This is a genomic window from Streptomyces sp. NPDC001709, assembly GCF_053596375.1.
The window spans coordinates 1-114,013 of sequence record NZ_JBSFGB010000009.1; the positions used below are offsets into that span (position 1 = coordinate 1).

At 72.1% G+C, this 114,013-nt stretch carries 99 protein-coding genes, 1 rRNA gene, 4 pseudogenes and 1 riboswitch (1 of these 105 cut by a window edge); of the genes and pseudogenes, 61 read left to right on the forward strand and 43 right to left on the reverse strand.

Translation table 11 applies throughout. From position 1 onward, the window contains the following. From rrf to ACWC0C_RS15940, 11 genes are all read left to right on the forward strand, one after another. Positions 1–95: ribosomal RNA gene (gene rrf, locus ACWC0C_RS15890) — 5S ribosomal RNA — on the forward strand; the annotation flags it as partial. Positions 96–202: 107 nt separating this feature from the next. Beyond that, a complete protein-coding gene (locus ACWC0C_RS15895) occupies positions 203–811 on the forward strand; it encodes a CDP-alcohol phosphatidyltransferase family protein (RefSeq protein ID WP_449201849.1) in 609 nt (202 codons plus the stop codon). Between the two features lie 115 nt (positions 812–926). Continuing rightward, a complete protein-coding gene (locus tag ACWC0C_RS15900; RefSeq protein WP_449201850.1) occupies positions 927–3,422 on the forward strand; it encodes a sugar phosphate nucleotidyltransferase in 2,496 nt (831 codons plus the stop codon). Between the two features lie 132 nt (positions 3,423–3,554). Further along, positions 3,555–4,463, forward strand: a complete 909-nt coding sequence (locus tag ACWC0C_RS15905) for a DUF881 domain-containing protein (RefSeq protein ID WP_450864519.1) — start codon at positions 3,555–3,557, stop codon at positions 4,461–4,463. Next, positions 4,460–4,792: a small basic family protein gene (locus ACWC0C_RS15910; protein WP_003988855.1), complete on the forward strand. Its 333-nt coding sequence runs from the start codon at positions 4,460–4,462 to the stop codon at positions 4,790–4,792. The genes ACWC0C_RS15905 and ACWC0C_RS15910 overlap by 4 nt, the downstream gene beginning before the upstream one ends. A gap of 5 nt (positions 4,793–4,797) precedes the next feature. Beyond that, on the forward strand, positions 4,798–5,637 hold the full coding sequence (locus ACWC0C_RS15915) for a DUF881 domain-containing protein (RefSeq protein WP_450864520.1): 840 nt from the start codon (positions 4,798–4,800) through the stop codon (positions 5,635–5,637). Positions 5,638–5,827: 190 nt separating this feature from the next. Next, a complete protein-coding gene (locus ACWC0C_RS15920) occupies positions 5,828–6,655 on the forward strand; it encodes an FHA domain-containing protein (protein WP_449201853.1) in 828 nt (275 codons plus the stop codon). Positions 6,656–6,698: 43 nt separating this feature from the next. Continuing rightward, on the forward strand, positions 6,699–7,436 hold the full coding sequence (ftsR, locus tag ACWC0C_RS15925; RefSeq protein ID WP_450864521.1) for a transcriptional regulator FtsR: 738 nt from the start codon (positions 6,699–6,701) through the stop codon (positions 7,434–7,436). Between the two features lie 85 nt (positions 7,437–7,521). Next, on the forward strand, positions 7,522–7,995 hold the full coding sequence (locus ACWC0C_RS15930; protein WP_026253112.1) for a bifunctional nuclease family protein: 474 nt from the start codon (positions 7,522–7,524) through the stop codon (positions 7,993–7,995). Between the two features lie 228 nt (positions 7,996–8,223). After that, positions 8,224–8,868, forward strand: a complete 645-nt coding sequence (locus ACWC0C_RS15935) for a MerR family transcriptional regulator (protein ID WP_449201855.1) — start codon at positions 8,224–8,226, stop codon at positions 8,866–8,868. A 55-nt stretch (positions 8,869–8,923) separates the two neighbouring features. Beyond that, the gene (locus ACWC0C_RS15940) at positions 8,924–10,408 is read left to right on the forward strand and encodes a DNA polymerase IV (protein WP_450864522.1); all 1,485 of its coding nucleotides are present in this window, start codon (positions 8,924–8,926) and stop codon (positions 10,406–10,408) included. Here the strand turns inward: ACWC0C_RS15940 and ACWC0C_RS15945 are convergent. Further along, a complete protein-coding gene (locus ACWC0C_RS15945; RefSeq protein ID WP_069782074.1) occupies positions 10,330–10,701 on the reverse strand; it encodes a PRC-barrel domain-containing protein in 372 nt (123 codons plus the stop codon). The genes ACWC0C_RS15940 and ACWC0C_RS15945 overlap by 79 nt on opposite strands. A gap of 119 nt (positions 10,702–10,820) precedes the next feature. Continuing rightward, positions 10,821–10,915: riboswitch (glycine riboswitch) on the forward strand. 168 nt (positions 10,916–11,083) lie between these two features. Here ACWC0C_RS15945 and gcvP point away from each other — a divergent pair. Next, entirely contained in the window at positions 11,084–13,969 is a 2,886-nt protein-coding gene (gene gcvP / locus ACWC0C_RS15950) for an aminomethyl-transferring glycine dehydrogenase (RefSeq protein WP_450864523.1), read from the forward strand. A gap of 54 nt (positions 13,970–14,023) precedes the next feature. Here the strand turns inward: gcvP and ACWC0C_RS15955 are convergent, their stop codons facing one another. The 8 genes from ACWC0C_RS15955 to ACWC0C_RS15990 all read right to left on the reverse strand — a co-directional run bounded on the left by ACWC0C_RS15955 (position 14,024) and on the right by ACWC0C_RS15990 (position 21,674). Next, entirely contained in the window at positions 14,024–14,443 is a 420-nt protein-coding gene (locus tag ACWC0C_RS15955) for a TOBE domain-containing protein (protein WP_449201858.1), read from the reverse strand. Positions 14,444–14,470: 27 nt separating this feature from the next. After that, positions 14,471–15,583: an ABC transporter ATP-binding protein gene (locus ACWC0C_RS15960; RefSeq protein WP_450864524.1), complete on the reverse strand. Its 1,113-nt coding sequence runs from the start codon at positions 15,581–15,583 to the stop codon at positions 14,471–14,473. After that, on the reverse strand, positions 15,580–16,440 hold the full coding sequence (gene modB, locus ACWC0C_RS15965) for a molybdate ABC transporter permease subunit (protein WP_450864525.1): 861 nt from the start codon (positions 16,438–16,440) through the stop codon (positions 15,580–15,582). Before modB ends, ACWC0C_RS15960 begins: the two co-directional genes overlap by 4 nt. After that, positions 16,437–17,264: a molybdate ABC transporter substrate-binding protein gene (gene modA / locus ACWC0C_RS15970; RefSeq protein ID WP_450864526.1), complete on the reverse strand. Its 828-nt coding sequence runs from the start codon at positions 17,262–17,264 to the stop codon at positions 16,437–16,439. Before modA ends, modB begins: the two co-directional genes overlap by 4 nt. A 286-nt stretch (positions 17,265–17,550) precedes the next feature. After that, complete coding sequence (locus ACWC0C_RS15975) at positions 17,551–17,946, reverse strand: TOBE domain-containing protein (RefSeq protein WP_449201862.1); 396 nt, start codon at positions 17,944–17,946, stop codon at positions 17,551–17,553. Between the two features lie 296 nt (positions 17,947–18,242). Continuing rightward, positions 18,243–20,198 carry an APC family permease gene (locus tag ACWC0C_RS15980; RefSeq protein WP_449201863.1) on the reverse strand — a complete coding sequence of 652 codons (1,956 nt, stop codon included), beginning with the start codon at positions 20,196–20,198 and terminating at the stop codon, positions 18,243–18,245. Between the two features lie 269 nt (positions 20,199–20,467). After that, the gene (locus tag ACWC0C_RS15985) at positions 20,468–21,025 is read right to left on the reverse strand and encodes a hypothetical protein (protein WP_450864527.1); all 558 of its coding nucleotides are present in this window, start codon (positions 21,023–21,025) and stop codon (positions 20,468–20,470) included. A gap of 118 nt (positions 21,026–21,143) precedes the next feature. Then, positions 21,144–21,674 carry a universal stress protein gene (locus ACWC0C_RS15990; protein WP_449201865.1) on the reverse strand — a complete coding sequence of 177 codons (531 nt, stop codon included), beginning with the start codon at positions 21,672–21,674 and terminating at the stop codon, positions 21,144–21,146. A 224-nt stretch (positions 21,675–21,898) separates the two neighbouring features. Here ACWC0C_RS15990 and ACWC0C_RS15995 point away from each other — a divergent pair, with 224 nt between their 5' ends. From ACWC0C_RS15995 to ACWC0C_RS16005, 3 genes are all read left to right on the forward strand, one after another. Beyond that, positions 21,899–23,194 carry an extracellular solute-binding protein gene (locus ACWC0C_RS15995; protein WP_450864528.1) on the forward strand — a complete coding sequence of 432 codons (1,296 nt, stop codon included), beginning with the start codon at positions 21,899–21,901 and terminating at the stop codon, positions 23,192–23,194. A 7-nt stretch (positions 23,195–23,201) separates the two neighbouring features. Beyond that, on the forward strand, positions 23,202–24,209 hold the full coding sequence (locus ACWC0C_RS16000; RefSeq protein ID WP_450864529.1) for a carbohydrate ABC transporter permease: 1,008 nt from the start codon (positions 23,202–23,204) through the stop codon (positions 24,207–24,209). Between the two features lie 62 nt (positions 24,210–24,271). Further along, positions 24,272–25,036 carry a carbohydrate ABC transporter permease gene (locus ACWC0C_RS16005; protein ID WP_450864682.1) on the forward strand — a complete coding sequence of 255 codons (765 nt, stop codon included), beginning with the start codon at positions 24,272–24,274 and terminating at the stop codon, positions 25,034–25,036. 95 nt (positions 25,037–25,131) lie between these two features. On the opposite strand, the gene ACWC0C_RS16010 is transcribed toward ACWC0C_RS16005, so the two are convergent. Beyond that, entirely contained in the window at positions 25,132–25,338 is a 207-nt protein-coding gene (locus ACWC0C_RS16010) for a DUF5999 family protein (protein WP_030603474.1), read from the reverse strand. A gap of 277 nt (positions 25,339–25,615) precedes the next feature. Next, on the reverse strand, positions 25,616–26,215 hold the full coding sequence (locus ACWC0C_RS16015; protein WP_449201868.1) for a hypothetical protein: 600 nt from the start codon (positions 26,213–26,215) through the stop codon (positions 25,616–25,618). 571 nt (positions 26,216–26,786) lie between these two features. Between ACWC0C_RS16015 and ACWC0C_RS16020 the strand changes: the two genes are divergently transcribed. Beyond that, on the forward strand, positions 26,787–28,304 hold the full coding sequence (locus ACWC0C_RS16020; protein WP_450864530.1) for a glutamate--cysteine ligase: 1,518 nt from the start codon (positions 26,787–26,789) through the stop codon (positions 28,302–28,304). Positions 28,305–28,768: 464 nt separating this feature from the next. Then, positions 28,769–29,569, forward strand: a complete 801-nt coding sequence (locus ACWC0C_RS16025; RefSeq protein ID WP_449195558.1) for a CPBP family intramembrane glutamic endopeptidase — start codon at positions 28,769–28,771, stop codon at positions 29,567–29,569. A 21-nt stretch (positions 29,570–29,590) separates the two neighbouring features. Here ACWC0C_RS16025 and ACWC0C_RS16030 read toward each other — a convergent pair whose 3' ends face one another. Both ACWC0C_RS16030 and ACWC0C_RS16035 read right to left on the reverse strand, forming a co-directional pair. Further along, positions 29,591–30,403 (reverse strand): PhzF family phenazine biosynthesis protein, encoded by an 813-nt coding sequence (locus ACWC0C_RS16030; protein ID WP_450864531.1) that lies wholly within the window; start codon positions 30,401–30,403, stop codon positions 29,591–29,593. 45 nt (positions 30,404–30,448) lie between these two features. Continuing rightward, positions 30,449–30,883, reverse strand: a complete 435-nt coding sequence (locus ACWC0C_RS16035) for a hypothetical protein (RefSeq protein ID WP_449195346.1) — start codon at positions 30,881–30,883, stop codon at positions 30,449–30,451. Between the two features lie 91 nt (positions 30,884–30,974). Between ACWC0C_RS16035 and ACWC0C_RS16040 the strand changes: the two genes are divergently transcribed. Both ACWC0C_RS16040 and ACWC0C_RS16045 read left to right on the forward strand, forming a co-directional pair. Next, positions 30,975–31,337, forward strand: coding sequence for a MerR family transcriptional regulator (locus ACWC0C_RS16040; protein WP_450864532.1), 363 nt, complete (start codon positions 30,975–30,977; stop codon positions 31,335–31,337). 151 nt (positions 31,338–31,488) lie between these two features. Further along, the gene (locus ACWC0C_RS16045; RefSeq protein ID WP_450864533.1) at positions 31,489–32,115 is read left to right on the forward strand and encodes a PadR family transcriptional regulator; all 627 of its coding nucleotides are present in this window, start codon (positions 31,489–31,491) and stop codon (positions 32,113–32,115) included. A 72-nt stretch (positions 32,116–32,187) separates the two neighbouring features. Here the strand turns inward: ACWC0C_RS16045 and ACWC0C_RS16050 are convergent, their stop codons facing one another. After that, entirely contained in the window at positions 32,188–32,616 is a 429-nt protein-coding gene (locus ACWC0C_RS16050; RefSeq protein WP_449195349.1) for a type II toxin-antitoxin system Rv0910 family toxin, read from the reverse strand. 344 nt (positions 32,617–32,960) lie between these two features. On the opposite strand from ACWC0C_RS16050, the gene ACWC0C_RS16055 reads away from it, so the two are divergent. The 3 genes from ACWC0C_RS16055 (at position 32,961) to ACWC0C_RS16065 (ending at position 35,763) form a co-directional block, all read left to right on the forward strand. Then, positions 32,961–33,491 carry a Clp protease N-terminal domain-containing protein gene (locus ACWC0C_RS16055; RefSeq protein WP_450864534.1) on the forward strand — a complete coding sequence of 177 codons (531 nt, stop codon included), beginning with the start codon at positions 32,961–32,963 and terminating at the stop codon, positions 33,489–33,491. Positions 33,492–33,618: 127 nt separating this feature from the next. Next, a complete protein-coding gene (locus ACWC0C_RS16060) occupies positions 33,619–34,623 on the forward strand; it encodes an EamA family transporter (RefSeq protein WP_450864535.1) in 1,005 nt (334 codons plus the stop codon). A 189-nt stretch (positions 34,624–34,812) separates the two neighbouring features. Beyond that, the gene (locus ACWC0C_RS16065) at positions 34,813–35,763 is read left to right on the forward strand and encodes a DMT family transporter (RefSeq protein ID WP_450864536.1); all 951 of its coding nucleotides are present in this window, start codon (positions 34,813–34,815) and stop codon (positions 35,761–35,763) included. 68 nt (positions 35,764–35,831) lie between these two features. On the opposite strand, the gene ACWC0C_RS16070 is transcribed toward ACWC0C_RS16065, so the two are convergent. Beyond that, complete coding sequence (locus ACWC0C_RS16070) at positions 35,832–36,512, reverse strand: pyridoxamine 5'-phosphate oxidase family protein (protein ID WP_450864537.1); 681 nt, start codon at positions 36,510–36,512, stop codon at positions 35,832–35,834. A gap of 92 nt (positions 36,513–36,604) precedes the next feature. Between ACWC0C_RS16070 and ACWC0C_RS16075 the strand changes: the two genes are divergently transcribed. Then, positions 36,605–37,936 (forward strand): aminotransferase class I/II-fold pyridoxal phosphate-dependent enzyme, encoded by a 1,332-nt coding sequence (locus ACWC0C_RS16075; RefSeq protein ID WP_450864538.1) that lies wholly within the window; start codon positions 36,605–36,607, stop codon positions 37,934–37,936. A 32-nt stretch (positions 37,937–37,968) separates the two neighbouring features. Here the strand turns inward: ACWC0C_RS16075 and ACWC0C_RS16080 are convergent, their stop codons facing one another. Further along, positions 37,969–38,910 carry a DMT family transporter gene (locus ACWC0C_RS16080; RefSeq protein ID WP_450864539.1) on the reverse strand — a complete coding sequence of 314 codons (942 nt, stop codon included), beginning with the start codon at positions 38,908–38,910 and terminating at the stop codon, positions 37,969–37,971. A 74-nt stretch (positions 38,911–38,984) separates the two neighbouring features. Here ACWC0C_RS16080 and ACWC0C_RS16085 point away from each other — a divergent pair, with 74 nt between their 5' ends. After that, on the forward strand, positions 38,985–39,887 hold the full coding sequence (locus ACWC0C_RS16085) for a LysR family transcriptional regulator (protein ID WP_449195356.1): 903 nt from the start codon (positions 38,985–38,987) through the stop codon (positions 39,885–39,887). 15 nt (positions 39,888–39,902) lie between these two features. Here the strand turns inward: ACWC0C_RS16085 and ACWC0C_RS16090 are convergent, their stop codons facing one another. Beyond that, on the reverse strand, positions 39,903–40,373 hold the full coding sequence (locus ACWC0C_RS16090; RefSeq protein ID WP_449195357.1) for a pyridoxamine 5'-phosphate oxidase family protein: 471 nt from the start codon (positions 40,371–40,373) through the stop codon (positions 39,903–39,905). 138 nt (positions 40,374–40,511) lie between these two features. On the opposite strand from ACWC0C_RS16090, the gene ACWC0C_RS16095 reads away from it, so the two are divergent. Further along, positions 40,512–41,153, forward strand: a complete 642-nt coding sequence (locus tag ACWC0C_RS16095) for a cysteine hydrolase (RefSeq protein ID WP_450864540.1) — start codon at positions 40,512–40,514, stop codon at positions 41,151–41,153. Positions 41,154–41,163: 10 nt separating this feature from the next. On the opposite strand, the gene ACWC0C_RS16100 is transcribed toward ACWC0C_RS16095, so the two are convergent. Continuing rightward, positions 41,164–41,679, reverse strand: coding sequence for a Rieske (2Fe-2S) protein (locus ACWC0C_RS16100; RefSeq protein ID WP_449195359.1), 516 nt, complete (start codon positions 41,677–41,679; stop codon positions 41,164–41,166). Positions 41,680–41,840: 161 nt separating this feature from the next. Between ACWC0C_RS16100 and ACWC0C_RS16105 the strand changes: the two genes are divergently transcribed. The 7 genes from ACWC0C_RS16105 to ACWC0C_RS16135 all read left to right on the forward strand — a co-directional run bounded on the left by ACWC0C_RS16105 (position 41,841) and on the right by ACWC0C_RS16135 (position 47,849). Beyond that, a complete protein-coding gene (locus ACWC0C_RS16105) occupies positions 41,841–42,605 on the forward strand; it encodes a HipA family kinase (RefSeq protein ID WP_450864541.1) in 765 nt (254 codons plus the stop codon). Beyond that, a complete protein-coding gene (locus ACWC0C_RS16110; RefSeq protein WP_450864542.1) occupies positions 42,602–43,051 on the forward strand; it encodes a DUF3037 domain-containing protein in 450 nt (149 codons plus the stop codon). The genes ACWC0C_RS16105 and ACWC0C_RS16110 overlap by 4 nt, the downstream gene beginning before the upstream one ends. 146 nt (positions 43,052–43,197) lie before the next feature. Further along, positions 43,198–43,959: a 3-oxoacyl-ACP reductase FabG gene (gene fabG, locus ACWC0C_RS16115; protein ID WP_449195362.1), complete on the forward strand. Its 762-nt coding sequence runs from the start codon at positions 43,198–43,200 to the stop codon at positions 43,957–43,959. A gap of 11 nt (positions 43,960–43,970) precedes the next feature. After that, on the forward strand, positions 43,971–44,738 hold the full coding sequence (locus tag ACWC0C_RS16120; protein ID WP_449195363.1) for an SDR family oxidoreductase: 768 nt from the start codon (positions 43,971–43,973) through the stop codon (positions 44,736–44,738). 187 nt (positions 44,739–44,925) lie between these two features. Next, on the forward strand, positions 44,926–46,506 hold the full coding sequence (locus ACWC0C_RS16125; RefSeq protein ID WP_450864543.1) for an ABC transporter substrate-binding protein: 1,581 nt from the start codon (positions 44,926–44,928) through the stop codon (positions 46,504–46,506). Positions 46,507–46,588: 82 nt separating this feature from the next. Further along, positions 46,589–47,272 (forward strand): uracil-DNA glycosylase, encoded by a 684-nt coding sequence (gene ung / locus ACWC0C_RS16130; RefSeq protein ID WP_450864544.1) that lies wholly within the window; start codon positions 46,589–46,591, stop codon positions 47,270–47,272. A gap of 112 nt (positions 47,273–47,384) precedes the next feature. After that, positions 47,385–47,849, forward strand: coding sequence for a hypothetical protein (locus ACWC0C_RS16135; protein WP_449195366.1), 465 nt, complete (start codon positions 47,385–47,387; stop codon positions 47,847–47,849). Positions 47,850–47,867: 18 nt separating this feature from the next. Here ACWC0C_RS16135 and ACWC0C_RS16140 read toward each other — a convergent pair whose 3' ends face one another. The 3 genes from ACWC0C_RS16140 to ACWC0C_RS16150 all read right to left on the reverse strand — a co-directional run bounded on the left by ACWC0C_RS16140 (position 47,868) and on the right by ACWC0C_RS16150 (position 49,615). Then, entirely contained in the window at positions 47,868–48,353 is a 486-nt protein-coding gene (locus ACWC0C_RS16140; RefSeq protein WP_450864545.1) for a hypothetical protein, read from the reverse strand. A 115-nt stretch (positions 48,354–48,468) separates the two neighbouring features. Further along, positions 48,469–48,981, reverse strand: a complete 513-nt coding sequence (locus tag ACWC0C_RS16145) for a DinB family protein (protein WP_450864546.1) — start codon at positions 48,979–48,981, stop codon at positions 48,469–48,471. Between the two features lie 43 nt (positions 48,982–49,024). Beyond that, a complete protein-coding gene (locus ACWC0C_RS16150; protein ID WP_450864547.1) occupies positions 49,025–49,615 on the reverse strand; it encodes a TetR/AcrR family transcriptional regulator in 591 nt (196 codons plus the stop codon). Between the two features lie 98 nt (positions 49,616–49,713). Between ACWC0C_RS16150 and ACWC0C_RS16155 the strand changes: the two genes are divergently transcribed. Next, positions 49,714–50,889, forward strand: coding sequence for an FAD-dependent monooxygenase (locus tag ACWC0C_RS16155; RefSeq protein ID WP_450864548.1), 1,176 nt, complete (start codon positions 49,714–49,716; stop codon positions 50,887–50,889). A 10-nt stretch (positions 50,890–50,899) separates the two neighbouring features. Next, a complete protein-coding gene (locus ACWC0C_RS16160; RefSeq protein ID WP_450864549.1) occupies positions 50,900–51,811 on the forward strand; it encodes a Gfo/Idh/MocA family protein in 912 nt (303 codons plus the stop codon). Here ACWC0C_RS16160 and lnt read toward each other — a convergent pair. From lnt to ACWC0C_RS16185, 5 genes are all read right to left on the reverse strand, one after another. Then, positions 51,729–53,303 carry an apolipoprotein N-acyltransferase gene (gene lnt / locus ACWC0C_RS16165; protein WP_450864550.1) on the reverse strand — a complete coding sequence of 525 codons (1,575 nt, stop codon included), beginning with the start codon at positions 53,301–53,303 and terminating at the stop codon, positions 51,729–51,731. The two genes, ACWC0C_RS16160 and lnt, sit on opposite strands and share 83 nt — an antisense overlap. A gap of 83 nt (positions 53,304–53,386) precedes the next feature. After that, positions 53,387–53,869 (reverse strand): nuclear transport factor 2 family protein, encoded by a 483-nt coding sequence (locus ACWC0C_RS16170; protein WP_449195373.1) that lies wholly within the window; start codon positions 53,867–53,869, stop codon positions 53,387–53,389. A 465-nt stretch (positions 53,870–54,334) separates the two neighbouring features. Then, positions 54,335–56,413: a restriction endonuclease gene (locus ACWC0C_RS16175; RefSeq protein WP_450864551.1), complete on the reverse strand. Its 2,079-nt coding sequence runs from the start codon at positions 56,411–56,413 to the stop codon at positions 54,335–54,337. Between the two features lie 119 nt (positions 56,414–56,532). Further along, positions 56,533–56,712 (reverse strand): hypothetical protein, encoded by a 180-nt coding sequence (locus ACWC0C_RS16180; protein WP_449195376.1) that lies wholly within the window; start codon positions 56,710–56,712, stop codon positions 56,533–56,535. Between the two features lie 151 nt (positions 56,713–56,863). After that, positions 56,864–57,268, reverse strand: a complete 405-nt coding sequence (locus ACWC0C_RS16185; protein WP_449195377.1) for a peptidase inhibitor family I36 protein — start codon at positions 57,266–57,268, stop codon at positions 56,864–56,866. Between the two features lie 301 nt (positions 57,269–57,569). On the opposite strand from ACWC0C_RS16185, the gene ACWC0C_RS16190 reads away from it, so the two are divergent. Continuing rightward, positions 57,570–61,307 carry an nSTAND1 domain-containing NTPase gene (locus ACWC0C_RS16190; RefSeq protein WP_450864552.1) on the forward strand — a complete coding sequence of 1,246 codons (3,738 nt, stop codon included), beginning with the start codon at positions 57,570–57,572 and terminating at the stop codon, positions 61,305–61,307. Between the two features lie 46 nt (positions 61,308–61,353). On the opposite strand, the gene ACWC0C_RS16195 is transcribed toward ACWC0C_RS16190, so the two are convergent. After that, positions 61,354–62,229 (reverse strand): undecaprenyl-diphosphate phosphatase, encoded by an 876-nt coding sequence (locus ACWC0C_RS16195; RefSeq protein ID WP_450864553.1) that lies wholly within the window; start codon positions 62,227–62,229, stop codon positions 61,354–61,356. 222 nt (positions 62,230–62,451) lie between these two features. On the opposite strand from ACWC0C_RS16195, the gene ACWC0C_RS16200 reads away from it, so the two are divergent. Genes ACWC0C_RS16200 through ACWC0C_RS16210 form a run of 3 tightly spaced genes read left to right on the forward strand, consistent with a single transcriptional unit; the run spans position 62,452 to position 65,305 of the window. Beyond that, a complete protein-coding gene (locus ACWC0C_RS16200; RefSeq protein ID WP_450864554.1) occupies positions 62,452–63,651 on the forward strand; it encodes a Gfo/Idh/MocA family protein in 1,200 nt (399 codons plus the stop codon). Continuing rightward, complete coding sequence (locus ACWC0C_RS16205; RefSeq protein WP_450864555.1) at positions 63,648–64,577, forward strand: DUF6807 domain-containing protein; 930 nt, start codon at positions 63,648–63,650, stop codon at positions 64,575–64,577. Before ACWC0C_RS16200 ends, ACWC0C_RS16205 begins: the two co-directional genes overlap by 4 nt. After that, the gene (locus ACWC0C_RS16210) at positions 64,571–65,305 is read left to right on the forward strand and encodes a cupin domain-containing protein (protein WP_450864556.1); all 735 of its coding nucleotides are present in this window, start codon (positions 64,571–64,573) and stop codon (positions 65,303–65,305) included. The genes ACWC0C_RS16205 and ACWC0C_RS16210 overlap by 7 nt, the downstream gene beginning before the upstream one ends. 91 nt (positions 65,306–65,396) lie before the next feature. Here the strand turns inward: ACWC0C_RS16210 and ACWC0C_RS16215 are convergent, their stop codons facing one another. Continuing rightward, complete coding sequence (locus tag ACWC0C_RS16215; RefSeq protein ID WP_449195383.1) at positions 65,397–65,867, reverse strand: winged helix-turn-helix transcriptional regulator; 471 nt, start codon at positions 65,865–65,867, stop codon at positions 65,397–65,399. 136 nt (positions 65,868–66,003) lie between these two features. On the opposite strand from ACWC0C_RS16215, the gene ACWC0C_RS16220 reads away from it, so the two are divergent. Next, a complete protein-coding gene (locus ACWC0C_RS16220) occupies positions 66,004–67,182 on the forward strand; it encodes a thiolase family protein (RefSeq protein WP_450864557.1) in 1,179 nt (392 codons plus the stop codon). 3 nt (positions 67,183–67,185) lie between these two features. Here the strand turns inward: ACWC0C_RS16220 and ACWC0C_RS16225 are convergent, their stop codons facing one another. Further along, complete coding sequence (locus ACWC0C_RS16225; RefSeq protein WP_450864558.1) at positions 67,186–67,959, reverse strand: TVP38/TMEM64 family protein; 774 nt, start codon at positions 67,957–67,959, stop codon at positions 67,186–67,188. 90 nt (positions 67,960–68,049) lie between these two features. Then, a complete protein-coding gene (locus tag ACWC0C_RS16230; protein WP_450864559.1) occupies positions 68,050–68,709 on the reverse strand; it encodes a GNAT family N-acetyltransferase in 660 nt (219 codons plus the stop codon). 406 nt (positions 68,710–69,115) lie between these two features. Here ACWC0C_RS16230 and tuf point away from each other — a divergent pair, with 406 nt between their 5' ends. Further along, positions 69,116–70,288, forward strand: a complete 1,173-nt coding sequence (gene tuf / locus ACWC0C_RS16235; RefSeq protein WP_449195387.1) for an elongation factor Tu — start codon at positions 69,116–69,118, stop codon at positions 70,286–70,288. Between the two features lie 94 nt (positions 70,289–70,382). Beyond that, positions 70,383–71,228, forward strand: a complete 846-nt coding sequence (locus ACWC0C_RS16240) for a spermidine synthase (protein ID WP_450864560.1) — start codon at positions 70,383–70,385, stop codon at positions 71,226–71,228. 41 nt (positions 71,229–71,269) lie between these two features. Here ACWC0C_RS16240 and ACWC0C_RS16245 read toward each other — a convergent pair whose 3' ends face one another. Together ACWC0C_RS16245 and ACWC0C_RS16250 are read right to left on the reverse strand one after the other, a co-directional pair. After that, positions 71,270–71,548, reverse strand: coding sequence for a hypothetical protein (locus ACWC0C_RS16245; RefSeq protein WP_450864689.1), 279 nt, complete (start codon positions 71,546–71,548; stop codon positions 71,270–71,272). Between the two features lie 54 nt (positions 71,549–71,602). Further along, positions 71,603–71,680: pseudogene (locus tag ACWC0C_RS16250) on the reverse strand (zinc-ribbon domain-containing protein); the annotation flags it as partial. A gap of 223 nt (positions 71,681–71,903) precedes the next feature. Between ACWC0C_RS16250 and ACWC0C_RS16255 the strand changes: the two are divergent. Next, entirely contained in the window at positions 71,904–72,032 is a 129-nt protein-coding gene (locus tag ACWC0C_RS16255; protein ID WP_450864561.1) for a hypothetical protein, read from the forward strand. Positions 72,033–72,338: 306 nt separating this feature from the next. Here ACWC0C_RS16255 and ACWC0C_RS16260 read toward each other — a convergent pair. Both ACWC0C_RS16260 and ACWC0C_RS16265 read right to left on the reverse strand, forming a co-directional pair. Beyond that, positions 72,339–72,542: pseudogene (locus tag ACWC0C_RS16260) on the reverse strand (hypothetical protein); the annotation flags it as partial. A 132-nt stretch (positions 72,543–72,674) separates the two neighbouring features. Continuing rightward, entirely contained in the window at positions 72,675–73,709 is a 1,035-nt protein-coding gene (locus ACWC0C_RS16265) for a hypothetical protein (protein ID WP_450864562.1), read from the reverse strand. A 139-nt stretch (positions 73,710–73,848) separates the two neighbouring features. On the opposite strand from ACWC0C_RS16265, the gene ACWC0C_RS16270 reads away from it, so the two are divergent. Beyond that, entirely contained in the window at positions 73,849–74,301 is a 453-nt protein-coding gene (locus ACWC0C_RS16270) for a DUF4442 domain-containing protein (protein ID WP_450864563.1), read from the forward strand. A gap of 104 nt (positions 74,302–74,405) precedes the next feature. Here the strand turns inward: ACWC0C_RS16270 and ACWC0C_RS16275 are convergent, their stop codons facing one another. Then, positions 74,406–75,224 (reverse strand): UTP--glucose-1-phosphate uridylyltransferase, encoded by an 819-nt coding sequence (locus ACWC0C_RS16275; RefSeq protein WP_450864564.1) that lies wholly within the window; start codon positions 75,222–75,224, stop codon positions 74,406–74,408. A 303-nt stretch (positions 75,225–75,527) separates the two neighbouring features. On the opposite strand from ACWC0C_RS16275, the gene ACWC0C_RS16280 reads away from it, so the two are divergent. The 7 genes from ACWC0C_RS16280 to ACWC0C_RS16310 all read left to right on the forward strand — a co-directional run bounded on the left by ACWC0C_RS16280 (position 75,528) and on the right by ACWC0C_RS16310 (position 94,641). Beyond that, entirely contained in the window at positions 75,528–77,477 is a 1,950-nt protein-coding gene (locus tag ACWC0C_RS16280; RefSeq protein ID WP_450864565.1) for an RICIN domain-containing protein, read from the forward strand. A gap of 375 nt (positions 77,478–77,852) precedes the next feature. Beyond that, positions 77,853–85,604, forward strand: a complete 7,752-nt coding sequence (locus ACWC0C_RS16285) for an SDR family oxidoreductase (protein ID WP_450864566.1) — start codon at positions 77,853–77,855, stop codon at positions 85,602–85,604. Position 85,605: 1 nt separating this feature from the next. After that, on the forward strand, positions 85,606–91,248 hold the full coding sequence (locus tag ACWC0C_RS16290; RefSeq protein WP_450864567.1) for a beta-ketoacyl synthase N-terminal-like domain-containing protein: 5,643 nt from the start codon (positions 85,606–85,608) through the stop codon (positions 91,246–91,248). Then, entirely contained in the window at positions 91,245–91,589 is a 345-nt protein-coding gene (locus ACWC0C_RS16295) for an acyl carrier protein (protein WP_450864568.1), read from the forward strand. The genes ACWC0C_RS16290 and ACWC0C_RS16295 overlap by 4 nt, the downstream gene beginning before the upstream one ends. A 9-nt stretch (positions 91,590–91,598) precedes the next feature. Next, positions 91,599–92,393, forward strand: a complete 795-nt coding sequence (locus ACWC0C_RS16300) for an alpha/beta fold hydrolase (protein ID WP_450864683.1) — start codon at positions 91,599–91,601, stop codon at positions 92,391–92,393. Next, complete coding sequence (locus ACWC0C_RS16305; RefSeq protein ID WP_450864569.1) at positions 92,390–93,571, forward strand: glycosyltransferase; 1,182 nt, start codon at positions 92,390–92,392, stop codon at positions 93,569–93,571. Before ACWC0C_RS16300 ends, ACWC0C_RS16305 begins: the two co-directional genes overlap by 4 nt. Continuing rightward, a complete protein-coding gene (locus tag ACWC0C_RS16310) occupies positions 93,568–94,641 on the forward strand; it encodes a class I SAM-dependent methyltransferase (RefSeq protein WP_450864570.1) in 1,074 nt (357 codons plus the stop codon). The genes ACWC0C_RS16305 and ACWC0C_RS16310 overlap by 4 nt, the downstream gene beginning before the upstream one ends. A 91-nt stretch (positions 94,642–94,732) precedes the next feature. Here ACWC0C_RS16310 and ACWC0C_RS16315 read toward each other — a convergent pair whose 3' ends face one another. Then, positions 94,733–95,791, reverse strand: a complete 1,059-nt coding sequence (locus tag ACWC0C_RS16315; RefSeq protein ID WP_450864571.1) for a lysylphosphatidylglycerol synthase transmembrane domain-containing protein — start codon at positions 95,789–95,791, stop codon at positions 94,733–94,735. Positions 95,792–96,041: 250 nt separating this feature from the next. Between ACWC0C_RS16315 and ACWC0C_RS16320 the strand changes: the two genes are divergently transcribed. Further along, positions 96,042–96,689, forward strand: a complete 648-nt coding sequence (locus ACWC0C_RS16320; protein WP_450864572.1) for a DedA family protein — start codon at positions 96,042–96,044, stop codon at positions 96,687–96,689. Positions 96,690–96,727: 38 nt separating this feature from the next. Here ACWC0C_RS16320 and ACWC0C_RS16325 read toward each other — a convergent pair whose 3' ends face one another. Then, positions 96,728–97,255: a gamma carbonic anhydrase family protein gene (locus tag ACWC0C_RS16325; RefSeq protein ID WP_449195400.1), complete on the reverse strand. Its 528-nt coding sequence runs from the start codon at positions 97,253–97,255 to the stop codon at positions 96,728–96,730. A 110-nt stretch (positions 97,256–97,365) separates the two neighbouring features. Between ACWC0C_RS16325 and ACWC0C_RS16330 the strand changes: the two genes are divergently transcribed. Beyond that, complete coding sequence (locus ACWC0C_RS16330) at positions 97,366–98,130, forward strand: acyltransferase (protein ID WP_449195401.1); 765 nt, start codon at positions 97,366–97,368, stop codon at positions 98,128–98,130. Positions 98,131–98,500: 370 nt separating this feature from the next. On the opposite strand, the gene ACWC0C_RS16335 is transcribed toward ACWC0C_RS16330, so the two are convergent. Further along, the gene (locus ACWC0C_RS16335; RefSeq protein WP_450864573.1) at positions 98,501–99,358 is read right to left on the reverse strand and encodes an EamA family transporter; all 858 of its coding nucleotides are present in this window, start codon (positions 99,356–99,358) and stop codon (positions 98,501–98,503) included. Between the two features lie 142 nt (positions 99,359–99,500). Between ACWC0C_RS16335 and ACWC0C_RS16340 the strand changes: the two genes are divergently transcribed. Then, complete coding sequence (locus ACWC0C_RS16340; protein ID WP_450864574.1) at positions 99,501–100,073, forward strand: helix-turn-helix domain-containing protein; 573 nt, start codon at positions 99,501–99,503, stop codon at positions 100,071–100,073. A gap of 33 nt (positions 100,074–100,106) precedes the next feature. Next, a complete protein-coding gene (locus ACWC0C_RS16345) occupies positions 100,107–100,664 on the forward strand; it encodes a YbaK/EbsC family protein (RefSeq protein WP_450864575.1) in 558 nt (185 codons plus the stop codon). 93 nt (positions 100,665–100,757) lie between these two features. Here ACWC0C_RS16345 and ACWC0C_RS16350 read toward each other — a convergent pair whose 3' ends face one another. Continuing rightward, positions 100,758–101,897 carry a cation diffusion facilitator family transporter gene (locus ACWC0C_RS16350; RefSeq protein WP_450864684.1) on the reverse strand — a complete coding sequence of 380 codons (1,140 nt, stop codon included), beginning with the start codon at positions 101,895–101,897 and terminating at the stop codon, positions 100,758–100,760. A 131-nt stretch (positions 101,898–102,028) separates the two neighbouring features. On the opposite strand from ACWC0C_RS16350, the gene ACWC0C_RS16355 reads away from it, so the two are divergent. Further along, entirely contained in the window at positions 102,029–102,391 is a 363-nt protein-coding gene (locus ACWC0C_RS16355) for an ArsR/SmtB family transcription factor (RefSeq protein WP_449195405.1), read from the forward strand. On the opposite strand, the gene ACWC0C_RS16360 is transcribed toward ACWC0C_RS16355, so the two are convergent. The 3 genes from ACWC0C_RS16360 to ACWC0C_RS16370 form a co-directional block, all read right to left on the reverse strand. Then, positions 102,385–103,608 (reverse strand): 4-hydroxybenzoate 3-monooxygenase, encoded by a 1,224-nt coding sequence (locus ACWC0C_RS16360; protein ID WP_450864576.1) that lies wholly within the window; start codon positions 103,606–103,608, stop codon positions 102,385–102,387. The two genes, ACWC0C_RS16355 and ACWC0C_RS16360, sit on opposite strands and share 7 nt — an antisense overlap. 64 nt (positions 103,609–103,672) lie before the next feature. After that, positions 103,673–105,310 (reverse strand): APC family permease, encoded by a 1,638-nt coding sequence (locus ACWC0C_RS16365; RefSeq protein ID WP_449195407.1) that lies wholly within the window; start codon positions 105,308–105,310, stop codon positions 103,673–103,675. 215 nt (positions 105,311–105,525) lie between these two features. Further along, entirely contained in the window at positions 105,526–105,933 is a 408-nt protein-coding gene (locus tag ACWC0C_RS16370) for a CoA-binding protein (RefSeq protein ID WP_450864577.1), read from the reverse strand. 119 nt (positions 105,934–106,052) lie between these two features. On the opposite strand from ACWC0C_RS16370, the pseudogene ACWC0C_RS16375 reads away from it, so the two are divergent. The 6 genes and pseudogenes from ACWC0C_RS16375 to ACWC0C_RS16400 all read left to right on the forward strand — a co-directional run. Then, positions 106,053–106,481, forward strand: a pseudogene (locus ACWC0C_RS16375) (hypothetical protein); the annotation flags it as partial. A 414-nt stretch (positions 106,482–106,895) separates the two neighbouring features. Next, positions 106,896–107,282 (forward strand): annotated as a pseudogene (locus ACWC0C_RS16380) (hypothetical protein); the annotation flags it as partial. Next, entirely contained in the window at positions 107,279–107,821 is a 543-nt protein-coding gene (locus ACWC0C_RS16385) for a SixA phosphatase family protein (protein WP_449195409.1), read from the forward strand. The pseudogene ACWC0C_RS16380 and the gene ACWC0C_RS16385, both read left to right, overlap by 4 nt. Positions 107,822–107,978: 157 nt before the next feature. Next, positions 107,979–108,605: a YigZ family protein gene (locus ACWC0C_RS16390; protein ID WP_450864578.1), complete on the forward strand. Its 627-nt coding sequence runs from the start codon at positions 107,979–107,981 to the stop codon at positions 108,603–108,605. A 105-nt stretch (positions 108,606–108,710) separates the two neighbouring features. Continuing rightward, positions 108,711–109,874, forward strand: a complete 1,164-nt coding sequence (locus tag ACWC0C_RS16395; protein WP_450864579.1) for an exonuclease SbcCD subunit D — start codon at positions 108,711–108,713, stop codon at positions 109,872–109,874. Then, complete coding sequence (locus ACWC0C_RS16400) at positions 109,871–112,861, forward strand: AAA family ATPase (RefSeq protein WP_450864580.1); 2,991 nt, start codon at positions 109,871–109,873, stop codon at positions 112,859–112,861. The genes ACWC0C_RS16395 and ACWC0C_RS16400 overlap by 4 nt, the downstream gene beginning before the upstream one ends. A gap of 87 nt (positions 112,862–112,948) precedes the next feature. Here ACWC0C_RS16400 and ACWC0C_RS16405 read toward each other — a convergent pair whose 3' ends face one another. After that, positions 112,949–114,013: the 3' end of a tetratricopeptide repeat protein gene (locus ACWC0C_RS16405; protein WP_450864581.1), read on the reverse strand. It continues 1,368 nt past the right edge of the window; only the last 1,065 of its 2,433 coding nucleotides appear in the window; its start codon lies off the right edge, out of view; its stop codon occupies positions 112,949–112,951.

The following is a 114,013-nucleotide window of genomic DNA, read 5'->3' on the forward strand; positions in this document are numbered from 1 at the left end:
AAACGCCCGGTTACATTCCGAACCCGGAAGCTAAGCCTCACAGCGCCGATGGTACTGCAGGGGGGACCCTGTGGGAGAGTAGGACGCCGCCGAACTCCTTTTACAGCTCCGGCTCTTGGGCTCTGCCCAGGGGCCGGAGCTTTTTTGCGTTGAGGTAGGGTCAGGGGGCATCGTTGGCTCGTTTCGCACAGGAGGCCCCCGGGTGGAGGTCCAGGAGACCCGTGTCCAGACAGACCGGGTCCTCACCATCCCCAACATCCTCAGCATGGCACGGCTCGTCGGCGTACCCCTCTTCCTGTGGCTGATCCTCCGGCCCGAGTTCGGGGGGCCCAAGAGCGACGGCTGGGCCCTTCTCGTGCTGGCTTTCAGCGGGGTCAGTGACTATCTGGACGGCAAGCTCGCCCGACGCTGGAATCAGATCAGCAGTCTGGGCCGGCTCCTCGACCCCGCCGCCGACCGGCTGTACGTACTTTCCACGCTGGTCGGTCTCACCTGGCGGGAGATTCTCCCGATCTGGCTGACCGCCCTCCTGCTCGCGCGAGAGCTGATGCTCCTGGTGATGGTGGGCATCCTCCGCCGGCACGGGTATCCGCCGCCGCAGGTGAACTTCCTCGGGAAGGCGGCAACCTTCAACTTGATGTATGCCTTCCCGTTGCTGCTCCTTAGCGATGGCAGCACCTGGATCGCGTCACTCGCGGCAGTTTTCGGATGGGCGTTCGCCGGGTGGGGTACAACCCTCTACTGGTGGGCAGGAGTGCTCTACGTGGTACAGGTCCGCCGTCTGGTTCGTGCGGACGCCATGGCCGATTGAGCTCGGCGATTGTCCGGACGTAACGCCACGATGGCCCGCGGTGGAAAAGTGCGGGACAATCTGGACGGGTGAAGTCGGCTAGACCGTCGTCTCTTGTGAGGAGGACGCTTCCGACATGAAGGCCGTCGTGATGGCCGGGGGCGAAGGCACTCGCCTGCGCCCGATGACCTCCAGCATGCCCAAGCCGCTCCTGCCCGTGGCCAACCGCCCGATCATGGAGCACGTGCTACGGCTGCTCAAAAGGCACGGGCTCACCGAGACCGTTGTCACCGTGCAGTTCCTGGCCTCGCTCGTCAAGAACTACTTCGGCGACGGCGAGGAGCTCGGAATGGAGCTCACCTATGCCAATGAGGAGAAGCCACTCGGTACCGCCGGAAGCGTCAAGAACGCGGAAGAGGCGTTGAAGGACGATGCCTTCCTCGTCATCTCCGGTGATGCCCTGACCGACTTCGACCTCACGGAGCTGATCAATTTCCACCAGGAGAAGGGCGCGCTGGTCACGGTCTGTCTGACCCGGGTGCCCAATCCCCTGGAGTTCGGCATCACCATCGTCGACGAGGAAGGCAAGGTCGAGCGTTTCCTGGAGAAGCCGACCTGGGGGCAGGTCTTCTCCGACACGGTCAACACGGGCATCTACGTCATGGAGCCCGAGGTATTCAACTACGTCGAAGCCGATGTTCCGGTCGACTGGTCCGGTGATGTCTTCCCGCAGCTGATGAAGGACGGCAAGCCGATCTACGGCTTTGTCGCCGAGGGCTACTGGGAGGACGTCGGCACCCATGAAAGCTATGTGAAAGCCCAGGCCGACGTGCTGGAGGGCAAGGTCAACGTCGACATCGACGGCTTCGAGATCTCTGCCGGCGTATGGGTGGCGGAAGGTGCCGAGGTGCATCCGGATGCCGTACTGCGCGGGCCGCTGTACATCGGCGACTACGCGAAGGTCGAGGCCGGCGCGGAGATCCGCGAGCACACGGTCGTCGGCTCGAATGTCGTCGTCAAGAGCGGTGCCTTTCTGCACAAGGCCGTGGTGCACGACAACGTGTACGTCGGGCAGCACAGCAATCTGCGCGGCTGTGTCGTCGGCAAGAACACCGACATCATGCGTGCCGCGCGGATCGAGGACGGAGCGGTCATCGGTGACGAGTGCCTGATCGGCGAGGAATCGATCGTTCAGGGCAACGTCCGGGTCTATCCGTTCAAGACCATCGAGGCCGGCGCCTTCGTCAATACGTCCGTCATCTGGGAGTCCAGAGGGCAGGCCCATCTGTTCGGCGCCCGTGGTGTGTCCGGCATCCTGAACGTGGAGATCACACCGGAATTGGCGGTGCGGCTGGCCGGTGCCTATGCGACGACCCTCAAGAAGGGCTCCACGGTCACCACGGCCCGCGACCACTCCCGAGGCGCCCGTGCGCTCAAGCGGGCGGTCATCTCCGCGCTGCAGGCCAGCGCCATCGACGTACGCGACCTGGAGAACGTACCGCTGCCCGTGGCCCGGCAGCAGACGGCGCGGGGTAGTGCCGGCGGCATCATGATCCGGACCTCGCCCGGTGTGCCGGACTCGGTGGACATCATGTTCTTCGACGGCAACGGCGCGGACCTGTCGCAGGGCAGCCAGCGCAAGCTGGACCGCGTGTTCGCGCGGCAGGAGTACCGGCGGGCGTTCCCCGGTGAGATCGGCGACCTGTACTTCCCGGCGAGCGTCTTCGACTCGTACACCGGGTCGCTGCTGCGGAATGTCGACACGACCGGGATCGCGGAGTCCGGCATGAAGGTCGTCGTCGACGCCTCCAACGGCAGCGCGGGGCTGGTCCTGCCCAGCCTGCTGGGGAAGCTCGGGGTGGACTCCCTGACCATCAATCCGGGTCTCGACGAGTCCCGGCCCACCGAGACGGCCGAGATGCGGCGGAACGGTCTGGTCCGGCTCGGCGAGATCGTGGCGTCCTCGGGAGCCGCGTTCGGTGTGCGGTTCGACCCCGTGGGCGAGCGGCTGTCGCTCGTGGACGAGAAGGGCCGGATCATCGAGGACGACCGGGCCCTGCTGGTGATGCTGGACCTGGTGGCCGCGGAGCGGCGCAGCGGCCGGGTGGCGCTGCCGGTGACCACGACCCGGATCGCCGAGCAGGTGGCCGCCTACCACGGCACCCAGGTCGAGTGGACGACCACCTCGCCCGACGACCTCACGCGCGTGGGCGGCGAGGAGGGCACGATCTTCGGTGGTGACGGCAAGGGCGGGTTCATCGTCCCCGAGTTCAGCAGCGTCTACGACGGCACGGCGGCCTTCGTACGGCTGATCGGGCTGGTGGCGCGCACGCAGCTCACGCTGAGCCAGATCGACGCGCGGATCCCGCGGGCGCATGTCCTCAAGCGGGACCTGGCCACGCCGTGGGCCGTCAAGGGTCTGGTCATGCGGCGGGTCGTCGAGGCCGCGGGAGATCGCTTTGTCGACACGACCGACGGTGTGCGGGTCGTGGAGACGGACGGGCGCTGGGTGATGGTGCTGCCCGACCCGGCCGAGGCCGTCACCCATCTGTGGGCCGAGGGTCCCGACGACGCCTCGGCGCAGGCCCTGCTGGACGAGTGGTCGGCCGTCGTGGACAGCGCCGGGCGGTAAGGGACACACGCCACCCGGACGGAAAAACCCACGCACGCGCGCGTGCCGGACAAGTGTCCCCAAGGGGGGCCTGTCCGGCACGCCGGTGGGGCCGTTCGGAGTAATCGGCCGCGACATGCGACGATGTGCGGCATGCCGCAGCAACCCCCCGTTCGGAGCAGCCCCACGCGGCCGCAGCGCCCGGACGCCTCCATGTCGTTGATCAACAACGTCATGGACCACAGCCTCGACGACGGGTACGCCGAGGCCGCCGCCCGGAGGAAGTCCGAGGGCGAGGGCGGGCTGCCCAAGACGCTGAGGGCGAAGCTGGGGCTCGCGGCAGGCCTCGTCCTCGCGGCACTGGTCGTGACCGTCGGGGCGGCACAGACGCGGGCCGCGGCGCCGGTGGTGGCCAAGGAGCGCCAGGAGCTGATCGACCGCGTCGACACGGAGACCGCGAGCGCGGACAAGCTGGAGGGAACCGTCGACAAGCTCCGGGACGACGTCAGCGCGCGCCAGCGGGCGGCGCTGAGGTCGAGCGGCGGCAGTACAGAGGCGGACCTGGTGAGCGTGCTGTCGGGAGCCACCGCCGTCCACGGGCCGGGCGCCAAGCTCGTCGTGAACGACGCCAAGGAGGCCAGCTCCGGCGGTGACGGCACCAATCCGCGGGAGACCTCGGGTTTCTCCGACACCGGGCGGGTTCGTGACCGGGACATGCAGCGTGTGGTCAACGGGCTGTGGGCGTCCGGCGCGGAGGCTATCTCGATCAACGGGCAGCGGCTGACCTCCCTGTCCGCGATCAGGGCCGCCGGAGACGCGATACTGGTCGACAACAGGCCGCTGGTGCCGCCGTACACGGTGCTGGCGGTGGGGGATGGGACACGGTTGAGCAGCGGGTTCCAGAACAGCGCCGACGGACTGTACCTGCATGCCCTGGAGCAGAATTTCGGCATCCGCGCCACCATCTCCGCGGAGGGTGACGTACGGTTGCCCGCCGCACCGAGCGTGATCGTACGTACAGCACAGCCGAGCACCGAGAAGACTGAGAAGGGCACATCGTGATCGCCGTACTGGGCCTCGTCGTGGGAGTCGTGGCCGGCCTCTTGGTCCGGCCCGAGGTTCCGGCGGTCGTCGAGCCTTATCTGCCGATCGCCGTCGTCGCGGCGCTGGACGCCGTGTTCGGCGGCCTGCGGGCCATGCTCGACGGCATCTTCGACGACAAGGTCTTCGTGGTGTCGTTCCTGTCGAACGTGGTCGTCGCCGCCTTGATCGTGTTCCTGGGTGACAAGTTGGGCGTGGGCGCGCAGCTGTCCACGGGGGTCGTGGTGGTCCTGGGCATCCGGATCTTCTCCAACGCCGCGGCGATCCGGCGGCACGTGTTCCGGGCGTGACACCGATGAGCGAGCAGAACGAACAGAACGAGCAGCCGGAGAACAGGCTGCGCAAGGAGCTGCCGGATGAGGTGCCCGCGAGGGCACCGGAGCCGGAACCCGAGCAGAAGACGCAGGAGCCGACGACCGGCCGGCAGCGGCTGGTCAAGGGGCTGTGGCCGCCGCGGGTCACCCGGGCCCAACTCATCGTCGCCCTGCTGCTGTTCGGCCTCGGCTTCGGCCTGGCCGTGCAGGTGGCGTCGAACAGCAACAGCGACAGCGCGCTGCGCGGAGCCCGGCAGGAAGATCTTGTTCGCATCCTCGATGAACTGGATTCGCGTACTCAGCGTCTTGAGGACGAGAAGCAGGGACTCGAAAAGCAGCGCCAGGAACTGCAGAGCAGCTCCGACCAGGCGGCGGAGGCGCGCAAGCAGACGGCCGAGAAGGAGAAGCAACTCGGCATCCTGGCGGGCACCGTGGCGGCGCAGGGTCCCGGCATCACGATGACGATCGAGGATACGAAGGGGACGGTCAAGGCGGACATGCTGCTCGACGCGATCCAGGAGTTGCGTGCGGCCGGTGCCGAGGCGATCCAGGTCAACGGGATACGGGTGGTCGCGGGCACCTACTTCACGGACTCCGGCAACGGTGTCGGCGTCGACGGGAACAAGATCAACGCCCCCTATCGTTTCAAGGTCATCGGCAAGCCGCAGGACCTGGAGCCCGCGCTGAACATCCCGGGAGGCGTGGTGCAGACGCTGGAGAAGGAGCAGGCCACGGTGACGGTCGAGCAGTCCGACAAGATCGTTGTGGACGCCTTGCGACAGGCGAAGCGGCCTGACTACGCTCGGTCGTCCTCCCAGTGAACCGGCGGTGCATGGGGGACGGCAGGCAGGGGCATGAGGTTGCGGGGGGTCGGCGCATCGAAGGGGTGGTGCGTGGTGGAAACTGTCTGGTGGATACGGACGTTGTGAGAATGTCCGGCTCTGCCGGTGTAGGCAATCAGGGTTCGTCCTGCCCCACGGGCGGGTCTGTTTCGGTCAAGGGGAATCGCCCGTGAAGTTGTTTGCGAAGTTGTTCGGCAAGAGCGCGCGAGAAGGCAGCGACAACGCGACCGCTCGGCATCGCGCACAGCCCGACGCGGAGGGTCAGCGCCCGCTGTTCCGGGATCAGGTCGCTGGTCCGGGCGGTGACATTTCCGGAGGTCAGGGCGGGGCGTCGGTTGACCCTGCCCAGTCCGGCGGCATAGGTTTCGGGCAACCGTCAACCTCAGGTACGGGTGGAGGGTTCGCCCCCGGCCCGTACGCGTCCAACGCCCCGGCGGGGCAGCCGCAGGAGGATCCGTCCATGTCGGTCCTGGTGTGTACGAGGTGCGGTAACCGCAACGCGGAGAACGCCCGCTTCTGCTCCAACTGTGGCGCGCCGCTGCGCCCCGGGGTGGCGCCGGAGCGTGCCTCCGAGACGACGTCCACGATCTCGATCTCCGGTCTCGAGGCCTACGACTCCGAGGTCACCGGTCAGACGCAGGTGCCGATGCTGTCGCCGGAGGCGCAGGCTGCGGTCGACGCGCTGCCGATGGGCTCGGCGCTGCTGGTGGTGCGCCGGGGACCGAACTCGGGCAGCCGTTTCCTCCTCGACAGCGACCTGACCACGGCCGGCCGTCACCCGCAGAGCGACATCTTCCTGGACGACGTCACGGTCTCGCGGCGGCACGTGGAGTTCCGGCGCTCCCCGGACGGCTCGTTCACAGTGGCCGACGTGGGCAGTCTGAACGGCACGTACGTCAACCGTGAGCGGATCGACCAGGTGGCTCTGTCCAACGGTGACGAGGTGCAGATCGGCAAGTACCGGCTGGTGTTCTACGCGAGCCGGCAGGGCATCTGACCCGCCCCCGGACCGGTGTCCGGGGGGACCCCAGGGAAGGTCCATGCTTCAAACACCGAGCGGCGGTGCCCGAAGCGGTACCGCCGCCAGGGACAGCGGGCTGGTGAGCATCGGCACGGTGCTGAACGCGTTGCGCGACGAGTTCCCCGAAGTCACCATCTCCAAGATCCGTTTCCTGGAGTCCGAGGGGCTCGTCGAGCCGCAGCGGACCCCTTCGGGGTACCGCAAGTTCAGTGCCGGGGATGTCGAGCGCCTGGCCCATGTGCTGAGGATGCAGCGGGACCACTATCTGCCGCTCAAGGTGATCCGTGACCACCTGGACGCCATGGAGCGGGGTGAGGCCGTCCAGCTGCCCGTCGTGGGGCGTCAGCGCACGGCGGAGGATGTTCCGGAGGCACCTGTGACGCCCACGGTGGCCCGGGTGGGCAGGGCCGAGCTGCTGGCGGCCGCGGACATCGACGAGGGCGAGCTGAAGGAGTGGGAGTCGTACGGGCTCATCGCTCCGCTGGAGGACGGGTCGTACGACGCCGAGGCGGTCACCGTGGTCTCGCTCGTGGCGGAACTGGGCCGGTTCGGGATCGAGCCACGCCACCTTCGGGTGATGAAGGCCGCCGCCGACCGCGAGGCCGGACTCGTCGACCAGGTGGTTGCCCCGCTCAAGCGCCACCGCAACCCGCAGACCAGGGCACATGCCGAGGCGCGTACGAAGGAGCTGGCCGCGCTCACGGTGAAGTTGCACGCGGCACTGGTACAGACCGCGCTCGGGGTGCGGCTGCCCTGAACGCCGGGGGCTGCCCGCGGCCGGATCGGGCACCTGTTCCCGGCCCGACTACCCAAACATCCCGGGCACGGCCTAGGGTTGCTGTGTGAACGAGCTCGATGTCGTAGGTGTCCGGGTCGAAATGCCCTCCAACCAACCGATCGTGCTCCTGCGCGAAGTGGGAGGCGATCGTTACCTCCCCATCTGGATCGGTCCGGGGGAGGCGACGGCGATCGCGTTCGCCCAGCAGGGGATGGCCCCTGCCAGGCCGCTGACCCACGACCTGTTCAAGGACGTGCTGGAGGCCGTCGGCCAGGAGCTGACCGAAGTACGCATCACCGACCTGCGGGAAGGCGTCTTCTACGCGGAGCTGGTCTTCGCCAGCGGGGTCGAGGTCAGTGCCCGTCCCTCCGATGCCATAGCGCTGGCCCTGCGCACCGGAACGCCGATCTACGGCAGTGACACGGTGCTGGACGACGCCGGCATCGCCATTCCGGACGAGCAGGAGGACGAGGTGGAGAAGTTCCGCGAGTTCCTCGACCAGATCTCGCCCGAGGACTTCGGCACCAGCAGCCAGTGAGCGTGAGCGGCCGACGCGCGCCGACGCCTGCTGAGCGGGCAATTGCCACCGGCCATTGAGAGCGTCCTACGGCTTCCCGCGAACGCATTCGGCTAGCCTTTCCCCGCGGTGGGGCACGGGAAACCACTCCTAGGGTGATTATCACTCGGCGTGCCGAGTGTGGCGATCGTTGACGCACCCCTGGTGACTGCCTACCGTCGAGAAGGCAGGTCAAGGACGGAGGTCGGCGTGAGAACCAGCGGCGACGGTACGGCTGGGGGTGCTCCCGTGCGCGGTTTCGGGGAGAGCGGTCCGTACCCGGTTCACAGCAGCGCGGTGGGTCACGCTCCGCAGCGGCCGACGGTGGTGCCGAACGGCGGAGGGGCGGCGTCCATGGCATCGGAAGAGATCGGCTACCGCGGGCCTACGGCCTGCGCGGCCGCGGGCATCACCTACCGGCAGCTCGACTACTGGGCGCGCACCGGCCTGGTCGAGCCGAGCGTGCGGCCCGCGTACGGGTCGGGCACACAGCGTCTGTACAGCTTCCGGGACGTCGTCGTCCTGAAGATCGTGAAGCGGTTCCTGGACACCGGGGTCTCGCTGCAGAACATCCGCACGGCTGTCCAGCACCTCAGAGAACGCGGTTTCCGTGACCTGGAGCGGATGACGCTGATGAGCGACGGCGCCACGGTGTACGAGTGCACCTCGCCGGACGAGGTCCACGCCCTGCTCCAGGGCGGTCAGGGCATCTTCGGGATCGCCGTCGGCGTGGTGTGGCGGGACGTGGAAAGCGCGCTCTCCCAGCTGCACGGCGAGCGCATCGACACCGGCGAGACGCTCGTCGGGCACAACCCCGCGGACGAGCTGGCGCGGCGGCGCAACCGGGCGGTCTGACACCGGCGCGCTCCGGGACCCGGCATTGTCAGTGCCGTGGTGCAGCATCGGAGATGTGAGAAACGCGCCCACGATCCTGCATCTCGACATGGATGCCTTCTACGCCTCGGTGGAACAGGCATCCAAGCCGAGCCTGCGCGGGAAGGCGGTCGTCGTGGGCGGGCTCGGACCGCGCGGGGTGGTGGCCACCGCGTCGTACGAGGCACGGGTCTTCGGGGTCCACTCGGCGATGCCCATGGCCCAGGCACGCCGGCTGGCACCCAACGCCGCGTATCTGGTGCCGCGCTTCACCGTGTACCGGGCGATCAGCGAGCAGGTGATGGCGCTGCTGCGGGAGCTGTCGCCGCTGGTGGAGCCGCTCAGCCTGGACGAGGCGTTCGTGGACCTGGAGGCGGGCGGGACGGCCGGGGACGAGGAGTCGGCGCGGCTGGCCGGGATCAAGCTGCGCGCGGACATCCGGGCGGTCACGGGGCTCACCGGATCGGTGGGGCTCGCCGCCTCCAAGATGCTCGCCAAGATCGCCTCCGAGCAGGCCAAGCCGGACGGCCTGGTGGTCATCGACCCCGGCACCGAGCGGGCCCTGCTCGGCCCCATGCCGGTGCGGACCCTGCCCGGGGTCGGGCCGGCCACCGGGGACCATCTGCGCAGAGCCGGGATCACGACCGTTGAGGAGCTCGCCGAGGCCGGGGAGGACGAGCTGGTGCGACTGCTGGGCAAGGCGCACGGGCACGCGTTGTACGCCATGGCGCTGGCCCGCGACGAGCGGCCCGTGGTGGCCGAGCGCGAGGCGAAGTCGGTGTCGGTCGAGGACACCTACGACGTGGACATCCATGACCGGCTGCGGATCGGGCTGGAGGTGCAGCGGCTCGCCGACCGGTGCGTGGGGCGGCTGCGCGGGGCCGGGCTGTCGGGGCGGACCATAGTGCTGAAGGTGCGCAGGTACGACTTCTCGACGCTGACCCGCTCCGAGACGCTCAGGGGGCCCACGGACGATCCGGCGGTCGTCCGGGAGGCGGCGGCGCGGTTGCTGGACTCCGTGGACACCACGGGTGGGGTACGGCTGCTGGGTGTGGGCGTTTCCGGGCTCGCCGACTACACGCAGGAGGATCTGTTCGCACAGGCCATGCCCTCGCGGGCGGCGGAGGCGCCGGAGGAGGCCGAGGCCGAGGTTGTCGTAGAGCGGCCGGAGCCCGTCGAAAGGCACTGGCGGGCGGGACAGGACGTCAGGCACGCGGAGTACGGGCACGGGTGGGTGCAGGGGAGTGGGCTGGGACGGGTGACGGTGCGGTTCGAGACGCCGCAGTCGCCTCCGGGGAGGGTGCGGACGTTCCTCGTCGGGGATCCTGCGCTGGAGTCCGCTGATCCGTTGCCGTTGGTTGCGGATCTTTCCCACCCGCCCGCTCGTCTCGGTCGGTCGAGCAGTGACCGACACGGGGCTCCGCCCCGGACCCCAGGGGACGATCAGGTCTCCTCCGACCCCGCCAGCTTGCCGAAGTCGTGGTCCGGGGCTGAGGGAGGTGAGGCTACGTCGAGGCCGTAGTGGTGGTAGAGCTGGAGTTCCTGTTCGGGGGAGAGGTGGCGGCCCACGCCGAAGTCGGGGGCATCCTTGATCAGGGCGCGGTCGAAGGGGACGCGGAGGGAGCCTTCGACCAGTTCGCTCGGCTCCAGGGGGACGAAGGCGTCGCGGGAGAAGAGGCCGGTGCGTATGGCCGCCCACTCGGGCACGCCGGTCGCGTCGTCGAGGTAGACCTCGTCGATGGTGCCGATCTTGGTGCCATTGCGGTCGAACGCCTTGCGGCCGATCAGGTTGCGCGGATCGATCTCGGTCTGCACGGTCCCTCTCCCTCCACTTGGTCGCAACTCATCCGTAAGCACTACAAAAGAGCACATTCAGGGAGCCGGCCACTCGAGGGCTCGGGCGTTGACCCCGCTGGTAGGCTGACAGCGGCTGCTGACCCCGTGCGGGAGAGTCCTCCGACCACCTCGGAGGCGCCGAAGGAGCAAATCCTCCCCGGAATCTCTCAGGCTCACGTACCGCACGGACGAGGTCACTCTGGAAAGCAGGGCGGGTGTCGACGGCTCCCGCCCTCACCGACGGTGAAAGCCGGGGCATACCCGGTGAAGCTCTCAGGTTGAGATGACAGAGGGGGAGGCCGTCCGGGCACCCGCGCCGTGGTGCCCTTCGAAGGTCGTGTCAGACCAGGAGGCCTCCGCAATGACCGCCCATCGCATTCCGCTCTCGGAGCTCGAAGCGGGCATCCCGTTCGAGCAGCGCCACATCGGGCCCGACCAGGAGGCGCGGGCCAAGATGCTCGCCCAGGTCGGCTACGGCTCGCTGGACGAGCTGACCGCCGCGGCGGTCCCGGATGTGATCAAGAACGCCGACGCCCTCGACCTGCCGGGCGCCCGCACCGAGGCCGAGGTGCTTGCCGAGCTGCGCTCGCTCGCCGACCGCAACCAGGTCCTCGATTCCATGATCGGGCTCGGGTACTACGGGACGTTCACTCCGCCGGTCATCCTGCGCAACGTCATGGAGAACCCGGCCTGGTACACGGCCTACACGCCCTACCAGCCGGAGATCTCCCAGGGGCGGCTCGAAGCCCTGCTGAACTTCCAGACCGTGGTCGCCGACCTGACCGGTCTGCCCACCTCGGGTGCCTCCCTCCTCGACGAGGGCACCGCCGCCGCCGAGGCCATGGCGCTCTCGCGGCGCATGGGCAAGAACAAGAAGGGCCTGTTCCTGGTCGACGCGGACGCCCTGCCGCAGACCATCGCCGTCATCGAGACGCGCGCCGAGCCGACCGGGGTCGAGGTCGTCGTCGCCGACCTCAGCGACGGTATCCCGGCCGACATCGCCGCGCGTGAGATCAACGGCGTGCTGATCCAGTACCCGGGCGCCTCCGGTGCCGTCCGGGACATCAAGCCGGTCATCGACCAGGCGCATGAGCTCGGCGCGCTCGTCACCGTCGCCGCCGATCTGCTCGCCCTGACCCTGCTGACCTCCCCGGGCGAGCTGGGTGCGGACATCGCCGTCGGCACGACCCAGCGCTTCGGCGTGCCGATGGGCTTCGGCGGTCCGCACGCCGGCTACATGGCGGTGCACGAGAAGTTCGCGCGCAGCCTGCCCGGCCGCCTGGTGGGCGTCTCCGTCGACGCGGACGGGAACAAGGCCTACCGGCTCGCCCTGCAGACGCGTGAGCAGCACATCCGCCGTGAGAAGGCGACCAGTAACATCTGCACCGCGCAGGTGCTGCTCGCCGTGATGGCCGGCATGTACGCCGTCTACCACGGGCCGGAGGGGCTCAAGGCCATCGCCGGGCGGACGCACCGGTACGCCACGATCCTCGCCGAGGGGCTGAAGGCCGGCGGCGTCGAGATCGTCCACGGCGCCTTCTTCGACACCATCACCGCGCGCGTGCCCGGCAAGGCCGCCGACGTCGTCGCCGCCGCCCGGGAGAACGGGGTCAACCTCCACCTGGTCGACGCCGACCATGTCACCCTGGCCTGTGACGAGACCACCAAGCGGGCCCAGCTGGCCGCCGTGTGGTCCGCCTTCGGGGTCGAGGGCGACATCGAGGCGCTGGATGCGACCGCCGAGGACACCCTGCCCGAGGCGCTGCTGCGCACCGACTCCTACCTCACCCACCCGGTCTTCCACGATTACCGCTCCGAGACCGCGATGCTGCGCTACCTGCGCAGGCTGGCCGACCGCGACTACGCGCTCGACCGCGGCATGATCCCGCTGGGCTCCTGCACCATGAAGCTCAACGCGACCACGGAGATGGAGCCGGTCACCTGGCCCGAGTTCGGCCAGCTGCACCCCTTCGCCCCGGCCGAGCAGGCGCAGGGCTACCTGACGCTCATCCGCGAGCTGGAGGAACGTCTCGCCGAGGTCACCGGGTACGACAAGGTCTCCCTCCAGCCGAACGCCGGTTCGCAGGGCGAGCTGGCCGGTCTGCTCGCCGTACGCGGCTACCACCGCGCCAACGGCGACGAGCAGCGCACCGTCTGCCTGATCCCCTCCTCCGCGCACGGCACCAACGCGGCCAGCGCCGTGATGGCCGGCATGAAGGTCGTCGTCGTCAAGACCGCCGAGGACGGCGAGATCGACGTCGAGGACCTGCGGGCGAAGATCGAGCAGTACCGCGACGAGCTGGCGGTGCTGATGATCACCTACCCGTCCACGCACGGTGTGTTCGAGGAGCACGTCGCCGACATCTGCGCCCAGGTGCACGAGGCCGGCGGCCAGGTGTACGTCGACGGCGCCAACCTCAACGCCCTGGTCGGCCTCGCCAAGCCGGGCCACTTCGGCGGTGACGTCTCGCACCTGAACCTGCACAAGACGTTCTGCATCCCGCACGGCGGCGGTGGTCCGGGCGTCGGCCCGGTCGGTGTGCGCGCACACCTGGCGCCGTACCTGCCGAACCACCCGATGCAGCCGGCTGCCGGCCCGGAGACGGGCGTGGGCCCGATCTCGGCGGCGCCGTGGGGCAGCGCGGGCATCCTGCCGATCTCCTGGGCGTACGTCCGCCTGATGGGCGGCGAGGGTCTCAAGCGCGCCACGCAGGTGGCCGTGCTCTCCGCGAACTACGTGGCCAAGCGCCTGGAGCCGCACTACCCGGTGCTCTACACCGGTCCCGGCAACCTGGTCGCGCACGAGTGCATCATCGACCTGCGTCCGCTGACCAAGGCGACCGGCGTCAGCGTGGACGACGTCGCCAAGCGGCTCATCGACTACGGCTTCCACGCGCCGACCATGTCCTTCCCGGTGGCCGGCACGCTGATGATCGAGCCGACCGAGTCCGAGGACCTGGCCGAGCTGGACCGTTTCTGCGACGCGATGATCGCCATCCGCGCGGAGATCGAGAAGGTCGGCGCGGGTGAGTGGCCGGCGGAGGACAACCCGCTGCGCAACGCCCCGCACACCGCGGCCGCGCTCGGCGGTGAGTGGACGCACGCCTACAGCCGTGGGGAGGCCGTCTTCCCGGCCGGTGTCTCGGCCGCCGACAAGTACTGGCCGCCGGTGCGCCGTATCGACCAGGCCTTCGGCGACCGCAACCTGGTGTGCTCCTGCCCGCCGCTGGACGCCTACGAGGACTGAGCGAGCGGTGGTGCGCAGGGCCCCGTCCGGTTTCCGGGCGGGGCCCTCGCCGTGTCAGGCCGTCGCCAGCGCCACCTCGGTGGACTTGATCAGGGCGACCACGGAGGAGCCGGCGGAGAGACCGAGGTCGGAGGCCGACTCCTTGGTGATGGCGGAGGTCATCGAACCGCCCTGGATCGAGATCTTCACGGTGGCCATCGCGGCGCCGGTCGCGATGTCGGTGACGGTGCCCGGCAGCTGGTTGCGGATCGAGACGCGGTCGATCGGGGCGGTGGCCAGGGAGACCTCGGTGGACTTCACCAGGGCCCGTACCGGGGAGCCTTCGGACAGGCCGAGGTCCCGGGCCGCCTCCAGGGTGATCGCTGCGGTCAGGTCCTGACCGCCGTCCAGACGGATCTTCACGGTGGCCATGGCCTCGCCCGGCTGGATCGCGGTGACCGTGCCGGGGAGCTGGTTGCGGATGCTCAGGGTCATGGACCTCACCGTAGAGCGGCCGCCCGTTCAGGCCGGGTATGCGTGAGTCTGGGTTGCTTTGACCGTCGCCCAGACAGCGGCGCCCGGGTGCAGACCGAGGTCGGCGGCGGCGACCGTGGTGAGGTCCGCGGCGAGGGGGAGTTCGCCGGTGAGGCCGGCGCGGATCTGGTCGCCGTGGGTCTCCAGGCCGGCCACCTCGCAGCGCCAGAGGTTACGGGCGCTGGCGCCGGTGGGCCGGTCCCGGAAGAGGGTGACCGCGGACGGCGGGAACGCCACGAACACCGGGCCGGACAGGTCTTCCGTAGTGGTGATCGAGGGGCCCGCGTCGAGTCGTACCGCGTGTCCGTCCGCCTGGCCCCGGTAGAGGTTGAGGCCGACGAGCTGGGCGATGTAGTCGGTGCGCGGATGGCGGGCGATGTCGGCCGGGGTGCCCTCCTGGACGACCCGGCCGTGCTCTATGACGACCAGGCGGTCCGCGAGCACCATGGCGTCCAGCGGATCGTGTGTGACCAGGACGGCGACCGCCTCGAACTCGGCCAGGTGGCGGCGGAGTTGGGCACGGACCTCCAGGCGGGTGCGGGCGTCCAGGGCGGCCAGCGGCTCGTCCAGGAGCAGCAGCCGGGGGTGCGTGGCCAGGGCGCGGGCGAGGGCCACGCGCTGGGCCTGCCCGCCGGACAGGCGCCGGGGCTTGGCGCCCGCGTGGCCGGCCAGGCCCATGCGGTCCAGCCAGGCCGCTGCCTGCGCGCGGGCCTCGGCCTTGCTCGCGCCCTGGCAGCGCGGGCCGAAGGCGACGTTGTCCAGGGCGGACAGGTGCGGGAAGAGCAGGTAGTCCTGGAAGACGACGCCGACCGGGCGGGACTCCGGAGGGGTGCGGTCCAGGGTCGTGCCGTCCAGACGCAGATGGCCGTCGGTGAGGGGGGTGAGTCCGGCGAGGGCGCGCAGGGCCGTGGTCTTCCCGGCGCCGTTGGGTCCGAGGAGGGCGACGACGTCTCCGGGAGCGGCGGTGAGCGTCATGTCCAGACGGAATGAGGGGCGGTCGACGACGAGGTGGGCGTCCAGGCCGGTGGTCGGCCGCGGCTGTGGGAGGGGGGTGGGGGGCTGGTCCTCGGCGGTTGCGGGTGTGGGGCGGGGGTCTGTCATCGCGTTGTCATCCAACGGTCTCGCAGACCCGCCAGCACCGCGATCGACACCACCAGCAGGACCAGGCTGAGGGAGACGGCGGCGTCGGGGTCGTTCTGCAGGGCCAGGTAGACCGCGAGGGGCATGGTCTGGGTGCGGCCGGGGAAGTTGCCCGCGAAGGTGATCGTCGCGCCGAACTCGCCGAGCGCGCGGGCCCAGGCCAGGACCGCGCCCGCCGCGATGCCCGGCGCGATCAGCGGCAGGGTGACCCGGCGGAACGCGGTGAAGCGGGACGCGCCGAGCGTGGTCGCCGCCTCCTCGAAGCGCGGGTCGGCCGCACGCAGGGTCCCCTCGACGCTGATGACCAGGAACGGCATCGCGACGAACGCCTCCGCGATCACGACCCCGGTGGTGGTGAACGGCAGAGTGATCCCGAACCAGGCGTCCAGCCACTTGCCGATCACCCCGTTGCGGCCGAGGGCCAGCAGCAGGGCCACGCCGCCGACCACCGGTGGCAGCACAAGGGGCAGGGTCACCAGGGCTCGTACGAACCCGCGGCCGGGGAACTGCGTACGGGCCAGCAGCCAGGCCAGCGGCACGCCCAGGACGAGGCTGACGGCCGTTGCCGCCGTGGCGCTGACCAGGGACAACTGGAGTGCCTGCCACACCTCGGTGCTGGACAGCCGGCCCGGCAGGCCGCGCCAGGGGGCGCGGGCGAGCAGCGCGACCAGCGGCAGCAGCAGGAACGCCAGCGCCAGCAGGCCCGGCAGCAGCAGCGGCAACGGCGCCCCGCGTCGGCCCCCCGTGCCGACGCGGCGACGCCGCGGCCGGTCCGTGCGGGGACCGGTCGCGGCGCCGGGCTTGTGGAGCGAGGTCACGGCTTGAGGAACCCGGCCCCGCTCAGCACCTTCTGGCCCTCGGCGGACTGCACGAGGGCGATGAAAGCCTTGGCGGTCTCGGTGTTCTGCGCGTTCTTCAGCAGGACGATCGGGTAGTCGTTGATCGCCTTGGCGGACTCGGGGAACTCCACGCCCTCCACCTTGCCACCCGCGGACTTCACATCGGTCTTGTAGACGACCGCGGCGTCCGCCTCCTTCAGCTCCACCTTGTTCAGGGCGGACTTGACGTCCTGCTCGTAGGAGGCAGGGGTGAGCTTGAGCTTGGCGGCGTCCAGGGCCTTCTGGGCCGCGGCCCCGCACGGCACCGTCTTGTCGCACAGCACGACCTTCAGGCCGGACTTGGTGAGGTCCTTCAGGGAGGACACCTTGTCGGGGTTGCCCGGCAGGGTGGCGATCTCCAGCTGGTTGCGGACGAAGGTGGCCGGGGTGCCGGCCGCGTCCTTCTTGTCCGTCACGATCTTCATGGTCTTGGGGCTGGCGGCGGCGAACACATCCGCCGGGGCGCCGCCGGTGATGCTCGCGGCGAGCGTGTCGCTGCCGCCGAAGTTGAAGCTGACCTTGGTGCCCGGGTGCTGCTGCTCGAACTCCTTGCCCAGGGCCGTGAAGCTCTCCTTCAGGGAGGCGGCGGCGAACACGGTGACGTCGCCGGACAGCTTCGGCGAGGCCGACCCCGAGGAGGACGAGGTGTCCTTGGACTTGGACGAGTCCGACGAGGAGGAGCAGGCGCTCAGCGCCACAAGGGCGGCGGCTCCCGCACCGGCCACCTGCAGCATCCGCCGGGTCCGGCGCACGGAACGGGTCATCACGGTTGTACTCCTCGCGTTCTGTGGAACAACTGTCGCGCCCTGTCACGGCGGTAGATCCGGCCGTGCGGCGATGATACTGCCGCATCTGCCAGTGATAAGTCTCCTGTTACATCGCATGAGCTGCGAACTTGTGACTTGTAGCTTGCATGTGCGTTCGTACGGTGCGGAACTCGGCCTGTGGGGAGAGGCCGCGCTGCTGAGGCGTGAAACCAGCGGAGTTGACCGTCACGGACCTGGAGGATCCGGTGGCCCACCGGGCGCTGGGGGCCAGGGAGCTGTCGTGTCAGACGCGGTCGATGTGCACGTTGGTGGACTTCACGCGCGCGGTGGCCTCCATGCCGACCTCCAGGCCCAGTTCCTCGACGGCCTCCCGGGTCAGCAGCGACACCAGTCGGTGCGGGCCCGCCTGGATCTCCACCTGGGCGGCGACATCACCGAGCTTGATCGCCGTGACGATGCCGGGGAACGCGTTGCGGGCGGAGGTGTAGGAGGCGTCCTCCTCGCCGCCGCCCGCCTTGGCCAGTTCGACGGAGAACGCGGCGAGGTCCCTGCCGTCGATGAGCCGCCGCCCGGACTCGTCGCGATGGGTCGCCACCCGGCCCGCGTCGGCCCAGCGGCGGGCGGTGTCCGGGCTCACGCCGAGCAGCCGCGCCGCCTGGCCGATCGTGTAGGACTGCATGGCGGTCACGATAGGGCCACCACCCGGGAACCGTGCACGTGGGGTTGGCCGTTGGGTATAACGCGATATGACGTTACTGCGTCATGATGGGGGCCGTGCGCGAGGGCGACTGGGCGGTGCCGCGCCGGATGGAGATCGCCTCGGTCTGGGGCCATGTGACCCTGGACTTCTCCAGCGCCGTGATCACGCACGACCGCCTCCGCATCGACCTGGACATGCGCGGCGGCACCCTGCGGTTGCTCACCCGGCCCGGACCTACCTCGCTGCGGCCTACCCCCGTCGGGCCTCGGCCGGTGTCACCCGGTGTGCACCCGCGGCCGGCGCACCCGGTCCGGTTCCGCCTCGCGCAGGACCTCGCGGGTGACCGGGGCGACCTCGCCCTGCCCGAAGAGGAAGAAGCGCAGGAAGTTGGCGAAGGGGTTGCCCTCGGTCCACTCGAAGTAGATGTGCGGGGTGCAGCGCGTGCTGTCCCTGACGTGCAGCAGCAGCGCGGCCAGGGCGTTGGGGATGGAGGCCGACTCCAGGGTCAGCACGCGGTAGCGGTCGTGCAGGACCTCGCCGCGCACGGTCAGGCTCGCCTCGAATTCGGAGGGGTCGGTGACCGTGACCTCGACGAAGACGAAGTCCTCCTGCTCGGGCATGTCGTTGTCGGCGCGGATCTGCTCGATCTTGTCGCGGTACTCGGCCTTGTCCCGGTGGCCGGGCTCGTTGGCGATGAACCGCATCTTGCGGCTGGCCATGTCCCGGACGAAACGTTCCGCCATCGGGTCGAGCGTCACGCTGGTCACGCGCAGCTCGAAGGCACGGGCCAGCCGGGATGCCAGCGAGACGAGGATGATGCCGGCGATGAAACAGGCACCGATCTTCACACCGTCCGGGCGCTCGATCACGTTCACGACGGTGGTGTAGAGGAACACCGCCGAGATCACGCCGAACCCGATGGTCCAGTTGCGTTGCCGGGCCTTGCGGGCGGCGATGGTCACCGCGATCGCGGCCGAGCTGATCAGTACGAGCACACCGGTGGCATAGGCGCCGCCCTGCTTGTCGACGTTGGCGTCGAAGATCCAGGTCACCAGGAACGCGACCAGCGTGAAGACGATGACCATCGGACGGACCGCGCGCGCCCAGTGCGGGGCCATGCCGTACCGGGGCAGGTAGCGCGGCATGAGGTTGAGCAGGCCCGCCATCGCGGAGGCGCCGGCGAACCACAGGATGGCGATGGTCGAGACGTCGTAGACCGTGCCGAAGGCGCCACCGAGGTACTGGTGCGCGAGGTAGGCGAGGGCACGGCCGTTGGCCGGGCCGCCCGTCTTGAAGTCGTTCTCCGGGATCAGCAGCGTGGTGATGAAGCTGGTGGCGATCAGGAAGCAGCTCATGATCAGCGCGGCGGTCGTGAGCAGCTTCTTGGTGTCCCGGATCCGGCCCTTCGGCTTGGCCTCGGTGTCGTCCGGGTCGCCCTGGACGTGCGGCATGACGGCGACACCGGTCTCGAAGCCGGACAGGCCGAGGGCGAGTTTCGGGAAGACGAGCAGCGCCACGCCGACCATGACGAACACGTTGCCGTGTTCCGCCGTCAGGGCGGTGCTCCAGTCGGTGACGACGTGCCCGGCGGTGACGACGTGGTAGAGGCCGACGATCACGACGACCAGGTTGAGCGCGAGGTAGATGCCGACCAGGGCGACCGCGACACCGATCGCCTCCAGGAAGCCCTTGAGGAACACCGCGCCGAGCAGCGCCACCAGGAACAGCGTGATCAGCATCTGGTGGCCGTGCAGGGCGCTGGTCAGGTGCGGGTTCTCCACCAGGTGGGTGGAGGCGTCCGCGGCCGACAGCGTGATGGTGATGAGGAAGTCGGTGGCCGCGAAGCCCAGCAGGGTGAGCACGAACAGCTTGCCCTGCCAGAACGACAGCAGTCGCTCCAGCATCGCGATCGAGCCCTCGCCGTGCGGGCTCTCCTCGGCCACACGGCGGTAGACCGGGAGGGCGCCGGCCAGGGTGACGATGACCAGCACGATGGTCGCGATCGGGGAGAGCAGACCGGCCGCCAGGGCCGCGATGCCCGGCTGGTAGCCCAGGGTCGAGAAGTAGTCGACACCGGTCAGGCACATCACGCGCCACCAGCGCTGGCCCTTGTGCGGGGGCTCCGGTTCGGCGTGGGGCCCGGTGTGTCCACCGTGCTTGCCCATGTCGGACAGCCCCTCCAGCATCCAGTTGCGCAAGCGACTGGGAGGGGCGTGCTCGGTCGTGGCCATCGGTGGGCTCCTGTGTGCGGCTCAGCTCTTTTCCGGCCATCAAGCGGACGGCGGCACCAGCGTATGCGGAGAGTGATGCATGGGCCCATGGATCCGGGGCCGGGAGGCGTCAATCTTGCGTTAAGAATGGCGCGGGAGGAGCAGGGTCGCATCAAGAAGCGGAGGCCGGAGTGGTTCGCCGGGAGCGCGGCCGTTCGGGTCGCTTGCCGCAGGGCCGACCCGGGGGCGACCACCGAGTGTCATGGTTTCAGGGCGTCTGACACACCACCTCACTCCATGCCGGAGGCCCGGAACACGCCCAGGGCCGTCTCGCGGTCGACGCGCCGGGCGAGGCGGTGCAGGGCGGTCGTGCCGCACAGCAGCGTGCCGGCCGCCTCGGACACCCGGGCGCCCTCGTCGAGCAGGTACCAGAGGTCCGGATTGCGGAGCAGGACCTCGGGGTCGATCTCGATCCGGTTGCCGAGGGCGTCGCGCAGGACCAGGCGCTGCGCGACGCCGTCCAGCGGGCGCACCGCGATCAGCAGATCGGTGCGGACCCTACGGGTGCCCAGCAGACGGCGCGTGGCCAGCCAGCCCGCGCCGGCCGACACCCGCACCGGGAGCAGAACGAGCAGCAGGAGCAGGGCGATGCCCACCCACAGGGCACCGCGCCACCAGGTGAGGGTGCCGGCCGCCCAGTCGATGAACAGCAGCAGCCCCAGCAGGACACCGGCGCAGCGCAGCGATGTGCGCACGTCCGCCGCCCAGTCGCGGTCGAGCACCACCCCGGCGGTGCCGCTCGGGTGCGAGCCCGTGAGCCGGGCGCCGGTGTCGTCGCGATGCCTCATGTCCGAGACGGTAGACAGTCCCGGCCCTGCCGGAACCGGGCCGTGGCGCACCTTGACGCTGCCCTGACGGCGGACGGGCCGTTCTTGACGCCCTGCCGACGCGGCCGGTCGGGTGCCCTCACAAGCCCCGGATGTCCATGCGCAGATGCCAGGTGTTGCGTCGGTGGACCGAGAGCAGTTCCGACTCCAGCGGGGACGGGGGCACCGCGAGTACCGGACAGACCGCGTGCGCCAGGCAGTGCCGGGAGACCCGGCCCGAGAAGGCGCGCTGCAGGCCGCGCCGGCCGGCGCCCACGACCAGGACGTCGCCTTCCCGGTCCGCGGTCGTCACCAGGGCGGGGCCGGGGGCGCCGCGGACGACGACGGCGTGCAACGGCACGCCGGGGGAGTCCACGCCGAAGATCTCCTCGAGCACCGCGGCCAGTCGCTGTGCGGCCAGCCGCTGCCAGTCCTCGACCAGCAGACCGGCGGCGGGGCAGCGGCGCGCGGCGGGGTCACCGCCCGGCGGCTCCCAGGCCAGCACCGGCCACAGTTCGGCTCCGAGGCGGCGGGCCAGCGTGGTGGCCCGCCGCAGGGCCGTGACGCTGCCCAGGGAGCCGCTCACACCGACCACCACCCGAGGAGCCGCCGAGGCGTCGTAACCGGACATCACTTCACCGTTCCTCGCGGGCGACGCCGGGTGTCTCGCGCGCGGACGTGCCCGCCCTGCAAGGCCGTTGCTTCCTTCCATCCCACTCCCGTACGGGCGATTCGACCAGCCGGGCGGACGGTTCTTTCCGAGGCGTCCTTACACCTTGACGCGCCCAACTCGCGTTCCTAGAGTCCCGGTTCGGAACATTCGGGATTTGGATCGAAAGTTTCGAAGGAGGCACGATGGGCGACCCCGCACTGTCCCGCCGCGGCTTTCTGGCGGCCTCTGTCGCCGCCGGGCTCGGTGTGACCGCACTCAGCGGCTGCGGCGGCGACTCGGACGGAGGGTCGTCCTCGGGGACGACCACGGTCGAATGGTGGAACATCTCGACCACCGAACCCACCAAAACCGTGTGGGCCGGTCTCGCCAGGAAGTTCGAGGCACAGAACCCCAAGGTCAAGATCAAGATCGTCCAGTTGGAGAACGACGCCTACAAGTCGAAGATGACCGCGCTGACCGCCTCAGGGAAGCTGCCGGACATCTTCCACACCTGGGGCGGGGGCGTCCTCAAGCAACAAGTGGACGCCGGGCTCGTCGAGGACCTCACCGACCGCACCAAGCCCTGGGCCGACGGGCTGCTGCCGGTGGCCGGACAGCCGTACCTCCTCGACCAGAAGGTGTACGGCATCCCTTTCGACATCGGCATGGTCGGCTTCTGGTACAACAAGGCACTCTTCAAGAAGGCCGGGATCAGCGCGCCCCCGGCCACCTGGAGCGCCTTCCTGGACGCCGTGCGCAAGCTCAGGTCCGCCGGGATCACCCCGCTGGCGCTGGCCGGCAAGGAGAGCTGGACCGGCATGTACTACTGGGCGTACCTCGCGATGCGCACCGCGGGGGCCGACGCCCTGCACAGAGCCGACGAGAAGAAGGACTTCGGCGACGGCGGCCTCGTCCAGGCCGGGCAGCATCTGAAGGACCTCGTCGCCCTCCGGCCCTTCCAGAACGGCTTCCTCGGGGCCGCCTACTCCTCCCCCACCGGACAGGCCGCGACCGTCGGCAACGGCAAGGCGGCGATGGAACTCATGGGCCAGTGGGCGCCGGTCGTGGAGGCGGACGCGGGCAAGGGGCTCGGCGCGAACCTCGGCTTCTTCCCGTTCCCCGAAGTCGAGGGCGGCGCCGGGAAGATCACCGAGGTGTTCGGCGGAGGCGGCGGCCACGCCCTGCGCAAGGGCGCCCCGCAGGCGGCCGTGGACTTCCTGGAGTTCTTCGCCTCCGAGGCCACCGACGAGGAACTGGTGAAGAAGACCGGTGTCCTGCCCGTCGTTCCGGCGGCCGAGAGCGCGCTCACCGACCCCGATCTCAAGGCCGTACAAGCCCGGTTGAAGGGCGCCACCGGCTTCCAGCTCTACCTCGACCAGGCCTACGCCCCCGCCCTCGGCCAGCAGGTCAACGACAGCGTGGCCGGACTGATCGCCGGGTCCAAGTCCCCGCAGCAGGTCACGGACGCGATCACCAGCACGGCGAAGCAAGAGCAGTAGGCGCCCGATGACCTCCACCTTCCTCCCGGACGGACGGGGCAAGCGGAGCCGACCCGAGGCGGTCCTGCCGGCCCCCGTGGCCGGCGCGGCCCGGCAGCGCTCGCGTCGGCGGGCGCTGCACTGGCTCACCGCCGTCGGCCTCCAGTTGCCCGCCCTCGTGCTCTTCGGCGTCCTGGTGCTGCTGCCGATCCTGTTCGCCCTGTACGCGTCCTTCTTCCGCTGGGGCGGCTTCGGGATGCCGTCCGACTACACCGGCACCGACAACTTCAGCCGTCTGCTGCGAGATCCCGTCTTCCTCGGCGATCTGTGGCGCTGTGTGCTGCTGGTCGTGCTGTCACTGGCGCTGCAACTGCCGTTCGCGCTCGCGATGGCCGTACTGCTCAACCAGAAGCTGCGCGGCCGGGCGGTGTACCGCATGCTGTTCTTCGCGCCGTACGTGCTGTCCGAGGCCGTCACCGGCGTGCTGTTCGGCATGATCTTCGCCCCGGACGACGGTCTCGCCGACCATGTTCTCGGCGGCCTCGGGCTCGACGGGCTCGGCGGCCAGTGGTTCGCCGGCACCTCCACCGTGCTGGCCACGCTCTTCCTCGTCATGACGTGGAAGTACTTCGGCTTCCACATGATGCTCTACCTGGCCGGCCTCCAGGCCGTCCCCGCCGAGTTGACCGAGGCGGCGATCGTCGACGGCGCGGGCCCCTGGCAGCGCTTCCGGCATGTCACCCTGCCGCTCCTCGCGCCCACGCTGCGGATCAGCGTCTTCCTGTCCGTGATCGGGTCGATCCAGCTGTTCGACCTGGTGTGGGTGGTCACCGCGGGCGGCCCCGACCACCACTCCGAGACGATGGCCGTGACCATGTTCCAGTACGGCTTCAAGCGCTACCAGGTCGGCTACGCCAGCGCGATCAGCGTGGTCATGTTCGCCATCAGCCTCGTCTTCGCCCTCGCCTACCAGCGGTTCGTCCTGCGCCGTGACCTCGAAGGGGCCACCACCACCATGAGGGGAGCGGGAGCGTGACCATCCGCCGAAAGGGCCGTACCCTGCCGCTGCACGCCGTGCTGGTCGTGGTCGGCGCCGTCATGGCCGTACCCCTGCTGTACGCCCTCGTCTCCGGCTTCAAGTCCACCGGCCAGCTCTCCCGCAACCCGGTGGGCCTGCCCCGGCCCTGGGTGTTCGCCAACTACGGCGGCATCCTCGGCTCGGGTTCCTTCTGGCGGCTGGTCGGCAACAGCACGCTGGTCGCGGTCGGTACGACGGTGATCGTGGTCGCGGTCTCCGCGCTCGCCGCCTTCTCCTTCGCGCGGTTCGCCTTCCGGGGCCGGGAGGCGCTGTTCACGCTGTTCACCGTGGGGCTGATGTTCCCGTTCGCGGTGGCGGCGCTGCCGCTGTTCCTGCTGCTGCGCTCGATGGGCCTGCTGGACAACCCGCTGGGTGTGATCCTTCCGCAGGCCGCGTTCGGGCTGCCGATGACGATCATCATCCTGCGCGGCTTCTTCCGGCAGATCCCGGGCGAGCTGGAGGAGGCGGCCACGCTCGACGGCTGCGGACCGCTCGGCTTCTTCTGGCGGGTGCTGCTGCCGATGGCGCGGCCCGCGCTCGGCACGGTCTCCGTCCTCGCCGTCGTCACCAGCTGGAACAACTTCTTTCTGCCGCTGCTGGTGTTCACCGACTCCACCTGGTGGACCATCCCGATCGGTGTGCAGCAGTTCCAGGGCCAGTACTCGGCCGACACGGCACGCGTCTTCGCCTACCTCGTGCTCGCCATGGTCCCCGCCCTCGCCTGCTACTCGGTCGCCGAACGCCAGCTCGTCGGCGGACTGACCGCCGGCGCCACCAAGGGCTGAACACCGGCTACCCGCCGTAGCCGACCCCGGACACGCATCAGGGCCGGTGCGCACCGGATGGGTGCGGCCGGCCCTTTGGATCGCTCGTGCTCCGCTCAGGCGGCGGTCATCACCTGTTCCGCACCCAGCGGGCGGTGCGGGGCGATGATTCGGCCGTCGGGCAGCAGCTCACCGGTGTCCTCGAAGAGCAGGACGCCGTTGCACAGCAGGCTCCATCCCTGCTCCGGGTGGTGCGCCACGAGACGGGCGGACTCCCGGTCGGCGGACTCTGCTGGCGGACACGGCGGCTGGTGCTGGCACATGGGTGGGATCTCTCGCTCTGTCGTGGTCATGGCCGTCCCCCGTGGTGATAAGTCGGTCGGAATCCAGTGTTGCCCTCTGGGCGTCATTCCGCAGGGATTTCGCAGCACCGCTTCTCACAGGTTCATGACGCGTCACCCGCGCGGACGGTTCAGTCCAAGTGCACTGTCCCTTCGGGTGGTTCGCAGTGGCCGGATCGGGCTAGTCCGTGCAGGCCAGACCCTCTGACATGGGCGTACCCCGCTTCCCTCGCGGGCAAGCGGGGTACGCGGGCGGAGGTCAGGCCGGCGAGCCCAGCACGGGCGGCCCCAGCAGCGGCAGGGGTGTCGCGCGAGAGGTCAGCACCGGAAGCAACTCGGTGACCCGGAACGGGCGGTGCGCCGGGATGCCGGGCGGGGCCGGTGCGAGCGGGACGAGCAGATCGGTGCCGGCCGGGTGCCCCTCGGCGCCGTCGGCGGTGGTGTCCCCGTGCAGCCACAGGGTGAGCATGTACAGGCCGGGCACGGACAGCAGTCGCGCCTGGTAGGGCTGTGGCAGCGCCTCGGCCTGCTGCACGGCGCGCTCGGTGGAGGTGACGTAGGGGCCCTCGAAGAAGTGCGAGAAGGCCCAGCCGTCCGGGGTGAGCATGGTCTCGGCCGCGGCCACCGCCCGGTCGCCGCAGCGGATCAGGAAGCGCCAGCCCGCCAGTCGCGTCGCGGACAGGCCCTGCGCGGTGATCCGGTCCAGCACATGGACGGGCAGCGGGAGTTCGGGTGTCGTCGGGCCCTGCGCGGCGCGCAGGGAGGGGGTGCGGGCCTCACGGACCGCGGTCGGGGAACCGAGGGCGGTGAGGACGGAGCGCAGGGCAGGCGCGGGGGCAGGGGGCACGTGCAGCGGCATGTGGGTCGCCTCTCTCGTACGACAGGCGCGACGGCGCGAGGAGGGGTGGGGCGGACGGCGCTGTCTGCTCACGCAAGGCCGGAAGGGTGAGGGCCCGGGACGGTGAACAGGAGTGCGGCCGGCCTGCCACCCGTCACCATGACGGCCTGAACACGGCAGGAACCGGGACCGAGGGCGTCAGCCTTCTGCCTTGTGGGCGAAGTTTATACGACGCCTGTTCGGCCGTTGTTTCGTCTATCTCGATTCAGGAAGTCGCGCAAGACGGTAATACGCCGTAGATTTGCGGGACTCCTCCCGATTTCCTGACCGGCCCTCGGTCGCTGACCTCGCCATACGTTCCGCCAGCGGTCGGCCGAATGTCGTCGGCGTTTTTCACGAGGTGTTCGGGGCACCCGAAGACGCAGGCCGTGGCATGCCCCGTGAATGTGCCGCGGGGAACATTCCGACAGAGTAGCGGGTGCCGGGTCCGCGGGGGGCGTTATCTATCGCTTCCGTTGGGCATCATCCTCCCACTGACCCGGGAGCCCGGCGGCCGGATCATCGGCCCGCCCATCCGAGGAGGGACGCTTCGATGGGGGAGAAGGTCGTGGCGGGGCAGTTCGACCTGTCCGATCGCCAGCGCTACCGCGAAAAGCTCCAGAAGTGCCTCACGGGACTGGAGTGGCTGTTGCGCGAGAAGCGATTCGACCGACCCAAGAACCTCATGGGAGTCGAGATCGAATTGAATCTCGCGGGGCCCGACGGCATGCCGAAAATGTTGAACGGGCAGGTACTGGAGCGCATCGCGAGCCGCGATTTCCAAACAGAACTCGCCATGTTCAACCTGGAAGTCAACATAGCGCCACACCGCCTGGGCGGGCGGGTATTCGACCGGCTCGCCGAAGAACTGCGCACCTCGCTGGCTTATGCCGACCGGAAAGCCGGTGAGGTGGCTGCCGGCATCGTCATGATCGGCATCCTGCCCACGCTCGACCGCGACGACCTGGTCTCCTCCAACCTCTCCGAGGTCGACCGCTACACCCTGCTCAACGACCAGATCGTGGCCGCGCGCGGCGAGGACTTCCGGCTCGACATCGAGGGTGTGGAGCACCTGGTCTGCACCTCCAAGTCGATCGTCCCCGAAGCCGCGTGCACCTCCGTACAGCTGCACCTCCAGGTCACCCCGGCCCGGTTCGCGGACGTGTGGAACGCGGCGCAGGTGGCGACCGCCGCACAGATCGCCGTCGGCGCCAACTCGCCGTTCCTGTTCGGTCACGAGCTGTGGCGCGAGTCCCGGCCCCCGTTGTTCCTGCAGTCCACCGACACCCGCCCGCCCGAACTCCAGGCCCAGGGCGTACGGCCGCGTACCTGGTTCGGGGAGCGGTGGATCGCCTCCGCGTACGACCTGTTCGAGGAGAACCTGCGCTACTTCCCCGCCCTGCTGCCCATGTGCGACGACGAGGAGCCGCTGGAGGTCATCGAGGCGGGCGGCACGCCCAGACTCGCCGAACTGGTGCTGCACAACGGCACGATCTACCGCTGGAACCGGCCGGTCTACGGCGTCGCGGACGGTGTCCCGCACCTCAGGGTGGAGAACCGGGTGCTGCCGGCCGGGCCGACCATCACCGATGTGATCGCCAACGCCGCCTTCTACTACGGCCTGGTGCGTGCCCTCGCCGAGGAGTCCCGCCCGGTGTGGACCCGGCTGCCCTTCGCCGCGGCCGAGGCCAACTTCGACACCGCGTGCCGGTACGGCATCGACGCGCGCTTGGTGTGGCCCCGCCGGGGACGCTACGGCGGCACGGGCGAGGTCGACGCGGTCACCCTGGTCCGCGAGGAGCTGCTGCCGCTGGCCTCGGCCGGGCTGGACGCGTGGGGCGTGGAGGCGGCCGACCGCGACCTCTACCTGGGCGTCATCGAGGAGCGCTGCCGGCGCCGGGTGAACGGGGCGGCCTGGCAGGCGGCCACGTTCCATCGGGCCCTCGAGCAGGGGCTGACCCGCGAGGCGGCGCTGGCTGCCACGACGCGGAGGTATGCCGAGCTGATGCACGTGGGAGAGCCGGTGCACACGTGGCCGGTGGGATTGCCGGAGCCGGCGCCCCTCGGGTGATCACCGGGCGAGGGGCGGGCTAGGCCCTGTCGTTTGGATCATCCCGGCGTCGCGGGGTCTGGCACGCACATCTGCGGCGTTGTCGTCGGTTGCCAACTCCCCCACGCTCGGCTTCTCCCCCACGCTCGGCTTCTCCCCCCACGCTCGGCTTCGCTCGCGCGGGGGGACCCCCATCGCGTTGGCGCCCTCCTCCGCCTTGCAGCTGCACGCACCAGACCCCGCTCGGGTCGGTTGGAAGGCGCCGTGACCTACAGCCGGCCTGATCCAAACGACAGGGCCCAGGACCTGTCGTCAAGTGCGCCTGCCCGGCGGCGTCCGGCACGCACTCCGAAGTCGGCGTGCTCGGCGCGAAGATCGGCATGCTCGGCGCGGAGAAACGGGCGCACGCCGTCCGCACATCTCCTTCTGCGATCCTTGCGAGGCAGAGGTGGGCCCTGGGGCCCATGAGCCGGCTGGAGGCAGGGGTGCAGGTGGAGGCTGACTCGGTGGCCGATTCCGGGGTGCGGGAGCGCGACCCTCGGCGGATCCTGCGGGACGAGACGCTGCTCGTCCTGGGGCTCTCGCTCGGGGCCAGCGGGGTCTCCGCGCTGATCAGCTTCATCGGCTCGGTCACCAAGCCGGGCGGGCTCAAGAACCAGGCGGCCACCCTCAACGCCTCGGCCGCGCCCGGCCGCCCCTGGCTGGACCTGGCCTGGCAGCTGTTCGGCATCGCCACCGCGCTCGTCCCCGTCGCCCTGGTCGCCCACCTCCTGCTGCGCGAGGGCAGGAGCCTGCGCGCCCTCGGCTTCGACCGCACCCGCCCCTGGCCCGACCTGGGCCGCGGGGCGGGCATCGCGGCCGTGATCGGCAGCACCGGCATCGCCTTCTACCTGGCCGCCCGCGGCCTCGGCTTCAACCTCACGGTGGTACCCGAGGCGCTGCCGGACGTGTGGTGGAAGTACCCGGTGCTGATCCTGTCCGCCGTGCAGAACGCCGTCCTCGAAGAGGTCATCGTCGTCGGCTATCTGCTGCGCAGGCTGGGCCAGTTGGGCTGGACCCCGGGGACCGCGCTGGTCGCCAGCGCGGTCCTGCGCGGCTCGTACCACCTCTACCAGGGCGTGGGCGGTTTCCTCGGCAACATGGTCATGGGCGTGGTGTTCGTGTACCTGTACCGCCGCTGGGGGCGGGTCGGTCCGCTGGTCGTCGCGCACTCCCTGCTCGACATCGGCGCGTTCGTCGGCTACGCCCTCCTCGCGGGCAAGGTGGGCTGGCTGCCGACGGCCTGAGCACCAGGGTCTGGCGCTCGCTCAGGCCCGCAGCTCGCCCTCGACGACCGTGACCGCGTGGCCGGTGAGCAGGGTGCGCTCGCCGCGCAGGCGGGTGCGGACCAGGCCGGTGCGGCGAGAGGCCTGCAGCCCGGTGAGGTCGTCGCGGCCCAGGCGCGCGGACCAGTGCGGGGCGAGCGCGGTGTGGGCGCTGCCGGTGACCGGGTCCTCGTCGATGCCGACGTTCGGGAAGAAGCAGCGGGAGACGAAGTCGTAGCCGCGGGACGGGTCCTCGGCGCAGGCGGTGGCGATGATGCCGCGCGAGGAGTAGGCGCCGAGGGACTTGTGGTCCGGCGCGAGGCCGAGGACCGTCTTCTCGTCGGCCAGTTCCAGCAGCAGGTCGCCGACGTTCGGGCCGGTGTCGAAGGCGGCGACCGGTTCCGCGCCGAGCGCCTCGGCGACTCCGGCCGGGATCTCGGCGCCGGTGAGCGGGGCCGTCGGGAAGTCGAGGGTGATCGAGCCGTCCGTTGCGGGGGTGGCGATGAGCACGCCACTGCGGGTGGCGAACCGCACGGGGCCGTCGTGGGCGCCGGTGGTGTGCAGGACGTGGGCGGTGGCGAGCGTGGCGTGCCCGCACATGGCGACCTCGGCGACGGGCGTGAACCAGCGCAGCGCCCAGTCCGCCTCGCCGCCCTCGGGCAGCGGGTGGGCGAACGCCGTCTCGGCGTGGTTGACCTCCATGGCGACGTTCTGGAGCCAGTCGTCGTCCGGGAAGACGTCGTTGAGGAGCAGGACTCCGGCCGGGTTGCCGGCGAAGGGGCGGTCGGTGAATGCGTCCACGATTCGAATGCGCATGACGGCGACGCTAGCGGCTGCGCACGGCGCCGGCCCAAGGCCAATTCACGAGTCCTGGCACATTTCCCGCCGGGTCGCGGCCCGCACCCGAGTCCACGGGGCGAGTTGGGCGATGCCGAACGAGACCTCCAGCAGGAGGAACGGCCACAGCACCCCGGGCCCTCCGTGCGCGAGCGCGTACGCCTGCCACAGGGAGAACAGGACGCGGGCGGTGCCGTCGAGGAGGCCGTGCAGGGGAAGCGGCCGTACGACGCGCAGGACGGACCAGACCAGCACGACCGAGCCCATCAGGTTGGCGTACAGGGTCTGCAGGGGGGTGAGCGCCGGCATGGTGCCGAGACCGGCCGCGTCGCCTCCGGCCGACAGCAGGTGGTGCACCAGTGCGTAGGTCCAGGGTGTCGCGAAACCGGCGGTGACGATCAGGTCGTACCAGCCGCTGGTGCGGACGAGGCGCAGATAGGCGGGGGCAGCAGGGGTCATCGGGGCTCCTGAAGAGGGCTCGCTCGGGCGCCGCCCACGCTAAACAGCGGAGTACGCTCCAAGGTCAAGTCGGCCCATCGGCGGGGGAGTCATGCGCATCGGGGAACTGGCCGCGCGCACGGGGCTGTCGAAGGACACCCTGCGCTTCTACGAGAAGGTCGGCCTGCTCGACGGCGACCGACTGCCCAACGGGTACCGCGACTTCCCGCCGGAAACCGTGATCTGGCTGCGCTACGTCCGCACCGCCCAGGTGCTCGGCTTCACCCTGGCCGAGATCGCCCGGCACGGCGAGGAACTGCGGGACGCGCCGGACAGCGCCGAGGCCCTGTCGGCCCTGTTCGAGGACAAGATCCGGATCATCGACGAGCGCATGGCCGAACTGACCGCCCTGCGCGCGGACCTGACCTCCCGCGTCGGCACGGGCTGCCCGCTGCGGGCGGCGGACCAGGCCTGACCGCCACGGGCGGCGGACCAGGGCTGACCGCCACGGGAGGGCGTCCATGGCGAGGGCCTTGTCATCCGATCGGTTCCGATATATCGTTGAGGCATCGCGAACGATACGCGATACATACGTGACAGATCAGCGATGGAATGGAGTGATCGCGATGCGTACCCACGGATACGAGCGTGGACATGGCTACGAGGGCCCCGGTCGGCGGGGGATGGGCGGATCCGACGGGCGCCGCGCCGCCTTCGGGCCCTTCGCTCCGGGTGGCCCGGGGTTCGGCCCGGGCGGACCCGGATTCGGGCCCGGTCCCTGGGGACCCCGGGGGCGCGGCGGACCGAGGGGACGGGCGCGGCGCGGTGATGTGCGGGCCTCGATCCTGGCCCTGCTCAAGGACCGCCCCATGCACGGCTACGAAATGATCCAGGAGATCGCCGAACGTAGCGGCGGCGCGTGGAAGCCCAGCCCCGGCTCGGTCTACCCCACGCTCCAGCTGCTGGAGGACGAGGGACTGATCGCCAGCGAGAGCGAGGGCGGCAAGAAGCTGTTCGCCCTCACCGACGACGGGCGCTCCGCCGCCGACGAGGGCCCGGACGCCCCCTGGGAGGAGGCCTCGCGCGGAGTCGACTGGGAGGCCCTCAGCGAGATCCGCCAGGCCGGCTTCGGTCTGATGGAGGCCTTCGGGCAGGTCTGGAAGACCGGCAGCAAGGAACAGCGCGAGAAGGCGCTGGCCGTCATCAACGAGGCCCGCAAGAAGCTGTACCTGATCCTCGCCGACGAGCACTGAGGCCCACGGCAGGTGAGGCGCCCCGCGCGGTGATCCGCGCGGGGCGCCTTCGTGTGCCCGGCCCGCCCGGGCTCAGACGACCAGGCCGGCCAGCTTGCGCAGCGACTCGTTCAGCGCGGCCGTCGCCGAGTCCTTCAGCTTGCCCGCCATCAGCGAGACCGCCGCGCCGGTGAACTCGCCGTCGATGCGGACGGACGTGGCGTCGCCGTCGGGGGTGAGGGTGTAGCGGGTGGCGACCGTCACCGCCATCGGGCCCTTGCCGCGGATGGCGAACACCCGCGCCGGTTCCAGCTCCTCGATGGTCCAGTCGACCTCGGCCGGGAAGCCCATCAGCTTCATGTTCTCCTGGAACGTCCCGCCCACGGCCATAGTCTCGGGGCCGCCCTTCGGGAAACTCGTGTGGGTGGCGTTCCACTCCCCGTACGACGACCAGTCGGTGAGCTGGGCCCACACCTTCTCGGCCGGTGCCTGGATGCGTGCCTCCGCGCTGACTTCGGCCATGCGACCACCCCTTCGGATCGGGCGTAGCGGGCTACGGTGTCGCGGAACGTAGCCGCAGGGGCGCGAACATTCAATACTGATGAACCGTCAGGAATGGTGGCCGGCCCACCCGCGGGGTGTGGCGTGGTTGCGCACGGGGCACACGGCAAGGCGGCGCGCGCCGACGGGGTCGGATCGGCCGAATCTCCTCCGTAAGGATGAGATGTCGAACGCCGATGTCCACTCTGTGTGGGACGCCAAGATGGTTCCGCTCGTGGATGACGCGGCTCGCTGAGGCTGATGGGGTAGGGGATGTGCAACCCCGTACAACCCGCCGGACCGCCCATGAACAGGCAGTTCCGCACATGGACGACGATGCCGTGCTCGGCGCAGAGCTGGCAGCGGTGGTCGCCGGTGCCCGCCGCAGGGCCGTCCGGGACGGGGACCGGCAGATCGACACCGCCCATCTGCTGCACTCCCTCCTGGAACACGACCCCGAGGTGCGCGCCGCCGTGGGCGGGCCGCCGCAGCTCGCCCGGCTGTTCGGCTACCTCGTGCAGCGCAGCATCGGCTACGGACTGCGCTGGCAGGGCAGCGTCGAGGACTCGGGCGCGCTCGCCGTCGTCCCGGCTGCCGCCGTCCGCGCCGCACGCGACCCCCGGGACGCCCCCGGCTGGTCGCCCACCGCGGCCGCCGCCCTGGACGACGCCCGCGAGCGCGCCCGCCTGCGCGGCGAGCCCCGCGTCACGGGCATCGACCTGCTCGCCACGCTCACCGCGGACCCGGGATCCCGGGCCGTCGAGGTCCTCGACCGTGCCGGCATCCGTGAGCTGGACATCCGGGTCGAATCGGGTGCGGAGGACTGCCCTGAGCGCGCCGGCGTCCGCGAGCTGTGACACCGGGAGCGGGCCACCCGTGCCGCCCTGACGGCACGACCGCCCGCAGCTACGGCCGCACCTCGGTCGTCCAGCCCATGAGACAGGTGTCAACAGGGATGACGGTCATGTCGTCGCCTGTCATCATGTGCCGGTGCATACGTCAGAGAGCAGTCAGGGCAACCGCGGCAAAGGTGTCGGGCTCGGTCTCGCGCTCGCCTCGGCGCTGGCCTTCGGCGGGTCGGGAGTGGCCGCCAAGCCGCTGATCGAGGCGGGACTCGACCCGCTCGACGTGGTCTGGTTGCGTGTGGCCGGCGCCGCGGTCGTCATGCTGCCCGTCGCCGTACGGCACCGCGCGCTGCTGCGCCGCCGGCCCGCGCTGCTCGCCGGGTTCGGACTGCTCGCCGTCGCCGGTGTGCAGGCCTGCTATTTCGCCGCGCTCTCCCGCATCCCGGTGGGCGTGGCGCTGCTCATCGAGTACCTGGCGCCCGCGCTGGTGCTGGGCTGGGTGCGGTTCGTGCAGCGGCGGCCCGTGACGCGCGCCGCCGCGCTCGGCGTGATCCTCGCGGCCGGGGGTCTCGCCTGCGTGGTGGAGATCTGGTCGGGATTGAGCCTCGACGCCCTGGGTCTGCTGCTCGCGCTCGGCGCCGCCTGCTGCCAGGTCGGCTACTTCGTCCTGGCCGACCACGGCGGCGACGCGGGCGACGAGGCACCGGACCCGCTCGGCGTCATCGCCTACGGACTGCTCGTCGGCGCCCTCGTCCTGACGGTCGTCGCCCGCCCCTGGAGCATGCGCTGGTCGGTGCTGACGGGCTCGGCGGACATGAACGGCACCGCCGTACCGGCCCTCGCCCTGCTGGGCTGGATCGTGCTGATCGCCACCGTGGTCGCGTACGTCACCGGTGTGCTGTCCGTGCGGCGACTTTCCCCGCAGGTCGCCGGTGTCGTCGCCTGCCTGGAGGCGGTCATCGCGACCGTGCTGGCCTGGGTGCTGCTCGGCGAGCACCTGTCGGCGCCCCAGGTCGTCGGCGGAGTGGTCGTCCTGGTCGGCGCGTTCATCGCCCAGTCCTCGGCCCCCGCCAAGGGCCCCGCCGAGCCGGTGGCCGCGGGCGGCGGCGAAAGGGAGTTGTCGCCCCGGAGCACGGCTGCATAGGGTGCCGGTCATGCCGTCCACGCTCGTTCTTCCGCCCCCGGCCGCCTGAGGCGGGCCTCCGGGACACCCGCCCGGCGCATGTGCGCCGGGCCGGACGGTGCTGCCCGCAGATGAAGTCCGCGCGCCCCGCTGAAGCGGGCCGCCCTCGAACTTCCGCACCTCACAGTGCGCTTCTGCGGAGAGAATCCCTTGACGACGTCGAACGCCGCTTCCGGCCTGCCCATCGGGCGTGGCCTGCTCTATCTGATCATCACCGGTGCCGCCTGGGGTACGGCCGGCGCCGCCGCCTCCCTGGTCTACCGGACCAGTGACATGGGTGCTTTCGGGCTGTCCTTCTGGCGCTGCGCGCTGGGCCTCGTGCTGCTGCTCGCCGGACGGGGCATGCGCCCGCGCGTCCGCCCGGCGACCACGGAACCGCTGGTCCGCAGGGCCGGCCGGGTCCTCGCCACCGGCCTGGGCCTGGCGGTGTTCCAGACCGCCTACTTCGCCGCCGTGGAGTCGACGGGACTGGCCGTGGCCACCGTCGTCACCCTCGGCGCGGGCCCGGTCGTCATCGCGCTCGGCGCCCGGCTGCTGCTCGGCGAACGGCTCGGTGCCGGCGGGGTGCTGGCCGTCGCCGGGGCACTCGCCGGGCTGGCCGTGCTGACCTTCGGCGGCTCGGCCGCGACCGTGCGCCCGGCGGGTGTGCTCCTGGCCCTCGTCTCGGCCGCGGGCTACGGCGCCATGACCCTGCTGACCCGCTGGTGGGGGAGGGACGGCGGCGCCGACGCCTCCGACACCACCGTCGGGGCCTTCGCGGTGACCGGCCTGTGCCTGCTGCCGTTCGCGCTGCACGAGGGCCTGCTGCCGCACACCGCCCACCCGGCCCGGCTGCTGGGGCTCGTGCTCTACATCGCCGCCGTGCCCACGGCCCTCGCGTACGCCCTGTACTTCGCCGGGGCGGCCGTCGTACGGTCCGCCACCGTCTCCGTGATCATGCTGCTGGAGCCGGTGACCGCGGCCGTGCTCGCCGTCACCCTGCTCGGCGAGCGGCTCACGGCGACCACGGCGGTCGGCACTCTGCTCCTGCTCGGCGCGGTCGCGGGCCTGGCCGTGAGCGAGGCCCGCGGGGCCGGCCGCCGGGAGCCGGTCCCGGTGTGACGCTCCGCGCGGCGGCGCCGGGCGGACCGGTGCCGCCGCGGCCTGTGGCGTCTTCGGCCGGCCGGGTCCTACCGGGCCTTCAGGTAGTCCGGCAGCTCGATGCCGGGCGCCAGGTCGGCGTTGCGGACCGGGGCGCCGTAGCCCTTCTGGAGCGGGAGGACGCCGGCCCAGTACGGCAGGGCGAGGTCGTCCGGGTCGTCGTTCGCGCCGCCGGTGCGGACCTTGGCCGAGACCTCGTCCAGGTCCAGCCGGATCACCGCGGTGGCGGCCAGCTCCTTCTTGTTCGCGGGCCGGGAGTCGGCGGCGCGACCCGGTACGACGTGGTCCACCAGCGCGTCCAGGGCCGTCCGCCGCTCCTCGGGGTCGGTGACCTGGCGCGCGACGCCGTGCACCACCACGGAGCGGTAGTTGATCGAGTGGTGGAAGGCGGAGCGGGCCAGCACCAGCCCGTCCACGTGGGTGACCGTCAGGCACACCGGCAGGCCCGGATCGGCCTCGCCGGTCATCCGCAGCGGACGGGAACCCGTGGAGCCGTGCACATAGAGCCGCTCGCCGACCCGGCCGTACAGCGTCGGCAGCACCACCGGGGCGCCGTCGCGGACGAAGCCGAGGTGGCAGACGTACCCCTCGTCGAGTATCGCGTGCACCAGTTCCTTGTCGTACGCCGCCCGGTCCGCGGAGCGCGTGGGCACGGTGCGGTCGGTCGGGGCGTAGGCGGCGGCCTGGGTTTCCTCGGTCGTCCCCTGCATGGCGGTCCCTCCGTGGCGAGCAATGGCGAGCAATGGCGCGCTGCTGACGTTCGATATGGCACCAGCGATTGCACTAGTGCATAATGTTCTTTGTGCTAGGAGAGTATCCCATCGAAGGGCGCGGCGCAGCAGAGATCGCGGCCAGCGTCGAGCGCGCGGTCGGGGCCGGTGAGCTGCTGCCCGGTCAATCCCTGCCACCCATGCGGGAGTTGGCGACCCGTCTGGGCGTGAACCCGAACACCGTGGCGGCCGCCTACCGCACCCTGCGCGAGCGTGGAGTGATCGAGACGGCCGGCCGCAGGGGCAGCCGCATCCGGCCCAAGCCGGCCACCACCGGACGCGAGGAACTGCGCGTGCAGGTCCCCGCCGGGGGCCGCGACCTGGCCTCCGGCAACCCCGACCCCGCCCTGCTGCCCCCGCTCGCCCCGGCCCTCGCCACGGCGGCGGAGGAGGGCGACCGGCGGCCCGTCCGCTACGGCGACGACCCGGTCGACCCGGACCTCGTCCGCTTCGCCCGCGCCGAACTCGACGCCGACGGCGTCCCGGAGGGCCCGCTGACCGTGACGTCCGGCTCCCTCGACGCCATCGAGCGCATCCTCACCGCGCACCTCAGACCGGGCGACGCGGTCGCCGTCGAGGACCCCGGCTGGGGCAGCGTCCTCGACCTGGTCCCGGCGCTGGGCCTGCGCACGCTCCCGGTCGGCATGGACGACGACGGACCGCGCCCCGAAGACCTGCGCCAGGCCCTGGAGTCCGGGGCCCGCGCCCTGATCGTCACCGACCGCGCGCAGAACCCGACCGGCGCATCGGTGACCGCCACGCGCGCGCGTGCCCTGCGCGCGGTCCTGCGCGAGTACCCGCAGACCCTGCTGATCGAGGACGACCACGGCCACGGCATCGTCGACCTCCCGCTGCACCCCCTGGCGGGCACCACCCGCCATTGGGCCGTGGTCCGCTCCGCATCCAAGGCCTACGGCCCCGACCTGCGCGTGGCCGTCCTCGCCGGCGACCCGGTCACCGTCGACCGGGTACGCGGCCGCCAGCGGCTGGGCCCCGGCTGGGTGAGCCTGCTGCTGCAGCGTGCCGTGGTCCGGCTGTGGTCACAGGGCGCGGTGGACCGGGTGGCGGTGGCGAAGGCGTACGGCGCCCGCAGGGACGCGCTGGTCGACGCGCTGGCGGAACGCGGAGTCGTCTCGCACGGCCGCACCGGCATGAACGTGTGGGTGCCCGTCCCCGACGAGACGGGCGCGGTGGCCCGGCTCGTGCAGTCGGGCTGGGCGGTAGCCCCGGGCGCCCGCTTCCGCCTCAACAGCCGCCAGGCGATCCGCATCACGATCTCGACGCTCACGCCGGAGGACATCGCCCCCCTGGCCGACGCGGTGGCGGCAGCGGTACGACCGTCTCCGGCTCGGGTTTATGGGTAGGGGGACTGCGCACGCACCCCAAGTCCCTCCCGTCAGGCGCTCTTCCGCCGCACTTGGGTCAGCGCGGCCCCCGCCAGGACGATCAGTGCCCCCACCGGCGTGGTCCACCGCAACGACTCCCCAAGGACAGCCACTCCCGCAGCCGTTGCGATGACCGGAATGAAATAGGTGACCATCTGCGCGGTCGTGGGCCCGACTTCGGAAACCAACCCGTACTGGATCAGAACCGCCAGCCCCGTCCCCAACGCCCCGAGCGCGGCGACCGCGAGCAGCGGGACGAGCGGGAAATGCGCGGGGAAGCTGGTGAGCAAGGGCGTCACCACGGCCAGTTGAAGCGCTGCGAGCATCAGCTGCGCTCCTGTCATCGACAGGTGCGAGTTACCGGTGCCGGCCAGCGTGCGCCGGACATAGATCCAGCCGATCGGATAGCTCAGCGAGGCCAGCAGCGCCATCGCCGTACCCGTGGCATCCAGCCCGTGGAAGCCCTGCCAGGCACCGAGCACCGTCAGCACTCCGAGGAAGCCGAGACCGAGTCCGGCCACGCGGACCCGGGTCGGCCGGTCCTCGGAGAGGGCGACCAGGGACAGGGCCATGCCCCACAGGGGCGACGTGGCGTTGCAGATGCCGGCCAGGGTGGACGGGATCGTCAGCTCGGAGTAGGCGAAGAGGGAGAACGGCAGGGCGTTCAGGAAGAACGCGGCGACCGCCATGTGCCCCCACAGCCGGGCGCCGCGCGGGAGCTTCTCCCGCTTGACCGCCATCGTCGCCGCCAGCACCGCCGTACCGAACACCAGACGCCCGAGGGTGACCTGGAACGGCGCGTACCCCTCCGTGCCCACCTTGATCAGCAGGAAGCTGAAGCCCCAGATCAGGGACAGGGCGCAGAAGCGGAGCCGCCAGTCGAGGCGGGCGCGGGGACGGGTGGAGGTGGGGGACTGGGACTGGGTTCGGGGCGCGGTGACCGTGCTGCTCATGCACTCAACCATGCTGGAGACAACCTCGTAGCACAATCGAGATTTCTCACGCGGTACCTCGTAGAATTCCTTACATGTTGAATCTGGAGCGCCTACGCACCCTGGACGCCCTCGCCCGGCACGGCTCGGTCAGCGCGGCAGCGGACGCGCTGCACGTGACCACGTCCGCCGTCTCCCAGCAGCTGGGCAAGCTGGAGCGGGAGGTCGGCCAGCAGCTGCTCGCCAAGAACGGCCGCGGAGTACGGCTCACGGACGCCGGCCGGCTGCTGTCGGAGCACGCGGCGCGCATCCTGTCGCAGGTCGAACTGGCCGAGTCCGATCTGGAGGCGCACCGCGGGCAGGTCGTCGGCGAACTACGGCTGTCGGCGTTTCCGACCGCCGCCCGCGGACTCTTCCCGGCGGCGCTCGGCGCGCTGCGGGCGGAGCACCCCGGGCTGCGCGTCCGCTCCAGCGAACTGGAGCCGGAGCAGGGCATCGCCGGTGTCGTCCGCGGCGACCTCGATCTCGCAGTGGTCCTGGACTGGTACAACAAGCCGATGCCCGTGCCCGACGGTCTGGTCAAGGCGCCCCTGCTGGACGACCCGGCCGATGTCGCCATGCCGGTCGGGCACCCGCTCGCCGGCCGGGGCGAGGTGGATCTCACCGAGTTCGCCGAGGACGAGTGGATCACCTGGGGCGAGGGCGAGTTCTGCCACGAGTGGCTGATGTTCACCCTGCGGTCCAAGGGCGTCGAGCCGATCGTCGGCCACCGCGCCGGCGAGACCCACACCCAACTCGGCCTGGTCGCCTCCGGGTTGGGTGTGTGCATCGCGCCGCTGCTGGGCCGGCACCCGGTCCCGGACGGCGTGGTCCTCGTGCCGCTCAAGCAGCGGGTGCGCCGGCATGTGTACGTGGTCTGGCGGGCGGACGCCGACCGCCGCCCGTCGATCCGCGCGGCGGTCGAGGCCCTGCGCGCCGCCGCGCGGAAGGTCGGGTGAGCATTCGGCTCAGGTCTACGCCCCACCCAGCTTCCGGAAGTCCCAGGAGACGATCTTCTCCGGCGTCAGCCGTGCCCAGGCGTGCCGGCCGTCGTGCGGCATCTCGTCCAGGCCGAAGTTCTTCCGCGCGAACAGCGTCTCCGCCGTGTCCAGTTCGGCGCACAGCTCCCCGGTGCGCGGCACCTCGCCCACGAACTCCACCCGGCCGGAGAGCTCGACGCCGCGCAACTGGTCGTACTCCTCGCCCGAGTCGACCACGACGGCCACCCGCGGATCGCGGCGCAGCTGTGTCCAACGCCTGCTGCGCACCACCGAGTACAGCCACAGCGAGGTGCCGTCCCAGGCGAACCACAGCGCGCTGACATGCGGAGTGCCGTCCGGTGAGACGGTCGCGACCCGGCAGGTGCGCTGATCGGTGAGGAACTCGTCCAGTTCGCCGGGCGTCATCATGATCTTCCGGCCCCGGCGCTGCTGAGTGACGGTCATGCGGCCCCCTCTTCTCCCACGTCGTGCCAGAGAACTATTGTGTGCAGGTGATCCTCTGACATCACGTCAGAAAAGAAAATGGGCCGTCGTCGAAGCGGCCGTCTTCAGCGGAGCGGACCGTCTTCAAAGGAGCGCGCCATGCCGTCGTACGAACAGCTCAGCGAACTCCTCGACCCCGTGAGCACCGTTCTGCTCACCGTGGAGTGCCAGCAGGGGGTCGTCGGGCCGGACAGCGCCCTGCCCGAACTCGCCCGCGAAGCCCGCTCCTGCGGCGCGCTGCGCAATGTGGCCCGGCTGGTCGCCGCCGCCCACGAGACCGGCGTCCAGGTCGTCCACGCCATCGCCGAGCGCCGCCCGGACGGCCGGGGCGCCAGCCGTAACGCCCGGCTGTTCCGGGCCGCCGAGCGGCTGCCCGTTCAACAGCTGAGCGGCACCACGGCGGTCCGCGTCGCGCCCCCGATCGAGGTCGCCGAGGAGGACCTGGTCGTACGCCGGCTGCACGGCCTGTCCCCGATCCACGGCACCGACGCCGACGCCCTGCTGCGCAACCTCGGCTGCCGCACGCTGATCGTCACCGGTGTCTCCGCCAACGTGGCGATACCCAACGCGGTGTTCGACGCGGTCAACCTCGGCTATACGGCCGTCGTCCCGGCCGACGCCATCGCGGGGGTGCCCGCCGACTACACCCCCGCGATGATCAGGCACACCCTCGCGCTGGTCGCCACGGTCGCGACCACCGACGAGGTGCTCGGCTGTCTCAAGCGGCCGCGCCGGCCCTGAGCGAGCCGGCTCAGGCGAGCTTGATGTCCTCGCCGGAGACGGTGATCTTCTCGGCGGGCAGCGGCTGTGTCGCCGGCCCCTGCTTCACACTGCCGTCCGTGACGGAGAAATGGCTCTGGTGACACGGGCAGACGATCACCCCGTTCGCCACGCTGCCCACCGCGCACCCCTGGTGGGTGCACTTGGCCGAGAACGCCTTGAAGGTGCCCGCCGTCGGCTGGGTGACGACCACGCCCTGGTCCTTGAAGATCTTGCCGCCGCCCTCGGGGATGTCGGAGGTCTTGGCGAGCGCGGTGCCGCCGGCGGAGCCGCCACTGTTCTGCGACGCTCCCGTGGAGCCGGTGCTCCCGGTCGACCCGGTGGAGCCGGTCGTGCCGGAGGATCCGGACCCGCTGTTGACCGTGTCGGACGAGTTGTCGCCCGAACCGCAGGCGGTCAGCGCGGCGGCGAGCCCCGCCGCTCCGGCCGCCGCCACGACGGTACGGCGGGCCGGTCCCGCAGCGTGCTCGGGAGATGCGCTGGTCATGTGGGTTCCCTTCCGCGGAGCTTCTCGTGATCCGTCCAGGGGTACGGCGCCCGGGCGCCACCCGTTCAGACGGGCACCCGGATCCTTGCCGTCCGGGCATGAGGCGGCCGTAAGCCACAGCTGTCGCCTTGCTGTCGGTCCCGCCCCAGTAACCTGGGGCGATGCTCAAGGAAGTCACCGCGACCCGTTACATCACGCCCTTGCGTGAGGGGGGCTCGCTGCCGGGGCTCGTCGAGGCCGACGACTTCGGGACCTACGTCATGAAGTTCACCGGCGCCGGACAGGGTCGCAAGACACTGGTCGCCGAGGTGGTGTGCGGCGAACTCGCCCGCCGGCTCGGCTTCCGGATGCCCCGGCTGGTCACCGTCCAGCTGGATGCCGTTCTCGGGCTCGGCGAACCCGAGCAGCAGGTGCAGGACCTGCTCAGGTCCAGCGGCGGCACCAACCTCGGCATGGACTTCCTCTCCGGCGCCCTCGGCTACGACCCGCTGGCCTTCCCCGTGGGTCCCGAGGAGGCCGGCCGGATCGTCTGGTTCGACGCGCTGATCAACAACGTGGACCGGTCCTGGCGCAATCCGAACCTCCTCGTGCACCGCGGCGGGCTGTGGCTCATCGACCACGGCGCGACGATGATCTGGCACCACAACTGGCCCTCCGCCGAGGCCTCCGCGGGCCGCCCCTACGACGCCCGCGACCACGCCCTCGCCCGCTTCGCCCCGGACGTCACCACCGCCGCGGCCGAGCTGGCGCCCCGCGTCACCGAGGACCTGCTCGCCGAGGTCACCGCCGAGATCCCGGACGCCTGGCTCGCCGACGAGCCCGGCTTCGACACCCCGGACGACCTGCGCCGGGCCTATGCGCGGCCCCTGCTGGCCCGGGCGGCCGTCATCCATGAGCGCATCGAGGGCATCGAGGGGACCAAGTGAGCGAGCGGCACATCCACGTGGCCGGTCATGTGACCGAGCGGCACATCACCCGGGCGGGCCAGGGCGGCGACCGGGACGTGTTCGAGTACGCACTGCTGCGGGTCGTACCGCGGGTGGAGCGCGGCGAGTGCATCAACGCGGGCGTGCTCGTCTACAGCCGCGCACGGGCCTACGTCGGCGCCCGTACCCATCTGGACGAGGCCCGGCTGCTCGCCCTGGACCCGGAGGCCGACGTGGCCGGAATCCGGGCCGCGCTCGGCGCGATCGAGCGGCACTGCGCGGGCGGCGAGGAGGCCGGGCAGGCGGCGCGCGACGACGCCGGGCGCCGCTTCCGCTGGCTGATCGCGCCCCGCTCCACCGTCGTCCAGCCCGGTCCCGTGCACACCGGCCTGACCGCCGATCCGGCCGCCGAGACGGAGCGCCTGCTCGACCTCCTGGTGCGGTAATGGATCACACGCATCCGGTTGCCGTTGACACCGGGTGCCAGGGCTTCTAGCGTCACATGTGCTGAAGGTACTAAGCGGTCGCTCACCGCATCAGACGGGCTCCCTCAAGAGCCAGACAGTTCTCTCAAGGGCGAGGAGAAGCAGCAATGTCCACCACTGAACAGCGGGTCGCGGTAGTCACCGGCGCGGCGCGCGGCATCGGCGCCGCCACCGCCGTACGGCTGGCCGCCGAGGGCCGCGCGGTCGCCGTGATCGACCTCGACGAGGCCGCCTGCAAGGACACCGTCGAGAAGATCACCGCCGCCGGCGGCAAGGCGATCGCGGTCGGCGCCGACGTCTCCGACGAGGCGCAGGTCGAGGCGGCCATCGCCCGGATCGTCGACGAACTGGGCGCCCCGACGATCCTGGTCAACAACGCGGGCGTGCTGCGCGACAACCTGCTGTTCAAGATGAGCGTCTCCGACTGGGACACGGTCATGAACGTGCACCTGCGCGGCTCCTTCCTGATGACCAAGGCCGTCCAGAAGCACATGGTGGACGCGGGCTTCGGCCGGATCGTCAACCTCTCCTCCTCCTCGGCGCTCGGCAACCGCGGCCAGGTCAACTACTCCGCCGCCAAGGCGGGCCTCCAGGGCTTCACCAAGACCCTCGCCATCGAGCTGGGCAAGTTCGGCATCACCGCCAACGCCGTCGCCCCCGGCTTCATCGCCACCGAGATGACCAAGGCCACCGCCGACCGCGTCGGCATGGGCTTCGACGACTTCAAGAAGGTCGCCGCCACCCAGATCCCGGTGCAGCGCGTCGGCGAGCCCGAGGACATCGCCAACGCCATCGCCTTCTTCACCGGCGAGGCGGCCGGCTTCGTCTCCGGCCAGGTGCTGTACGTCGCCGGCGGACCGCTCAACTAGGGAACGGGTACATGACTTCCGCTGAACTCCCCGAGCTTTCGGGCAAGGTCGCCCTCGTCACGGGCGCCAGCCGCGGCATCGGCTACGGCGTCGCCGAGGCACTGGTCGCCCGCGGCGACCGCGTATGCATCACGGGCCGCAACGAAGACGCCCTGAAGGAGGCCGTCGAGCAGCTCGGCTCGGACCGGGTCATCGGCGTCGCGGGCAAGGCGCACGACCTGGCCCACCAGACCGAGGCCGTCGAGCGCACCATGGAGGCCTTCGGCCGCCTCGACTTCCTGGTCAACAACGCGGGCACCAACCCGGTCTTCGGCCCGATCGCCGACGTCGACCTGGACGTCGCCCGCAAGGTCTTCGAGACCAACGTCGTCTCCGCGCTCGGCTTCGCCCAGAAGACCTGGCACGCCTGGCAGAAGGACAACGGCGGCGCGATCGTCAACATCGCCTCGATCGCGGGCCTCGCACCCTCGCCGTTCATCGGTGCCTACGGCATCAGCAAGGCCGCGATGATCAACATGACCCAGCAGCTGGCGCACGAGTTCGCGCCGAGGGTGCGGGTCAACGCGATCGCCCCGGCCGTGGTCAAGACCAAGTTCGCGCAGGCCCTGTACGAGAACCGGGAGGAGGAGGCGGCCGCCGCCTACCCCCTCGGCCGGCTCGGCGTGCCCTCCGACATCGGCGGGGCCGCCGCCTTCCTCACCTCCGGGCAGTCCGACTGGATCACCGGTCAGACGCTCGTCGTGGACGGTGGCATGTTCCTCAACGCCGGCGTGCACTGAGCCACCTTCCGGGCGTCGATTTTCGGACGGATCGGCGCCCGGAACGCCCCATGGAGTCCGCACAGCGGACTGACAACGTCGTCATCGCGAAAACGATCAAGAAGTCTCGATTCTGGGGAGGTCCAGGGGCTCGAACGCTGCGGTATGGTCTGCCGACCCTTGGTATGGCAGATCGAGGAGTGTGCGCGTGTTCAACCGGAACCGATTCCTGCGGAGAGTCGCGGCGATCGCGTCCATATCCCTGGTGGCGGCCGGCTGCAGTCTGCTGTCCGACGGCGGTGGCGACGACAAGGGGCCCATCGTCGTGGGCACCACCAGCGCCCCCAGCACGCTGGACCCCGCCGGTGCCTGGGACGGCTCGTGGGAGCTGTACCGCAACATCTTCCAGACGCTGCTCGCCTACCCCAACGGCGCCACCACACCCCAGCCCGACGCCGCCGAGAACTGCGCCTTCACCGACTCCTCGAGCCGCACCTACCGCTGCACGCTGCGCTCGGGCATGAAGTTCGCCGACGGCGCCCCGCTGAACGCCCAGGCCGTCAAGCACTCCATCGACCGCATCCGCGCGATCAACGCCCCGGGCGGACCCGCCGGTCTGCTCGGCAGCCTGGACCGGGTGCAGGCGCTCGGCGACCGCGAGGTCGTCTTCCACCTCAACCAGCCCGACGCCACCTTCCCGTTCGTGCTGGCCACCCCCGCCATGTCGATCGTCGACCCGGACGACTACCCCGCGCGCTCCCTGCGCAAGGACGACGGCGTCTACGGCTCCGGGCCGTACAAGCTCCAGTCGTACGACGACGGCAAGCAGGCCGTCCTCGTTGCCAACGGCAACTACACGGGCTTCGCCAAGCGGCAGAACGACGCGGTGACCATCCGCTACTTCCAGGACTCGGCCGGCATGGTCAAGGCGCTGCGCGCCAAGCAGATCGACGTCACCTACCGCGGTCTCGGCGCCGACGACATCCTCGCCCTGCAGCAGCACGCCGACAGCAACCTCCAGCTGGTCGACGGCACCGGCACGGACATCAGCTACCTGGTGTTCAACCCCAAGGACCCCTGGGCCAAGGAGCCCGCCGTACGCAAGGCCGTCGCCCAGATCGTCGACCGGGGCGCCATCGCGCACAAGGTCTACAAGGACACGGTCGACCCGCTGTACTCGATGGTCCCCAAGGGCCTGACCGGACACTCCACCGGCTTCTTCGACGACTACGGCGAGCCGAGCGTCCCCAAGGCCCGCAAGATCCTCTCCGACGCGGGCATCCACCAGCGCGTCCCGCTCACCCTGTGGTACACCACCGACCGGTACGGCTCCGAGACGGCGCTGATGTTCCAGGAGCTGAAGCGGCAGCTGGAGGACTCCGGGCTCTTCACGATCACGCTCAAGAGCCGCCCCTGGAAGACCTATGTGGTCGGCTACCAGAAGGGCGAGTACCCCGTGTTCGGCCGCGGCTGGTTCCCGGACTTCCCCGACGCGGACAACTTCATCGCCCCGTTCGTCGGCGAGCACAACGCGCTCGGTACGCCGTATCCGTCCAAGGAGATCACCGACAAGCTGCTGCCCCACTCGCGGGCCGAGAGCGACCGCGCCCAGACGGTCAAGGACGTGGAGCAGGCCCAGCAGATCATGGTGGACGACGCCCGGCTGATCCCGCTGTGGCAGGGCCGGCAGTTCATCGCCGCCAGCGAGGACATCTCCGGCGGCGAGCAGGCCCTCGACCCGTCGACGATCATGATGATGTGGATGCTGCACCGCAAGACCAGCTGGTGAACCGGGCTTCGTGTGCCCGTTGTCAGTGGTCGCCTGTAGGTTCTGAATCCTGCAAGTGACCGCACATCGTGAGGACGTTGACGTGACTGACATCGCCATGCTGCCCGAGTCCTGGCGCGGGGTTCTGGGCGACGAGCTGCAGCAGCCCTACTTCAAGGAGCTGACCGAGTTCGTCGAGGAGGAGCGGGCGAACGGTCCCGTCTACCCGCCGCGAGAGGAGGTCTTCGCCGCGCTCGATGCGACGCCGTACGAGCAGGTCAAGGTCCTGATCCTCGGCCAGGACCCGTACCACGGCGAGGGCCAGGGTCACGGCCTGTGCTTCTCGGTCCGCCCCGGCGTGAAGACCCCGCCCTCCCTGCGGAACATCTACAAGGAGATGAAGGAGGAGCTGGGCCTGCCGATCCCCGACAACGGCTATCTGATGCCGTGGGCCCGGCAGGGCGTGCTGCTGCTCAACGCGGTCCTCACGGTCCGGGCCGGCGAGGCCAACTCGCACAAGGGCAAGGGCTGGGAGAAGTTCACGGACGCGGTGATCCGTGCCGTGGCCTCCCGCCCCGACCCGGCGGTCTTCGTCCTCTGGGGGAACTACGCGCAGAAGAAGCTGCCGCTGATCGACGAGACCCGGCACGTGGTGGTCAAGGGCGCGCACCCCTCGCCGCTGTCCGCGAAGAAGTTCTTCGGCTCCCGGCCGTTCACCCAGATCAACGAGGCGATCGCCCTGCAGAAGCACGAGCCGATCGACTGGCGGATCCCGGACCTGGGCTGAGCGCGAGCGCCCCGCAGGGGCGCGGGGGAACCAACGGCGCCGCCTGACCGGGAATCCCGGCGGCGCCGGTTAGCGTCAGCAGCGGAACACTGACGACAGCCCGGAGGCCCTCGTGACGGAGCGACAGGATCAGGCGGCACCGGACGCCGTGCTGACGCGGATCGGGCAGGTCGTGATGTTGTGCCACGGCGGTGACCGCGAGGAGGCCCGGCGGCGCTTCCTGGAGCTGTGGGCGGAGATCGGCGAGGACGGCGACCCCTTGCAGCGCTGCACCCTGGCCCACTACCTCGCGGACACCCAGGACGATCCGGAGAACGAACTCGCCTGGGATCTCAGGGCGCTGTCCGCGGCGGAGGAGCTGGCCGACGAGGACGCCCCGCCGAGTGTGCGGGGCTTCTTTCCCTCACTCCATCTCAATCTGGCCGCGGACTATGTGAAGCTCGGTCGCGCCGAGGCTGCCCGCAGTTGTCTGCGCCGGGCGCGGGAGGCCGCCGGCGGTCTGGCCGACGATGGGTACGGTGACGGGGTTCGGGCGGCCATCGGGCGGCTGGAGCTGCGGCTGGGGGAGGGCGCGTAGGAGCCCCTCCGGGGCGCCTCAGCGGCCGTAGGTCTGCTCGCAGATCTCCGACTCCGGGCTGTCCGCGCGCCAGCCGCCGTATTTCCTGCCGAGGGCACACACATTCGGGGCCTTGGGGACAGAGGCCGGCACGTTCGGGACGGTGGGGTGCGACCGCTGTGGGCGCTCGCGGTGCCGCGGGGGAGCGTGTGGAGCCGGCGGGGCGACCGGTGGGGCGACCGTCGGGTGGTGGATGACCGAGGGTGCCTCGGTCGGGTGCCGTGGGGCGGGCGGTGCCGGGTGCCTCGGATGACGGGAGGGACCGGTCCTTTCCAGCGCCTCCTGGGCCGGTGCCTGCACGACCCGGGGCTGGGTGCTGCCGTCCGGGCGGGGTGCCGTCGGCAGCGAGGATGTCGTGTCCCGGGGCGGGGCGGGTGTCGCCGGGCGCTGTACCGTCACACAGGCGGAGAGGGCCGAGACGGCCACGGTGACCAGGAGCGCTGCGGTGGTCGTCGGTCGATGCACCCGCGCAACTCTGCTGGGTCGCCCGCCGGCTTGGCAGCAGGGAGCCGAGACCGATGCCCCCGTACGGGTGATCTCGTGGCCCGTACGGGGGATTCCTGGGTATCGGAGGTGACGTTCAGTCGCCGGTGGTGCCGTCGATCCGCTCGCGGAGCAGGTCGGCGTGGCCGTTGTGCCGGGCATATTCCTCGATCATGTGCGTATAGATCCAGCGCAGGTTGAACGGCTCCTCGGTGAACCCGCTCTTGCCCTGGGACAGATCGTCGAGCTCGAAGCCGGCCGCGTTGCGCCGGGCGATCCCGATCTCCGCCTGCCAGGTCGCGTACGCCTCCTGCCAGGTGTCGGCCTCGGTGAGGTGGAACTCGCGGTCCCGGTCCTCGTCGGTGCAGTAGATCGGGCCGGGATCGTCGCCCACCAGAACCTTGCGGAACCAGCCCCGTTCCACCTCCGCCATGTGCCGCACCAGTCCCATGAGGGACAGTTCGGAGGGCGGCACGGACGCGGTCCGCAGCTGCTCGTCGGTCAGTCCCTCGCACTTCCAGGCCAGCGTCGCGCGGTGGTAGTCCAGCCAGCCCTCCAGCATGGTGCGTTCACCGGCGTTCAGGGCGGGCTCTCGGCGTTCGGTCGTCATGCCCCCATCCTCAGGGAAGATCATCCGCCTCCACCAGGGGTTTTCACCGGCCCAGCATCCCCGTGAGCAGTTCCCGCAGGCCCTCGCGGATCTCCTCCAGGCCCGGCACCTCGGCGCTGAACGAACCCGCCGCGCACGAGAACATCAGCCCGTCCGCCCAGGCGACCAGGGAGAGCACGTGCCGGGCGGGGGCGGGCGAGCCCACGGCGGTGAGCATCGCGGCCAGCTGTTCCTTGAAGACGGCGCCGGTGCGGTCGTAGAAGGCCCGCAGTTCGGGGCGGCGGGTGGCCTCCAGGGCGAGTTCGTAGCGGGCGATCAGCAGGTCGCGGGCCTGGGTCAGGGAGCGGTGCACGGCGAGGGCCAGTCCGTCGGTCAGCGCGTCGACTCCGCCGCTCGGATCCGGCATCTCCGCCAGCTCCAGCACCCGGGCCTCACGCTCGGCGTGCCGCCGTACCGCCAGTTCCAGCAGCGCCTGCCGGGTGCGCGCCACGTTCGACGTCGAGCCGAGCGGCAGTCCGGCCGCCTCGTCGACGGCGCGGTGGGTCAGCCCGCGCATGCCGCGCTCGGCCAGGAGGGCGAGGGCGGTGTCGGCGACGAGTTCGGCGCGGGAGGCGCTGGAGGTGCGTACGGACATGAGGTGACCCTACCGGTCGCACTACGGCCGTAGTAAAGTAGCGGGCGGCACTACAGATGTAGTTCCTGTAGTCCATGCAGTCGGATCCGGGAGGGGTCATGGCACAGTCGGACCGCGCGATCGTCATCGGCGGCGGAATCGGAGGCCTCGCCGCGGCGGCGGCCCTCCACCGCAAGGGCTGGGACGTCACCGTGCTGGAGCGGGCCCGTTCCCTGGAGCCGGTCGGCGCGGCCATCTCCCTGGCCCCGAACGCCCTGCGCGCCCTGGACGTGCTCGGTATCGGTGACGAGATCCGCGACCTCGCCGCCTGGCAGGGGGACGGTGGCCTGCGCACACCCGGCGGGCGCTGGCTGTCCCGCTCCAGCGCCGAGGCGGCCGCCGCCCGCTTCGGCGGCCCGCTGGTCCTGCTGCCCCGCGCCACCCTGGTCGACCGGCTCGCCGCCCTGCTCCCGCCCGGTGCCGTACGCACCGCGGCCGCCGCGGCCCTCGCCGACCCCGGCGACGGCCGGCGCCCCGCCCGGGTGAGCACCGGCGACGACGAGTCCGAGGCCGAGCTGGTGGTCGGCGCGGACGGCATCAACTCCCGTGTCCGCGCAGCCCTGTTCCCGTTGCACCCCGGACCCGTGTATGCGGGGTTCACCACCTGGCGGGTCGTGATCCCGGTGCCCGGTGTGGAGTTCGCCTCGCACGAGACTTGGGGCCGGGGCAGCCTCTGGGGCACGCACCCCCTCAAGGACGGCCGCGTCTACGCCTACGCGGCGGCCATGACCTCGGCCGGCGGGCGGGCACCGGACGACGAGAAGGCCGAACTCCTGCGCCGGTTCGGCGACTGGCACGACCCCGTCCCCGCCGTGCTCGCCGCCGCCCGCCCCGAGGACGTGCTCCGGCACGACGTCCACCACATCGCCCTGCCCCTGCCCGCCTACCACTCCGGCCGGGTCGCCCTGCTCGGCGACGCCGCCCACGCCATGCCGCCGACCCTCGGCCAGGGCGGCAACCAGGCCGTCGAGGACGCGGTCGTACTCGCCCACCACAGCGACGACCTCGCCGCCTACACCGCCGCCCGCCTTCCGCGTACGACCGCGATCGCCCGCCAGGCCGTCAGGGTCGCCCGCCTGAACATGACCGCCAACCCCGCCGCCATCGCCGTACGCAACCTCGCGATCGCGGCGCTGTCGAAGGCCGGACCCGCGCTCTTCCTGCGCGGTTTCGACGGTATCGCCGACTGGCGGCCGCCGTATGCTGCCGAGGAGACACACGCGGGCCAGCGATAGGGGAGAGCACGTGAAGGTCGGCTGCATCGGACTCGGGGACATCGCGCAGAAGGCGTATCTGCCGGTGCTCGGCACGCAGCCGGGGATCGACCTGCACCTGCAGACCCGGACGCCCACCACCCTCGACCGGGTCGCGGACACCCTGCACCTGCCCGCCGACCGCCGGCACACCACGCTCGACTCCCTGCTCGCGCAGGGCCTCGACGCGGCCTTCGTGCACGCGCCGACCGTCGCCCACCCCGAGATCGTCACCCGGCTGCTGGAGGCGGGCGTACCGACGTACGTGGACAAGCCGCTGGCCCGCGAACTCGCCGACTCCGAGCGGCTCGTGGCCCTCGCCGAGGAGCGCGGGGTCTCCCTGTTCGTCGGCTTCAACCGCCGGTACGCGCCCGCGTACGCGCAGTGCCTGGAGCACCCGCGCGAGCTGATCCTCATGCAGAAGAACCGGGTCGGGCTGCCGGAGGAGCCGCGCTCGATGATCGTGGACGACTTCATCCACGTCGTCGACACCCTGCGGTTCCTGGTGCCCGGCCCCATCGACGACGTCACGGTCCGCGCCCGCGTCGAGGACGGGCTGCTGCACCACGTGGTGCTCCAGCTCGGCGGGGACGGCTTCACCGCGCTCGGCGTGATGAACCGGCTCAGCGGCTCCACCGAGGAGATCCTGGAGGTCTCCGGGCAGGACACCAAGCGTCAGGTGCTCAACCTCGCCGAGGTGATCGACCACAAGGGCCAGCCGACCGTGCGCCGGCGCGGCGACTGGGTTCCGGTGGCCCGGCAGCGCGGCATCGAGCAGGCGGTCCTCGCCTTCCTCGACGCCGTACGCGCGGGAAAGCTGCTCAGCGCCCGGGACGCGCTGGCGACTCACGAGCTGTGCGAGCGTGTGGTACGAGCGGTTCGGGACCGCTCCGCCGCAGCCTGAGCGTCCGTACGCCCTCCGCGGCACACAGCGCGACCAGCACCAGCAGCGCGCCCTGCACCGGCCAGTCGCCGTAGCGGACGTACGGCGTGCTGCCGCGCGCGAGCGGTACGTCGTACACCTGGGCGGTGCTCGCGTCGGTGCCGAGCCACGGCCCGAGCCGCTGCCCGCCCGGCCCGTACACGGCCGAGACTCCGGTGAGGGTGGCGTGCACCATCGGGCGGCCGGTCTCGGCGGCCCGCAGCGCGGCCAGCGAGGCATGCTGCTCCGGGGCCCAGCTGCCCTGGAAGGTGGAGGTGGCGGACTGCCCGAGCAGGACGTCGGCGCCGTCCTCCGTCAGATGCCGGCTCATGTCGGGGAACGCGGTCTCGAAACAGATCAGCGGGCCGATGCGCAGCCCGTGCCCGACGTTCATCACGACCTGCTCGGTGCCGCGCCCCCGGTCCTCGCCGGCCGCCCTGCCGACCGAGGTGGCCCAGCCCAGGAGCGAGCGGGCGGGTATGTACTCGCCGAAGGGCACGAGCCGCATCTTGTCGTACCGCTCGCCGGTCGGGCCGTCCGGGCCGACCAGCACCGAACTCTTGTAGATGCCGGGCCGGTCGGAGCGGCGGGCGTCCACGTTCACCAGCACGTCGGCGCCGGTCTCGCGGGACAGCGCGGCGATCCGCCGGGCCAGGTCGGGCCGCTCGCCCAGATCGAAGCCGACGCTGGACTCGCCCCAGACGACCAGATCGACGTCCTGCCCGACGAGCCGCCGGGTCAGCTGCTCCTCCCGCGCGAAACGCTTGTCCCCGCTGTCGTGGCCGTCCACGATGCCCGGCTGTACGACGGCGATCCGCACCTGCCCGTCGACCTCCGGGCGCGGCGCCCACGCCCACGCGGCCGAGGTCGCGGCGGCCGTGGCGACCAGCGAGGCCACGGCCGGCACACGGGACTCGCGCACGGATATCAGCGCGGCCACCGCCACGTTGACGGCCACCACCAGAAAGCTGAGCAGCCACACCCCGCCGACCGAGGCCAGCCGCAGCGCCGGCGACACCTGCCACTGGCTGGCGCCCAGCATGCCCCACGGCCCGCCGAGCCCCTGCCAGGACCGCACCAGCTCCACCATCAGCCAGGCCGACGGCAGCACCACCAGCGCGGCGGCACCCCGGCCCGGCGCGGGCCGCTCGCCCAGGAACCGGCGCACCAGCCAGCCCCAGGGCGCCCAGAGCGCGCCGAGCAGGGCGGCGATCAGGAAGATGAACACATGCAGGCTCGGCAGCAGCCAGTGGTGCACGGCCACGAGGAAACCGAAGCCGCCGCTCCAGCCGTCGTACGCCGCGCGGCGCCCGGTCGGGGCCGAGCGGGCCAGCAGGATCCAGGGGACGAGGGCGACGTAGGCGAACCACCACAGCGAGGGCGCGGGGAACGCGAGCACGGGGAGGGCACCGGCGATCGCGGCTACGCCGGAGCGCGGCCACGGGGAGGTCAGCCAGCGGTTGATCGTCCTCATGTGGGCCCTCCCTACCCTGCGCTCATTCCAGTGTGCGCGGTGCGGGCGATCTACGACAGGGGGTGTCGGTGCGCCAGGGGAGGTCAGGGGGACGCAGCCCCCCTTCCTGTCCCTGGAAGGCGCCGCCATTTCTCCTCGACCGTCACTTCGCGCAGGCGCCAGCCCTCCGGGGTGCGCAGGAGCGCGAACTCGTACCGGCCCCCGCACACCAGGTCCGGCGCCGTCGGAGTGCCGTTGCCCGCGAAGCGCATCGGGTTGAGGTAGTCGGCCCGTACCGAGGCGGTGTCGCCGGTGTCGTGCTCCAGGAGGCCGAAGCGCACCCGGCGGTTGACGATCAGGTGCTGGCACATGGCGAACAGCGCCAGGCTCTCGGCGAGCCATGCGGCGATCTGCCGGGCGTCGCCCTCGATGCCGCCGGCCGAACGGTAGTCGGCCCTCCCGTCCGCCGTGAACAACCCTCGATACGCTGTCCAGTCGCCGTCGTCCACCGCCACCGCGTACGCGGTGATCAACTCGTCCACGGCCAGCCGGTCCAGCACCGTAGCCAGCTCTGCGCGCTGCGTCATCGGCACAGTGTTGGGCATGACGGGTGCGGAGCCAAGGGGCGTGCCGTGATATTCGGTCGCTTGGGTACGGCCGGGTAGTTGAGCATGGCGACCATGCGTCAGGTACACACCACCCGGCGCGCACTTGCCGGGTGGCCGACGAGTGGCGGTCAGCCATTCAGCTCGCCTGGCTCGCCCCGCCATTGGCCGGCACAGAACCTTGATCCAGATTCAACCTGAGATCGGAGAGAAGAGCATGATCAAGGTGCTGCGAACGATGGCGACGGGTGTAGCTGTCGGTCTATGGACGGCTGTCACAGCGACTACCGCCCACGCCCAGACCACCGACTACGTGGAACACGTCCGCGCCCTTGACACCGGCCTTCCTGCGGAGACCAGCACGGACACCAACGTCCTGACAGACGTCAAAGGCCTGGTGGGCGCCCCGGTGAGTGTGTAGCAGGACTGCGCGCGCCCGGTCCACCTCTACTCCACCTCGATGCCGTAGTCCCTGAGGAGTTCCTCCAGACCGTCCGTATAGCCCTTCCCGCCGAGGACGAAGTCCCAGTCCCCGTTGGACCTGCGGCGAAAGGAGCCGAGCACCAGGGCCGTCTCGCGGGGCCGGCCGTCGGAGACCTCAAGTCGTCCCAGTTCGTTCATCCCGGGATCGAGAAGGCGGATGCACGCGTCCGTGAAGCCGGAAAGATCGGCGTCCGGATTCACCTCCGGGTCGACGGCGGCCACGAGTACGAACCGGTCGGCCTCGTCCGGCAACCCGTCGAAGGAGACGCGGATCGCGGCTTTGTCGGGTGCGGTGGCGGGGACAGCGCGCACCGAGCCGTTCGGCGTCTGCGGGTTGTTGAAGAAGACGAAGTGATCGTCACTGAGGACCCGGGTGCCACGGCAGACGAGAGCGCACACGTCCAAGGCGACGCTTCCGGTCCACGACATGCCCAGGACGTTGTGATCGCCGGGGACGTTGTGATCGCCGGGCAATCCGGGGTCCGGAACCGTGGGCGCCGACGGTGCCGCCGGTCGGCGTGCACGGTCGCCCAAGCGTCCGCGCAGCCCGTGACGATGCAGCAGGTCGACAAGTTCCGTTCCCGAGATCAGTTCCAGCGGCTTGCCGTCGGCGAAGGCGTGTGAGCCGGGCCCGAACTTCGATGTCGTGACGAGGACGCCTTTGTTGGCGCCGGTGTCTTGCACGGTCCCGTACAAGTCACGCACAGCGGTGGGCGGCACCGTATGGCGGTAGCGCTTCACCTGCACGACGATCTTGCCGCCACGGATCGGCGTCGGGTCCAGCGCGTCGACATCCACCCCGCCGTCGTTCGACCGCTGAGTGGTGACTGCCTGCATCCCCATGGCGCGGAAGACATCGGCAACGAGATGCTCGAAGGCGATCGGATCCATCTCGTACAGGTCGGGTTCGTCTTCGCCGCCGTGCGTGACGACGCGGTTCCCGACGTCCTGGGGCCGGCGACTCGGCCGCACCGACGTGAGCTGGTCGGGGCGGGCCGAGAGCTGCCCGCGCAGTGCATCGGCAAGGCAACTGCCGGCGTCCACTTGCGCCAAGTGCAGGTCACGGAAGGTCGAGCCCGGAGCCATGACGGTTGCCAGGTAGATGTGGCCCGGTCGGCCCGTCGTAGGGTCGTGCCCGTCCACGAACCCGTTCAACGTCACGGACTCCAGCGCCCCCAGCTCATCTGCCGAGAAGAGTTCGTGCAGCACGAGCAGCACGCACTGCGCCAAGACCTCCCGGTACAGGGCTCGACGCTGGCTCACCGGCCGGGGAGTCTCCTTGTCCTGGTCCGCACCGGACATGTACCGAACAGACTTGACCTCGGGGACGACGCCGTAGGCGGGCAGCTCCCAATCCAGCACCAGCTGTCCGGCCGCCGAGTCATAGGCAGCCGTCACCTGACGTGGGAAGTCCTCAGGCCACGCACGTGAGGCGTAGAGAGCGGCGGAGAAGTACTCGACCACGGCGTCGGGATCGCGGCGCCTGACTCCTTCCGTCAGCTCGGCGACTGCGGCGTTGTGCCGCCGCACCTCGGCCAACTGGGCATCGGCCCACCCCTGGTACTCCCGCCGGTACGACGCCAGCTGTTGTTGCCGTTGCACCTCCGCCGCCTGGGCCGCGTGCCAATCCCGCTCGAAACGCGCCCGAGCCTCGTCCTGAGCCTGAGCCCGGCGACTGGCGGTCCAGCCGCCGTGCGTCTGATAGTGATCGAAGTTCGGCATGGGCACGGTCCGCGCCAATGGCCCTGGAGCGAAGGGCTCGATGTCTTCAGGGCGCAGGAGGGAGGAAGCCCTGAAAGCCGGAGCCTGGCAACCCGAGGCGAGAAGGCCTTGCAGGGTCGCAACCTGTGCGTCCAGTTCCTCGGTGCGGCGCAGTGCCTCTGCCTGCCTGTGCTCGCGGTAACTCTGGGCAGCCTGCCGCTGATACGCACGTGCTTGCTGTGCTTCTTGTCTCTGTCGTCTGGCTTCGGCCTCTCTCTGGCGCTGCTGCTGCCTCTGCATCTCAGCCCAGACGCCGACCAAGCCATTAGAGCGACGACTCATGTGCTGCAGGCCCTCCCCAAAGGCGCTTCTGGTGGCACACCGGCTCCAACTCGCCGATGTCGTCGGCGTACACCACGCCGCTGCGGGCGTAGGCCGGCGGCGTCGGGGCGTCGGACGCGTCAGGCCGCCTCGATCACCTCACTGCGGATCGCCACGGCCCACTCGACCACCAACAGCTCGTATTCCGCGCGCTCTTGGGCCGACAGGGTGCCGCCCGCGCGCAGCCACAGTGCCCGGATCTGCTCGTTCACCTCGGCGGCAGACCGTGCGGAACCAGGGGGCAGGGAATCGGGGGACATGCGGACAGCCTAGGGGCAAGGGCTGACACTGCGCTACCGGTCGGCTACACAGAACATATGGGCTTGGTCACCGTCAGCGTCGCCGTCGCCGGATGCCGTGCTGGGCCGCCGGGGCGGGACGGCGAGCGGCCTGCCCCGGCGGTTCCGGCGGTCAGTCGAGACCGCGGCAGGTGTTGGTGGCTCCCGCGCGGGCGATGGACTTGATGCGGTACACCCACTCGGGAGCGACGTCGTCGTAGTCGTTCGGGCTCAGCGGTCCGGCCGAATGGCCGCTGCACTTCGGGCCGTCGTACACGTACCAGCCGTAGCCGGTGCCGTTATACCAGGACCGTGCGCCTTCGCGCCCGACAACGGTGCCGTCGATGTCGTCCTCGTACTTCACGCGGTCCACCACGTCGCCGAACTGGTTGTCCTTGGTGTAGAGACAGAACTCACCGCTGTCGCACACCCCGTCCTTGCTGCCCGCCGGGGCGGCTGCGGGCGGGGTGGCGGCGATGCTCAGCGCGGCCGCCACAGCGGCCGCGAACAGGACCAGGGGCCTTGTGCCGATCTTCACGTTCGTTGACTCCTTCGGTTCGGTGGGAGCTGACGTGCCGAGCGTCGGCCGGGGGCGGCCCGGCCGGAAGCGGTTGTCCGGCGCCGGCCGGTCTTGGCACCGGACAACGGCCCTTGACCTGGGGCAATCCCTTCGAGTGGTTTGGCCCGGCAAGCCCTCCGCGACCGAGCGCGGCGACGGCACAGTCGCCATGAGGAAGCCGAGGAAGCCGAGGAAGCCGAGGAAGCCGAGGAAGCCGAGGAAGCCGAGGAAGCCACGGACGTCGTGGACGTCGTGGACGTCAGGGACGTCGGGGGGCGCGATGGGGTCCGAACCGTCGGAGCGCGGGGCGCCAGAAGCGCCGATCACCTTCGGCGGCGAGCTGCGAAGACTGCGCCGGCGCACGGGCATGTCGCTGGCCGTGTTCGCCAGGGCCGTGCACTACAGCCCGGGGCACATCAGCCGGATCGAGAACGGAGAGAAGCGGCCGAGCGAGGACCTCGCCCGCCGCTGCGACGCACTCCTGGGCGCGGGCGGCGCGTTGCTGGCTCTCGCGGTCGGGCCCGTGGCGGACGTGTGCCCGTATCCCGGGCTCGCCCCGTTCGGCACCGAGGATGCCCGATGGTTCTTCGGCCGCGACCGGGCCCTGGCCGAGCTGGTGTGTCTGCTCGGCGACCGGAGCACCGCCGAGCATCCCGTGATGCTCATCGGGCCGTCGGGCGTGGGCAAGTCCTCCCTGCTGCGGGCCGGGCTGGCCCCGGTGGTGGCACGCGGCGCGCTGCCGGGACGAGCACCGGGGGCCCCGGCCGTACTCTGTCTGACCCCGACCGCCGAGCCCGTGGCCGAGCTGCGCGCCCGTGCGCAGCACCGGCCGCTGGACAGCCACGCACTGCTGATCGTGGACCAGTTCGAGGAGTTGTTCACACTCTGCGGCGACGAGGCCGACAGGGACGCCTTCGCCGACGAGCTCTGCCGGCTCGCGCGGGCGGGCCTGCCCGTGACGGCCGGGGTACGCGCGGACTTCTACGGGCACTGCCTGGCGCACCCGGGGCTGCGCGAGGCGCTCCGTACGCGCTCGCTGCCGCTGGGACCCATGAGCCGCGCCGAGCTCCGGCAGGCGATCACCGAGCCTGCCGCGGCGGCCGGTCTGACTCTGGAGCCGGGCCTGGCCGAGGTGCTGCTGCGGGACCTGGGCGATCACGCGTGCGAGGCCGGTGCGCTGCCGCTGCTGTCCCATGCCCTGCGCGCCACCTGGCAGCACCGGGTCGACGGTGTCCTGGCCGTCGCCGGGTACGAGCGCACCGACGGCGTGCGCGGTGCGGTCGCCGCGAGCGCCGAGCGCGCCTATGCCCGCCTCGGGCGGCAGCAGCGGGAGGCTGCCCGCACCGTACTCCTGGCCATGGTCCGTATCGGTGAGGACACCGCTGACACCCGCCGCCGGGCCGACCGGCGCGAACTGGCCGCGGATGCCGATGCCGGGGCGGTGGTGGCGGAGTTCACCCGGTCCCGGCTGCTCACGGCGGACGCCGACCACGTGGAGATCAGCCACGAAGCCCTGCTGCACGCCTGGCCCCGGCTGAAGGAGTGGATCGACACCGAACGCGGCGGACTCCTCGTACGGCAACGGCTCATGGACGACGCGGCCGCCTGGGAGACCGCGGGGCGGGACACGAGCCATCTGTACGGTGGCACCCGGCTCGCGGCCGCCGACGAGTGGTACACCGTCCACGCCGGCCCGACCGGGACGCTCGAACGGGAATTCCTGACCGCGAGCCGCCGGCAGCAGCGCCGGAGCCTGCGGCGCGCGCGACAGGTGATGGCGGCGCTCACGGCGCTCGCCCTGGTTTCCCTCGTCGCGGTGGGTATCGCGGTGGACCGGGCGCAGGACGCCCTGCGGAAGACGGCCGAGGCCGCCTCCGCCCGGCTGAGCGCCGAGGCCGACGCCGTACGGCCGCTGGATCCCGCCCTGGCCGCCACGCTGGCCGTCGCCGCCCATCACACCGACGACACCGAACGCTCCCGCAGCGCGCTGATCGGCTCGTCCGCGCCGCCGTACGCCACGCGGTACCTCTCCGACGGCCCGACGGTCGTGAAGGCCTGGGGCGCCAGTCCCGACGGACGCCTCCTGGCCGAGGGGACCGGCGAGGGCACCGTACAGATCTGGGACACCCGGTGGCAGCGACCACGTGACCCCGGAATCGTGCGGACGCCGAAGGGGGTGATCACACAGGTCGCGGTGCATCCACGGCACCTGCTGGCGCTGGCCACGGACACCGGTCTCGTGCAGTTGTGCGACCTCTCCGCACCGCGCCGGCCGGCGCCACCGCGGACCCTGCTGCGCGGCACGGCCAAGGTGACCGCGATGGAGTTCAGCACCGACGGCAGCCGCCTGGCCATCGGCGACTGGGACGGAGGGCTCACCCTGTGGGACACCACGAACCCGCGGAGCCCCGTCCGACTGCTGACCCGACGGCTCGGCGCACACGTGCTCGACCTCTCCCTGAGCCGCGATGGCCGCACCCTGGCGACGGTCGAAGGCGACGAGCTGGCCACGGTGTGGGACATCGGCAACCCCGTGCGCCCGGTACCGCACCGCGTACCGCCGACCGGCCGGAACGAGTACCTCCACAGGGTCGCGCTCAGCCCCGACGGACATCGGCTCGCCCTCGGCAGTTACCAGGTCTCGGGTGCCCGGCTGCTGCTCGCACGCGTCACCGACGACGGCAGCCCGGGAACGCCCCGCATCGTCGACGCCGGCCCCCACACGGTGACCGACCTGGCCTTCCGCGCCGACGGCGGCGCGCTGGCCCTCGGCAACGGGGATGCCCTGGTGGACGTCTGGCAGGTCCGGGAGGCCCGCGGGCAGGACGGCCTGGACGCCGTGCGTCGCCTGGAACTGCGCCAGCCAGGAGCGATCGTGGGCCTCGCGTTCGGCCCGGACGGCACCTCGCTGGGCGTCGGGACCCCCACGACGGGCAGCCGCGTCTGGCACCCGCTGCCCCCGCTCGCCGGACACACCGACGCTCTCACCGCCCTGGAACCGGGCCCGCACCGCGACTCGGTGATCACCACGAGCAAGGACGGCACCGCGCTGCTGTGGCGTGTCCCCGCCGACGGGGCGCCGCGCACGGTCGGCACCCCCTTGCGGTGCGCAGGACTTCCCCTCGCCGGGGCCGCGTTCAGCCCGGACGGCCGCATGGTCGCACTCACCACCTTTCCTCCCGGCGACCCCGTGAAGACGGATCCGTCGACGTGGGCGGCCGTCTGTCTGTGGGACATCCACGACCCGGGACGGCCGCGACCGATGGGGGTGGGTCGGGGGCACGTCGGGAACACCATCAATGAGGCCGCGTTCAGCGCCGACGGGCGAACCGTGGTCACCGGTGCCAATGGCAACGACGCCCTCACCCTGTGGGACGTGTCCGACCCCCACGAGCCACACCCCCTCCGCACCCTGCCGCTACGCTCCGTCACCTCCCTGGCGCGCCTCGGTACGTCCTCCGTCCTCGCCGTCGGCAGCAGCGAGACACAGGTGCAGTTGTGGGACATCGGCGATCCGCGGGCTCCCCGCCTGATCACCCGTCTGCGAGGCGCCCCGGACGCGGCCGACCTGGCCGCCGACCGCAACGGCCGTTTCCTGGCGGCCGGTTCCTACGACCAGCGGGCCTACCTGTGGGACGTGACCCACCCCGTCGACCCCGTGGTCCTGCCGTCCCTGGAAGGCCACCGCGGCACGGTCTGGCAGGTCGACTTCGACGCCTCCGGCAAGCACCTGCTGACCACCAACGGCGACTCTCCCGGCCCGGCCAGGATCTGGGACCTGAGCGACCGTTCCCGTCCACGGCAGACCGCGGCGGTCCAAGGCCCGAGCGGCGTCGGCCTCTTCACCGAGTCCGCCGACGGCTTCCTCGTCACCACCTCGTCCGCGGTCCAGCGCTGGTCGACCTCCGCGTCGTCCATCGCCCGGACACTCTGCGCCACGGCGGGCAGTCCCCCGACCAGCGACGAACGAAGGCTCTACGACCTCACGCACATCGACCAGTTGTGTCATGCACGCTGATCAGCCGTGTGAACCGCGGACGCGCGGTTCGCGAGTGCCGCCGCGTTCAGCTCGCCGACTCCGCCGCGTGCGGGCTCAGTACGCCCGCGGCGACCAGGGCGATGATGACGATGCCGAGGGCCAGGCGGTACCAGACGAACGGCATGAAGCTCTTGTGGGAGATCCACTTCATGAACCATGCGATGACCGCGTATCCCGAGGCGAACGCGACGGCCGTCGCGAACAGGGTCGGGCCCCAGGCCACCTGGCCCTCGCTCACCGAGTCCTTCACCTCGAACGCGCCCGAGGCGAGCACCGCCGGGACGGCGAGCAGGAAGGAGTAACGGGCCGCGGCCTCCCGCTCGTAGCCCATGAACAGGCCGCCGCTGATGGTCGCGCCGGAGCGGGAGACTCCGGGGATGAGCGCGCAGGCCTGGCACAGGCCGTAGATCAGGCCGTCCTTGACGCCCAGATCCTCCAGCGTCTTGCGCTGCTTGGGCGCCCGGTGCCGGCCGCCGGTCTCGTCGCGGGCCGCCAGCCGGTCGGCGATGCCGATGACCAGGCCGACGACGACGAGCATGGTGGCGGTGACCCGCAGATCGCGGAACGGCCCCTCGATCTGGTCCTTCAGCGTCACGCCCAGCACCCCGATGGGGATCGATCCGACGATCACCAGCCAGCCGGTCTGCGCGTCGTGGTCCCGCCGCATCGCCTTGTCGGACAGCGACCGGAACCAGGCCGCGACGATCCGGCCGATGTCCCTGCGGAAGTAGATCAGCACCGCCGTCTCCGTGCCGATCTGTGTGATCGCCGTGAAGGCCGCTCCCGGGTCCTTCCAGCCCGAGAACGCCGCGGTCAGCCGCAGATGCGCGCTGGAGGAGACGGGCAGGAACTCGGTCAGCCCCTGGACGAGTCCGAGGACGAGGGATTCAAACCAAGACATGGAGGTACGGCATCCCGTGCTGTCGGGTAAAGAGATGACCAAATGGCCAGGGCAGCGTAGCGGGCGCGGGTGATGGCGAGGAAACGGGGGCCGGTGGCCCTGGCTGGTCCCCGGTGTTGACCGTCCCGGCGCCGCCGCCTACGTTGCAGCGCAGGAGAAAGCGCTTGCTGCATTGATGTTCGCCCGCGTGCCCGCCGTACCGGAGGAGTGCTGAACCCGCCCATGCCGCCCTCTCCCCTCCCACCCGAGCCCCGTTCGCCCCACGCCCCCGACTCCCCTCGCTCTTCCACTCCGTTCACCGGCCGGCGCATCCGGGCCGCCGTCATCGGCACCGGCGCCATCGGGCGCGGCTCCCATCTGCCCGCACTGGACCGGCTCGCGCGGGAGGGCGAGACGGAAGTCGTCGCCGCCGTCGACCTCGACAAGGACGCCGTCGACGCGTTCTGCGCCGGAGCCGGCATCCCGCACGCCTACACCGACCTCGACCGGATGCTGGCCGAACAGCGGCCCGACCTGGTCGGCGTCTGCACCCCGCCGACCCTGCACCGCGCGCAGACCGTGGCCGCGCTGCGCGCCGGGGCCTGGGTGTGGTGCGAGAAGCCGCCGGTGCCCTCGCTGGCCGACTTCGACGCGATCGAGGCGGCGGAGGGTGCCGACGGCGGCCCGTACGCGGCGATCGTCTTCCAGCACCGCTTCGGCTCGGGCGCCGCCCACGTCCGCCGGCTGCTCGCCGAAGGAGCCCTCGGTCGACCGTTGGTGGCGCACTGCCAGACCACCTGGTACCGGGACGCGGCCTACTACGCCGTGCCCTGGCGGGGCCGTTGGCACTCCGAGGGCGGCGGCCCGGCCATGGGGCACGGCATCCACCAGACGGATCTGCTGCTGGACCTGCTCGGGCCGTGGCGCGAGGTCCGGGCCATGGCGGGGCGGCTGGTGCACGACGTCGAGACGGAGGACGTCTCCACCGCGCTGGTCCGCTTCGAGGGCGGCGCCCTCGCGACCGTCGTCAACAGTGTGCTGAGCCCCGACGAGGTCAGCCGCATCCGCATCGACTGCGAGCGCGCCACCGTCGAACTGACCCACCTGTACGGGCACGCCAACGACGACTGGCGGATCACCCCGGCCCCCGGCGTCCCCGCCGAACTGGCCCGGGAGTGGCGGGACTTCGGCCCGGACGTGCCCAGTTCGCACCTGGCCCAGCTGCGGGAGCTGGTCGCGAGCATGCGGGCGGGCCGGCGGCCGCGCAGCAGCGGCGCGGACGGGCGTACGAGCCTGGAGCTGATCACGGCCCTGTACAAGTCGGCGTTCACGGACACGACCGTCCGCGCCGGCGAGATCGGCCCCGGCGACCCCTACTACACCGCCCTGCACGGCGGCGCCCCCGGCTGGGCGCCCGTGGCCGCCGGGGAGGCCCCGGCGTGAGCGGCGGTCTGCGGGTGGTCCACGCGCACGGCGACCGGATCACCGTCTCCGAACCGGCCACCGGCGTCGAGCTGTTCGCCTACGTCTACGGCCCCGAAGCCGCCTGGGAGGCGCCCAGGCCCTATCTCCACCCGGTCCGCACCCTCGCCGGAGCCGTCGTGACCGATTACCGCCCCAACGACCACCGCTGGCACAAGGGCCTGTCCCTGACCGCCTCCCACCTGTCCGGAGCGAACCTGTGGGGCGGCAACACCTATGTGCACGGGCAGGGGTATCTGGAACTGCCCGAGCGGGTCGGTTCGATGCGGCACGCCGGGTTCGACGAGGTCTCGGCGACCGGGGGCCGGGCGCTGATCGCCGAGCGGCTGACCTGGCATCCGTACGACGGCGAGCTGTGGGCCGAGGAGGAGCGGCGGATCGAGGTCCACGACGTCGACCCGGACTCCGGCTCCTGGGCGCTCACCTGGACCAGCGCGATCACCAACCGGCGCGCCGAGCCGCTGCTCTTCGGCAGCCCGACCACCGCCGGGCGTGAACTGGCGGGCTACACCGGCCTGTTCTGGCGCGGACCGCGCGCCTTCCGGGAGGGGCGGATCACCGGCCCGGTGGGGGAGGGGCCCGCGCTGATGGGCACCCGGGCGCCCTGGCTCGCGTACTCCGGCGAACACGACGGCGGCGACGGCCACGCCACCCTCGTCTTCGCGCACGCCCCGGAGAACGACCACTCCGGCGCGCGTGGGACCCACCCCGCGCACTGGTTCGTCCGTAACGAGCCCTTCGCCGCCGTCGCCCCCTCCTGGTCCTTCTTCGCAGAGCTGGAGCTGGCCCCCGGCGACACACTCCGCCGCCGCTACCGGGTCGTCGTGGCGGATGGCGCCTGGCGGCGGGAGGACGTGGTCGAGTACCTGGAGGTGCATGCGTGGTGAGCACCGGGGAGTTCACGGGTCTGCCGGGCGGGGTCGCCGTGTCCCGGCTGTGCGTGTACGACTGGCCCGCCGCCGACGGGGTGCGCGGCGGAACTCCCCATGTGCATCTGGCCTGTTCGGAGGCGTACGTCGTCACCGGCGGCCGGGGCGCGGTCCAGACGCTCGGCGCGTCCGGGTACGCGGTGACCCCGCTCGCGCCCGGCACGGTCGCCTGGTTCACGCCGGGCACGGTCCACCGGCTGGTCAACGAGGACGATCTGCGCATCACCGTCCTCATGCAGAACGGCGGGCTGCCGGAGGCCGGGGACGCGGTGCTCACGCTGCCGCCGCAGTACTTGGCCGACCCGGAGGCATACGCTGCCGCGACGACGATCCCGGCCGACGCCCCGGAGGCCGAGCGGGAGCGGATCGCCCGCGCCCGGCGTGACCTGGCCCTGGAGGGCTACCAAGCCCTGCGGGCCGCTCCTGGCCCCGAGGCGCTGGCCGCCTTCCACCGGGCCGCCGCCGCGCTCGTACGGCCCCGGGTCGCCGAGTGGCGTCGGCGCTGGAGGAGTGGTGCGCTGGCGGCGGCCGAGGCCACCGGCCGGCATCTGGACCGGCTGGCGGCGGGAGACGCGGCCCATCTCGCCGGGGCCGTCGTACGGGCCGAGCAGCCCTTCGAACGGGGGCGGTTCGGGATGTGCGGCCGACTCGATGTGTACGGCACGCCGCTGCACGTGCCGCGATAGGCCGTCGAGCGCCTGCGGCCTCGTCGTGGTCGCTCGCGCCCACGCGGTGGAGCCGCATGTCGATACGGCCCCGCGCCCCTTCGGGGCGCTGTCACGCCGCCGTAGGTCCGGTGCGCGTCCACCCCGGCGCCTGCGGGTGGGCCGTCAGGTCCTCGTGGCGGACCTCCTCGCCGCAGGCCCGGCACGTGATGACCGGGACCAGATCGTTGCCGCAGCTGTGCTCGACGGCCATGGGTAGGTCGACGCCCCTGCGGATGTGGCGGTCGCCCCACTCCTTGAGTGTCATCAGGACCGGCTCCAGCTCCAGGCCCGCCTGCGTGGCCCGGTACTCGAAGCGCTGCGGGCGCTCGCTGTAGACCCGCTTGGTCAGGATCCCGGCGTCCACGAGCCGGCGCAGCCGGGCGGCCAGGATGTCGCGCGGGGCGCCGATGTTGCGCACGAGCTGATCGAAACGGCCGTTGCCCAGGCACACCTCGCGCAGGACGAGCAGGGAGTACTTCTCGCCGACCAGCGCGAGGGCGTCGGCGATGGAGCAGGGGCGCGGGTCTTTCGTGGCGGCCATGAGAGCCAGTCTAGCGGAGGGTTTGATTTTCCAACCTGGCCCGCTATGGTGAGTTTGGATTTCCTACTCACTGGTAGCTGCCACAGCCCGCCGCCCGGCGCGCTGTGGACAGCCACGCGGCCAAGGAGGCCCCGCCATGCGCGACGCAGTGATCGTCGAAGCCGTACGCACCCCCATCGGCAAGGGCAAGCCGAACGGCTCCCTCGCCCACGTCCACCCCGTGCAGCTGCTCGCCCATACCCTGCGCACCCTGGTCGAGCGCTCCGGCGTCGACCCCGCGCTGATCGACGACGTCATCGGCGGCACCGTCGACCAGGTCGGCGAGCAGGCCATGAACACCACCCGGTACGCGGTCCTCGCCGCCGGCTTCCCCGAGACGGTCCCGGCGACCACGGTGGACCGCCAGTGCGGCTCCTCGCAGCAGGCCGTGCACTTCGCCGCGCAGGGCGTCATCGCCGGCGCCTACGACCTCGTGATCGCCTGCGGTGTGGAGTCGATGAGCCGGGTGCCGATGTGGTCCAACGTGCCGGAGGGCAAGGACCCGTTCGGGCCCGGCGTCGCCGAGCGCTACCCGGAGGGACTGGTCCCGCAGGGCATCAGCGCGGAGCTGATCGCCGCCAAGTGGTCCCTCACGCGGGAGCGGATGGACGAGTTCGCCGTCTCCTCGCACCGCAAGGCAGCCGCGGCCTGGGACCAGGGCCTGTTCGACAGCGAGATCGCGCCGCTGGACGGCGTCGCCCGCGACGAGTGCGTCCGCCCGGGGAGCACCCCGGAGATCCTCGCCGGCCTCAAGCCCGCCTACTACGACCCCGGCTTCGCCGAGCGCTTCCCGCAGATCGAGTGGAACGTCACCGCGGGCAACGCCAGCCCCATCAACGACGGCGCCTCCGCGGTCCTGATCACCTCCAGCGAGACCGCGGCCCGCCTCGGCCTGCGCCCGCTGGCCCGCCTGCACAGCTTCGCCGTCACCGGCTCCGACCCGCTGCTGATGCTCACCGGGGTGATCCCGGCGACCGAGAAGGTGCTGCACAAGGCGGGGCTGAAGGTGTCCGACATCGACCTGTTCGAGGTCAACGAGGCGTTCTCCAGCGTGGTCCTGGCCTGGCAGCAGGAGACCGGCGCCGACCTGGCCAAGGTCAATGTGCACGGCGGCGCGATCGCCCTCGGCCACCCGCTCGGCGCCAGCGGCACCCGGCTGACCACCACCCTGGTCCACGCCATGCGCGAACGCGGCGCCCGTTACGCCCTGCAGACCATGTGCGAGGCGGGCGGACTGGCCAACGCGATGATCCTCGAGGCCGTCCGGCCCGTGTGACCCTTACCGGCCGCGCAGGTGATGGCGCTTGCGCCAGGCCACCACCGCGCCCAGGAGCGCCGGTACGGCGATGCAGGCCATCGCGATCAGGAAGGCGGGGGACGTCGGTGTCGAGGCGCGGGCGCCGGCGACCGCGTAGGCGGCGGTGTTCGGGACCGACCCGACGGCTGTGGCCAGCAGAAACGGCCACCAGCGCATACGGGAGACGGCCGCGCAGTAGTTCGCCACCCAGAACGGCACGCCCGGGAAGAGCCGGGCCGCCAGCATCGACCGGAACCCGTGCCGGCTCAGCTGCCCGTCGGCCGCCTTCAGCCAGCGTCCCCGCAGCAGCGGGCGCAGCGCGTCCTGCCCGAGGAGGCGGCCCAGCCCGAACGCCGCGCCCGCCCCGAGCACCGTGCCCGCCAGTGACGTGGCCAGCCCCAGCTGCGAGCCGAACAGCGCGCCCGCCGCGAGGTTCAGCAGGGGCCGCGGTACGAACGCCACGCTGCACAGCCCGTACGCCCCGGCGAACACCACGGCCGCCGCGGCCCCGCCGAGCTGCGGCGGCCAGCCGTGGGTCAGCAGCCGCTGCGGCTCGAAGAGCAGCACACCCGCCCCGGCGCCCGCGAGCAGGGTGAGCAGCAGGGAGAGCCGGGCGTAGGGGGACAGGAACGCGCGCGTGCAGCGGGCGGCGAATCCCACCCGGGGCAGGGCTGCCACGGGTACGACGAGCTCCGTGGCGGCGGCCCGGGGAGAAGCCGTGGCGGTGCCCCCAGAGCGGTTGGTGGCATCGAGCACGTGACCCCCTAGAAGAAACCGGCTTCCAGGCATCATAGGGAGCCGTCCCGCAAGGGGGAGCCGGCCGGTGCCGCTGGGGGCGGGGCCTGCTCAGGCGGGGGCGGAGACGTCGGTCGCCGGCCGGCGGCGTTCAAGAACGCGAGCGATCCGGCGTTCGAGCCCCTCCCGGCACTCCGGCCACTCCGCCGCGGTGATCGAGAAGATCGCGGAGTCACGCAGCCGACCGTCCTCGCCCGGCACCCATGACCGCGACCAGTTCCGCAGCACGCCCTCGAACCGAGCGCCCGACTTCTCGATCGCGGCCCGTGAACGACCGTTGCGCGCGTCGGTCTTCAGGTCGAGGCGTGCCACCCCCCAGTTCTCGAAGGCGTGCCGGAACAACAAGTACTTGGCCTCGGTGTTCACCCCGGAGCCCTGGGCCGACGCCGCGAGCCAGGTGAACCCGACCTCGACCGCGCACAGCCCGTCTCCTGCCGGCCACAGCCGCGGATCCCAGTAGGCCGTGGCCCCGACCGCACGCCCCGACGCCCGGTCCACCTGCGCGTACGGGGCGAGCTTCCCGGCGGCGGCACGCTCGAGCTGGACCTCGATGTACCGGTCGACCTCGGCCGCCGTGGGCACCCAGGTGAACCGGTACGAGCCGCGGTCCTCCTCCGCCGCCACCGCCAGGTCCGCCGCGTGACGGTGGTCCAGAGGCTCCAGCCGCACCAGCGCGCCTTCCAGAACCGGTCCTTCCAGGATGAAACTCATCGATCGCCACTCCCGCGTCAGCTCAGGCTCGTACCAAGCCCGCAGCGTTCCAGAGCCCTCGCCTCGTGTCGCGCGAAATTCGTGGCGGAGCGGTCGCCGCCGGCACGGACGCCTGGATCACCGACGCCGGAGGAGCACCCGCCTCAACTCGCCCACAACCGAAAACCATTCGACGCCGCAGAAGCCGTCGGCGATGATCGACGGCATGTTCCGGTACGCCTTCCTCCTCGCAGCATCCGCAGTCGCGGATGCGCCGAAGGCTGCCGTCCTGATCCTCGTCGCCGCTGTCGACGGCGCCCGAAGCTGACCCTCTCCGGAACGTCCGGCGGACCCCGCAGGGGGAGGGTCGGCCAGTCCTCGGGGTCCCGCACTTCTTCACACGGCTGAGAGGCTTCGAGGTACAGCCATGTCCAAAACCGCCTACGTGCGCACCAAGCCGCACCTGAACATCGGCACCATGGGTCACGTCGACCACGGCAAGACCACCCTGACCGCCGCCATCACCAAGGTCCTCGCCGAGCGCGGCACCGGCACGTTCGTGCCGTTCGACCGCATCGACCGGGCCCCGGAGGAGGCCGCCCGCGGCATCACCATCAACATCGCGCACGTCGAGTACGAGACCGACACCCGGCACTACGCCCACGTGGACATGCCGGGCCACGCCGACTACGTCAAGAACATGGTCACCGGCGCCGCGCAGCTCGACGGGGCGATCCTCGTCGTCTCCGCGCTCGACGGGATCATGCCGCAGACCGCCGAACACGTGCTGCTCGCCCGGCAGGTGGGCGTCGACCACATCGTCGTCGCGCTCAACAAGGCCGACGGCACGGACGACGAGGAGCTCATCGACCTCGTCGAGCTGGAGGTCCGCGACCTGCTCACGGCCCAGGGTTACCCGGGCGACTCCCTACCGGTCGTGCGGGTCTCGGGGCTCAGGGCGCTGGAGGGCGACCCGCGCTGGACGGCGTCCGTCGAGGCGCTGCTCGACGCGGTGGACACGTACGTGCCGATGCCGGAGCGGTACCTGGACGCGCCGTTCCTGCTGCCGGTGGAGAACGTGCTCACCATCACCGGCCGGGGCACGGTCGTCACCGGCGCGGTGGAGCGGGGGACGCTCCGCCTCGGGGACCGGGTGGCGGTGCTGGGCGCCGAGACGGAGACCGTGGTCACCGGCCTCGAGACCTTCGGCAAGCCGATGCAGGAGGCGCAGGCCGGGGACAACGTGGCGGTGCTGCTGCGGGGTGTGCCGCGGGACGCCGTCCGGCGGGGGCATGTCGTGGCGGCTCCGGGGAGTGTCGTGCCGGCCCGGCGGTTCTCCGCGCGGGTGTATCTGCTGTCGGGGCGCGAAGGGGGTCGTACGACGCCGGTCGCGACCGGGTACCGGCCGCAGTTCTACATCCGTACGGCGGACGTGGTCGGGGACGTCGACCTCGGCGAGGTGGCTGTCGCCCGGCCCGGGGAGACGGTGGAGATGAGTGTCTCGCTGGGGCGTGACGTTCCGCTGGAGCCGGGGCTCGGATTCGCCATCCGTGAGGGTGGGCGGACCGTTGGAGCCGGGACCGTGACCACGGTGGAGTGAGGCGGGTGGGCGTGGGGGACTGCCGGCGCGTTGTGGCTGGTCGCGCAGGTCCCCGCGCCCCTTACGGCCCACTGTCACCAGGCACAATGGAGGGGTGAACGAAGCCATACCGGTCACCCGCGCCACCGATCACGGCACCGCCAAGCTGATGCCCGACGTCGACCGGGCGCGGGCCTGGCTGCTCACCGTCGACGGGGCGCCGCAGTCGTACGTCGATCTCGATGAGCCGGCGCATCTGGAGTTCGAGTACGCGCGGCGGCTCGGGCATGTGCTGGATGTCGTGGCCGAGGCCGGGCGGGCGCTGGACGTGGTGCACCTGGGCGGGGGTGCGCTGACGCTGCCCCGGTACGTGGCGGCCACCCGGCCCGGCTCCCGGCAGGACGTCGTCGAGGCCGACCGGGGGCTGCTGGAGCTGGTCACCGAGCGGCTGCCGCTGCCGGAGGGCTCGGGCGTCACGCTGCACGCGGCCGACGCCCGGGCCTGGCTGGAGACGGCGCCGGACGACTCGGCCGACGTGCTGATCGGTGACGTGTTCGGCGGGTCCCGGGTCCCCGCCCACCTCACCACGCTCGCCTACGCCCGCGAGGCCGAGCGGGTCCTGCGGTCGGACGGCGTGTATCTGGCCAACCTCGCGGACGCGGCGCCGTTCGCCTTCCTGCGGTCCCAACTGGCCACGTTCGCCCGGTACTTCGCGGAGCTGGTGCTCATCGCCGAGCCGGGCGTGCTGCGCGGACGGCGGTTCGGCAACGCGGTGCTGGCCGCCTCGCACCGGCCGCTCGACATCGCCGCACTGGCGCGGCGCACGGCGGCGGATGCGTTTCCCGCACGGGTCGAACACGGTGCGGCCGTAAGGGAGTTCACCGGTTCCGCCCGGCCCGTCGAGGACGCCGACGCCGTCCCGTCACCCGAGCCGCCCGACGGGGCGTTCGGCATCGGCTGACGCCTGGCCGTCGACGCGGCATGTCGGCGCGGCCCGGTGAGTCATCTTCCAAAGACTGTGTGACGGATTTCCCGATTGCGTTCCTCGATCCAGTCGCGCATCATTGCGAGGTCTACGAGTAGCCAGATGAATACAGCGCCAAGGAACACGATGCCGACGAATATAAAGCTTCCGATGGCGCCCAAAACGAAGAGAATCAGGTATAGCCACCACAGTGGCTTCCCGGCGTAAATTCGGTGCAACCCAATGGGGAAACCTATAGCCGCTGCCACATACCCAGTGAGTACCGTCAGCTTCCGGGAATCGTATTCTGCGTACATGGCACCCAGCGTGGCCATCGCGGGAGAGGTCTCAGCAGCAGCATTCTGTGGGTGACCGCATTCTGGGCAAAAGGCGGTAGTAGGGGCTATCGCTGTTCCGCAGTTGGCGCACTTAGTTCCATCTGTCATCATTCACCAGACCCCTCATGCGGGAGCGCGCCTCTCACCTGTGGGGAGGGGCCCCTACCAGATGCAAGGGCTAATGATCTTCCTTGCTTCTATAGTGCGCCATCGAGGTCTCTGCTGCATCTGCAGCCCCTTATCGGAGTGGCCGGTTCTGAGCGTGGCGCGATCGGCAGTTCGTCCTGCTCGTCTGCGCACGGGTCATTTCCGTGCTGCCCTGTACGCCCCGGCGATGGACGGCCTTGTGCCACTGGTCGTGCCTGCACACCGTCTGCAACAGGCCAACGGGCTGCTGCGGGTGGGCACCAATGGCTCCCTGCTGTTGGGCCTGGCGCTGTCCGGGGTGGCGGCGCGGGACTAGCCGCCCGTGTGCGGGTACCGTCCCATTCTGACGGCCGTGTTGTGCACTTTTCCGGCCGCCGTGCCGATCGCTCTGCTCAGCGCCGAAGCTCCCGTATGGCTGATCGCCACGGGTTCGGCTCGCTGGCGTTCGCCCCGCTCGGACTGCTGATTGCCGGACCTATCGGCGCCGCCGTGGGCACCAGCCAAGCCTTGGCCGGCTGTGCAGCTTTGATCGTCCTGGCGACCACGGCCGCCCTTCTCGCACTGCAGGTGCGCAACCTGCCTGCCGTGGCCGATGTCTCTTCCGGCACGGCGTCTTCGGCGGGGGGAAGACGCAGAGTGTGCCGGCGAGGAGCAGGCGGCGGGGTTTCCCGCGGCCGATGGACTCCCGTCGGCCGTTGCGGAGATCGGCCGGCATGCCCTCGCCGGGTGTGCGCCGCGGGATGTGACTGACGTCGAGGCAGGATCGCAGGGCGCCGACGAGGGCGGCTCCGTCGAGTGCGAGCACCCAGCCGGGGCCGACGCTGCTGCGGTGAGCGGGAACACCACCAGCGGCAGGGTGCACGCCCCGGCGACGAGTCCCACGTCCCCGCCGTCGCCGCCCGCGTCCGGCAGGGAGTAGGTGCGGCCCGCCCAGGAGGGTCTGCGCGGGCCGTGCGGCTCACTGGTTCGTCGGGGTTCCGTGCAGCCGTACCGTGCTGAGGACCTTCAGGACGGTGGCCTTGGGCACCTCGTCGTGCACGCCCGTGGCCCCGAAGAAGTTGAACGACACGTAGTCGTGGACCGAGTTCTGGAAGCCGAAGGTGAGCGCCTTGCCGTCGGAGACGCACTTGCCCTTTTGCGGCGTGTGGGTCGACTGGGCCCATGCGTAGCTGCCCTTGATGCCCGACGCCGTGGTGAAGGACGTGGCCTTCTTGTCCCAGGAGATGCTCTTCTTGTCGGGCTGGGTGTAGCCGCCGTAGACCCACCAGGCCGGCGTGTTGATCGCGATCTGGTCCGTGTCCTTGGCGCCGCTGGCGCCCTTGACGCCCGCGGCCCCCAGCTCGGTGTCCTCGGTCCGGCCGTCCTTGTCGTCGTCGGAGGTGCACCACTTCGGCTTGTACTCGGCGATGCCCGACATCGTGATGCCCTTGTCCGACTCGCTCTTCGGGAAGTCGAAGCCGATGGCGATACCCGGCGACTGGACCTCCCAGTCCGCGGGCACGTCGTAGGCGACACCCCACTTGGAGTTCACCACGACCTTCCAGCCCGGAATGGTCGGCTTCTCCGTATTGGTACCGCGCGGATCGTCGGTCGCCGACGAGGAGGCCGTGGACTGGGAGGTCGGTGACTGGCTCGCGTGCTGCCCGCCCTTGCCACCGCCGGCCTGGTCGTCCTTGCCGCCCTTCTTGCCGAGGACGAGATAGCCGGTCACGGCGGCGGCGACCACGACCGCCGTGGCCGCGACGATCGCGATCAGCTTGGTGCGGCCGCCGCCCTGCGGAGGCTGCGGGACGGGCATGGTGGGCGGTTGCGGCTGCCCCCACTGCGACTGCTGGCCGTACTGCCCGCCCTGCGGATACTGCTGGTATCCGGGCTGCTGGTACGGGTTCGGCTGCTGGTAACCCGGCTGCTGGTACGGATTGTGCTGCGGGTTGTTCTGTCCGGAGTTCCCCGGGTTCTGCGCGCCCCCTGGCGGCTGCTGATCTGGCCACATGGCCCGTAACCCTAGTGCGGTCCCGGACACGATTCGGTCACCGGCCCTCTTCAGGGTCGTAGCGATACGTCGAAGCGGTCAGCGGGCGAGCGGCGGTCCGTGCTGGTCAGATTCTGCTACTCGTGAGTAACATGGCGCCATGAGCGCAGACCAGATGTCGATCGGCGAGATGCTCGCCGCCACCGTGCCCATGGCCCGGACGCTGAACCTGGAGTTCCTGGAGACCACTCCGGACCAGGCGGTGGTGTCACTGCCGGATCAGGGCGCCTATCACAACCATGTGGGCGGGCCGCACGCCGGTGCGATGTTCACGCTCGGGGAGTCGGCCAGCGGGGCCATCGTGCTGGCCGCCTTCGGGGACCAGCTCTCGCGCGCTGTGCCGCTCGCCGTGCGTGCGGACATCGCCTACAAGAAGCTGGCGATGGGCGCCGTCACCGCGACCGCCACGCTGGGCCGTCCGGCCGCCGAGGTCGTCGCCGAACTGGACGCCGGGGAGCGCCCCGAGTTCCCGGTCGCGATCGAGATCCGGCGCGCGGACGGCGCCGTGACGGGCGAGATGACTGTCGTCTGGACGCTGCGCCCCAACGCCTAGGCGCGGCAGCGAGGATGAGAGGGGCTGCTCGGTCAAGGGCCCCTCTTGTCGAACATGTGCCCCTCTTGTCGGGCATGTGCCGCTCTTGTTGAACATGTGCCGCACTATGCGGCCCGGCGTCCCTCCCGGCTGCCGGTGGCGTCGTCGTCCTCCAGGTCCGCCACGAACTCCTTGAACCAGCCGGTGAATTCGGGGCCGAGGTCCGGGCGGGCGCAGGCCGGCCGGACCACCGTGCGCAGGTAGTCGGCCTTGTCGCCGGTGTCGTAGCGCAGGCCGCGGAAGACGACCCCGTGCACGGCGCCGCCCGCGGCGAGGTCCTGGAGGGCGTCGGTCAGCTGGATCTCGCCGCCGCGGCCCGCCGGGGTGCGCTCCAGGGCGTCGAACACGGCCGGGTCGAGGACATAACGGCCGATGACCGCGTACCGGCTCGGCGCGGTCCCGGGCGCCGGCTTCTCCACCAGCCCGGTCACCCGTACGACGTCGTCCTCGCCGGCCGGCTCCACCGCCGCGCAGCCGTAGAGGTGGATCTGCGCCGGGTCGACCTCCAGCAGTGCGACCACGCTGCCCGCGTACCGCTCGCGGACCTCCAGCATGCGGCTCAGCAGGGTCTCGCGCGCGTCGATCAGATCGTCGCCGAGGAGGACCGCGAACGGCTGGTTCCCGACGTGGTGGCGGGCGCACAGCACGGCGTGGCCGAGCCCCAGCGGGTCGCCCTGGCGGATGTGGTGGATGTCGGCGAGCCGCGCGGGATCGCGTACGGCGTCCAGGCGCACCGTGTCGCCCTTGGCCGCCAGTGCCTGCTCCAGTTCGAAGGCGTGGTCGAAGTGGTCCTCGATGGCGCGTTTGTGACGGCCGGTGACCATCAGGATGTCGTCGAGACCGGCCGCGGCGGCCTCCTCGACCACGTATTGGATGGCGATCATGCGGCCCATGCTGGGGGGCGCGGATGAGAGGACGCCCGGAGAAACATGGGAACCGGCTGTGAAGTGATACCGCCGGTAACTGTTGTGTAATTCACCGACTTTGAGGCCGAGTCAATCGCACTTCTTGTTTCCTGTGAGTCGCGTGTGCGAAGGTGATCCTCCCCGCGGGAGGGCCAAGGTGGGCGTCGTATGCCCAGGCCGGCCCTTTAGGTATGTACCAGATCCAGGTGTGCACCACATGGCACTGCTTTCCGACAGGACGGCATTTCACGTGCGGTCCTGCGGCTGGAAGGAAATGGTTCCGTGCAGTCCCCTTACCCCCCACGCCCGCCGTATCCTCCGCTGCCCGGTTCGCCCGGGGAGTCCGACCGCAATCTCGTCTCCTGGCTCGGCGGCCCCCACCCCGCCCGCCATCACGCCGTCGCCCTGCTGCTGGCCCGCCACTGGCGAGCCGCCCGTGACTACGCGATCGTCTGTCTGGCCTCCGCCGGACCCACGGCCCAACTCGTGGCCACCGCCGCCTTCCACGAGGTCCTCGGCCGGATGGCGGGCGGAGTGATCGGCGGCGCCCTGCGCCCGCAACTGCTGGTCGCCGTCCGCGACATGGTCCGCGCCTGGGCGGCGGACGACGTGGCCTGTGCGACTCTGCCGGAATTGCGCAAACCCACCGGTGGTCGCGGACTGCGCGCGACAAATCCCGGAACGCCGGAAAGAAGGCAACTCGCCGAACGCGCATTCCGGGCTCTTCCCGGCGCCTCGCAATGCCTTCTGTGGCACGCCGAGGTCGAAGCCGAACCCATAAACATACCCGCTGGTCTGCTGGCGGTCGACCCCGCCACCGCGACGGCCGCCCTGGAGCAGGCGCGCGAGCAATTCCGCGCGGGTTGCGTACGCGCCCACCGGGAACTCGCGCCCACCAAGGAATGCCGCTTCTACAACCGGCTCCTGGACGTCCCCATGCGCCGTGGCGGCGCCCTGCTGCCGGATGTGCGCCGGCATCTGACGGTCTGTGCGTACTGCCGGCACGCCGCGGAAACCTTCGCGCTGTTCGACGACGGCCTCGGCCTCCTGCTCGCCGAGACCGTGCTCGGCTGGGGCGCCCGCCGCTATCTCGACTCGCGCCCCGGACACGGCGCCGCCGAGGAGCCGCCGCCCGCGCCGGAGCCCGGCCGGGCGGGAGCGGCGGCCGGAGGCAGGCATCGCACCGGGCCCAACAGCCGCCACCGCAAGGCCGTCGTCATCGGCGTAGGACTCACCTCGCTCGCGCTGCTCGCCACCGTCCTCGTGGCCAGAAGCTGGTCCGATGACAACGGTGTCCCCACGCCCGGCGCCACCTGGGGCGCCCCCGCCGGTCACACCACCCGGCCGGGCGGCACCGGCACCTGGGCCGTCACCTCCCCCTCCGCCGCCTCGGCCGGCGACCCCGTCGAGATCGCCCACGGCAGCCTGCGCGGCCTCGCCTCCGGGCGCTGCCTGGAGGTCGGCGGGGCCGGCGTCCAGGCGGGCGCGGGGGTCGGGCTCGCGCCGTGCTCGTCCGCCGCCTCGCAGCAATGGTCGTACCAGGACGACGGATTGCTGCGCAGCGCCGCCGACCCGTCCCTGTGCCTGGCCGCCGACCCCGGGACGAAGAGCGTCCTGCTCGCCGGGTGCGTCGTACCCGCCGGAGAGGTGACGTACGACTTCACGGTGCGCGGCGAGATCCTGCTCCGTCGGCACGAGGACCTCGTGCTCGCTCCGGGCTCCGACAGTTCCTCCGCCCGTGTCGGGCTGGTACGGCGCGATGGTTCGACGCGGCAGCGCTGGGTGCTGGAGCCGGGTGCGGACGGGGTACGGCGGCCGGAATCGGCGCCGGGCGGGGCGGGTGTTCCGGGGGTTCCCGGTGCCCCGGGAGGTGCGGGGGTTCCTGGGCTTCCTGGAGGCCCTGGTGCTCAGGGCGGGGCGGACGCGCCCGCCCGCGGGGGGCCGGAGGACGGGGGCGGCGGGCCCGGGCAACCGGGGAAGCCGGGGAACCCGGGTGAGGCGAACGAGACCCGGATCGCTCAGGTCCGTGCCGGGCACGAGCGGCGGCGGGGCGGTTCCGGGTCGGCCGGCGTGGTGGCGCGCGTGGCGCGTGTGGTGCCCGCGGTGCACGGAGTGCGTTTGGTGCACGTGGTGCGCGGAGGGGGTTCGGTGCACGTGGTGCGCGGAGGCCTCCCGCCGGTCACCGACCCGGCCGCCGCCGTGTCCGCGACCGGGCGGACACTGCTCCACTGACGTGTCGTGGGGCGCCTGGACGCGTTCGAGCCACGGGGCCGAAGTCATGCGGAATTTACAGACTTCGAGCGGATGTCCCGGCGCGTTGCTGCCGGGTGAGTGCGCGGTGAATGAGGCGGGCGGTTTGCCGGAGTTGTGGTGGTGCGGCGCGTGGACCCGGGCGGTCCCGCGCCCGCACACGTGAGGGGGAATGACCGCGTTTCCCAGTCCTTGCGGGGAATTCGGCCCACTGGCCGAATCGATGTCACCGGCCGTGAAAAGGGCGCGGCGTTATTGACCCGTGAGTAAGCCAGGGCTAGTTTCCGGTGCCCTCGCATCAGATCGTTCCGCCGCACACCCCCCACCGTGCAGTCTCGCCGATCGTGCCGGAGCATCATGACCTCGCCTGTGCGCGTCCATGACCTCGTCCTGTGCCTCACCCCGTTCGGAGAACCCGATGCCGGGCTCACCGCCGCCGCCTGCGCCGCCGGTGCGCTCGGCATCCTCGACCTCGGCACCGGCGACCGAAGGTCCCGAGAGGAGCTGTCCCGGCTGATACGGGCCGCCCCGGGGCCCTTCGGCGTACGGGTGACAGGGCGCTGCACCCTGGCCCCGGCCGACGTCGGCGACGCCCCCGACACGGTGGTCCTCACGCCGGACGCGACCTGGATCATCCCTGAACTCGCCTACCGCTACCGGGTGTTGGCGGAGATCACGGACATCGGGCAAGCGCGCACCGCCGTACACGCCGGTGCCCGAGGGCTGATCGCCCGGGGCGCTGAAAGCGGTGGCCGAGTCGGCGAACTGAGCACCTTCGTGCTGCTGCAACAGCTGCTGGCTGAGCCGGAGTTGGGACACATCCCGGTCTGGGCCTGCGGCGGCATCGGGCCGCGTACGGCGGCGGCAGCGGTGGCCGGCGGTGCCACCGGGGTCGTCCTGGACAGCCAGCTGGCCCTGCTCGCCGAGTCGGGGCTGCCCGAGACGGTCCGGTCGGTGCTGCGCTCCCTGGACGGCTCGGAGACCGTGGTGCTCGGCGGCCACCGGGTACTGCGCCGCCGGGGCCCGGACGCCCCGCACCCGCCGGCCGACGACCCCGAGGCGGTCGCGTCCCTGCTCGGCGCCGACGACCTGCGCCGCCGACTGCTCCCCGTGGGCCAGGACGGCTTCCTCGCCGCCCGGTTCGCCGAACGGTACGGGGACGTACGGCGGGTGGTGCGGGAGGTGTCGGCGGCGGTGCACGAGGTGGCCGACGGCGGCTCGGCGTCGGAGCCGGGCCCTGGGTCGGCGGCGGTGAAGGGCGTGGCCGATGGAGGAGGTTCGGCGTCGGAGGTGCGGCGCGGGTTGGCGGCGGTGCGCGACGGGTCCGATGGTGGCCCGGCATCGGAGTCGGTGGCGGTGCGCGGGGTGGCCGACGGCCGCTCGGCGTCGGAGCCGGGCCCTGGGTCGGTGGCGGTGCAGGGCGTGGCCGGTGGAGGAGGTTCGGCGTCGGAGGTGCGGCGCGGGTTGGCGGCGGTGCGCGACGGGTCCGATGGTGGCCCGGCATCGGAGTCGGTGGCGGTGCGCGGGGTGGCCGACGGCCGCTCGGCGTCGGAGCCGGGCCCTGGGTCGGTGGCGGTGCAGGGCGTGGCCGGTGCAGGGGGGTCGGTGTCGGAGCCGGGTCCTGGGTCGGTGGCGGTGCGCGGCGTAGCCGGCTGTGGCGGTCCGGCAGCTGCCCTGCGGCCCGGGGCGGTCATGAGTCGGGCGCTCGGCACCCGGCTGCCCGTCGCGCAGGGGCCCATGACCCGGGTCAGCGACCAGGCCGGCTTCGCGGCCGCCGTCGCCGCGGACGGGGCGCTGCCGTTCCTGGCGCTGGCCCTGGCCGACGGTGAACGGACCCGGTCGATGCTCACCGAGGCCAGGGCCGTACTGGCCGGGCGGCCCTGGGGCGTGGGCGTGCTCGGCTTCGCGCCCGAGGACATCAGAAACGCCCAGCTGGACGCCGTACGGGAGTTGCGGCCCACCCACGCGATCGTCGCGGGCGGGCGGCCCGCGCAGGCCGAGACGCTGGAGCGGGCCGGGATCCACACCTTCCTGCACGTGCCCTCGCCGGGGCTGCTGCGGCAGTTCCTGGACGCGGGCGCGCGCCGGTTCGTGTTCGAGGGGTCCGAGTGCGGCGGACATGTGGGGCCGCGGGCCTCCTTCCCGCTGTGGGAGGCACAACTCGCCGTCCTGACCGACTTCCTGGCCGACGCCGACGATGCCCAGGCCCGCCGCCTGGAGGTGTTCTTCGCGGGCGGCGTGCACGACGAGCGGTCGGCGGCGATGGTGGCGGCCCTGGCCGCACCGCTCACCGCCCGGGGCGCCGCCGTCGGCCTGCTCATGGGCACCGCCTACCTGTTCACCGAGGAAGCCGTCGCGCACGGCGCCATCCGGCCCCTCTTCCAGCGGCAGGTCCTCACCGCCACCACGACCGCCCTGCTGGAGACGGCCCCCGGCCACGCCACTCGCTGCGTCCCGAGCCCCTTCACCGCCGACTACCGTGCCCGGGAGGCTGCCTTGCGGGCCCAGGGCCTGCCCGACCGCGAGGTCTGGGAGCGCCTGGAAAGGCTCAACGTCGGCCGGTTGCGCATCGCCAGCAAGGGCGTCGAGCGAGGCACCGAGGGTGAGTTGGCGAAGGTCGGCGAGGAACGGCAGCTCGCGGACGGGATGTTCATGGCCGGCGAGGTCGCCGTCCTGCGCTCGGCGACCACCACCCTGGCCGATCTGCACCGCTCGGTGACCGACGGCGCCGCCGACTTCCTGACGCGGCGTTCCGCCCACCCCGGTCCGCGTTCCGCCCACCCGGGCCCCCGTTCCGCCGCCGCGCCCGAGCCGCCCGCGCCGCTGGACATCGCGATCGTCGGCATGGCCTGCATGTTCCCCCAGGCCCCCGACCTCGCCGCCTTCTGGTCCGGCATCGTCGCCGGACGCGACGCGGTCACCGAGGTGCCGCCCGAGCGCTGGGACCCGGCCGTGCACCACACCGCCGGCAGTACGGCCTCCAAGTGGGGCGGCTTCCTGCCCCGCATCCCCTTCGACCCGCTGCGCTACGGCATCCCGCCCACCTCGCTCGGCAGCATCGAACCGGTCCAGCTGCTGTCCCTGGAGGCGGCCCGCCGGGCACTCGACGACGCCGGATACGGCGAACGGGGACGGGAGTTCGACCGCGCGCGTACCTCCATCGTCTTCGGTGCCGAGGCGGGCAGCGACCTGTCCAACGCCGCCACCCTGCGCGCCGTCCTCCCCTCGTACTACGGCAAGGTCCCCGACGGCATCGAGGAGCAGCTGCCCCGGCTGACCGAGGACTCCTTCCCCGGCATGCTCGCCAACGTCATCTCCGGCCGGATCGCCAACCGGCTCGACCTCGGCGGCGCCAACTTCACCGTCGACGCCGCCTGCGCATCCTCCCTCGCCGCCCTGGACGTGGCCTGCAAGGAACTCGTCTCCGGCACCAGCGACCTCGTCCTGTGCGGCGGCGCCGACCTGCACAACGGCATCAACGACTACGTCCTGTTCTCCTCCGTCCACGCGCTTTCCCCGACCGGACGCTCGCGCGCCTTCGACTCCTCCGCCGACGGCATCGCCCTCGGCGAGGGCGTGGCCTGCGTGGCCCTCAAACGGCTCGCGGACGCCGAACGCGACGGAGACCGGATCTACGGCGTGGTCAAGGGCCTCGGCTCCGCCAGTGACGGCCGCTCCCTCGGCCTGACCGCACCCCGCCCGGAAGGACAGCGGGCGGCGCTGGAGCGCGCGTACCGCAACGCCGGCGTCTCACCCGCGACCGTCGGCCTGGTCGAGGCGCACGGCACCGGGACCGTTGTCGGCGACCGCACCGAACTCACCGTGCTCTCCGAGGTGTTCACCGAGGCCGGTGCCGCGCGGGGCGGCTGTGCGCTGGGCTCGGTCAAGTCCCAGATCGGGCACACCAAGTGCGCCGCCGGACTCGCCGGCCTGATCAAGACCGCCCTCGCGCTGTACACCGGGGTCACGCCGCCCACCCTGCACCTGGAGCGGCCCAACCCAGCCTGGACGGAGGACGACAGCCCCTTCGCCTTCCACACCCGCGCCCGGCCCTGGACGGCTCCTGCCGCCCAACGCCTCGCCGGAGTCAGCGCGTTCGGCTTCGGCGGCACCAACTTCCATGCGGTGCTCGCCGCCCACGCCGACGCCGTACCACCCCGGCAGGCCCTGGACGCCTGGCCGGCCGAGCTGTTCCTCTTCCGGGGCCGGGACACGGCGACGGCCCTCCGCCATGCCGAGGAGATCCTCCGGGCCGCCGAGACCGACAGCCACCCCTGGCGCCTGCGCGACCTGGCCCTCGCCGCGGCCCACCGCGCCGACACCTCCCACGAACCGGTACGAGCCGCTGTCGTGTCCCGCGACATCGAGGAACTCACGGGGCAACTGCGACGGCTCCTTGCGGGGGAGCATGATCCGGCTGCCGGGATCCATGTCGCGGGCGCGGTCACTGCCGGGGGCGCGGGTCCGGCGGGCGCCGGTGCCGGCGGTGCGGTGGCGCAGGGTGCCGCGGGTTCGGCGGCGGGTGGTGTCCCGGTTCCGGCGGCGGCCGGTGGTGAGGACCCGGACGCCCACGGTGCTGCGGGTGCGGCGGAGACCGGTGTCGCGGAGTTGGTGCGGGGCGAGATCGCCGACCCGGCGTCGGAGGGTGTCGCGGACTCAGTGACGGCGGGCACCCCAACTGCGCTGGCGGACGGCGTCGAGAGTCCCGTACGTCGCGAAACCATGGCCCCGGCGGCGGCCGGCGTCGCGGGCCCGGTGCACGGCCAGGCCGCTGACCCGGTGCACGGCCAGGCCGCCGGCCCGGTGTCCGGCAAGGTCGCCTTCCTCTTCCCCGGGCAGGGCAGCCAGCGTCCCGGAATGCTCGCCGAGCTTCTGGTGCACCTGCCCGGGCTGCGGTACTACCTGGACCTCGGCCGTGCGCATGCCGACACCGTCCATCCGCCGGCCGCCTTCGACGACGCCGCCCGTGAGCGCCGCCGGGCCGCGCTCACGGACACCCGGAGTGCGCAGCCCGCCCTCGGCATCACGGGCCTCGCAGCGCACGCCTTCCTCACTGCGGCCGGGGTCCACCCCGACCAGGCCGCCGGGCACAGCTACGGCGAGTTGGTCGCCCTCGCCGCGGCCGGCGCCCTCGACCCCGAGACATTGCTGGAGCTGAGTGCCGAGCGGGCCGGCGCGATCCTTGCGGCGGCGGGCGACGACCCGGGCACCATGGCCGCCGTCGGCGCCCCCGCCGAGACCGTCGTACACACCCTGCGCTCGGCCGACGCACCCGCCTCGGTCGTCGTGGCCAACCTCAACTCGCCCGAACAGACGGTGATTTCCGGACCGATGGCGGACATCGAGGCGGCCGTACGGCTGCTGCGGGCCGCCGGGCTCGGAGCGCGGCGCATCCCTGTGGCCTGTGCCTTCCACAGCCCGCTCGTGGCCGGGGCGGGGGAGCGGTTCGCCGAGGTTCTCGCGGACAAGCCGGTACGGCCACCCGAGTTCCCCGTGTGGGCCAACCGCACCGCCGCGCCCTACCCCCACGACCCCGACCAGGTGCGCGCCGAACTCGCCGCCCAGATCGGTGCCCCGGTCGCGTTCGCCGCCCAGATCGAGGCGATGTACGAGGCCGGTGCGCGCCTCTTCGTCGAGGCGGGCCCCGGCAGGGTCCTCACCCGGCTGGTCGGACGGATCCTCGGCGACCGCCCGCACACCACGGTCGCCTGCGAACCCTCTGCCGACAGCGGCCTGCGCGGCTGGCTCGACGCCCTCGCCCAACTCGCCGTCGCCGGACAGCCCGTGCGCACCGCCTGGCTCCTGCGGGGCCGCGACGCCGTCGACGCGCTGCGCACCCCGGCGCCGCGGCGGCCCGGCTGGACGGTCGACGGACACCTCGTCCGCACCGCCGACGGAGCACTCCTGCCCGGTGCCCTCGCACCGGCCCGACGAGTCGTGGAGACGACCGTGACCACCGACCAGCCGTACGGCGCCCCGGCCGACCGGGACGCGCTCATCTCCGAATTCCTGCGCACCAGCCGGGAGATGGTCGCCGCCCAGCGCGATGTCCTGCTCGCCTACTTCGGCGCCACGCCGGGCGTCACACCACCGGCGCCCGTGGCACCACCCGTACCGGCCCCGCAGTCGAACCTGCCCGAACTGCCGCCGTTGGCAGCGCAGTTCCTGCCCCAGGAGCCGATCGGCGAACAGCCGGTGGACGACGTGGCGCGGGTCGTCCTGGAGATCATCAGCGAACGCACCGGCTACCCCGTCGACATGATCGAACCCGATCTCGATCTGGAGGCGGACCTCAGCATCGACTCGATCAAGCGCGCCGAGATAGCGGGCGAACTCGCCAAGCGCCTGGGCATCGCGGGCGGCGCGGACATCCTGGACGACGCCGAACTGGAGGAACTGGCCAAGGCGCGCACGGCGGCGGCGGTGACGGGTTGGCTGACAGCCCGGGTCGGCGCGCACACGGGCGTCGGGAGCGACCAGGCCGAGGTGCCGTACGCCGGCGTCGGGAGCGACCAGGCCGAGGTGCCGTATGCCGGTGGCGGGAGCGGGTCGGCCGCGGCGTCGTACGCCCGTGGCGGAGGAGGCGGGCGTGTCGGCGAGCCGCCCGAGCCGTCTCACGCCCCGGTCGGTGTCGCGCCCCGGCGGTGCGAGCTACGGCCCGTCCCCCTACCGGAGCCGGACCCGGCCACCGACCCCGCCCCCGTCCTGTCCGGCCGGCGTTTCGCCCTGCTCGGAGACGGTGGGGGCACGGCGGCCGAGGTCGTGGCGCGGCTCGCCGGACACGGTGCCGAAGCGGTGGTCCTCGACCGGGGCCACCTCCTCACCCAGGCCGACGGACCGGTCGACGGTGTCGTGTACCTCGGCGCACTGCCCGGCCCTGACCTCCCGGTGCTGCCGGACGCCTTCCCGGTGCTCCGGGCGGCGCTCGCACGCGGACCGCGGTGGCTGCTCACCGTCCGGGCCGCCGACCCCACGGGGGCACTGCGGGCGGCCGGCCTGGACGGGCTGATCCGCAGCGTCGGCCGCGAATACCCGGACCTGCTCGCACGGGTCGTAGCCCTCCCGGACACCGCCCCGTCGGCCGTCGCCGACGCCGTACTCGCCGAGCTGCGCGCACCCGAACCGGCCCCCGTCGTCCTGCGTACGGCGGCCGGAGCCCGGCAGGGCCTCGCGCTGGTGCCCGCGCCCCTCGGCCCGCTCGCCGCCACCGGCGCCGGACCCGCCGGGGACGGCGTCGCCGAAGCGGCCGCGCTCGGCCTCGACCAGGACTCCGTGGTGCTGCTCGTCGGCGGTGCCCGGGGCATCACCGCGAGGTTCGCGGCCACGCTGGCCGGCGCCTGCCGGTGCCGTGTCGAGCTGCTGGGCCGTACGCCGGCGCCCACCGCCCCCGAGGACCCGCACACCGCCGCCGCCCGCACGCCCGTCGAGCTGCGCGCGGCACTCGCCGCCGGGCCCGGCGCACCCGGGCCCGTCGAGATCAACCGGGCCGCCGAACTGATCCTCGCCCAGCGGGAGATCACCACGACCCTCACCGAACTCGGCGCACTCGGCAGCGCGGCCCGCTACCACTCGGTGGACTTCCGGGACCGGGACGCCGTCCTGCAGGCGCTCAAGGAGATCCACGCCGAACACGGCCGGCTCGACGGAGTCGTCTTCGCCGCCGGGGTGATCGAGGACCGGCTGATCGCCGACAAGTCCCCCGAGTCCTTCCAGCGGGTCTACGGCACGAAGACGGCCGGGGCCGCCGCGCTGTTCGCCGCCCTGGACGACCTGCCGGGCGCGCCCGCGTTCACCGTGCTGTTCGGCAGCGTCGCCGCCGTCGTCGGCAACCGCGGCCAGGCCGACTACGCCGCCGCCAACGACGCCCTGGAAGTGCTGGGCGCCGACTGGGCCGCCCGGACGGGTGCCCGCGCGCTGACCGTCCACTGGGGACCCTGGGCGCCGGCCGGCACGCACGGCGGGATGGTCGGCGCGGAACTCGGCCGCGAGTACGCCCGGCGCGGGATCGAGCTGATCGACCCGGACGAGGGTACGGCCGCCCTGCTGCGGGAACTCGCCTGGGGCGATCCGTCGGCCCGCGCCGTCGTCTACACCGCGTCGGGCTGGTGACATGACGGAACGTCGAACGCCGGTCGCCATCGTCGGGATGGCGGTCCTGCTGCCCGGCGCCCCCGGCCTCGACGCCTACTGGCGCAACCTGCGCGACGGCGTCGACGCGATCAGCGAGGTCCCCGCAGACCGCTGGGACGCCGACTACTACCGGCCCGGCTCGGCCGCCGAACCAGCCGCCCCCGACCGGATCTACTGCCGACGCGGTGGATTCGTCGACGGCCTGGCCGAGGTGGACGTCACCCGGTACGGCATCATGCCCGCCTCGGTGCCCGGCACCGAACCCGACCAGCTGATCGCCCTCGACGTGGCCGCCGCCGCGCTCGCCGACGCGGGCGGCGACGAACGGCTCCCGGCGCGGGACCGGATCGGCGTGGCCCTGGGGCGCGGTGGCTATCTCACGCCGGGCCTGGTCCGCCTGGACCAGCGGGTGCGTACGGCCGGCCAGCTGACGCGCACCTTGGGCGAGCTGCTACCGGACCTCTCGGCCGCCCAACTCGACCGGATCCGAGCGGCGTTCACCGAACGGCTCGGCCCCGACAGTCCGGAGTCCGCGATCGGCCTGGTCCCCAACCTCGCCGCCTCCCGCATCGCCAACCGGCTCGACCTGCGCGGCCCCGCCTACACCGTGGACGCGGCCTGCGCCTCCTCCCTCGTCGCCGTGGACCAGGCGGTCACCGAACTCACCACCGGCCGCTGCGATGTGATGCTGGCCGGGGGAGTGCACCACTGCCACGACATCACCCTCTGGAGCGTCTTCTCCCAACTGCGCGCCCTGTCCCCGACCCAGCGCATCCGCCCCTTCCACCGCGACGCCGACGGCATCCTCATCGGCGAGGGCACGGGCGTCGTCGTACTGAGGCGGCTCGCGGACGCCGAACGCGCCGGCGACCGCGTCTACGCGGTGATCCGGGGCACGGGCGTGGCCGGCGACGGCCGTACGGCGGGACTCGCCGCCCCCGACCCGGGCGGCCAGGCGAGAGCCGTGCGGCAGGCCTGGCGGGCCGCCGGACTCGACCCCGCCGCACCGGACGCCATCGGCCTGCTGGAGGCCCACGGCACCGCGACCCCCGCTGGCGATGCGGCCGAACTCGCCACCCTGGCCGAGGTGTTCGGACCGGCGGACGGCACCGGCTTCCGCCCCGTCCTCGGCTCGGTGAAGTCGATGATCGGCCACACCATGCCGGCCGCCGGGGTCGCCGGCCTGGTCAAGGCCGCCCTCGCCGTCCACCACGGCACCCTCCTGCCCACCCTCCACTGCGACACCCCGCACCCCGCCCTCACCGCCACCCGCTTCCGCACCCTGGACCGGGCCCGCCCCTGGGAGACCGACCCCCGACACCCGGTCCGCCGAGCCGCCGTGAACGCCTTCGGATTCGGCGGGATCAACGCCCATGTGGTGCTGGAGGAGGCGCCGGGGGCGGGTGCGTCGCCGGGGGCGGTGCGGGGCGCGCCTGCCGGACCGTCCGGGGTCGTGCGCGGGGGTTCGGTGCCGGCCGGGGAAGGGCGCGGGGGTTCGGTGCCGACCGGGGGAGGGCGCGGGGTTTCGGCGTCGGGGGAGGAGTGGAGTGCGTCGGCCGTCCGGGGGGAGCCTGCGGGTGCGGGTTCGGTGTCGGCGGGGGACGTGAGTACTCCTTCAGCACCGCCGGAGGCCGCCCTCGCCCGCCCCGAGCCGGAAAGAGCGCGCGGTGTGCCGTCCGTGTCCGCTCCCGCGCAGGTCAGCGAGCCCGAGCGGATCCTGCTGCTCGCCGCCGACGGTGTGGCGGACCTCGTGGACGTCCTCGGCGCCGATGACTCGGCCGTCCTCTCCGCAGGCCTCGACCCGGCCCGGCCGCACCCCGACGCCGGTGCGGTCCGGCTCGGGATCGTGAACCCGACCGCCAAACGGCTCGCCCTGGCCCGCCGCGCCGTCGCCAAGGGCCGGGCCTGGCAGGGCCGCAGCGATGTGTGGTTCCGGCCGGGCCCGCTGCTCGGCCGGGCCGGTGGCCGGCTGGCGTTCGTCTTCCCCGGCCTGGAGGGCGACTTCTTACCCCGCACCGACGACATCGCGGCCCACTTCGGCCTCTCGCCGCTGTCCGGCACGGACGTCCGGGTCGGTGATGTCGGACGGCACGGCTTCGGGGTCGTCGGAGCGGGCCGCCTGCTGGACCGGGCGCTGCGCCGGATGGGTGTCGTACCGGACGCGGTCGCGGGACACAGCGTCGGCGAGTGGACGGCCATGGCAGCGGCGGGACTGTACGCGGCGGATCAGGTGGACGCGTTCATGGCCGAGTTCGACCCGGACACGGTCACCGTCCCCGGCCTCGTCTTCGCCGCCCTCGGCACCTCCGCCGCACACGTCCGCGCCGCGCTCGCCGAGACCTGGGCGCACTCCGGGATCGTGCTCTCCCACGACAACGCGCCCCGCCAGTCCATGGTGTGCGGACCCGGCACGGCGGTCGAGGAGTTCGTACGGTCCCTGCGCGCGCGGGGGGTGATCTGCCAGGTGCTGCCGTTCCGTTCCGGCTTCCACACGCCGATGCTGGAGCCGTACCTCGCACCCATCAAGGAGGCCGCCGACCACTTCCGGCTCCATCCGCCGACCGTGCCGGTGTGGTCCGGTACGACTGCCGCGCCTTTCCCGCGGACCGAGCGGGCGGTGCGCGAGCTGTTCGTACGGCACCTGCTGGAACCCGTCCGCTTCCGCGAACTGACCGAGGCCCTGTACGCCGCCGGGCACCGCGTCTTCGTCCAGGCCGGCCCCGGCCGGCTCACCTCCCTGATCAGCGACACCCTCGGCGACCGCGACCACCTGACCGTCGCCGCCAACGCACCCGAGCGTAGCGGCATGTCCCAATTGCGGCGCGTGGCAACGGCGTTGTGGGTGGCCGGGGCGGCGTCCGTGGCCCCGGCGCTGCGACCCCCTACGACAGCGACGACTCCGCCCGCCGCCGTGCCGCCGCACACCGTAACGCCCCCGCCCGCTCTCCCACCCCGTACCGCGGCGAACGCCCCGGCACACCGGCACCGCCCGCCCGTCCGACTCGACCTCGGCGCCGCCCTGGTCTCACTGAAGGGGCCGACACTGGACGCACTCCGCGCGGAACTGCGCTCCGGATCCCACGCCCCGCAGCCTGTACCCACGGCCCGCCAGGGATCCCCTGCCGGGCAGCCGGCTCCTATGGGCGACTCGGGATCGTCGCCTGCCGCCGAGTCTGGCCCGGCGGGGTGCTCGTCCGCCGCGCATCCCGTCCCGACGGGTCGCCAGGGCTCGCCTGGCGTGCTTCCTGCGTCCGTGGGGCGCCTGGGATCGCCGGCCGCGAGTCCCGCGCGCACGGGCCGGGAGGGATCCCCTGCCGGGCAGCCGGCTCCTATGGGCGACTCGGGATCGTCGCCTGCCGCCGAGTCTGGCCCGGCGGGGTGCTCGTCCGCCGCGCATCCCGTCCCGACGGGTCGCCAGGAGTCGCCTGGTGTCCTTCCTGCGTCCGTGGGCCGCCTGGGATCGCCGGCCGCGAGTCCTGCGCGCACGGCCCGGGAGGGATCGCCCTCCGGGCAGCCGGCTCCTACGGGCGGTCCGCGATTTCCTGCCGGGCAGCCTGCCCCTACGGGCGGTCCGCAATTTCCTGCCGCCCAGTCTGTGCCCGCGGGCGACCCGCGAACGCCTGCCGCGCACCCGGTGCCCAGTCACCGCCCGGGAGGGCCCGCCGCCGAGCATGCCCCGTCCGCAGCGGTCCCGAGCGGCGCAGGCCTCGGTGAACTGGACAGACTTGCCCACCACTTCCCGGCCGCCGCCGAGCTGACCGCCCTGCTGCGGGACACCGCGGACACAGCGGCGGAGCTGATCGCGGCGAGCGCCCGTCGCCACCGGACCGGCGCCGCAACCACAACCACCACGGTCCCCGAGCCCCCTGCCCCGTCCCCCCAGCCCTCCAGGGCTCCCACGCGCACTGCCCCAGCCCCCGGGCCCGCCAGGCCCACCCCAACCACGCCCCCAACCCCAACCCCAACCTCGACCGCGAACACCACCACCCTCCACATCTCCCCCCACACCATGCCCCACCTCCTAGACCACTGCTTCTTCCCCCAACGCCCCAACTGGCCCGATCTCGAGGACCGTTGGCCGGTAGTCCCCGCCACCACCCTCGTCCGGCACATGATGGACGCGGCGGAGGCGGCGGCCCCCGGACTGCGGGCGGTCGCCGTGCACGAGGCTCGTTTCGACCGCTGGCTCACCGCCACGCCACCCGTCGATGTACAGGTCACCGTCACCCCGGACCCGGACCGCCGCCCGGACCACGTCACCGTGGCCTTCGGACCCACCGCACGCGCCACGGTCGAACTCGCCCCGCGGCACCCCGCACCGCCGCCGCCCAGCCCGCTCCCGGACGCCCCCGAACGCTGCCCCGAGCACACGGCGGCACAGATCTACCGGGAGCGCTGGATGTTCCACGGCCCCGGCTTCCAGGGCCTGACCGACCTCACCGCGATCGGCGAACGGCACATCCGCGGAGTGGTCACCGCGCCCGCGGCCCCGGGCGCGCTGCTGGACAATGTGGGCCAGCTCCTCGGCTACTGGATCATGGCGACCCGCACCGAGCGGACCGTCGTCTTCCCGGTGCGGATGCGGCACATACGGTTCCACGGACCGCACCCGGCCCCCGGCACCGAGGTCCGCTGCGTGCTGCGGATCACCTCCCTCACGGACACGCTCCTGGAGGCGGACGCGGAGCTGACCGTCGGCGGCCGGGTGTGGGCCGTGATCGGCGGCTGGCAGGACCGCCGCTTCGACAACGACCCGAGCACCCGGCCCGTCGAGCGTTTCCCCGAGCGCCACACCCTGTCCGAGGCCATGCCCGGCGGCTGGGCGCTGGTGCACGAGCGCTGGCCGGACCTCGCCTCACGCGAGCTGATCATGCGCAACTCGCTCGGCGGCGCCGAACGCGCCGAGTACGCCGAACGCCCGCCGCGCGGCCGCCGGCAGTGGCTGCTCGGCCGGATCGCGGCCAAGGACGCCGTACGGCAGTGGCTCTGGCAGCACGGCGAAGGACCCGTCTTCCCGGCCGAACTGCGCGTCCGCAATGACGAGTTGGGGCGGCCGTATGTGACCGGGGTGCACGGCCGCGCCCTGCCCCCGCTGGACATCTCGCTCGCCCACCGCGCCGAGGCAGCCGTGGCGATCGTACGGCCGCACTCGCCCCAGCCCGGTCCCGGCATCGACGTCGAAGAGGTCACCCGGCGCGATCCGGCCGTCCTCGCCACCGCGCTCGGTCCGGACGAACTCCGGTTGCTGCACGCACGGTTGGCGGTCGGACCCGATCCGCAGGAGCTGTGGTTCACCCGCTTCTGGGCGGCCAAGGAGGCCGTCGCCAAGGCCGAGGGTGTCGGATTCGGCGGCCGGCCACGGGACTTCACGGTGCTGGAGACCGCCCCGGACGGCAGCCGCCTGCTGGTCTCCGGCCGCCTGGAAGGCGCCTACACCGTGCACTGCGCGCCGGTGGCCAATCCGCCCGCACTGCCGGAGCGCGCCTACGTGGTGGCCTGGACGACCGGGCCCGGAGCCGACGACGGACATCGCGACGGCCGACACCCCGACGGCCGACACCCCGACGACGGACACCCCGACGGCGGACAAACCGACGAAGCAGCCGAGGAGCAACCCCGATGAACCCCACCCAGCCGGCCCCGGCGCACACCCACCAGCCGGCCCCGGCGCAGCCCACCGTCGACACCGTGCTCGCCGACATCACCGGCATGCTGCGCACGGTGCTGGCGGAGTACGGCGGCGACGACGTGCTGATCGGCCTGTCCACCACCTTCAACCGCGACCTGGAACTGGAGAGCATCGACCTCGTCACCCTGGCGGGGCTGCTGGAGGAGCGGTACGGCCAGCGGGTCAACCTTGCCGAGTTCCTGGCCGGCATGGAGTTCGACGAGATCATCGAGCTGACCGTCGGCCGGCTGGTGGAGTACGTGGTGTGGAGCCTGAAGTCCACCGAGGCGGGCTGAGCCGTGGCGATGGTCGACGCCGGCGGGATCCGGCTGCACGTCCAGCGCACGGGACCGGCCGACGGCCGCCTCCCGCACGCCACGGTGGTCCTGGTGCACGGGCTGCTCACCGACAGCCTGGCCAGCTACTACTTCACCGTCGCGCCACGCTTCGCCGCGGCCGGGCTCGACGTCGTCATGTACGACCTGCGTGGCCACGGCCGCAGCGAGCGCCCGCCGGCGGGCTACACCCTCGACCACAACATCGACGACCTGGAAGCGCTCCTCGGCCGGCTGGCCATCACCGGGCCCGTCCACCTCGTCGGCAACTCCTACGGCGGCACCATCGCCTTCGGCTACGCCGCCCGGCACCCGGAGCGCACGGCCGGTGTGACCCTGATCGAGTCCGAGCCCGCGACCACCGCCTGGGCGGCGAAGCTCGGCCGGATCCTCGACCGGGTCATGACCGAACTCGCCCACAACGAGCCCGACGCGATCGCCTGGATCACCGCCAACCGCGGCCACAACACCGCCCGGCTGGCCAAGGGCGCGGCCCGGCTCGCCCGTGAGACCACCCTCGGCCGGGACATCCCGGCCAGCCGCGTGCTGACCGAGGACGCGATCAGGGCCGTACGCTGCCCGGTCCTCGGCGTGTACGGCGGCGAGTCGGACCTCGCGGACCTGGTGCCGCTGATGAAGGACCTGCTGACCGACTACCGGGCGGTCGTACTGCCGGGACACGAGCACTCCGTGCTGGTGGAGGCGCCGGCGGCCGTCGGCGGGCACATCCTGGACCTGATCGGCGCGGGGGCGGGTGTCGGATGAGCGCCTTCCTCTTCGTCGTGCCGCCGCTGACCGGGCACGTCAACCCCGCCGTCGGTGTCGCCGCCCGGCTGGCCGCGCGCGGGCACCGGGTGGCCTGGGTGTGCGCGGACCCGGCACTGGTGCGGAGGCTCGCGGGCGCGGACGCCCAGGTGTTCGGCTGCGCGGGCGCGGTGCCGGGCGCCGAGGGCGTCGTACGACCGCCGGACCTGCGGGGCGCGGAGGCGCTGAAGTTCCTGTGGGAGTGGTATCTGCTGCCGCTCGCCGACGCCATGGCGCCCGGTGTCCGCGCGGCGGCCGAGGCGTTCCGCCCGGACGTGGTCGTGGCCGACCAGCAGGCCTTCGCCGGTGCCCTGGTGGCCGAACGCCTCGCACTGCCGTGGGCCACCTCGGCCACCACCTCGGCGGAGTTCACCGGCGCCTACGACGGTCTGCCGAAGGTCGCCGCCTGGCTGCGGCACCGCCTGACCGAGCTGCGCACCCGCATCGGCGACCCGTCCGGCACCGCCGACCCGCGCTCCTCACCGCACCTGTTGCTGATCTTCAGCACGCCCGAACTCATCGGTCCCCAGGCGCCGTTGGCCGCGCACATCCACTACATCGGCCCCTCGCTCGGCGGCCGCCCGGCCGGGCCCGGCTTCCCCTGGGCGCGACTGGACCAGGGCCGGGCGAAGGTCCTGGTGACCCTGGGCACGGCGAACGCCGACGCGGGCGGCCGGTTCCTCGCCGAATGCCGCACCGCGCTGCGGGAACGCGCCGACCGGGTGCAGGCGGTGATCGCCGACCCGGGCGGCGCCCTCGCGGTGCCGCCCGGCGACAAGGACGTCCTGGTCCTGCCGTCGGTGCCCCAACTCGCCCTGCTGGAACGGATGGACGCCGTCATCTGCCACGCGGGGCACAACACCGTGTGCGAGGCCCTCTGGCACGGTGTCCCGCTCGTCGTCGCGCCCATCCGCGACGATCAGCCCGTGGTGGCCGGACAGGTCGTGGACGCGGGCGCCGGCGTCCGCGTCCGCTTCGGCCGGGTCCACGCGGACCGGCTGGGCGCGGCCCTCGACACCGTCCTCACCGACCCCGCCCACCGGGCCGCCGCCGCCCGGATCCGCAGCGCCTTCCGTGCGGCGGGCGGCGCCACGGCCGCGGCGGTCCACCTCGAACACCTCGCAGCGGAGAGCCGATGACCGAGAACGATCAGCCCGACAAGACGGCCCGCATCGCCGCGCTGCGCCCCGCCTACCAGCGGGACCTGGCCACCGGCACGGACCGCTTCTTCGCCGCCCGGCGCACCGACTGCCCCTGGTGCGGCGCGGACCGGCTCGACACCCGCCTGCGCACCACCGACCTGCTCCAGCACAAGCCCGGCCGCTTCACCCTCGACCACTGCGCCGACTGCGGCCACACCTTCCAGAACCCCCAACTCACCGAAGACGGCCTGGAGTTCTACTACCGGGACTTCTACGACGGCCTCGGCGAACAGCGCATGAGCGGCACCTTCGGCGGCCGTGGCGCCATGTACCGGGGCCGCGCCGAGGCGATGCTGCCGCACCATCCCGCCCCGAAGACCTGGCTGGACGTCGGCACCGGCCACGGCCACTTCTGCGCGACCGCCCGCACTGTGCTGCCCGGCACCTCCTTCGACGGGCTCGACTTCACCGACGGCGTCGAACTCGCCGCCCGCGAAGGCCGCGTGGACCACGCCCACCGCGGCGCGTTCCCCGCCCTCGCCCCCGAACTCACCGCCCGCTACGACGTGGTGAGCATGTTCCATTACCTGGAGCACAGCGCCGACCCGGACCGCGAACTGCGCGCAGCCCACGAGGCCCTGCGCCCAGGAGGCCACCTCCTCATCGAGGTGCCGGACCCGGAGAGCCGCTACGCCAGGCTGCTCGGCCGCTGGTGGCTGCCCTGGCTCCAGCCGCAGCACCTGCACTTCATGCCCGTCGCCAACCTCCGGCGCAGGCTGACCGAACTCGGCTTCGCGGTGGTGGCCGAGCAGCACGCCGCGGCGCACGACCCGGTCGACCTGCTCGCCGCGGTCTGGCTGGCGCTCGACCACACCGCCCCGCGCGAGGACGCCCCCTGGCTGCCGGAGCCGCCCGGCGCCCTGCGCCGCGCCGCCCGCACCGCACTCCTCCTCGCAGGCGTGCCCGCGCTCCTCACCGCGACGCTCCTCGACCGGTTCGCGATCCGCCCCCTGTCCGACCGCCTCGGCCTTTCCAACGCGTACCGCCTGGTGGCGCGCAGGGAGTGACCGCGGCGCGGCCCGGCGCGGAGGCCTTCAGGGGCGCCTGATCAACACCCGAGTTCGGGTGGGCGGATGGGCGGGTGGCTCAAGAACCGGCTCACAGCACCTTGGCCCGGATCAGCGCCGACAGCGTCAGGGTGCCCGGCAGCAGCGGCACCCAGTCGGTCAGCACCCGGTAGCCGATGACCGTCGCGGTGGCCACCGCCGGCGGGGAGCCGAAGGCGACCAGCGTCCACACCAGCGCCGCGTCGACCGCGAACCCGCCCGGCGCCGGCACCGCCCCCACGGCCGTGCCCGCCGCGAGATAGGCGAGCACCACGTGCGCCCAGGGCAGTCCCAGCCCGAGCGAGGCACCGACACAGGCGAGGGTGGTCCCCTGCATCAGCGGCATCGCGACCGCCCCGCCCCACAGCGCGACCACCCGGGAGGGCCGCGTGTGCACCTCCCGCGCGTCGGTGAGGGCGGAGCGCAGCAGCCCGGTCACGGGCCGGCGCAACGGCCGTACGAGCGTCAGCAGCGCCCCCGCCACCGCCAGGACACCGCCCACGACCGCGGCGAGCGGCACCAGCAGCCGCCCGTCCGGGACCAGCTCGCCCAGCCGCCGCCAGGCAGGCGACGCCGCGAGAAAGACCACCAGCACGACCGTCTTGGCGGAGGACTTCGCCAGCGAGTACAGCCCGATGGACGCGGTCGCACGGTCCAGCGGCACCCCGCGCGCCCGTAGAAAGCGCACGGTGACGGCATGCGCGCCGAGCCCGCCGGGCAGCGCGTGGTTGGCGGCACCGGCGCCGAACTGCGAGGCCAGCAGCAATCCCGGCGGCACCCGGTCGGGCAGGGCGCCCTGCCGTACGCAGGAGGCCGCCACCCAGTTCAGGCAGGTGAATCCGCCCCCGGCCAGCAGCCAGCCGGGATCCGCGGCCACGAGCCGCCGCATCCCCTCGTACACCACGGGCCGGTTGGCCAAGGCCCAGCCGCCGGCCAGCAGCAGCGGAGCCAGGCACAGGGCCAGCCGCACGCCCCGGCCCGCCATGAAAGACGCGGGCCGGGGCGAAGCCGTTCCCCGTGCGAGCGAGGAGCCCGGGGGCAGGGGGAGTGAGGAGAGCGGGGACAGCGAGGACAGGAAGGACAGAGAGGAGGAGGGGGACGGTGAGGACACGGGGACGTCGTCCTTCCGCGGCGGGTCCCCCGGTGGGGACCTGGGGAGGCGGGTCGGGCGATACCGGTGGAGCTTTCCCCGCCCGCGTGACACAGGGATGTCCGAAAACCGAAGGACCGAGGGCGGGACGGTGCCGCCGGGCGGACGCGCGCAAGCCGCCGTTCACCGCCGACCAGGTAGCCTTCCCTTGGGACGCGCTTTACATGCGGCGCCCCGCAAGGCAAGGACGGCGACAGGGGAGGATCCGGCGGTGCACGTCCAGGAATGGCTCGACACGGTGCCCGCGGCCGCCGTCTATGCCCTGGTGGCCCTGGTGATCGGTCTGGAGAGCCTGGGCATCCCGCTTCCCGGCGAGATCGTCCTGGTCTCGGCGGCGCTGATGTCCTCCCAGCACTCGGGCATCAACCCGGTCGTCCTCGGCGCCTGCGCGACCGCCGGCGCCGTGATCGGCGACTCCATCGGCTATGCGATCGGCCGCAAGGGCGGCCGCCCGCTGCTGGCCTGGCTGGGCAGGAAGTTCCCGAGACACTTCAGCGAGGGCCATGTGGCCACCGCCGAGCGGTCGTTCGAGAAGTGGGGCATGTGGGCCGTCTTCGTCGGCCGCTTCATCGCCCTCCTGCGCATCTTCGCCGGCCCGCTCGCGGGCGTCCTCCACATGCCGTACTGGAAGTTCCTGATCGCCAACATCCTCGGCGGCATCTGCTGGGCGGGCGGCACGACGGCCGTCATCTACTACGTGGGCGTCGTCGCCGAGGGCTGGCTGAAGAAGTTCTCCTACGTGGGCCTCGCAGCGGCGGTCCTGATCGGCCTGGCCTCCATGCTGATCATCAAGCGCAAGGCGAAGAAGGCGCAGCAGCGGCACGACCGGGAAGCGGAACCGGTAAGCGCCGGTGAGTGAGGGCGGGCAACCCCGACGACCCGCACCCGCGAACGCGCCTACTGATGCACGTCCGTGTGCGCCTTGGCCAACTCGGCGTACATGGTGCCGTTGAGGGTGACCCCCTGCCGCTCCTCTTCGGAGAGCGGCCGCTTGACCTTCGCCGGCACTCCCGCAACCAGTGACCCGGCCGGCACCACCATCCCCTGCGGCACCAAAGCCTGAGCGGCCACGAGCGACCCGGCGCCGATCACGGCCCCGTTCAGCACGGTCGCCCCCATCCCGATGAGGCAGTCGTCCTCCACGGTCGCCCCATGCACCACGGCGTTGTGCCCGATGGACACCCGCTCACCCACGCTGACGGGGAACCCGGGATCCGCATGCAGTGTGCAGTTGTCCTGCACATTACTGCTCGCGCCGACCTCGATCCGCTCGACGTCGCCGCGAATCACCGCGCCGTACCAGACACTGGCCCCGGAGCGGAGCGTAACGTCCCCGATCACGGAAGCCGTAGGTGCCACGAACGCCTCGGGATCGATCTGGGGCTCCTTGCCGCCGATGCCCACAATCAGCGCCTGCTGCGTCATCACGGTTCTCCTCGCATCCGTAAGTACCCCGCACGGTACGACACGGGGTGGGGCAAAGATCACAGCAGCCCGCTCTCTCGCCCAAGGCAACCGCTGAGTAACGTAAGCCCGTGCCGAAGCCCAAGAACACGTTCTCGTCCTGGCGCCGCAGCCTCGCCCAACGTGCGGTGCACGCGGCCTGGGCCTGGGCGCAACGCACGGGCTCCGTCACCGCCGAGCATCCCGGCCGCCTGAAGTTCGGCGCGATCGGCGAAGCCACCAGGCTCGCCTTCCCTCTCGGCACCGTCTTCGGCGAACCCTGGATCCACCTCGGCTCCCACTGCATCGTCGGCGAACAGGTCACCCTGACCGCCGGTCTGATGCCGGACCTGGATCTCGGCCCGGAGCCGATCCTGCGCATCGGGGACGGAGTCGTCCTCGGGCGCGGAAGCCACGTCATCGCGGACACGACGGTCACCATCGGCAGCGACTGCTACTTCGGCCCGTACGTCTACGTCACCTCCACCAACCACTCCTACGACGACCCGCACCAGCCCATCGGCAGGCAGTGGCCGCGCATGGAGCCCGTGGAGATCGGCCCGGGCTGCTGGATCGGCACCGGCGCGGTGATCCTGCCGGGCGCGCGGATCGGCCGGAACGTCGTCGTCGCGGCCGGCGCCGTGGTGCGCGGCACGGTGCCCGATCACGCCGTGGTCGCCGGGGCACCCGCCCGGGTCGTCCGGCGCTGGACGCCCGAGGCCGGTTGGCAGCCACCGCTCAGGACGCCCGCCCCCGTGCCGATCCCGGAAGGGATGACGCCGGAGCAGCTGCGCGCGCTGGCGGAACTGGACGAGGACGCAGTGGCCCGGCTCGCGGAACTGGAAACCGAGAGCTGAACCATTCCACGCGCTGCGGTCGCCGCCACAGGCCACGAGCGCGGACCGCGGCTACCCCGGCGCCGGTGACTCAGTAGCGCAAGCCCCGCTCCCGTTGCCTGGGTCGGCCGCGACGGTGACGGGGCTGTGCTGGGCGGTGACCGCGTGGGTGCCGTTGGCGGCCGGGTTGGCGCAGGCCGCGTGCGCGGACGGTGGCTGCCCCGGCGGCGGTGGCTCAGCCGGTCGCCAGTAGCAGGGTGCCGAGTAGCGCAAGGCCCGATCCTGTTGCCTGGGTCGTCCGTAGCCTGGGCGGTGACCGCGTGGGTGCCGTAGGCGGCCGCGGTGGCGCAGGCCGCGAGCGGCGGACCGCGGCTGCCCCGGCCCCGGTGACTCAGCCGGTCGCCAGTAGCAAGGTGCCGAGTAGCGCCAGGCCCGCTCCTGCTGCCTGGGTCGGCCGTAGTCGCTCGCTGAGGAAGCCGCGGGCGGCCAGTGCGGTCACCACTGGATAGAGCGAGGCGAGGACGGCCGCCACGGTGACCGGGCCGTGCTGGGCGGCGACCGCGTAGGTGCCGTTGGCGGCCACGTCGGCGAGCCCGACGAAGGCCAGCGCGGGCAGCGAGGCCCATGGGAAGCCGCCTTCCGGCACCGCCCGACCACCCCGCCGGACGGACACGGCGAGCGCGGCCCCGCCGACCGCGACGTTCGTCAGCCGCTGGACGAACAGGGCGAGGAACAGGCCGGTGACGTTGGTCGAGGCCTCGGTGATCAGGGCGAAGACCGTGCCGAAGCCCAGCGCCGCGACCAGCGTGAGCAGGATCGTCCGCCGCTGTACGGGCGCACCACGCAGCTGTGGACCACCCGCGAGGACGACCCCGGTGACGGCGACCGCGATGCCGGCGACCTGGAGCAGCCCGGGTCGCTCGCCGAGGACCAGGCCGACGCCGACCGGTACGGCCACGCTCAGCGTGGCGAGCGGCGAGACGACCCCCATGGGGCCGAGCGCGAGGGCCTTGTAGAAGGAGAGCAGGGCCACCGGCCCCACCAGCCCCGCCGCGAACGCGAACCACAGGCGGGGCCCGGCCTCGGTCCACCCGCCGGTCGCGATGACGATCGCGCCCAGCACCGTCGCCGCGATGGCCTGCGAGACGACCACGACCGTCAGCGCGGGCGTCCGCCGTGTCAGCAGCCCGCCGCCGAAGTCGGCCAGGCCCCACAGGAGGCTGGTCATCAGGGCGAAGAATGCTGTCACGGCCGGCCTCGCAGTACAGTTCGATGGACGATCAGGTACACCCCACCGTAGTTCAGTGAAGTGAACCCTGTCATCCCATATATTGAACCCCAGGGCGTCCCGGGCCTCCCGGAACCCTCGAACTCCCCTCGATGGACGTGATGTGTCGGACCTCGACCTGCTGACCCAGTCCCTGGCGCGCAACGTCAAGCGCTGGCGCACCGAACGCGGCTTCACCCTGGACGCGCTCGCCGCCCGCGCGGGTGTCAGTCGCGGCATGCTCATCCAGATCGAGCAGGCCCGGACGAACCCCAGCATCGGCACCGTCGTCAAGATCGGCGACGCGCTCGGCATCAGCATCACCACCCTGCTCGACTACGAGCAGGGCCCCACCGTCCGGATCGTCCCCGCCGAGCAGGCCGTACGGCTGTGGCACACCGACGCCGGCAGCTACAACCGCCTCCTCGCCGGCACGGAGGCCCCCGGCCCGCTGGAGATGTGGGACTGGCGGCTGATGCCGGGCGAGCAGAGCCCCTCCGAGCCGCACCCGGTCGGCACGGTGGAACTCGTCCACGTCACCGCGGGCGAACTGACCCTCACCGTGGACGGTGTGCAGCACCTCGTGCCGACCGGCGCGAGCGCCACGTTCGAGGCGAGCACCCCGCACACCTACGGCAACGAGGGCGACGTACCGATGGAGATGGTGATGGCCGTCTCGGTACCGCCCGTGCGCTGAACCGGGGCCGCGGCGGGCTGTTAGCGTGCGGCCATGCGCGCACCCATCGGAGACTTCGACACCGCCACCCCCGTCCCGGACTGCCTCCAGGAGCTGACCGCCCCGGTCGCCGACGCCGTACGCCACTGGCAGGGCGCGGTCCCCGCCGACCGTGTCCTCTACGTCGACACCGACCCGCGCTGGGCCGACACGGCCGTCTTCGTGGAGCACTACGGCCGCGACCTGCTGGAGCAGTCGGCGAACTGCGTGGTGGTCGCGGGCAAGCGGGGCGGCGAGACCACGCTCGCCGCGTGTGTGGTGCTCTCCACCACCCGGGTCGACGTCAACGGCGTCGTCCGGCGCCAACTCGGCGCGCGCAAGGCCTCGTTCGCGTCGATGGAGACGGCGACCGGCGAGACCGGCATGGAGTACGGCGGCATCACCCCGGTCGGACTGCCCGCCGACTGGCCGCTGCTGATCGACTCGGCCGTCGTCGATCTCCCCTACGTCCTCGTCGGCAGCGGACGCCGCCGCGGCAAGCTGCTGGTCCCCGGCAAGGCCCTGGCGGAACTGCCGGGCGCCGTGGTGCTGGAGGGCCTCGGGCTCGCCTGAGGTCGGTGAATGGCAGATCTGTTCCCTGGGCCCTGGCGAAAACCGCAGGTCAGGCCGGAAGGTGGGCGGCCTCGGCCGGAACGGATCTGTCGATCACACCGCCAGATGATGGGCCAGCGGCAGATGCGGGTCCCGCTCGCCCGGCGCCGGTGCCGGATCGGCGTGCACCAGGGCGGCCGTCAGCCTCGGTACGGCGTGCAGCAGGGCGTGTTCGGCCTCTACGGCGATCGCGTGCGCCTGCCGTAGCGTCGCCTCTCCGTCCACCACCACCGCGAGTTCGGCCCGCAGCCGGTGCCCGATCCACCGCAGCCGCAGCTCACCTACCTCACGCACGCCCGGCACCGCCCGCACCGCACGCTCGGCCCGGTCCACCAGTGCCGGGTCGACGGCGTCCAGCATCCGCCGGAACACCTCCCGCGCGGCGTCCCGCAGCACGAAGACGATCGCGGCCGTGATCGCCAACCCGACGACCGGGTCGGCCGGTTGCCATCCCAGGGCCGAGCCTCCGGCGCCCACCAGCACCGCCAGCGAGGTGAAACCGTCGGTGCGGGCGTGCAGGCCGTCGGCGACGAGCGCGGCCGAGCCGATCTCCCGGCCCACTCGGATCCGGTACCGGGCCACCCACTCGTTGCCCACGAACCCGACCAGCGCGGCCACCGCGACCGCCGGCACATGCGTCACCGGGCGCGGATCGAGCAGCCGCCCCACGGCCACCCACGCGGCGAACGCCGCCGAGGCGGCGATGGTCAGCACGATCACCAGCCCCGCGAGATCCTCGGCCCGGCCGTAGCCGTAGGTGAACCGCCGGGTCGCCGCCCGCCGCCCCAGCACGAAGGCGATGCCGAGCGGTACGGCGGTCAGCGCGTCGGCGGCGTTGTGCACGCTGTCCCCGAGCAGCGCCACCGACCCGGACACGGCCACCACGGCGGCCTGCGTCAGCGCGGTCGCCCCGAGAACGGCCAGCGACACCCACAACGCCCGCATCCCGCGCGCCGAGGCCTCCATGGCCCGGTCGACCTTGTCGGCGCTGTCATGGGAGTGCGGGGTGAGGAGATGCGCGAGACGGTGCCGGAGACCGGGGGTGTGGGGGTGGGCGTGGCTCGCGTGGTCATGGCCGTGGCCGTGCGCGTGCCCGGCTTCGCCGCGGCCGCGTGCATGCCGGTCATGGCCGTGCCCCGGGTGGTCGTGGTCGTGGCCGTCCCCGCCGTGGCCGTGCGAGTGCTCGTCCCGCACCTGCCGGCCGCCCGCGTGCGCGTGTTCCTCGTGCCCTGGCCCGCGGTGCCCGTGCGAGTGCCGGTCGTTCACGTGGGTCCCCTTCCGGTGTGGGAGTGGACGTGCGGCGTCCACGGGACCAGTATGTGCGTATGAGCGCACGCTTGCACCTATCACCTGCACACCATGCGCACCCGCGCAGCCCGGGCGAGGAGCAGTTCGCGCTCGCCGCCGAGCTGATGGCCCTGCTCGGCGACCGCACCCGCCTCACCTTGATGCATGCCCTCACGGCCGGCGAGGCCGATGTCACGACGCTCACCGAGCGTTGCGGCGCGGCGCGGCCCGCCGTCAGCCAGCATCTGGCGCGGCTGCGGCTCGCGGGCCTGGTGAAGACCCGCAAGGAGGGCCGCCGGGTGATCTACTCGCTCCCGCACGGGCACCTGCGCCGCCTGGTGGAGGAGGCCCTGAAGACAGCGGACCACCACCTCGCCGAGCGGCACCCGGAAGGTCAGTAGGCGGCTGCCGTGCCGAGGTACTGCTCGGCGAAGGCCGCCGCCGCGGCCGGCGAGGTGAACAGCCTGCGCAGCCGGGCCAGGGTGGTGCCGGCGCGGAACGGGTCGCCCGACGCGACACCGTGGTAGATGTCCGACAGCCACTGCGAGAACTCCTGGTAGTCCCACACCCGGCGCAGACACGCCGCGGAGTAGCCGTCCAGGCCGTCGGCCTCGCCCTTCGTGACGTATGCGGTGAGCGCGTCGCCGAGCAGGAAGGCGTCGTGCAGGGCGAGGTTCATGCCCTTCGCGGCGATGGGCGCGACCAGGTGACCGGCGTCCCCGGCGAGGTACAGCCGCCCGTGGGCGAGGGGTTCGACGACATAGTGGTGCATGTCCAGGACGCGCTTCTCGATCAGCCGGCCCTCGGTGAGCGGGGCTGCCCCCGCCGCGCCGAGCCGCTCGCGCAGCTCGGTCCAGACCCTGTCGTGCGGCCAGTTCTCCGGATCGTCGCCGGGCGGGCACTGCAGGTAGAACCGGGTCAGCTCGGGGCTGCGGGGCATCTGCCCCGCGAAACCGCGCGGATGGACGCCGAACAGGACGCAGTCCGTCGACGGCGGGACCTCGGCGAGCAACGCCAGCCAGCCGATGCCGTCGTCCTGCCGGGCGATCCGCCTCCGCTCCTCCGGTATCGCGTCCCGCGTCACCCCGCGTGCCCCGTCGCAGCCCGCGACGAAGTCGCAGCGCAGCAGCCGCCGTTGACCGGTCTGCGGGCAGCGGTAGGACACCGCCGGCCGGTCCGAGTCCAGGTCGTGCAGCGTCACGTCGCGCACCCCGAAGCGGATGTCGCCGCCGCGTACGTCGGCGTACTCCCGCACCAGGTCCGTCACCAGCAACGGCTGCGGATAGACGTGGTGGTGGCTGCCTGCCAGGTCCGCGTAGGAGAAGCGGTACCGCTCACCGGCGAAGCGGAACTCGCAGGCGCTGTGCACCTCGGCCCGCTGGGACAGCCGTTCGGCCAGTCCGCGCCGGCCGAGTTCGCGCACCGCCCATTCCTCGAGGACGCCGGCCCGCGGCCGGGTCTCGATGAACTGTCTGCTCTCGGTCTCCAGGACGACACAGTCGACGGAGGCGGCCCGCAGGATGTTGCCGACGGTGAGCCCGGCGGGACCGGCGCCCACGATGACGACCGTACGGCGTTCCCCGGGCGCGGAGCCGGGGTGGGGGGAAGGGGAGATCACCCCCGCATTATGACGGTGTCCCGTCAGCCGCGTTCGGCTGACGGGACACCAGGGGAGAGCGGGGTCAGTGCGCCGGGGCGTCGGTGACGACGACGTCCTCGATGTCGCGCTCGATCTGCTCGGGCTTGGAGGCGGTCGCCTTGGCCCAGTAGTAGATGCCGAGCGAGAAGGCGGCGACGACCAGGATGTCCCACCACAGCGGCAGGTCACCGTTACCGCCGAAGGTGCTCAGGTAGGAGATCACGCCGATGCCCACCAGGTAGGCCGGCAGCCACTGCGCGGCCTTGAAGTCCAGCCGCGGCGCGTTGGGCAGGCCCTTGCGGATCGCGTAGGCGGCGTAGGAGCCGAGCAGCACGTAGCCGATCAGGATCGCGCAGCCCAGGCGCCACAGGGTGTCCCAGCCGGACCAGAAGATGATCAGGTTGGCGACCACGAAGGACAGCGGGGAGATGAACTTGCCGAAGGGCAGCTTGTACGGACGCTCGTGGTTCGGCAGCCGGTCCGAGAAGACGCCGTAGGCCAGCGGGGCGCCCGCGTACATCAGCACGCTCGCCGAGGTGATGAAGCCGACCAGCGTCTGCCAGCTCGGGAACGGCGCGAAGCAGATGACACCGGTCACGAACGACATCGCCAGGCCGAACCACGGCACACCGCGCGAGTCGGTCTTGGCGAAGACCTTCGGCGCGTAGCCGTTCTTGGCCAGGCCGTAGGAGATACGGGAGGTGGCGGTGGTGTAGATCAGGCCGGTGCCGCCGGGGGAGATGATCGCGTCGGCGTACAGGACCCAGGCCAGCCAGCCCAGACCGACCAGCGAGGCCAGACCCGCCCAGGGGCCGCTGATACCGGCGTAGGCCAGGTTCGCCCAGCCCTTGGCGAAGGAGGCGTGCGGCAGGGCGGCGATGAACACGACCTGGAGCAGGACGTAGATCACGGCGCCGATCGCGACCGAACCGAGCGTCGCGCGCGGCAGGTCACGCTTCGGGTTGCGGCTCTCGCCGGCCAGCTGGATCGCCTGCTCGAAGCCGAGCAGCGCGAAGATGATGCCGCTGGAGCTGATCGCGGTGAGGACGCCCTTGGCGCCGAACGGGGCGAAGCCCTCGGAGGTGAAGTTGGCCGGGTGGAAGTTGCCGATGGCGATGATGAAGATCGCGGCGAGCGGGACGGCGATCTTCCACCAGGTGGCGGCACTGTTGGTGTGTGCCAGGACACGGACACCGAGGAAGTTGACGGCGACGAAGAGCGCCATGAGCAGGACCGCGACGACGATGCCGCTGGTCGTCAGCGTGCCGTTCGTGTTCTGCAGACCGTCGGCGAAGTGCCAGTGCTTGGCATAGCCGATCATGGCCTCGACCTCGATGGGGGCCACCGTCGCGGCCTGCAGCCAGGAGAACCAGCCGAAGGACATGCCGGCCAGGCCGCCGAAGGCGTAGTGCGGGTAGCGCGCGGTACCGCCCGCCACCGGGAACATGCCACCAAGTTCGGCGTGGACCAGCGCGAGCAGCACGATCGCCACCGCACCGATCACCCACGAGATGATCGCCGCGGGACCGGCCGCGACGACCGCCTTCTCGGCACCGAAGAGCCAACCGGAGCCGATGATGGAGCCCACCGAGGCCCACATCAGACCGATGAGTCCGACGTCGCGGCGCAGACCACCGGTGTCGCTTGTGGCTACCGGTGCAGCCTGGTCGACATTCGCCATGTCAAGGGGCCTCTCAGATCGTAAACGCAGGATTAACGAGCAAGGAGGCCACAGGCTAGGGATGCTTTCCGACTCAGCAAAAGAGTGTTAACCAAAACTTGACCTGGGATCTTAGGTGTCTTGGGTCCACCCTCGGTTACGCCCTTGTTACAGGTCAGATGCCCAGTACGAATGTCAATATTCAGCGCCCAATTGTAAGTAGAAGGAGAGATTCGCTAGTTCAGACGGGGAATTTCGATGGCCGGGCAACGGTCCATGACCATCTCCAGACCGGCCGCCCGGGTCCGCTCGTCGGCCGCCTCGTCCACGACCCCGAGCTGGAACCATACCGCCCGCGCCCCCTTGGCCACAGCCTCGTCGGCCACCGCGCCGGCCAGCTCGCTGTTGACGAAGACGTCGACCACGTCGACCTCGAAGGGGATGTCCGCGAGGGAGGTGTACCCCCGCTCGCCGTGCACCGTCTCGGCCTTGGGGTGCACCGGCACGATCCGCTTGCCGAACCGCTGGAGCACCTGGGCCACCCGGTACGCGGCCCGGTCGCGGTTGGTGGACAGGCCGACGACCGCCCAGGTGTCGCCCAGCTCGGTCAGGATCCTGCGGATCCTCGCTTCGTCGCCGTACACGGCCGCCTCCTCGGGGCTGCGGGAAACTGGTCCCCAGGACAACAGCAACCCGGCGGCTCCGGATTCCCGGTCCGGATCCCCGTCCCGCCACCCGCCACCACGTCCGGAATCGACCCAAGATGCCCGCGTACGACCGTCCACCCGCCTACGCTCGCCCCGTGCTGCGCATCCTCGACGCCCGAACCGGTGAGCCCGTCCCCGCCGCGCCCGCCCGACGCGGCCTGACCCGCATCGAGGCCCATGCCTCCGGCCTCGACCCGACGGCCCTGCGGGTGCTGCTCACCGCCGACCTCCTGGTCCGGGCCCTGGAACTGTCCGGCACCCCGGTCTGGACGATCCTCACCGCCCCCCACCGCGCCGCCGAGCTCCGCACCGCGGCGGCCACCCTCTCCATCCGCCCCTTCGAGGACGCCCGCGACCTCGCGTCGGGTCTGGGCGAGGCCCAGGCGATCCAGGTAACGGCCGACGAGACGACTGCCCGCGGCGACGGCCCGGTGATGCTGGTGGCCCCGGTGGAGTGGGCGGGGCCGGTGCCGGGCGAGCCGGGGGCGGGGCCGTGTGCGCCGGGGGGTGCGGATTCGCCTTCGGGTGGAGTGGCTTCGGGTGAGGTGGCTTCGGGCGGGGTGGCTTCGGGTGGGGTGGCTTCGGGTGGAGTGGCGGATGAGGTGGGGGGTGCGCGTTCCGCCAGGTCCGGGGCGGCGCGGGGTGGCGGCCCGGAGTCCGGCGGCGAAGGGTCCGGCGCAGCGAGCCGGGCGGAGCCCGCGCCCCGGCCGAGTCCCGCCGAGGCTCCCGGGCCGGCATCCTGGCGTGCTTCCGAGTCGGCTCCTGGGTCGACTCCCGGCGATGCTCCCGAGTCGGCTTCCGGGCGTGCTCCTGGGTGGGCTTCTGAGCGTGCTCCTGAGCCGGCTTTCGGCGGGGCCTCCGAGTCGGTTTCCGGCCGTATCACCGAGTCTGCTCCAGCCCACGCCCCCGTGCCCCCTGCCCACCCCCCGCTCGATGCCCTGCTCGCCGACCCCGCCGCCTTGAGACTCGCCCTCCTCGCCGTCCCGCGGAGCGAACCCGTCCGGCTCGACTCGGCCGTGCTGCAGGAGGCCGCCCGTTGGCTGGCCGGGTGGCGGCGGGACGTGGCCGGGTGGGCGCGGCGGCCGTCGCGACCGGTGCCCGACGAGGTGCGGGCGCGGCTGCGCTCCGCGTGGGAGGACGACCTCGACCTGCCGGGAGTGCTGGACGCGCTGCGGGATGTGGCGAGCGCCCCGGACCTGCCCGACGGGGCGCGCTTCGAGACGTACGTCTACGCCGACCGCCTGCTGGCCCTCGACCTCGCCCGCGACCTCGGGAGCCTCGGGTGATCACGCGGGCGGGCGCGGGCCCGCTGCGCCGGCTGGTGGTGCTGCGGCACGCCAAGTCCGCCTGGCCCGAGGGCGTCGAGGACCACCGCAGGCCGCTCGCGCCGCGCGGCCTGCGTGACGCCCCGGCCGCCGGACGCGCCCTCGCCGAGGCCGACTGCCTGCCCGACCTCGCCCTGTGCTCCACGGCCGTGCGCGCCCGCCGCACCTGGGAGCTGGCCTCCGCCGAGTGGGGCACTCCGCCGCCGGTGCGCTACGACTCGCGGTTGTACGCGGCCGACGTGGCGGAGCTGCTGGAGGCGGTCCGCGAGACACCGCCGGAGGTGGAGACGCTGCTGGTGGTCGGGCACAACCCCGGGCTGGAGGAGCTGGTCCTGGAGGTGGCGCGGGACGGTCTCGACGACACGCTGGACCGGGTCCGGACCAAGTTCCCGACGTCCGCGATCGCCGTCCTGTCCTGGCGCGGCACCGGCTGGCCGGCCCTCGGCCCGGGCACGGCCCTGCTGACGTCGTTCACGGTGCCGCGCGGACGGAAGGGGTAGCGCCCGCGCCCGAAGGCCCGAAGGGGCGCGGGGCTGTGTCTGATACGCGGCTACCGCCGCGCGGGCGCGACCAGCCACAGCGGCGCCGCAGGTGAACGACGGCGGATTGCGGCACCGCCCGTCCCGGCGCCCCCAGCGGAGCGCATACGCTGACGGGATGCAGGACGAGTACCGCACAGTCGCCCACGCGGGCGTGCACGAGATCGAGATCAACCGCTCCCGCTTCCTGTGCGCCCTCGCCCCGGCCGCCACCGAGCAGGAGGCGCAGGACTTCATCGCCTCCGTACGCAAGGAGCACGCCGACGCCACCCACAACTGCTGGGCGTACGTCATCGGCGCCGACGCCTCCGTACAGAAGGCCAGCGACGACGGCGAACCGGGCGGCACCGCCGGCGTCCCCATGCTCCAGATGCTGCTGCGCCGTGAGATGCGCTACGTCGTCGCGGTCGTCACCCGCTACTACGGAGGCGTCAAGCTCGGCGCCGGCGGACTCATCCGCGCCTACGGCGGCGCCGTCGGCGAGACCCTGGACACCCTCGGCACCCTCACCCGCCGCCGCTTCCGGCTCGCCACCGTGACCGTCGACCACCAGCGCGCGGGCAAGGTCCAGAACGACCTGCGCGCCACCGGACGCGAGGTGCGCGACGTCCACTACGGCGAGGCGGTCACCATCGAGATCGGCCTGCCGGACGCGGACGTGGACGCCTTCCGCGCCTGGCTCGCCGATGCGACGGCGGGCACGGCGGGCTTCGAACTCGGCGGCGAAGCCTACGGAGATGCGTGACGTTCGCCTCGAATGGGACATAACCGGCGGCAGGTCGGGGGCATGGCGGGCTGATACGGCATTAACCGCCCGTGATGTCAGACCCGGCCGTTAATCTCGGGGATCATGAGACTCCTGCACACGTCCGACTGGCATCTCGGCCGGGCCTTCCACCGGGTGAACATGCTCGGGGCCCAGGCCGAGTTCGTCGGTCACCTCGTCACCACCGTGCGTGAGCACGAGGTGGACGCGGTGGTCGTGGCGGGCGATGTGTACGACCGCGCGGTGCCTCCGCTCGCCGCGGTCGAGCTGTTCGACGACGCCCTGCACCGCCTCGCGGACCTCGGCGTGCCCACGGTGATGATCTCCGGCAACCACGACTCGGCCCGCCGCCTCGGCGTCGGCGCCGGACTCATCGGCCGCGCGGGCATCCACCTGCGCACCGAGCCGTCCGCCGTTGGCACCCCGGTCGTGCTGGCCGACGACCACGGCGATGTCGCCTTCTACGGCCTGCCGTATCTCGAACCCGCCCTGGTGAAGGACGAGTTCGCGGTGGAGAAGGCCGGTCACGAGACCGTGCTCGGCGCCGCCATGGACCGCGTCCGCGCCGACCTCGCCACGCGCGCGCCGGGCACCCGCTCGGTCGTCCTCGCCCACGCCTTCGTCACCGGCGGCCAGGCCAGTGACAGCGAGCGGGACATCACCGTGGGCGGGGTCGCCGCCGTACCGGCCGGCGTCTTCGACGGCGTCGACTATGTGGCGCTCGGCCATCTGCACGGCTGCCAGACCATCACCGAGCGCGTGCGCTACTCGGGCTCTCCGCTCGCGTACTCCTTCTCCGAGGCCGACCACCGCAAGAGCATGTGGCTGATCGACCTCGACGCCGACGGATCCGTCTTTGCCGAGCGCGTCGACTGCCCCGTGCCGCGCCCACTGGCCCGCATCAGGGGCACGCTGGGCGACCTCCTCGCCGACCCCGAGCCGGCCCGCCACGAGGACGCCTGGGTCGAGGCCACCCTCACCGACGCCGTCCGCCCCGCCGACCCCATGGCCCGGCTCACCGAGCGCTTCCCGCACACCCTCAGCCTCGTCTTCGACCCCGAGCGCGCCCCGGACGACCCCCAGGTGTCGTACGCCCGGCGTCTCGCGGGCCGCAGCGACCAGCAGATCGCCCAGGACTTCGTCGCCCATGTGCGCGGTGCCGGGCCCGACGAGCGGGAGGCGGCCGTCCTGCGCGAGGCCTTCGACGCCGTGCGCGCCGACGCCGCCGTGCGGGAGGTTGCCCGGTGAGGCTGCACCGGCTCGACATCACCGCCTTCGGACCCTTCGGCGGCCCCCAGAGCATCGACTTCGACGCCCTGTCCGCCGCCGGCCTGTTCCTGCTCCACGGCCCCACCGGCGCCGGCAAGACCTCCGTCCTGGACGCCGTCTGCTACGCCCTGTACGGCTCCGTCCCCGGCGCCCGGCAGAGCGGCCAGGGCATGAACCTGCGCAGCGACCACGCCGAGCCGCGCACCCGCACCGAGATCCGCCTCGACCTCACCGTCGCCGGCCGCCGCCTTGAGATCACCCGGCAGCCCCCCTGGGAGCGGCCCAAACTGCGCGGCACCGGCACCACCGTCGACAAGGCCCAGACCTGGCTGCGCGAGTACGACGCCACGGCCGGTGCCTGGAAGGACCGCAGCCGCTCCCACCAGGAGATCGGCGAGGAGATCGCCCAGCTGCTCGGCATGAGCCGCGAGCAGTTCTGCCAGGTCGTGCTGCTGCCCCAGGGCGACTTCGCCCGCTTCCTGCGTGCCGACGCCGAGGCCCGCGGCCGGCTGCTGGGCCGGCTCTTCGACACCCAGCGGTTCGCCGACGTGGAGAAGCGCCTCGGCGAACGCCGTCGCGCCACCGAGGCACGCGTGCGTGAGGGCGACGCGGCACTGCTCGCCGACGCCCACCGCATGCAGCAGGAGGCCGGCGACGCCATGGAGCTGCCCGAGCCGGCCCCCGGCGACCCCGGCCTGGCCGACGCCGTCCTCGGCGCCGCCGCCATCGCCCGCGCCACCGCCCGGGAACGCCTCACCGTCGCCCACTGCCGGCTCGCCGCCGCCGAGTCGGCCCACGCCGCGACCCGGCGCGCCCTGGACGAGCAACGCGAACTCGCCCGGCTGCAGGGCCGGTTCGCCGAAGCCCGGCGGCGCGCCGAGCGGCTCCAGGAGCGGGCAGGCGCCCATCACGAGGCCCAGCAGCGCATGGAGCGGGCCCGCAAGGCGGAGGCGGTCGCGCCCGCGCTGGAGCTGCGGGAGGCCGCCGAGGAGGAGCACCGCAGGGCGACCCGGGCCGAGGCACGCACGCGTGGCATGCTCCCCGGCTCCTACGCCGACGCGAGCCCGGGCGGCCTCGCCTCCGCCGCCCGCCGGGCCGCCGAGGAGCTGGGCGGCCTGGACGCGGCCCGGCGCGCCGAGCGGCGCCTCGCCGAACTGGCCGAGGAGCGGTCCGGCCTCGACCGCCAGGAGCGCGCCGACGAGGACGTGCTCCGCGAGGCCGAGGCCTGGCTCGCCGGCTGGGACGCCACCCGCGCGGCGCTGCAGTCCCGCGTCGACTCCGCCCAGGAGGCCGCCACCCGCGCCGAACAGCTGGCCGTCCAGCGGGAACCGATGCGCAGGCGCCTGACCGCGGCCCGCACCCGGGACGAGCTGGCCGCGGAACTCCAGGACGCACAGCGCCGGACGCTCGCATCCGAACAGCGCGCCCTCGACGCCCGCGCCCACTGGCTCGACCTCAAGGAACAGCGCCTGAACGGCATCGCCGCCGAGCTGGCCACCCACCTCACCGACGGCGAGCCCTGCGCCGTCTGCGGAGCCACCGAACACCCCGCACCGGCCCGGAAGATCGCCGGACACGTCGACCGCGAGACCGAGGACCGGGCCCTCGCCGCCCACCAGCGCGCCGAGGAGCAGCACACCGAGGACGAACGGCGACTCGGGGTCCTCCGCGAGGCCCTGGCCGCCGCCACCGCCGAGGCCGGTGACACGCTCACCGCACAACTCGACGCCGCCGCCGCCGAGTTGGAGCAGGAGTACGCCCGCGCCCGCCGCGACGCCTCCGCGCTGCACGCCGCCCACGAGGAGCTGCGGCGCGCCGAGCACGAGCGTGAGCAGCGCCTCGCCGACCGCCAGCAGGCCGCCGTACGAGCCGCCTCCCGGCTCACCCGGCGGGAGACCCTGGAGCGTGAACAGGCCCAGCTGGAGGCGGAGTTGACCAAGGCGCGCGGCGGCTTTGGCAGCGTGGCCGCCCGTGCCGCGCAGCTGGAGCGGCAGGTGACGCTGCTCACCGACGCCGCCGACGCCGTACGCGCCGCCGAGGACACCGCCCAGCGTCTGAAGGACGCCGACGCCCGTCTCGCCGACGCCGCCTACCGGGCCGGTTTCGACACCCCGCAGGCCGCGGCCGCCGCCCTCCTGGACGCCGCGGCCCACCGCGAGCTCCAGCACCGCCTGGACGCCTGGCAGACGGAGGAGGCCGCCGTACGCGCGGTGCTGGCGGAGGCCGACACCGCGGCCGCCGCCCAGCGCCCGCCCGCGGATCCGGCCACGGCCGAGCGCACGGCGGCCACGGCCGAACACCGGCTGCGCGAGACGGCGTCCGCGCGCGACGCGGCCGCCCGCACCTGCGCCGAGCTGGACCGCCTCTCCGCGCGCGCCACCGAGGCCGTACGACGGCTCGCCCCGCTCCGCGAGGAGTACGACCGGGTCGCCCGCCTCGCCGCGCTCACGGCCGGCACCTCCGCCGACAACGAACGCAAGATGCGCCTGGAGTCATATGTGCTGGCGGCCCGGCTGGAGCAGGTCGCCGCCGCCGCGACCGCGCGGCTGCAGCGCATGTCCTCCGGCCGCTACACCCTGGTCCACTCCGACGACCGCACCGGACGCGGCCGCAGCGGGCTCGGGCTGCACGTGGTCGACGCCTGGACCGGTCGCGAACGCGACACCGCCACCCTGTCCGGCGGCGAGACCTTCTTCGCCTCCCTCGCGCTCGCCCTCGGCCTGGCGGACGTCGTCACCGACGAGGCCGGCGGCGTCCGCCTCGACACCCTCTTCATCGACGAGGGCTTCGGCAGCCTGGACGACCAGACCCTGGACGAGGTGTTGGACGTCCTGGACTCCCTCCGGGAGCGGGACCGCACCGTCGGCATCGTCAGCCACGTCCCCGACCTGCGGCGGCGGATCCACGCGCAGCTGGAGGTCGTCAAGGGAAGGACGGGGTCGGCGCTGCGGCAGCGGGGCGTGTGACGGCCGGCGAACCGGTCGACTACCGCTTCGAGTTCGCGATCTCTGGGGGGTTGCATCGCCGCTGGCCGGCTCTTCGAGGAGTGAGCCCTAGTCCAGTCTCCAGGCAGCCGCGATGTCTCCTCGCGTGTTCCATCCGTAGCGATCAAGCTGCTCGGCTTCCGCGGTGCGGCCAAGCTCGTGCAGGCTGATCACGGCGAGGTGAGCAGCCAGTTCGCTGCCTGCCGCGACAGCACGCCGGCACCAGGCGAAGGCCTCGGCCCACCGGCCCCCGTCCGCGAGTCGTTGGGCTCCCCACATCAGGGCGCCGGCATCACCGGCTGCAGCGGCCTCTTCGGCCAATGCCAACGCTTTGTCCACCTCGCCTGCATCCGCCAGGCGCCTGAGCGCGGCCAAGGGCTGGGCTTCTGCCCTGGCAGCGGCGCGCGCTGCCCATTCGGAGACCTCACCGAGCCGACGGATGGGCGTGGGTCGGTCGTCATTCGCCGGGCTGATATCGACGGATCCCGCTGTGGCACCCCGTGAGGCCTGGACCGGGGCGTCCTCGGCTTCGTCCGCTCTCGCCACCCCCTCGGCTGCCGGTCGAAGGCCTCCCGCAAGCCCTGCTTCCTCGGCGCGCTCCACCCAAGACCGTGCTTCGTCCAAACGCCCGGCATCCGACAGCCGTTGGGCCGCCGATGCGTAGGCGTCGGTGTCGCCGGATGCGGCGGCCCGCTGGAACCAGGAGAGTGCTTCCGTCAGCCGGCCGTTGTCCGCCAGGGCCTCGGCTGCGGCCAGCAGGCTGTCGGTGTCTCCTCCCGCTGCGGCGCGTTCGAACCAAGGCAGGGCGGCATCGATTCGTCCTGCCTCGGCCAGGGTCTCGGCGATCCGCCAATTGGCCTGTGCGGAGTCGATTTCTGGGCTGAGCTCGTACCACTGCGGCACCTCGTCCAGTCGGCCCGCGCGTGCCAACTCCTTGGCGGCCAACGGGGCGGCCTGGGTATCCCCAGCCCTGTGTGCCTGCTCGAGCCACGGTATGGCTTCGTTCAGGCGGCCCGAGTCTATGAGCGATTGGGCGATCTTCCTGTGCTCGCCGGCCTTGGCCCACAATCGGCAGGCCGTCTCTGTGAGCCCCCGCGCGGCTGCTGCCGAGGCGAGGTCCCGTGCGGCTTCGCC

Excerpts from the sequence above, each read along its gene's own strand:
- ACWC0C_RS15900 (WP_449201850.1), top strand. The coding sequence starts at position 927 with ATGAAGGCCGTCGTGATGGCCGGGGGCGAAGGCACTCGCCTGCGCCCG.
- ACWC0C_RS15905 (WP_450864519.1), top strand. The coding sequence starts at position 3,555 with ATGCCGCAGCAACCCCCCGTTCGGAGCAGCCCCACGCGGCCGCAGCGC.
- ACWC0C_RS15915 (WP_450864520.1), top strand. The coding sequence starts at position 4,798 with ATGAGCGAGCAGAACGAACAGAACGAGCAGCCGGAGAACAGGCTGCGC.
- ftsR (WP_450864521.1), top strand. The coding sequence starts at position 6,699 with ATGCTTCAAACACCGAGCGGCGGTGCCCGAAGCGGTACCGCCGCCAGG.
- gcvP (WP_450864523.1), top strand. The coding sequence starts at position 11,084 with ATGACCGCCCATCGCATTCCGCTCTCGGAGCTCGAAGCGGGCATCCCG.
- ACWC0C_RS15955 (WP_449201858.1), bottom strand. The coding sequence starts at position 14,443 with ATGACCCTGAGCATCCGCAACCAGCTCCCCGGCACGGTCACCGCGATC.
- ACWC0C_RS15960 (WP_450864524.1), bottom strand. The coding sequence starts at position 15,583 with ATGACAGACCCCCGCCCCACACCCGCAACCGCCGAGGACCAGCCCCCC.
- modA (WP_450864526.1), bottom strand. The coding sequence starts at position 17,264 with ATGACCCGTTCCGTGCGCCGGACCCGGCGGATGCTGCAGGTGGCCGGT.
- ACWC0C_RS15975 (WP_449201862.1), bottom strand. The coding sequence starts at position 17,946 with ATGCAGTCCTACACGATCGGCCAGGCGGCGCGGCTGCTCGGCGTGAGC.
- ACWC0C_RS15980 (WP_449201863.1), bottom strand. The coding sequence starts at position 20,198 with ATGGCCACGACCGAGCACGCCCCTCCCAGTCGCTTGCGCAACTGGATG.
- ACWC0C_RS15985 (WP_450864527.1), bottom strand. The coding sequence starts at position 21,025 with ATGAGGCATCGCGACGACACCGGCGCCCGGCTCACGGGCTCGCACCCG.
- ACWC0C_RS15990 (WP_449201865.1), bottom strand. The coding sequence starts at position 21,674 with ATGTCCGGTTACGACGCCTCGGCGGCTCCTCGGGTGGTGGTCGGTGTG.
- ACWC0C_RS15995 (WP_450864528.1), top strand. The coding sequence starts at position 21,899 with ATGGGCGACCCCGCACTGTCCCGCCGCGGCTTTCTGGCGGCCTCTGTC.
- ACWC0C_RS16000 (WP_450864529.1), top strand. The coding sequence starts at position 23,202 with ATGACCTCCACCTTCCTCCCGGACGGACGGGGCAAGCGGAGCCGACCC.
- ACWC0C_RS16005 (WP_450864682.1), top strand. The coding sequence starts at position 24,272 with ATGGCCGTACCCCTGCTGTACGCCCTCGTCTCCGGCTTCAAGTCCACC.
- ACWC0C_RS16010 (WP_030603474.1), bottom strand. The coding sequence starts at position 25,338 with ATGTGCCAGCACCAGCCGCCGTGTCCGCCAGCAGAGTCCGCCGACCGG.
- ACWC0C_RS16015 (WP_449201868.1), bottom strand. The coding sequence starts at position 26,215 with ATGCCGCTGCACGTGCCCCCTGCCCCCGCGCCTGCCCTGCGCTCCGTC.
- ACWC0C_RS16020 (WP_450864530.1), top strand. The coding sequence starts at position 26,787 with ATGGGGGAGAAGGTCGTGGCGGGGCAGTTCGACCTGTCCGATCGCCAG.
- ACWC0C_RS16030 (WP_450864531.1), bottom strand. The coding sequence starts at position 30,403 with ATGCGCATTCGAATCGTGGACGCATTCACCGACCGCCCCTTCGCCGGC.
- ACWC0C_RS16035 (WP_449195346.1), bottom strand. The coding sequence starts at position 30,883 with ATGACCCCTGCTGCCCCCGCCTATCTGCGCCTCGTCCGCACCAGCGGC.
- ACWC0C_RS16040 (WP_450864532.1), top strand. The coding sequence starts at position 30,975 with ATGCGCATCGGGGAACTGGCCGCGCGCACGGGGCTGTCGAAGGACACC.
- ACWC0C_RS16045 (WP_450864533.1), top strand. The coding sequence starts at position 31,489 with ATGCGTACCCACGGATACGAGCGTGGACATGGCTACGAGGGCCCCGGT.
- ACWC0C_RS16050 (WP_449195349.1), bottom strand. The coding sequence starts at position 32,616 with ATGGCCGAAGTCAGCGCGGAGGCACGCATCCAGGCACCGGCCGAGAAG.
- ACWC0C_RS16055 (WP_450864534.1), top strand. The coding sequence starts at position 32,961 with ATGGACGACGATGCCGTGCTCGGCGCAGAGCTGGCAGCGGTGGTCGCC.
- ACWC0C_RS16070 (WP_450864537.1), bottom strand. The coding sequence starts at position 36,512 with ATGCAGGGGACGACCGAGGAAACCCAGGCCGCCGCCTACGCCCCGACC.
- ACWC0C_RS16080 (WP_450864539.1), bottom strand. The coding sequence starts at position 38,910 with ATGAGCAGCACGGTCACCGCGCCCCGAACCCAGTCCCAGTCCCCCACC.
- ACWC0C_RS16085 (WP_449195356.1), top strand. The coding sequence starts at position 38,985 with ATGTTGAATCTGGAGCGCCTACGCACCCTGGACGCCCTCGCCCGGCAC.
- ACWC0C_RS16090 (WP_449195357.1), bottom strand. The coding sequence starts at position 40,373 with ATGACCGTCACTCAGCAGCGCCGGGGCCGGAAGATCATGATGACGCCC.
- ACWC0C_RS16095 (WP_450864540.1), top strand. The coding sequence starts at position 40,512 with ATGCCGTCGTACGAACAGCTCAGCGAACTCCTCGACCCCGTGAGCACC.
- ACWC0C_RS16100 (WP_449195359.1), bottom strand. The coding sequence starts at position 41,679 with ATGACCAGCGCATCTCCCGAGCACGCTGCGGGACCGGCCCGCCGTACC.
- ACWC0C_RS16105 (WP_450864541.1), top strand. The coding sequence starts at position 41,841 with ATGCTCAAGGAAGTCACCGCGACCCGTTACATCACGCCCTTGCGTGAG.
- fabG (WP_449195362.1), top strand. The coding sequence starts at position 43,198 with ATGTCCACCACTGAACAGCGGGTCGCGGTAGTCACCGGCGCGGCGCGC.
- ACWC0C_RS16120 (WP_449195363.1), top strand. The coding sequence starts at position 43,971 with ATGACTTCCGCTGAACTCCCCGAGCTTTCGGGCAAGGTCGCCCTCGTC.
- ACWC0C_RS16145 (WP_450864546.1), bottom strand. The coding sequence starts at position 48,981 with ATGACGACCGAACGCCGAGAGCCCGCCCTGAACGCCGGTGAACGCACC.
- ACWC0C_RS16150 (WP_450864547.1), bottom strand. The coding sequence starts at position 49,615 with ATGTCCGTACGCACCTCCAGCGCCTCCCGCGCCGAACTCGTCGCCGAC.
- ACWC0C_RS16155 (WP_450864548.1), top strand. The coding sequence starts at position 49,714 with ATGGCACAGTCGGACCGCGCGATCGTCATCGGCGGCGGAATCGGAGGC.
- lnt (WP_450864550.1), bottom strand. The coding sequence starts at position 53,303 with ATGAGGACGATCAACCGCTGGCTGACCTCCCCGTGGCCGCGCTCCGGC.
- ACWC0C_RS16170 (WP_449195373.1), bottom strand. The coding sequence starts at position 53,869 with ATGACGCAGCGCGCAGAGCTGGCTACGGTGCTGGACCGGCTGGCCGTG.
- ACWC0C_RS16175 (WP_450864551.1), bottom strand. The coding sequence starts at position 56,413 with ATGAGTCGTCGCTCTAATGGCTTGGTCGGCGTCTGGGCTGAGATGCAG.
- ACWC0C_RS16180 (WP_449195376.1), bottom strand. The coding sequence starts at position 56,712 with ATGTCCCCCGATTCCCTGCCCCCTGGTTCCGCACGGTCTGCCGCCGAG.
- ACWC0C_RS16190 (WP_450864552.1), top strand. The coding sequence starts at position 57,570 with ATGGGGTCCGAACCGTCGGAGCGCGGGGCGCCAGAAGCGCCGATCACC.
- ACWC0C_RS16195 (WP_450864553.1), bottom strand. The coding sequence starts at position 62,229 with ATGTCTTGGTTTGAATCCCTCGTCCTCGGACTCGTCCAGGGGCTGACC.
- ACWC0C_RS16200 (WP_450864554.1), top strand. The coding sequence starts at position 62,452 with ATGCCGCCCTCTCCCCTCCCACCCGAGCCCCGTTCGCCCCACGCCCCC.
- ACWC0C_RS16215 (WP_449195383.1), bottom strand. The coding sequence starts at position 65,867 with ATGGCCGCCACGAAAGACCCGCGCCCCTGCTCCATCGCCGACGCCCTC.
- ACWC0C_RS16220 (WP_450864557.1), top strand. The coding sequence starts at position 66,004 with ATGCGCGACGCAGTGATCGTCGAAGCCGTACGCACCCCCATCGGCAAG.
- ACWC0C_RS16230 (WP_450864559.1), bottom strand. The coding sequence starts at position 68,709 with ATGAGTTTCATCCTGGAAGGACCGGTTCTGGAAGGCGCGCTGGTGCGG.
- tuf (WP_449195387.1), top strand. The coding sequence starts at position 69,116 with ATGTCCAAAACCGCCTACGTGCGCACCAAGCCGCACCTGAACATCGGC.
- ACWC0C_RS16245 (WP_450864689.1), bottom strand. The coding sequence starts at position 71,548 with ATGTACGCAGAATACGATTCCCGGAAGCTGACGGTACTCACTGGGTAT.
- ACWC0C_RS16255 (WP_450864561.1), top strand. The coding sequence starts at position 71,904 with ATGGACGGCCTTGTGCCACTGGTCGTGCCTGCACACCGTCTGCAACAG.
- ACWC0C_RS16265 (WP_450864562.1), bottom strand. The coding sequence starts at position 73,709 with ATGTGGCCAGATCAGCAGCCGCCAGGGGGCGCGCAGAACCCGGGGAAC.
- ACWC0C_RS16270 (WP_450864563.1), top strand. The coding sequence starts at position 73,849 with ATGAGCGCAGACCAGATGTCGATCGGCGAGATGCTCGCCGCCACCGTG.
- ACWC0C_RS16275 (WP_450864564.1), bottom strand. The coding sequence starts at position 75,224 with ATGATCGCCATCCAATACGTGGTCGAGGAGGCCGCCGCGGCCGGTCTC.
- ACWC0C_RS16285 (WP_450864566.1), top strand. The coding sequence starts at position 77,853 with ATGACCTCGCCTGTGCGCGTCCATGACCTCGTCCTGTGCCTCACCCCG.
- ACWC0C_RS16290 (WP_450864567.1), top strand. The coding sequence starts at position 85,606 with ATGACGGAACGTCGAACGCCGGTCGCCATCGTCGGGATGGCGGTCCTG.
- ACWC0C_RS16295 (WP_450864568.1), top strand. The coding sequence starts at position 91,245 with ATGAACCCCACCCAGCCGGCCCCGGCGCACACCCACCAGCCGGCCCCG.
- ACWC0C_RS16300 (WP_450864683.1), top strand. The coding sequence starts at position 91,599 with ATGGTCGACGCCGGCGGGATCCGGCTGCACGTCCAGCGCACGGGACCG.
- ACWC0C_RS16305 (WP_450864569.1), top strand. The coding sequence starts at position 92,390 with ATGAGCGCCTTCCTCTTCGTCGTGCCGCCGCTGACCGGGCACGTCAAC.
- ACWC0C_RS16310 (WP_450864570.1), top strand. The coding sequence starts at position 93,568 with ATGACCGAGAACGATCAGCCCGACAAGACGGCCCGCATCGCCGCGCTG.
- ACWC0C_RS16325 (WP_449195400.1), bottom strand. The coding sequence starts at position 97,255 with ATGACGCAGCAGGCGCTGATTGTGGGCATCGGCGGCAAGGAGCCCCAG.
- ACWC0C_RS16345 (WP_450864575.1), top strand. The coding sequence starts at position 100,107 with ATGCGCGCACCCATCGGAGACTTCGACACCGCCACCCCCGTCCCGGAC.
- ACWC0C_RS16355 (WP_449195405.1), top strand. The coding sequence starts at position 102,029 with ATGAGCGCACGCTTGCACCTATCACCTGCACACCATGCGCACCCGCGC.
- ACWC0C_RS16365 (WP_449195407.1), bottom strand. The coding sequence starts at position 105,310 with ATGGCGAATGTCGACCAGGCTGCACCGGTAGCCACAAGCGACACCGGT.
- ACWC0C_RS16390 (WP_450864578.1), top strand. The coding sequence starts at position 107,979 with ATGCAGGACGAGTACCGCACAGTCGCCCACGCGGGCGTGCACGAGATC.
- ACWC0C_RS16395 (WP_450864579.1), top strand. The coding sequence starts at position 108,711 with ATGAGACTCCTGCACACGTCCGACTGGCATCTCGGCCGGGCCTTCCAC.